The organism is Micromonospora sp. NPDC005215, assembly GCF_040607915.1.
GTDB lineage: Bacteria > Actinomycetota > Actinomycetes > Mycobacteriales > Micromonosporaceae > Micromonospora.
This window is the reverse complement of the sequence record NZ_JBEXHQ010000003.1, coordinates 175798-291140: the sequence shown is the minus strand read 5'-3', so window position 1 is coordinate 291140 and position 115343 is coordinate 175798. Positions and strand designations below refer to the sequence as shown.

General features: G+C 69.5%; 99 protein-coding genes, 1 tRNA gene and 1 other RNA gene (2 of these 101 only partly in view). 29 read left to right on the top strand and 72 right to left on the bottom strand.

Going from position 1 to position 115343, the window contains the following annotated elements; translation table 11 throughout:
* Positions 1–47, bottom strand: the start of a protein-coding gene (locus ABZU25_RS04855; protein ID WP_355027979.1) for an AAA family ATPase. Its footprint begins 3226 nt before the window's first position; the window shows 47 of its 3273 coding nt (coding positions 1–47); it begins with the start codon at positions 45–47; its stop codon lies off the left edge, out of view.
* Positions 48–216: 169 nt separating this feature from the next.
* Here ABZU25_RS04855 and ABZU25_RS04850 point away from each other — a divergent pair, with 169 nt between their 5' ends.
* Positions 217–669 (top strand): helix-turn-helix domain-containing protein, encoded by a 453-nt coding sequence (locus ABZU25_RS04850; protein ID WP_355027978.1) that lies wholly within the window; start codon positions 217–219, stop codon positions 667–669.
* Entirely contained in the window at positions 662–1030 is a 369-nt protein-coding gene (locus ABZU25_RS04845) for a DUF4180 domain-containing protein (protein WP_355027977.1), read from the top strand. Before ABZU25_RS04850 ends, ABZU25_RS04845 begins: the two co-directional genes overlap by 8 nt.
* 5 nt (positions 1031–1035) lie before the next feature.
* Here ABZU25_RS04845 and ABZU25_RS04840 read toward each other — a convergent pair whose 3' ends face one another.
* A complete protein-coding gene (locus tag ABZU25_RS04840) occupies positions 1036–1671 on the bottom strand; it encodes a hypothetical protein (RefSeq protein ID WP_355027976.1) in 636 nt (211 codons plus the stop codon).
* Between the two features lie 50 nt (positions 1672–1721).
* Between ABZU25_RS04840 and ABZU25_RS04835 the strand changes: the two genes are divergently transcribed.
* Positions 1722–2699 (top strand): hypothetical protein, encoded by a 978-nt coding sequence (locus ABZU25_RS04835; protein ID WP_355027975.1) that lies wholly within the window; start codon positions 1722–1724, stop codon positions 2697–2699.
* 56 nt (positions 2700–2755) lie between these two features.
* Here ABZU25_RS04835 and ABZU25_RS04830 read toward each other — a convergent pair whose 3' ends face one another.
* On the bottom strand, positions 2756–3661 hold the full coding sequence (locus ABZU25_RS04830) for a hypothetical protein (protein WP_355027974.1): 906 nt from the start codon (positions 3659–3661) through the stop codon (positions 2756–2758).
* 530 nt (positions 3662–4191) lie between these two features.
* On the opposite strand from ABZU25_RS04830, the gene ABZU25_RS04825 reads away from it, so the two are divergent.
* Positions 4192–6660 carry a hypothetical protein gene (locus ABZU25_RS04825; protein WP_355027973.1) on the top strand — a complete coding sequence of 823 codons (2469 nt, stop codon included), beginning with the start codon at positions 4192–4194 and terminating at the stop codon, positions 6658–6660.
* Between the two features lie 2 nt (positions 6661–6662).
* On the opposite strand, the gene ABZU25_RS04820 is transcribed toward ABZU25_RS04825, so the two are convergent.
* Positions 6663–7160: a peptidase inhibitor family I36 protein gene (locus ABZU25_RS04820; protein ID WP_355027972.1), complete on the bottom strand. Its 498-nt coding sequence runs from the start codon at positions 7158–7160 to the stop codon at positions 6663–6665.
* Between the two features lie 188 nt (positions 7161–7348).
* Here ABZU25_RS04820 and ABZU25_RS04815 point away from each other — a divergent pair, with 188 nt between their 5' ends.
* Positions 7349–8230, top strand: coding sequence for a fibronectin type III domain-containing protein (locus tag ABZU25_RS04815; RefSeq protein ID WP_355027971.1), 882 nt, complete (start codon positions 7349–7351; stop codon positions 8228–8230).
* Positions 8231–8240: 10 nt separating this feature from the next.
* Here ABZU25_RS04815 and ABZU25_RS04810 read toward each other — a convergent pair whose 3' ends face one another.
* Together ABZU25_RS04810 and ABZU25_RS04805 are read right to left on the bottom strand one after the other, a co-directional pair.
* Positions 8241–8792: a hypothetical protein gene (locus ABZU25_RS04810; protein WP_355027970.1), complete on the bottom strand. Its 552-nt coding sequence runs from the start codon at positions 8790–8792 to the stop codon at positions 8241–8243.
* A gap of 113 nt (positions 8793–8905) precedes the next feature.
* Complete coding sequence (locus ABZU25_RS04805) at positions 8906–10012, bottom strand: FAD-binding oxidoreductase (RefSeq protein WP_355027969.1); 1107 nt, start codon at positions 10010–10012, stop codon at positions 8906–8908.
* A 222-nt stretch (positions 10013–10234) separates the two neighbouring features.
* On the opposite strand from ABZU25_RS04805, the gene ABZU25_RS04800 reads away from it, so the two are divergent.
* From ABZU25_RS04800 to ABZU25_RS04785, 4 genes are all read left to right on the top strand, one after another.
* Positions 10235–10750, top strand: a complete 516-nt coding sequence (locus tag ABZU25_RS04800) for a flavoprotein (protein ID WP_355027968.1) — start codon at positions 10235–10237, stop codon at positions 10748–10750.
* 112 nt (positions 10751–10862) lie between these two features.
* On the top strand, positions 10863–12380 hold the full coding sequence (locus ABZU25_RS04795; RefSeq protein ID WP_355027967.1) for a hypothetical protein: 1518 nt from the start codon (positions 10863–10865) through the stop codon (positions 12378–12380).
* Positions 12377–12940, top strand: coding sequence for a GNAT family N-acetyltransferase (locus tag ABZU25_RS04790; RefSeq protein WP_355027966.1), 564 nt, complete (start codon positions 12377–12379; stop codon positions 12938–12940). Before ABZU25_RS04795 ends, ABZU25_RS04790 begins: the two co-directional genes overlap by 4 nt.
* A gap of 442 nt (positions 12941–13382) precedes the next feature.
* Positions 13383–15188 carry an Eco57I restriction-modification methylase domain-containing protein gene (locus tag ABZU25_RS04785; protein ID WP_355027965.1) on the top strand — a complete coding sequence of 602 codons (1806 nt, stop codon included), beginning with the start codon at positions 13383–13385 and terminating at the stop codon, positions 15186–15188.
* Between the two features lie 537 nt (positions 15189–15725).
* Here the strand turns inward: ABZU25_RS04785 and ABZU25_RS04780 are convergent.
* Genes ABZU25_RS04780 through ABZU25_RS04770 form a run of 3 tightly spaced genes read right to left on the bottom strand, consistent with a single transcriptional unit; the run spans position 15726 to position 19992 of the window.
* Positions 15726–16358 (bottom strand): hypothetical protein, encoded by a 633-nt coding sequence (locus ABZU25_RS04780; RefSeq protein ID WP_355027964.1) that lies wholly within the window; start codon positions 16356–16358, stop codon positions 15726–15728.
* On the bottom strand, positions 16358–17614 hold the full coding sequence (locus ABZU25_RS04775) for a hypothetical protein (protein WP_355027963.1): 1257 nt from the start codon (positions 17612–17614) through the stop codon (positions 16358–16360). Before ABZU25_RS04775 ends, ABZU25_RS04780 begins: the two co-directional genes overlap by 1 nt.
* Positions 17611–19992 carry an ATP-binding protein gene (locus ABZU25_RS04770; RefSeq protein ID WP_355027962.1) on the bottom strand — a complete coding sequence of 794 codons (2382 nt, stop codon included), beginning with the start codon at positions 19990–19992 and terminating at the stop codon, positions 17611–17613. Before ABZU25_RS04770 ends, ABZU25_RS04775 begins: the two co-directional genes overlap by 4 nt.
* A 346-nt stretch (positions 19993–20338) precedes the next feature.
* On the opposite strand from ABZU25_RS04770, the gene ABZU25_RS04765 reads away from it, so the two are divergent.
* Positions 20339–23425 carry a DUF3427 domain-containing protein gene (locus ABZU25_RS04765; RefSeq protein WP_355027961.1) on the top strand — a complete coding sequence of 1029 codons (3087 nt, stop codon included), beginning with the start codon at positions 20339–20341 and terminating at the stop codon, positions 23423–23425.
* Between the two features lie 68 nt (positions 23426–23493).
* On the opposite strand, the gene ABZU25_RS04760 is transcribed toward ABZU25_RS04765, so the two are convergent.
* The 3 genes from ABZU25_RS04760 to ABZU25_RS04750 form a co-directional block, all read right to left on the bottom strand.
* Positions 23494–25575: an MMPL family transporter gene (locus ABZU25_RS04760; RefSeq protein ID WP_355027960.1), complete on the bottom strand. Its 2082-nt coding sequence runs from the start codon at positions 25573–25575 to the stop codon at positions 23494–23496.
* Between the two features lie 419 nt (positions 25576–25994).
* Positions 25995–27350, bottom strand: coding sequence for a hypothetical protein (locus ABZU25_RS04755; protein ID WP_355027959.1), 1356 nt, complete (start codon positions 27348–27350; stop codon positions 25995–25997).
* A gap of 176 nt (positions 27351–27526) precedes the next feature.
* A complete protein-coding gene (locus ABZU25_RS04750; RefSeq protein WP_355028002.1) occupies positions 27527–27844 on the bottom strand; it encodes a hypothetical protein in 318 nt (105 codons plus the stop codon).
* A 117-nt stretch (positions 27845–27961) separates the two neighbouring features.
* Here ABZU25_RS04750 and ABZU25_RS04745 point away from each other — a divergent pair, with 117 nt between their 5' ends.
* A complete protein-coding gene (locus ABZU25_RS04745) occupies positions 27962–28282 on the top strand; it encodes a hypothetical protein (protein WP_355028001.1) in 321 nt (106 codons plus the stop codon).
* Positions 28283–28376: 94 nt separating this feature from the next.
* Here ABZU25_RS04745 and ABZU25_RS04740 read toward each other — a convergent pair whose 3' ends face one another.
* The 3 genes from ABZU25_RS04740 to ABZU25_RS04730 form a co-directional block, all read right to left on the bottom strand.
* Positions 28377–29132, bottom strand: coding sequence for an LPXTG cell wall anchor domain-containing protein (locus ABZU25_RS04740; RefSeq protein ID WP_355027958.1), 756 nt, complete (start codon positions 29130–29132; stop codon positions 28377–28379).
* A 267-nt stretch (positions 29133–29399) separates the two neighbouring features.
* A complete protein-coding gene (locus tag ABZU25_RS04735) occupies positions 29400–29687 on the bottom strand; it encodes a helix-turn-helix transcriptional regulator (protein ID WP_355027957.1) in 288 nt (95 codons plus the stop codon).
* Between the two features lie 257 nt (positions 29688–29944).
* Complete coding sequence (locus ABZU25_RS04730; protein ID WP_355027956.1) at positions 29945–31057, bottom strand: ricin-type beta-trefoil lectin domain protein; 1113 nt, start codon at positions 31055–31057, stop codon at positions 29945–29947.
* Positions 31058–31293: 236 nt separating this feature from the next.
* Between ABZU25_RS04730 and ABZU25_RS04725 the strand changes: the two genes are divergently transcribed.
* On the top strand, positions 31294–31731 hold the full coding sequence (locus ABZU25_RS04725; RefSeq protein WP_355027955.1) for a VOC family protein: 438 nt from the start codon (positions 31294–31296) through the stop codon (positions 31729–31731).
* A gap of 65 nt (positions 31732–31796) precedes the next feature.
* Here ABZU25_RS04725 and ABZU25_RS04720 read toward each other — a convergent pair whose 3' ends face one another.
* The 7 genes from ABZU25_RS04720 to ABZU25_RS04690 all read right to left on the bottom strand — a co-directional run bounded on the left by ABZU25_RS04720 (position 31797) and on the right by ABZU25_RS04690 (position 38784).
* Positions 31797–33005: a hypothetical protein gene (locus ABZU25_RS04720; protein WP_355027954.1), complete on the bottom strand. Its 1209-nt coding sequence runs from the start codon at positions 33003–33005 to the stop codon at positions 31797–31799.
* A gap of 148 nt (positions 33006–33153) precedes the next feature.
* On the bottom strand, positions 33154–34290 hold the full coding sequence (locus tag ABZU25_RS04715) for an epoxide hydrolase family protein (protein WP_355027953.1): 1137 nt from the start codon (positions 34288–34290) through the stop codon (positions 33154–33156).
* Positions 34291–34517: 227 nt separating this feature from the next.
* Complete coding sequence (locus ABZU25_RS04710; protein ID WP_355027952.1) at positions 34518–34898, bottom strand: YciI family protein; 381 nt, start codon at positions 34896–34898, stop codon at positions 34518–34520.
* 33 nt (positions 34899–34931) lie between these two features.
* A complete protein-coding gene (locus tag ABZU25_RS04705) occupies positions 34932–35606 on the bottom strand; it encodes a DUF998 domain-containing protein (protein WP_355027951.1) in 675 nt (224 codons plus the stop codon).
* A gap of 116 nt (positions 35607–35722) precedes the next feature.
* On the bottom strand, positions 35723–36997 hold the full coding sequence (locus tag ABZU25_RS04700; protein ID WP_355027950.1) for an RNA polymerase sigma factor: 1275 nt from the start codon (positions 36995–36997) through the stop codon (positions 35723–35725).
* Positions 36998–37053: 56 nt separating this feature from the next.
* The gene (locus ABZU25_RS04695) at positions 37054–37599 is read right to left on the bottom strand and encodes a hypothetical protein (RefSeq protein WP_355027949.1); all 546 of its coding nucleotides are present in this window, start codon (positions 37597–37599) and stop codon (positions 37054–37056) included.
* Positions 37600–37644: 45 nt separating this feature from the next.
* Positions 37645–38784: a hypothetical protein gene (locus ABZU25_RS04690; protein WP_355027948.1), complete on the bottom strand. Its 1140-nt coding sequence runs from the start codon at positions 38782–38784 to the stop codon at positions 37645–37647.
* Between the two features lie 246 nt (positions 38785–39030).
* Here ABZU25_RS04690 and ABZU25_RS04685 point away from each other — a divergent pair, with 246 nt between their 5' ends.
* A complete protein-coding gene (locus ABZU25_RS04685; protein ID WP_355027947.1) occupies positions 39031–40584 on the top strand; it encodes a gluconokinase in 1554 nt (517 codons plus the stop codon).
* A 51-nt stretch (positions 40585–40635) separates the two neighbouring features.
* Entirely contained in the window at positions 40636–42162 is a 1527-nt protein-coding gene (locus ABZU25_RS04680) for a gluconate transporter (RefSeq protein ID WP_355027946.1), read from the top strand.
* 8 nt (positions 42163–42170) lie between these two features.
* Here the strand turns inward: ABZU25_RS04680 and ABZU25_RS04675 are convergent, their stop codons facing one another.
* Positions 42171–42455, bottom strand: a complete 285-nt coding sequence (locus ABZU25_RS04675) for an antibiotic biosynthesis monooxygenase (protein ID WP_355027945.1) — start codon at positions 42453–42455, stop codon at positions 42171–42173.
* Between the two features lie 199 nt (positions 42456–42654).
* Here ABZU25_RS04675 and ABZU25_RS04670 point away from each other — a divergent pair, with 199 nt between their 5' ends.
* On the top strand, positions 42655–43974 hold the full coding sequence (locus tag ABZU25_RS04670) for a serine hydrolase (RefSeq protein ID WP_355027944.1): 1320 nt from the start codon (positions 42655–42657) through the stop codon (positions 43972–43974).
* 8 nt (positions 43975–43982) lie between these two features.
* On the opposite strand, the gene ABZU25_RS04665 is transcribed toward ABZU25_RS04670, so the two are convergent.
* The 9 genes from ABZU25_RS04665 to ABZU25_RS04625 form a co-directional block, all read right to left on the bottom strand.
* On the bottom strand, positions 43983–44762 hold the full coding sequence (locus tag ABZU25_RS04665) for a hypothetical protein (RefSeq protein ID WP_355027943.1): 780 nt from the start codon (positions 44760–44762) through the stop codon (positions 43983–43985).
* A gap of 77 nt (positions 44763–44839) precedes the next feature.
* Positions 44840–45598: a MerR family transcriptional regulator gene (locus tag ABZU25_RS04660; protein WP_355027942.1), complete on the bottom strand. Its 759-nt coding sequence runs from the start codon at positions 45596–45598 to the stop codon at positions 44840–44842.
* Positions 45599–45637: 39 nt separating this feature from the next.
* Positions 45638–47887 carry an EAL domain-containing protein gene (locus ABZU25_RS04655; protein WP_355027941.1) on the bottom strand — a complete coding sequence of 750 codons (2250 nt, stop codon included), beginning with the start codon at positions 47885–47887 and terminating at the stop codon, positions 45638–45640.
* Between the two features lie 217 nt (positions 47888–48104).
* On the bottom strand, positions 48105–48281 hold the full coding sequence (locus ABZU25_RS04650; RefSeq protein WP_355027940.1) for a hypothetical protein: 177 nt from the start codon (positions 48279–48281) through the stop codon (positions 48105–48107).
* A 7-nt stretch (positions 48282–48288) separates the two neighbouring features.
* Positions 48289–48522, bottom strand: coding sequence for a zinc-ribbon domain-containing protein (locus ABZU25_RS04645; RefSeq protein WP_355027939.1), 234 nt, complete (start codon positions 48520–48522; stop codon positions 48289–48291).
* Positions 48523–48686: 164 nt separating this feature from the next.
* On the bottom strand, positions 48687–49556 hold the full coding sequence (locus ABZU25_RS04640; RefSeq protein WP_355027938.1) for an SRPBCC family protein: 870 nt from the start codon (positions 49554–49556) through the stop codon (positions 48687–48689).
* Positions 49549–50106 carry a helix-turn-helix domain-containing protein gene (locus ABZU25_RS04635; protein WP_355027937.1) on the bottom strand — a complete coding sequence of 186 codons (558 nt, stop codon included), beginning with the start codon at positions 50104–50106 and terminating at the stop codon, positions 49549–49551. The genes ABZU25_RS04640 and ABZU25_RS04635 overlap by 8 nt, the downstream gene beginning before the upstream one ends.
* 101 nt (positions 50107–50207) lie before the next feature.
* Entirely contained in the window at positions 50208–51551 is a 1344-nt protein-coding gene (locus ABZU25_RS04630) for a class I SAM-dependent methyltransferase (RefSeq protein ID WP_355027936.1), read from the bottom strand.
* The gene (locus ABZU25_RS04625; protein WP_355027935.1) at positions 51548–52945 is read right to left on the bottom strand and encodes an FAD-binding oxidoreductase; all 1398 of its coding nucleotides are present in this window, start codon (positions 52943–52945) and stop codon (positions 51548–51550) included. The genes ABZU25_RS04630 and ABZU25_RS04625 overlap by 4 nt, the downstream gene beginning before the upstream one ends.
* Before the next feature lie 93 nt (positions 52946–53038).
* Between ABZU25_RS04625 and ABZU25_RS04620 the strand changes: the two genes are divergently transcribed.
* Positions 53039–53509: a YbaK/EbsC family protein gene (locus ABZU25_RS04620; protein ID WP_355027934.1), complete on the top strand. Its 471-nt coding sequence runs from the start codon at positions 53039–53041 to the stop codon at positions 53507–53509.
* A 73-nt stretch (positions 53510–53582) separates the two neighbouring features.
* A complete protein-coding gene (locus ABZU25_RS04615; RefSeq protein ID WP_355027933.1) occupies positions 53583–54263 on the top strand; it encodes an RICIN domain-containing protein in 681 nt (226 codons plus the stop codon).
* Between the two features lie 18 nt (positions 54264–54281).
* On the opposite strand, the gene ABZU25_RS04610 is transcribed toward ABZU25_RS04615, so the two are convergent.
* Positions 54282–55586 (bottom strand): MFS transporter, encoded by a 1305-nt coding sequence (locus tag ABZU25_RS04610; RefSeq protein WP_355027932.1) that lies wholly within the window; start codon positions 55584–55586, stop codon positions 54282–54284.
* Between the two features lie 52 nt (positions 55587–55638).
* Between ABZU25_RS04610 and ABZU25_RS04605 the strand changes: the two genes are divergently transcribed.
* On the top strand, positions 55639–56649 hold the full coding sequence (locus ABZU25_RS04605; protein ID WP_355027931.1) for a DJ-1/PfpI family protein: 1011 nt from the start codon (positions 55639–55641) through the stop codon (positions 56647–56649).
* A 210-nt stretch (positions 56650–56859) separates the two neighbouring features.
* Here ABZU25_RS04605 and ABZU25_RS04600 read toward each other — a convergent pair whose 3' ends face one another.
* From ABZU25_RS04600 to ABZU25_RS04570, 7 genes are all read right to left on the bottom strand, one after another.
* Positions 56860–57324: a hypothetical protein gene (locus ABZU25_RS04600; protein ID WP_355027930.1), complete on the bottom strand. Its 465-nt coding sequence runs from the start codon at positions 57322–57324 to the stop codon at positions 56860–56862.
* A 28-nt stretch (positions 57325–57352) separates the two neighbouring features.
* Positions 57353–59305 carry a VWA domain-containing protein gene (locus ABZU25_RS04595; RefSeq protein WP_355027929.1) on the bottom strand — a complete coding sequence of 651 codons (1953 nt, stop codon included), beginning with the start codon at positions 59303–59305 and terminating at the stop codon, positions 57353–57355.
* A gap of 2 nt (positions 59306–59307) precedes the next feature.
* Positions 59308–60768 carry a sigma 54-interacting transcriptional regulator gene (locus ABZU25_RS04590; RefSeq protein WP_355027928.1) on the bottom strand — a complete coding sequence of 487 codons (1461 nt, stop codon included), beginning with the start codon at positions 60766–60768 and terminating at the stop codon, positions 59308–59310.
* A gap of 56 nt (positions 60769–60824) precedes the next feature.
* Positions 60825–61901: a hypothetical protein gene (locus ABZU25_RS04585; RefSeq protein ID WP_355027927.1), complete on the bottom strand. Its 1077-nt coding sequence runs from the start codon at positions 61899–61901 to the stop codon at positions 60825–60827.
* Between the two features lie 76 nt (positions 61902–61977).
* Positions 61978–62628, bottom strand: coding sequence for a response regulator transcription factor (locus ABZU25_RS04580; protein ID WP_355027926.1), 651 nt, complete (start codon positions 62626–62628; stop codon positions 61978–61980).
* Positions 62625–63869, bottom strand: coding sequence for a histidine kinase (locus tag ABZU25_RS04575; protein ID WP_355027925.1), 1245 nt, complete (start codon positions 63867–63869; stop codon positions 62625–62627). Before ABZU25_RS04575 ends, ABZU25_RS04580 begins: the two co-directional genes overlap by 4 nt.
* 55 nt (positions 63870–63924) lie before the next feature.
* Positions 63925–64422, bottom strand: a complete 498-nt coding sequence (locus ABZU25_RS04570; protein WP_355027924.1) for a hemerythrin domain-containing protein — start codon at positions 64420–64422, stop codon at positions 63925–63927.
* A gap of 104 nt (positions 64423–64526) precedes the next feature.
* Here ABZU25_RS04570 and mgrA point away from each other — a divergent pair, with 104 nt between their 5' ends.
* Positions 64527–65522 carry an L-glyceraldehyde 3-phosphate reductase gene (gene mgrA / locus ABZU25_RS04565; RefSeq protein ID WP_355027923.1) on the top strand — a complete coding sequence of 332 codons (996 nt, stop codon included), beginning with the start codon at positions 64527–64529 and terminating at the stop codon, positions 65520–65522.
* Positions 65523–65541: 19 nt separating this feature from the next.
* On the opposite strand, the gene ABZU25_RS04560 is transcribed toward mgrA, so the two are convergent.
* Positions 65542–66462 (bottom strand): lytic polysaccharide monooxygenase, encoded by a 921-nt coding sequence (locus tag ABZU25_RS04560; RefSeq protein ID WP_355027922.1) that lies wholly within the window; start codon positions 66460–66462, stop codon positions 65542–65544.
* Between the two features lie 132 nt (positions 66463–66594).
* On the opposite strand from ABZU25_RS04560, the gene ABZU25_RS04555 reads away from it, so the two are divergent.
* Entirely contained in the window at positions 66595–66717 is a 123-nt protein-coding gene (locus tag ABZU25_RS04555) for a 50S ribosomal protein L36 (RefSeq protein ID WP_030490864.1), read from the top strand.
* Between the two features lie 120 nt (positions 66718–66837).
* Entirely contained in the window at positions 66838–67098 is a 261-nt protein-coding gene (locus ABZU25_RS04550) for a YciI family protein (RefSeq protein WP_355027921.1), read from the top strand.
* A 279-nt stretch (positions 67099–67377) separates the two neighbouring features.
* On the opposite strand, the gene ABZU25_RS04545 is transcribed toward ABZU25_RS04550, so the two are convergent.
* Positions 67378–72771 carry a fibronectin type III domain-containing protein gene (locus ABZU25_RS04545; RefSeq protein WP_355027920.1) on the bottom strand — a complete coding sequence of 1798 codons (5394 nt, stop codon included), beginning with the start codon at positions 72769–72771 and terminating at the stop codon, positions 67378–67380.
* A gap of 381 nt (positions 72772–73152) precedes the next feature.
* Between ABZU25_RS04545 and ABZU25_RS04540 the strand changes: the two genes are divergently transcribed.
* On the top strand, positions 73153–76524 hold the full coding sequence (locus tag ABZU25_RS04540; protein ID WP_355027919.1) for a GH92 family glycosyl hydrolase: 3372 nt from the start codon (positions 73153–73155) through the stop codon (positions 76522–76524).
* Positions 76525–76741: 217 nt separating this feature from the next.
* Here the strand turns inward: ABZU25_RS04540 and ABZU25_RS04535 are convergent.
* Together ABZU25_RS04535 and ABZU25_RS04530 are read right to left on the bottom strand one after the other, a co-directional pair.
* A tRNA-Ala gene (locus ABZU25_RS04535) sits at positions 76742–76814 on the bottom strand.
* 87 nt (positions 76815–76901) lie between these two features.
* Positions 76902–77492, bottom strand: a complete 591-nt coding sequence (locus ABZU25_RS04530) for a YqgE/AlgH family protein (RefSeq protein ID WP_355027918.1) — start codon at positions 77490–77492, stop codon at positions 76902–76904.
* A 322-nt stretch (positions 77493–77814) separates the two neighbouring features.
* Between ABZU25_RS04530 and mdlC the strand changes: the two genes are divergently transcribed.
* Complete coding sequence (gene mdlC / locus ABZU25_RS04525; protein WP_355027917.1) at positions 77815–79410, top strand: benzoylformate decarboxylase; 1596 nt, start codon at positions 77815–77817, stop codon at positions 79408–79410.
* 30 nt (positions 79411–79440) lie between these two features.
* On the opposite strand, the gene ABZU25_RS04520 is transcribed toward mdlC, so the two are convergent.
* The 10 genes from ABZU25_RS04520 to pruA all read right to left on the bottom strand — a co-directional run bounded on the left by ABZU25_RS04520 (position 79441) and on the right by pruA (position 88274).
* Entirely contained in the window at positions 79441–80394 is a 954-nt protein-coding gene (locus tag ABZU25_RS04520; protein ID WP_355027916.1) for a hypothetical protein, read from the bottom strand.
* Positions 80395–80439: 45 nt separating this feature from the next.
* Positions 80440–80928 carry a hypothetical protein gene (locus ABZU25_RS04515; RefSeq protein WP_355027915.1) on the bottom strand — a complete coding sequence of 163 codons (489 nt, stop codon included), beginning with the start codon at positions 80926–80928 and terminating at the stop codon, positions 80440–80442.
* A 140-nt stretch (positions 80929–81068) separates the two neighbouring features.
* Positions 81069–81746 (bottom strand): hypothetical protein, encoded by a 678-nt coding sequence (locus tag ABZU25_RS04510; protein WP_355027914.1) that lies wholly within the window; start codon positions 81744–81746, stop codon positions 81069–81071.
* Between the two features lie 78 nt (positions 81747–81824).
* Positions 81825–82200: a transfer-messenger RNA gene (ssrA, locus tag ABZU25_RS04505) on the bottom strand.
* Positions 82201–82304: 104 nt separating this feature from the next.
* Complete coding sequence (gene smpB, locus ABZU25_RS04500; RefSeq protein ID WP_355028000.1) at positions 82305–82784, bottom strand: SsrA-binding protein SmpB; 480 nt, start codon at positions 82782–82784, stop codon at positions 82305–82307.
* Positions 82785–82967: 183 nt separating this feature from the next.
* Positions 82968–83843 (bottom strand): permease-like cell division protein FtsX, encoded by an 876-nt coding sequence (ftsX, locus tag ABZU25_RS04495; RefSeq protein WP_355027913.1) that lies wholly within the window; start codon positions 83841–83843, stop codon positions 82968–82970.
* A 67-nt stretch (positions 83844–83910) separates the two neighbouring features.
* Positions 83911–84591 (bottom strand): cell division ATP-binding protein FtsE, encoded by a 681-nt coding sequence (ftsE, locus tag ABZU25_RS04490; protein ID WP_272615658.1) that lies wholly within the window; start codon positions 84589–84591, stop codon positions 83911–83913.
* A gap of 118 nt (positions 84592–84709) precedes the next feature.
* Positions 84710–85831 carry a peptide chain release factor 2 gene (prfB, locus tag ABZU25_RS04485; protein ID WP_355027912.1) on the bottom strand — a complete coding sequence of 374 codons (1122 nt, stop codon included), beginning with the start codon at positions 85829–85831 and terminating at the stop codon, positions 84710–84712.
* A gap of 121 nt (positions 85832–85952) precedes the next feature.
* Positions 85953–86468, bottom strand: coding sequence for a PadR family transcriptional regulator (locus tag ABZU25_RS04480; RefSeq protein ID WP_354941392.1), 516 nt, complete (start codon positions 86466–86468; stop codon positions 85953–85955).
* 177 nt (positions 86469–86645) lie between these two features.
* The gene (gene pruA / locus ABZU25_RS04475; protein ID WP_355027911.1) at positions 86646–88274 is read right to left on the bottom strand and encodes an L-glutamate gamma-semialdehyde dehydrogenase; all 1629 of its coding nucleotides are present in this window, start codon (positions 88272–88274) and stop codon (positions 86646–86648) included.
* 306 nt (positions 88275–88580) lie between these two features.
* Between pruA and ABZU25_RS04470 the strand changes: the two genes are divergently transcribed.
* Positions 88581–89663, top strand: a complete 1083-nt coding sequence (locus ABZU25_RS04470; RefSeq protein ID WP_355027910.1) for a hypothetical protein — start codon at positions 88581–88583, stop codon at positions 89661–89663.
* Positions 89664–89704: 41 nt separating this feature from the next.
* Here ABZU25_RS04470 and ABZU25_RS04465 read toward each other — a convergent pair whose 3' ends face one another.
* On the bottom strand, positions 89705–90214 hold the full coding sequence (locus ABZU25_RS04465; RefSeq protein WP_355027909.1) for a hypothetical protein: 510 nt from the start codon (positions 90212–90214) through the stop codon (positions 89705–89707).
* 216 nt (positions 90215–90430) lie between these two features.
* Here ABZU25_RS04465 and ABZU25_RS04460 point away from each other — a divergent pair, with 216 nt between their 5' ends.
* Complete coding sequence (locus ABZU25_RS04460; RefSeq protein ID WP_354817911.1) at positions 90431–90658, top strand: helix-turn-helix domain-containing protein; 228 nt, start codon at positions 90431–90433, stop codon at positions 90656–90658.
* Between the two features lie 122 nt (positions 90659–90780).
* Positions 90781–91401 (top strand): Rv3235 family protein, encoded by a 621-nt coding sequence (locus tag ABZU25_RS04455; protein WP_355027908.1) that lies wholly within the window; start codon positions 90781–90783, stop codon positions 91399–91401.
* A gap of 76 nt (positions 91402–91477) precedes the next feature.
* Here ABZU25_RS04455 and secA read toward each other — a convergent pair whose 3' ends face one another.
* A complete protein-coding gene (gene secA / locus ABZU25_RS04450) occupies positions 91478–94405 on the bottom strand; it encodes a preprotein translocase subunit SecA (protein ID WP_355027907.1) in 2928 nt (975 codons plus the stop codon).
* A gap of 168 nt (positions 94406–94573) precedes the next feature.
* Between secA and ABZU25_RS04445 the strand changes: the two genes are divergently transcribed.
* A complete protein-coding gene (locus ABZU25_RS04445; protein WP_355027906.1) occupies positions 94574–95725 on the top strand; it encodes a GNAT family N-acetyltransferase in 1152 nt (383 codons plus the stop codon).
* The gene (locus tag ABZU25_RS04440) at positions 95722–96834 is read left to right on the top strand and encodes a GNAT family N-acetyltransferase (protein ID WP_355027905.1); all 1113 of its coding nucleotides are present in this window, start codon (positions 95722–95724) and stop codon (positions 96832–96834) included. Before ABZU25_RS04445 ends, ABZU25_RS04440 begins: the two co-directional genes overlap by 4 nt.
* A gap of 80 nt (positions 96835–96914) precedes the next feature.
* On the opposite strand, the gene raiA is transcribed toward ABZU25_RS04440, so the two are convergent.
* The 8 genes from raiA to efeU all read right to left on the bottom strand — a co-directional run bounded on the left by raiA (position 96915) and on the right by efeU (position 106366).
* Entirely contained in the window at positions 96915–97550 is a 636-nt protein-coding gene (raiA, locus tag ABZU25_RS04435; RefSeq protein WP_355027904.1) for a ribosome-associated translation inhibitor RaiA, read from the bottom strand.
* Between the two features lie 245 nt (positions 97551–97795).
* On the bottom strand, positions 97796–98500 hold the full coding sequence (locus ABZU25_RS04430; protein WP_355027903.1) for a ComF family protein: 705 nt from the start codon (positions 98498–98500) through the stop codon (positions 97796–97798).
* Between the two features lie 12 nt (positions 98501–98512).
* Positions 98513–100327 (bottom strand): LpqB family beta-propeller domain-containing protein, encoded by a 1815-nt coding sequence (locus ABZU25_RS04425; RefSeq protein WP_355027902.1) that lies wholly within the window; start codon positions 100325–100327, stop codon positions 98513–98515.
* Complete coding sequence (mtrB, locus tag ABZU25_RS04420; protein ID WP_355027901.1) at positions 100324–102081, bottom strand: MtrAB system histidine kinase MtrB; 1758 nt, start codon at positions 102079–102081, stop codon at positions 100324–100326. The genes ABZU25_RS04425 and mtrB overlap by 4 nt, the downstream gene beginning before the upstream one ends.
* 12 nt (positions 102082–102093) lie before the next feature.
* Positions 102094–102783 carry an MtrAB system response regulator MtrA gene (mtrA, locus tag ABZU25_RS04415; RefSeq protein WP_110564421.1) on the bottom strand — a complete coding sequence of 230 codons (690 nt, stop codon included), beginning with the start codon at positions 102781–102783 and terminating at the stop codon, positions 102094–102096.
* 226 nt (positions 102784–103009) lie between these two features.
* A complete protein-coding gene (efeB, locus tag ABZU25_RS04410; RefSeq protein WP_355027900.1) occupies positions 103010–104287 on the bottom strand; it encodes an iron uptake transporter deferrochelatase/peroxidase subunit in 1278 nt (425 codons plus the stop codon).
* A 19-nt stretch (positions 104288–104306) separates the two neighbouring features.
* Entirely contained in the window at positions 104307–105440 is a 1134-nt protein-coding gene (gene efeO, locus ABZU25_RS04405; RefSeq protein WP_355027899.1) for an iron uptake system protein EfeO, read from the bottom strand.
* A gap of 23 nt (positions 105441–105463) precedes the next feature.
* The gene (efeU, locus tag ABZU25_RS04400; RefSeq protein ID WP_355027898.1) at positions 105464–106366 is read right to left on the bottom strand and encodes an iron uptake transporter permease EfeU; all 903 of its coding nucleotides are present in this window, start codon (positions 106364–106366) and stop codon (positions 105464–105466) included.
* A gap of 170 nt (positions 106367–106536) precedes the next feature.
* Between efeU and ABZU25_RS04395 the strand changes: the two genes are divergently transcribed.
* Positions 106537–106695 carry a hypothetical protein gene (locus tag ABZU25_RS04395; RefSeq protein WP_355027897.1) on the top strand — a complete coding sequence of 53 codons (159 nt, stop codon included), beginning with the start codon at positions 106537–106539 and terminating at the stop codon, positions 106693–106695.
* 74 nt (positions 106696–106769) lie between these two features.
* Here the strand turns inward: ABZU25_RS04395 and ahcY are convergent, their stop codons facing one another.
* The 8 genes from ahcY to ABZU25_RS04355 all read right to left on the bottom strand — a co-directional run.
* The gene (gene ahcY / locus ABZU25_RS04390; RefSeq protein ID WP_355027896.1) at positions 106770–108269 is read right to left on the bottom strand and encodes an adenosylhomocysteinase; all 1500 of its coding nucleotides are present in this window, start codon (positions 108267–108269) and stop codon (positions 106770–106772) included.
* A gap of 279 nt (positions 108270–108548) precedes the next feature.
* Positions 108549–109712 (bottom strand): mannose-6-phosphate isomerase, class I, encoded by a 1164-nt coding sequence (manA, locus tag ABZU25_RS04385; protein WP_355027895.1) that lies wholly within the window; start codon positions 109710–109712, stop codon positions 108549–108551.
* A 3-nt stretch (positions 109713–109715) separates the two neighbouring features.
* The gene (locus ABZU25_RS04380) at positions 109716–110717 is read right to left on the bottom strand and encodes a cation diffusion facilitator family transporter (protein ID WP_355027894.1); all 1002 of its coding nucleotides are present in this window, start codon (positions 110715–110717) and stop codon (positions 109716–109718) included.
* A gap of 121 nt (positions 110718–110838) precedes the next feature.
* Positions 110839–112035, bottom strand: coding sequence for an SIS domain-containing protein (locus ABZU25_RS04375; protein ID WP_355027893.1), 1197 nt, complete (start codon positions 112033–112035; stop codon positions 110839–110841).
* Positions 112032–112217: a Trm112 family protein gene (locus ABZU25_RS04370; RefSeq protein WP_091394023.1), complete on the bottom strand. Its 186-nt coding sequence runs from the start codon at positions 112215–112217 to the stop codon at positions 112032–112034. The genes ABZU25_RS04375 and ABZU25_RS04370 overlap by 4 nt, the downstream gene beginning before the upstream one ends.
* A gap of 61 nt (positions 112218–112278) precedes the next feature.
* Complete coding sequence (locus tag ABZU25_RS04365; RefSeq protein ID WP_355027892.1) at positions 112279–113664, bottom strand: phosphomannomutase/phosphoglucomutase; 1386 nt, start codon at positions 113662–113664, stop codon at positions 112279–112281.
* 70 nt (positions 113665–113734) lie between these two features.
* Positions 113735–114790 carry a hypothetical protein gene (locus ABZU25_RS04360; protein WP_355027891.1) on the bottom strand — a complete coding sequence of 352 codons (1056 nt, stop codon included), beginning with the start codon at positions 114788–114790 and terminating at the stop codon, positions 113735–113737.
* A gap of 152 nt (positions 114791–114942) precedes the next feature.
* On the bottom strand, positions 114943–115343 hold the 3' portion of the coding sequence (locus tag ABZU25_RS04355; RefSeq protein ID WP_355027890.1) for an endonuclease V. Its footprint extends 304 nt past the window's final position; the window shows 401 of its 705 coding nt (coding positions 305–705); the start codon falls outside the window, past its right edge; its stop codon occupies positions 114943–114945.

Genomic DNA, 115343 nt, shown 5'->3' with positions numbered 1-115343 from the left:
GCCGGGTGATCCCGCCCGATGATCGCGTCGCCGCGCCGCGCGTCCATGGTTTCCAGACGGTACTGGAACCGTCCGACAGCGCGAGCGAGTTAGCCGGCCGAACTTCCCTCTCGACCTCGGGGAGCAATGTGTTCACTGCGAGCTTTGGAGCTGATATCGCCAACGCAACACCCCCACCTATCCCTAACCTTCCCTATCTGCATATCATGGGGAACGATGACGGAAGACATGTACTCAGTTGAGCAGGTCGCCGACCGGCTTGGGCTGCACGTGCGGACGGTGCGCAGCTATATCCGCTCGGGCCGGCTGCGCGCGGTGCGGATCGGCAAGCAGTACCGGATCGCCGCCAGTGATCTCGACGCGCTCACCGGACAGGCCCCGACCGCGCCCAGCGTCGCCAGGCAGGCGGAGGTGTCGAGCATCGTCCAGATCGACGGTGTCGGCAGAGCCGCCGCCGACCGGCTCGGCACGCTCGTGCTCACCAGCGCCAACACCGGCCACGACCAGGCCAACCCGCTGCGGGTGCAGACCGTGTACGACGAGCAACGCCACCGCATGAAGATCATTATCCTGGGCGACCCGGCGGCCACCGCCGAGTTGCTGCACCTGCTCGACGCCGTACTCAACGCCGACAACGGCCTGCTCGACCGGGAGGTCCACGATGCCTGACGAGATCCAGGAACGCGCCGGAGTGCCCGTGCTGGTCTGTGACCCCGACGGCCCGCCACTGGCCACCGAGCAGGACGCGCTGGACCTGATCGGGGCGGCGTTCCTCGGCGCCCAGGTGGTTGCCGTGCCGGCCAACCGACTCGACGAACGCTTCTTCTCGCTGGGCACCCGCTTCGCCGGCGACGTGATGCAGAAGTTCGTCAACTACCGGCTGCGGCTGGCCGTCGTCGGCGACATCTCGGCGCAGCTCGCGGAGAGTTCCGCGTTGCGCGCGCTGGTGCACGAGTCGAACCAGGGCGGGCACATCTGGTTTCTCCCCGACCTCGACGCGCTCGACGCCCGCCTCCGCGCGGCGCGATAGCCACCTCACCCGCCGCCGACAACCGTCATCTCCACCTCGTCCGCCTCGACCGCCCGCACCTGGGCCTGCTCGGCCGCCCACCGCAGGTAGGCCAGCCACTCCTCGGACGACCAGCCGTTGCGCCGGCCGACACCCGCCTCGGCGGGAAGCAGACCGGCCACGACACGGTCGAGGATCAGGGGCTGCACGCCGCCCACCCCTCGCCGGTAGCCGACGAAGTAGAGGACCTTCGTGAACAGGCCCGGCCCCAACCAGGGCAGGCGAGCGTGATCGGGGTCGCGGAAGCGGCGGTACGCCGCACACAGCGCCTCCTCGTCGGGCGCTGGCGTGGACACCTCTTCCAGCGCGTACGCCAGGCGTTTTCCGTCCGGATCAGCGCCGAGCGACCTGGCGGCACGCCACGGGCCGTACCCGATGGGTCCGTAACCCCAGACCAGCACGGCGGTCAGCAGTTGACGAGGGCTCGCGGCACCGGCGCGGCACGCCTCGGCCACCGCGAAGACGTCGCGCCGCCAGATCTCGCCGCTCGCCGGAAGGGTGTCCGGCCACGCGTCCGGCGGCAGCCCCGCCCGCCACCGGTCCACCCGAACAGCGACCGGGGCTCGCTCGCCCGGTAACAACAGACCTTCGGCCGTCTGCATGGTCGCCTCCCTCAGATTGCGCGCTCGCGGAAGTCCGTGGTTCGGACGCTATGGTCGGGCGCTTCCCCATACCGCCCGCCGACGGCAAATCGCGGTATCAATTGCCTGGGCCCGACAGCGACACCGCATCTGGCGGGGTCGAAAACGTCGCACTGTTGACCTACCGTGCTCCCGTGCTTCCCCGAAACGTGAAGATCCTCGATCAGGTGCGCGCCGAGGCGCTGCGCCGCGACATCCCCGCCGCCGATGTGGAGCGCTGGCTGGAGCTCGCCCGCCCGTCCGCGCTCCTGACACAGCAGGGTGATGGGCCGGTCGTGGGCGCCATCCGTGGGCCCGTGCTGCTTCCGGCGGACGCCAAGGACCCCCAGTTTCCCTTGATCGCCACCATCGACTGCGCTGCGCTTCCGGCAGACGTGACCGACCTTCCACTACCGTCCGACGGCCAACTGCTGCTGTTCGGCTGGCCCGAAGAAAGCGGCTACGGCGAGGTCAGGTATGTGCCGGCGGGCGTGGCCGTTGAGGAGCGAGAACAACATCCGCCCGGGTTCTCTCCCGACGACGAGGAGTGTGCCGAGGTCTACGCGGAGATCCCACCGGGCGATCTGCACCTTACGGTCGACATATCTCTGCCCTACGTCAAGACGATCCCCGGGCCTCCGTGGTCTCCGCCGCTGCCGGGAGAACCCCCGTTCGAAGAGATGACCAAGGTGTGGCAGGACGTCCTGGGCGACGTACCGGACGGCATGTTTTCCTATGGAGGCCATACGACGCCGCTGCTGTTGGGCGGCTACGGCACTGACTGCAACGGCTTCAACCCCGCCTGGTTGGGTGCCAACCCCTCGGGCCACTCCGGCCACGACGGGCCGCTGCGTGGTGGTGGGCCACCCGACCATGGTGACTGGGTTCTGCTTGCCGAGTTCCACGGCGGCAGACAGGGCGGCGCGACCATCCACTGGGTGATCCAGCGTGCCGACCTGAAGGATCGACGCTTCGACCAGGCCACCGTCCTCGTCTACTGGAATCCGTGAGGCCGGACGTGGCCACCCCTGGCCCTGCGGGGTGGCCACGTCGGACGACCTATCGACTACGCGGTGGCGCAGATGGCGTACGCCGTGTCGGACCAGTTCCCGGCGAAGGCGTCCTCCTCGTACGCGCCGGAGGCGGCGGACGTCGGGGCGGTCGCGGGGCCGCCGTTGGGGCGGAAGTCGTCAACGATGCCCTCGCCGGTCACCCCGTTGAGCTCGTAGCCGGCACCGGTCAGCACCTTCCCGACCGGGCACGTCGCCGTGACACTGCGGAAGTCGAGGGAGTTGCTAGCCCCCACTGCGGAGGCGCGCACCAGGCCCGCGAGCGGGTTGGCGCAGATGGCGTACGCGGTCACGGACCAGTTCAGGGTCGTGGCGTCCGACTCGTACGCGCCGACGGTGACGGCGGTCGGTGCCACGGCGACGCCGCCGTTGGGGCGGAAGTCGTCGACGACGCCCTCACCCGTGACGCCGTTCAGCTCGTAGCCGGTGCCGGTGAGCACCTTGCCGGCTGGGCAGGTCGCCGTGGTGGAGTGGTAGTCGACCGAGTTGTTGACACCGACAGTGGAGACGCGCACCAGGCCGGGCACCGGGTTCGCGCAGATCGCGTACGCCGTCACCGACCAGTTGCCGGCGAACGCCTCCGTCTCGTAGGCGCCCACGGTGACGGACGTCGGCGCTGTGGCGACACCGCCGTTGGGGCGCAGGTCGTCGACGATGCCCTCGCCGGTGACGCCGTTCAGCTCGTAGCCGGTGCCGGTGAGCACCTTGCCGACCGGGCAGGTCGCCGTGACGCTGTGGAAGTCGGCCGAGTCGCTGACGCTGGTCGCGGCGACGCGCACCAGGCCGGGGACCGCTGCGGACGCCGGGCTCGCCGGGGCGACCACCGCCGCGGCCGCGACGAGACCGAGCACGAACCCGGACGCTCGGGCGGCCAACCGGCGGGTTTCATCGTGAGTACGCATCTGTTTCTCCCGTCTGAGGCCCGACGGGCGGCAGGTGAGACGCCGACGTCAAGGCCGTTCGTGATGACGAGTTCACGCTAGGTAGCCACCTGGCCAGGCATTATCTCCAAACCGACTACGTCGCGTAACGGACGGTCGCACCGCGGACATCGGCACCAACGCGCTGGTGGCCGGGCACTCCGCCATCACGGTGCTGACGGGCCGTTGGGTCGGCGCGGGCGGAAGCGTGAAACCGTCGGAAGAAGTAGTCCGGGAGCAGGGATTCCGTGCGCTCTGTCACCTCACACTTCCGTTCCGTGACGGTCGCACGTCCATTCATCGACATGTCACGGATTGCATTTTCACGAGAGCGTAAAGTGACCCTTTATTACTTTTGGGTAGGTGCGGGATTGGCTGCGAATTAATACCGCGTTCGCCCCGAAATTGAGGTAGCTTGACGGTCGCGTTTACCCGCGCATCCCTCACTCGGACGTGCCACCCCTGCCCGTCCGCGTCCACTTTCACCACTCGTGGAAGGTCCAACGGCGGACATGGGCGACGGTCTTGTCGACGAGCTCGAACGGTACGTGGAGGATGCGACAGTCGCGGCCTCGCTGTGGGACTGGGCGGCCGGGCGCGACGCCGTCGTTCGCCCCCCGTGCCATCCCACCCGACGACGTGGGCACAGCGATGCCGAGCTGATCCCGGTCATCGCCGAGCGGCGTGACGGCCGCAACGCCGAGCAGCTGTACGTCAAGGTGCTGCCCGCCGAGCAGGCGAGCGAAGAGGCCGCCCGGCACGCGCGGGCCGCCGCTCTCGATCGCGGCTTCGCCGAGCGTCACCTGGTCGGTCAGCCGTACCCGCCATACCCGGTCGGCGACGGCCGGTACCTGATGTTCCAGGACATCGCGCACGGCGCCGAGCAGGTCGTTCCGCTCGCCGACGTCAGCGACGACCAGCGCAAGGACGCCTACAAGGCACTGCTCGACGGGGTGTGGAACCACTGGTGCCCCGAGGGACGGCGGACCAGCCGGACCAGCGTCGGCCGATTCGTGCGACGGGAACTGACCGACGCCGGGGCCCAGGATGAGCTGCCCGGGGCCATGAATGCGCTCGGCCTCGGCACCGTCCAGGGCGACTGGCTGCACGACGTTGCGACCGGCGCGGTGCTGCCGCACCCACTCCGCTTCGCCGAGACCGGTTCGCTCGTCGACGGCGACCAGCTCGACCAGCTCTGCGGTGCGTCGCACGGCGACCTGCACGCGCGAAACGTCCTCTATGCCTGCTCCCGGGCCGGCCAGGTGCACGTCAAGAAGTTCTGCCTGGTGGACACGGACCGGTTCGCCGTCGACGCGCCGCTCACCCGCGACCTGGCCACAGTGCTCCTGGACGCGGTCCGCCCGGACGTGGTGAACAGCCCTCGCAGCGTCGACACGGATGCCCTTCGTAGCCTGCTGATCGACCCGGAGGAACGCCCTTCGGACCGGCTCTCCGCGCGGCAGGTCAAGGCGATCAAGGCCAGCTACTCGGTCGGACTGGCGGTGGCCAGGACGGGCAACTGGGGGGTGAGCTGGCGGGCGCAGTACCTGCTCTCCCTGCTGAGTCAGGCACTGATCTCCTGCACCTACGAGGACGCCGGCCGCGCCGGACGGGCCTGGTACTTCCGGCTGGCCGCCTACGCGGCGCACGCCTATCAGCGCGAGTTCCGCCGCGATCTAATTCCGCCGGCGGCGGCCGGCCTGCCGACCCTGCCGCACGCCGACCCGCTCCCGCAGCTCGCTCTTCCGAGCAACGACCAGTCGGCCCGGTTCAACGCGGTGGGACCGCAACCGAGCCAGCAGAACCGGGCCGCCCCGCTGGACCGGATGCCCTTCGACCAGCCATCTCGCCCCCTGGACGCGGAGGCACCGGCGCGGCAGCGGGGCGCGGTGCCGGTCCCCCAGCGGCAGACCTCGGCCGGCTGGTACGCGCTGCCCCACCGACCGCTGACCTCGCCCATCGCCCGCAGCAGCACGGCGGGGTGGCCCGCGGCGCGGGAGGGAGGTCGACGCGTGAACCGGCAGGCCCAACGACACGCCGGCACCGCCCGGACCACCAGAATTCCGCGACCGCGTCGACCGGCGGTTGAGGAAGTCGTCCTGGCCCCGACCGCCGTCAGCCGGATCAGCAGGCTGCCACCGAAGGTGCGCGCCGTCCTGGCGATCCTGCTCGGTGGAGTGTCCCTGACGCCGCTGGTGGCGATCGGCGCCACCGCGATCCGGGGGCGAGACGAGGCCCGGGTCGTACCGACGACCGAGGCGACACCCAGCACCCAGCCGTTGACGGGCAGCACCCCGACTGTCGCCAGCACGTCGGGCCGTCTCAGCGATCTCGCGTTGGCCGTCGCGGGCATCGCGCCGACGGCCAGCGCCGGGGCGTACACCGTCTCCTGTCTTCGGGTCTGGGCACCGGCGGACCTCGCGCCCGGGATCGATCGGGACAGCTACCGGGACGAGACGCTGTGGTGGACCGGGGAGCTGTCCGGCCGCCGGGTCGTCACCCCGGTCACCGACGGACACCGATCGGCCGCACCGGAGACGGTCCCGTATCGCCGCGGAGACCTGGCCGAGATTCCGCCGGCGCCCTCGGTGGACCCGCAGGAGCTGCGGCAACAGTTGGCTGCGCAGCTGGGCGAGCAACCGCCGGAGCTGCGCACGGCGGCCGGGACGCTGAACGTGGTCAGCCGGATCTTCCGCTACCACCTGCTGAGCCCGGGTCAGATCTCGGCGCTGCTGTTCGAGTTGGCGGCGACGCCGGGCATCCAGGACCGGGGCGCGTACCCGGACTGGAACGACCGGCCCGGGCTGGCCTTCAGCGCCGACGACACGCTCGGTCGTCGGGAGACGTTGCAGTTCAACCCGCTCACCGGCGAGCTGCTCAGCCATGAGACGACCACAGTGGCCGGTGAGCAGATCCTCGGCTACGTGCTGTTCCTGGAGAAGGGGCGGACGGACCGGATCATCGCGCCCGACTGCGCCTGACGTCACCCGCAGCGACGCTGCACGTAGTTCGGCCAGTTGCGGTAGGGGTACGCGTCGCTGCGGACCCGGGTGCCCGCCCCGATGTCGAAGAGCCTGGTGTCGTAGTAGTAGAACGACACAGTGCCACTGCCGAGGTTGTAGTGCGCCGACTCGACCCGGAACTGCCACTGCCAGGTGGCGAGGCTCTGCCGGCCGCAGTCGGAGAGCCGGCCCCGGGGGTAGCCGTAGTTGGGCCACTCGTAGAAGCAGTACCAGCCCGAGGGGCAGTCGGCGGTGGCGAGCGTCCCGAACGGTCGGCGCAGGGTCACGACGAACGCCCCACCGTCGTAACTGATCTCGTTGTCGCTGAGCGCCTTTCCGCCCGGGTGGGTAGCCAGATAATCTGCTATTTCCTGACTTCCGGCTGCGCCGGCACCGGCCGGCCGGGGCGCCGGAAAGACGATCAGAAACCAACAGAGTACGGCGGCGAGCACGGCAAGAACGGGACGTGGAATGACCATTCGACACCTCGCGATGTGGGCGCGCAGGGACGGACGTGCCACAGCGCCGGCCAGGTCAGCCGGGCTGCGATCGCGGAGTACCGATGGATACGCCGCCCAGCCAGCGTATTGAGTCAAGTCGATTGATCGCCAGCTGGGATCGGTGAGACGACACATTGATTGCGATAGGTGGCGGGTACCATTCGGCTATGCCTGCGCGCCGCGTCACCGCCACTATCGCCCTCGCCGCGCTGGCGAGCCTGCTCGCCGTCAACGCCGCCCGGGCCGACGGCCCGGCGATCAGCACCCCCGGCACCCCCACGGTGGTGGCCAACGCACCACATCAGCTGACGCTCAGCTGGGCACCCTCCGCCTGGGTCGAGCCGGGCTCGGAGCAGCCGATCAACTACGAGGTGCAGGTGCCGCTGGGGCCGAACACGTACCGCTTCCTCGGCTCCACGACCGACACGACCATCACGCTCACCGACCTGGCGCCCGGGACGACGTACCGGATCGCGATTGCCGCCCGCGCGCTCGGCGGCTACTCCGACACCTCGCCCGCCAGCACTGTGCGCACCGCCAACGGCCGCGCGACGGTCAGCTACCTCAACCTCGACTGGTCCCCGACGAACAACCAGATCCAGCACATTCTGAAGGTCACCAACACCGGCACCGGGCCGCTCGACCTGAAGGTGGTGCGGGTGCGCTACCACCTGCGCTTCGAGGGCGCCAACACCTCGCTGGTGCCGAACTGCGACTGGGCCGCCGTGGGCTGCGACCGGATCCGGCAAACCGTGCAGTTCTTCATCCCGCCGGGCGGGCCGCCCGGGTTCACGACGCCAGCGCCGCCGGGCTATCCGATCCCGGGAACGCCGGTCCCCGGCTGGGTCGAGCTGACCTTCACCGGCGGCTCGCTTGAGCCGGGCGCGTCGACCGGGCCGATCCAACTACGGCACCACCGGCACAGTTGGAGCGACATCGACGAACGCGATGACCCGAGCTGGCTCGCCGCCACCGGCCAGTGGACCGAGAACTCGCGGATCACGCTGGACGTCGACGAGGTCCGCGAGTTCGGCGACACGAACGCCTGATGCCGGTGAGTCATCGAGTTGAAGCGGCTTCATCGGGCGGCGAGTCGAAAAGAGTCATGACGAGCGCAACTATGCTGAGGAATCCGGTTCCAAGCGCCAGCACCAGCGAAGGGACGAATGCGTCTGGTGGCGGGTACCAACCGCCGAGGACCCAGGGTATTGCGATGATGAAGACAACGGCCACCCACGACACGACCTCATTGATGACGAGAGCGATCGAGATGCGGGCGTCGCGGTGCCGCAGAATCCGAAACGCAGAATCGACCGACGCAACGACCAGCATGGCACTGAGTACAACGAACGTCAGGACGCCCCAGATCGGAGTGAGATTAGCGAGTGTGAGTGGCACGATGAGTGGGAGGGCGTTGAGCAGGAACACGCCCCGCACTCCCGATCGCACGTACCGGTCGGAGCCAGCCCGGGTCTGGCGGGCGCGGCGCTGCCCTGAGTCCAGGTAGAAGAAGACGCCCACGAGGAACGTTCCGACAAGCGTGGCTGCGATTCCTGCGAGGCCGACCAGGAAATCGTCGCTTACTTCTCGCATCTCGATCAGACTCCTCACGGGCCACCAACCTGAAGCGGTGTTCCCCCAGCCAACCTAGTAGGACACCGAGGAATCGGGGCGAGGTTCGCATCGCGCATGGTGGCCATCTCGTCCGGCAGAGCCGCAGTCCATTAGCGGTTGAAGGTTTCGGGCAGGTGGATGCGGGCGGCGGGAATACCGAGGGCAAGCAGTCGTGGCCGCGCGTCGGCCAGCATCGCGGGTGGGCCACAGAGGTAGACCTCCTGGCCGGGCCGGTAATGGTCGCGGGCGATGGTCAGGGCGTCACCCTGTTCCGCCGGCTCGGCGCAGGGGTCGGCGGAGAACGCCGGCACGACGGTCAGCCAGTCGTTGGCGCATTGCAGCTTGTCGAGAGCGATCGCGTCGTACAGGTCGGTGAAACTGCGCGCGCCGACGACAAGCGTCACCCGCCGGCCGTCCGGGGCGGCGGCGACCTGCTCGACCAGGGCGCGCAGCGGCGCCAGCCCGGTGCCACCGGCGACGAGCAACAGATCGCCGGTGCAGGACGGGCCGAGGGTCAGCCCGGTGTCGCCGGGTGGGCCGAGCCAGAGCTGCTCGCCGGGGCGTACCTCATGGACCAGGCGGTGGGAGACGGTGCCGGCGGGTACGGCGCGGACGTGTAGCTCGACGGTGCCGTCGGCGCGTGGGGCGTTGGCCGGCGAGAACCAGCGCCAGTGACCGGGCAGGTCGGGTGTGCAGACCGGGACCGCCTGACCTGGTTGGAAGGGCAGTCGCCGCCAGGGACGTACCGTCAGGATGGCGATGTCGGGCGACGGCCGCTCGTGGCCGATCACCTGGACGTGCCACCAGGCTCGGCCGTCGCCGACCTGCGCGGCGGCCCGGCGGATGGCGTGCGTGGCGCGGCACAGGGCGCGCTCCGCGGCGCGGGTGAGCCGCGGCCTCCACTGTGGGTGCGCGTGGCGGGCCACGGTGGCGAGCAGCGCGTCGCCGATGGTGGTGGAGTGCGGGAGCAGGTCAAAGTGACGGTACGCGCGGCCGAGCACCAGGAGCAGCGCCGCCCGAATGGCCGGGTCGTCACCGCCGACCACGAGTTGGCCCAACGCGGTGAAGAACAGCGGCGCGTCGCGGTGTGGGAGCAGCCCCGGTCGGCGATCCTCGAGTGTGCACCAGAAGTCGCCGGCGGCCCGCACGTCCACCGACGCCCAGGCGGCGGCCAGGCTCACGGGAGTCGGGTGGTCGTCGTCGATCAGGGTGGGCATGCCGGCTCCGAGTCGTTGACGGATCGAGTGGCACCGGGGCGGGCGGGACGGAGCTGCGCCGTTGAGGGCCGGCGCAGCTCCGGAGTCGGGACACCCGCCCCGGGCCATGGGTCGACTCTCGCGTCTGACCAGGCAATAGGGCATGTCACGTTGATCATCGGCAGCATGCGTGGTCCGTATGCGGTCGATTACGCGTCATCCTGGTCGGGCAGACTGGCGGGCATGACGGAGCGTCCGGTGCTGTATCTGGTCGTCTGCGCCGCGGGTCCGGCAGAACACATCGACGAGCTCGTCGACCTGCTGATCGCCGACGGGTGGCGGGTGTGCATGATCGTCAGTCCGACCGCCGCGCGGTGGCTCGACCGGGAGGCGTTGCAGGAAAAGACCGGCTATCTGGTACGCGTGGAGTGGCGGATGCCCGGCGACCCGGAGCCGCACCCACCTGCTGATGTGGTGGTGGCGGCGCCTGTCACGTTCAACACGGTGACGAAATGGGCGCTGGGCATCAACGACACGCTGGCGCTCGGCGTCCTGAACGAGTCGCTGGGCGCGGGGTTGCCGATCCTTGCCTTTCCGCACGTCAAGGCGGAGCTGGCCGCCCATCCGGCGTACGCGGGTCACCTGGCGGTGCTGCGCGCCGCCGGTGTGATCGTCGCGGAGGGCAAGGCGCTTGCTTCGCCGGACGGGCCGAATTGGGACGTGGTTGTCGAGGCGCTGCGGTTGCTTCGTCCAGCCTGAGCATCTGCTCTCTTCTTCAGCGGTCCTTGAGATATGCGTCGTGCGTATACCAACTCCCCACGCACCGTGTTCAATGGACAGGCTCGATGAGGCGAGACGGACGGAGCCGCCGGTGACCCACGAAACCTGCCCCCGATGCGGCGGACGGCTGGCCCGGGACAACGACAGCGGACGGTGTACGCCGTGCCAGGCCGCCGAGCGGGATCGATTGAGCGCGCCGCCAACTGTGCCGGCGAGCTTCTGGGAGCACGAGCCGGTGCGACTGGCACTGGCCGAGCGGCATCTGGGGCGGGTGATCCGGGCGTATCGCTGCCATCCGTACCACGGTCGGGTCGCGTTGCCGCAGACCGTGGTGGCGGGGTGGTTGGGGATCACGCAGGCGCAGTTGAGTCGGGTGGAGAACGGCCCGCCGCTGGTGCACCTGGACCGGCTGGCGCACTGGGCACAGCTCGTCGGGGTACCAGCCTCCTGCCTTTGGTTCGGTCTCCCGGACCAGCCTTATCGACCGGACGTCAGTGCCGCGAAGGGCAGAGCAGACGAACCTTATGGTGACAGCGAGGTAACTGAGCGGGACGATTTGCCATCCATGGCGGTTACCGTGGAGGGGGCATCAACCGAAGGGGGTGGCGCTACGGACCGGCGACGCTTCAACGCAATGGCCGCGCTGGCGGGACTCGCCGCTGCCGGCCACTCTCACCTGCTCACAGGCCCTGCCGAGGTTCCCAGGAACATTGGCATGGAACAGGTCCGACTGGCCAGTTCGCTGGTTCAAGACTTCCGCCGAGCCGATGCGGCAGCTGGTGCCGACCGACTCTGCGACGTCGCCGTCCAGGCGCATGCCAGGCTGTCAGCGTGGGCAGCCAAGGCCAACTACAGCCGAGAAGTCGGCGATGCCCTTCAAAGTGCCCTGGCTGACCTCGGCATCCAAGCCGCATGGCTCGCTACCGATGCTGAACGCAGGCCCGAAGCCAGGCCGTACCTGAACGAAGCCATAACCCGCGCCCGCATCGCCGACGACCCTCGTATGGAAGTACAGGCCCTGACCCAGCTGTCTATGCTGCTCCGCGACAGTCAGCCCGGCGAGTCGTTGCACTGCGCCGAAGCCGCGCTACGCGTCTCGGCCAGATGGGCGACACCTCGACTCACCACGCTCTTACATCTGCGCAGGGCGCACACCTACGCCGTACTCACGGACACGAGTGGGTTCAGTCGGGAGATGACCAAGGCTCGCCGCGAGTTGGAGCGCGGACCGCACGAGGATGATCTGGGGTTCGTGGACTTCGTGAACGAGCAAGAAGTGAACGGCATCCAGGGGCTTTCTTACCTCGCGCTGGACCGGCCCGACCGTGCCGCTCAGTCGTTCCGCGCAATCATCGCCAATCCGTCGCCGGGTCATCGCCGCAACCAGGTCTACTACACCGTGCACCTCTCCGAAGCGGCATATCAGCAGGGCGACGTCAACGAGGCAGCGCGCATCGCGCTGGACGTCCTGCCCGCGGTAAGCCAGATGAACTCGGGGCGGATTAGCCGGCACCTTGCGCAGATGCGCGCGAACCTGGCGGCGCTGCGGCAGGCAACCACGGCGACGCGACAGTTCGTCAACGCCTACGACCAGGCGGTGGTTGGATGATCGAGGGATTGCAGCTCCGCCATCACAGCGCCAAGGAGGCTGAAAGGCTTCTCGATCAGCTAGTGGACCTCTACCTGGAGGTCTACACGGGCGGCGGCGAGTTCTACGGCGAGGACCGCTACCGCCGCCAGCTCGATCTGCATATGCAGCGGACTGGATGGGAGCTAGTCACCGCAACGGCCGACGGGACCCTGGTCGCTTACATCTATGGGTTTCCTTTGCCGCATAACACTCGTTGGTGGGACGGCATCCAGGATCCTGTGCCGCCCGCGTTCACCGAGGAGAACGGGAAGCGAACCTTCGCGCTCAGCGAACTGCTGGTACATCCCGCATGGCGGCGTCAGGGCGTCGCGAGGGCATTACACGATGACTTCGTCGCTAGCAGAACTGAGACGCGAACGACGCTATTGGTTCGTCCCGATAATCTCCCGGCTCAGGCGGCGTACCACTCCTGGGGCTGGAACGGAGTCACCAAGCTCCGGCCGAACTGGGAGGGGGCACCAGTCTTCGATGTCTTGGTTCGCATCGCCGCAGAGATTCGTCCTCATCCAATGGAGTAGCTGCGGTGGCGAGTGACACGGGACGTAAGGGACGCAGACTTGTTTCAATGAAGGGATCGACGAGGTCAGCGGACGACGCCAACCTTGGCCGTGAGATGGCTGCTGACGCAGACGACTGTCCCCGGTACAGCGACTGGGCCGGGACACCGGCAGCGGACGGTGCGGGCCGCCAGGCCGACGAACAGGAGCGGCCGAGCGCACCGGCCCTGGTTACGTCGAACCTCTTGAAAACACCCGGTCACCTGAGGTGCCTCTTACCCGGCCGAGAACTCGATCCGCGCCGGCGGCAGGATGGGAGGGCTCCGGCATTACCCTCAGACGGAACGTGATTCACGGAGCGTTCTGCGATAAACGCAGCCAGATACGCTTCACAAGCAGGAAGAACACGGAACGGGCTCGTTGCGCGACTATGAGTTACTCTTTCATAGTCTACGCTGACGGCGTGCCGCGCCTTGCAAGCAGTCTCTCAAGCCTCACAGCAGAGCTTGTCCGCTGGATCGATATCAACAAGACCACACCGCTGCCAGCAGAGATGGTCCCAGGAGCATCTTCGGAGGAGCTTCAACGGCTAGCCACTTTAGGAGCAGTAGCAAAGGCCCTAGCTCCGGATGCCCTTAGCGGTTGGCCGGCGGCGTTGACTCTCTGGGCCAACACCCCGGACACCAAGTTAGCGTCCGGGATAGCTTCGGCGGCCAAAGAGGCGATATTTGCAAAAGAAGCAGACCTCTTAGCAAAGGTATACGAGCAGTTAGTCAGTGGGCCGAATCGGCGCCGTCTTGGCACATTTTTCACACCGCCGCCTATCGTCACCTATATGGTCGATCAAGCGAAGGACATCAGCCACAGACAGTTGGCGTCCGTCATTGATCCAGGAGCGGGAGTGGGGGCTTTCACGACGGCCGCGCACGACGCTTGGCCTAACGCTCGAGTGTTATCGGTCGATCTCAATGTTGTCACGCTCGGTCTACTTGCTACGCGGATAGCGGTCGAAGGTCGTTCTCAGGCAAACAAATCTCAAAATGCGGGAGTGGAGTTGATCCACGGGGATTACCTGTCATGGCTAGACACCCATTGGCCACAAACGACAGGGCCAAGGCTGATACTCGGAAATCCGCCCTATACTAGGCATCAGCAAATGACCGAAGTAGGCAAAGCGGCCGCGAGAACTGCAGCCGGAGCGCTAATCACTAGCGGCCTGGCGGGACTTTCCGCCTATTTCGTCGCGGCAAGCTTGAGCAAGCTCCAGACTAACGACAGCATGGTCCTTCTGCTTCCCGGGTCATGGCTAGAAACTCGATATGGACGGGAGATCCGTGAATGGCTATGGCATTCACAACGGAGACGAATCGAGCTTGACTCGTTCCCTAGCCAAGTGGAGGTTTTCCCCGGGACTCAGGTAACAGCAATGATGCTATCAGTTGGACCGGAACGTCGGTCGAAGCAGCCCTTCATAGTGAGATCTGTCGATCTTTGCAACGAAGGTGCCGCACCAACAGTTAGGCGGCGGGCCGAGGTGCGTCCGCTTAGAAATTCGTCCTGCCCAGCGACCTTCACACGGTTCCTCGGCAACAACAAGAAACCCCGACAGCGCAACGTCCTCAGCCTAGGCAGTGTCGCCACTATCCGTCGAGGAGTTGCAACAGGGCGAAACAGTTTCTTTTTTCTCAGTGACCAAACACGAGCAGAGAAACACCTAACGACAACGGCATTGCGTCCGGCCATCGTGAAAGCAGCTCACTGCCCTGGCCCCATTCTGACGATGGCCGCACACGAAGCGCTGCGGATCAACGGCCTACCTTGCTGGTTGCTAGACCTCAACAGCTGGAATAGCGCCCAAGCGGGGGCGCTGGAGTCCTACCTTGACGAAGGGATTAAGGCCGAGGTACACCTTACACATCTCGCCCTGAAGCGACGTGAATGGCATACTGTGGAGTATGTCAAGCCTCCCGATATTTTCTTGGCCCCCGTAGGCAAAAAAATGCACCGCATCATCGTTAACGAGGCGCAGGTAGTTGGCAGCAACAACCTCTACGGAATTTACCTGAACGACGTTGCGCCGTGGACGGCAAGGAATTTAGCGGCCTGGCTAATGGGGGAAACCGGCCAAGCATCCCTCAGGGCACTTGCGCGCGAGTACCAAGGCGGATCTTCGAAGATCGAGCCGAAGTCTCTCCGGACACTCGAGGTGCCAGAAGAATTGCCATCGTCAGACAACAATAGCTGGCAGTTCACGGCGTCGACAGATTAATGGGCCCCGCAACTTACAATGACGGGAGGTTGGATTTGAGCCGCAGTTCATTCATCGTGATACTAAACGAGAGGGAAGCGATTCGCTGGGTACTCACACATCACCAGATAGCTTTCACCGCTGCCGCCGCCCGCCGCGAGGCCCGAGCACTAAAGCCAGGTGATGAGCTTTTCCTCTATATTACTCGAGGCGCTTGGCACAATCCGACGCGGCATCGCGGGCAAATCGTCGGCTCAGCCACACTGACTACAAATGTATCAGCCTTCGACCGTCCGCTTGAGATAGCACGTCACCAATTCATAACCTACGCTGGAATTCGAATTACCCATCTGACGAAGCTTCAGCACGGGTTGGACCTCAGCGAAACCGCCCACGAGCTGGAAGCCATAAAACAACCGAAGGCGTGGTACATGTATCTCCGGCGATCATTACTGTCCATAAATGAAGTTGATGCCGCGACCATCGCACGCCTTATGCCGAGAAGCACAGACGAAGCATCGAGCGTGCTATCGTCCTATTTCGATACTCGGCCTGAGATCAGAACCGTCTCTGGCGTGGCACAAGGTCCAAGACCCCGCTGATCCGCTCCCCGGAGTCGATATCCGTCGCCTGAAGATCCAATAGTGACTGGCCTAGCTCGGCAACATTTGCACCCTGAGCTACCAACCACCTCGCCAGGTCAACTACCGTACCGGCGGGAACCCCGACCTCCCGGGCCACTTTTTTAGCGTCATTATCGTGGGCAAGAAGTGTGTGCCCTTGCTGGCAAGCAAATAAAATGCTCTCCGCCTCACCCAGATTCGCCTTAGAACCGGTCTTCACCCTTCGGCCTGTGATCGCGGATTTCTCGAGCTCCAACGCTTTGAGGCGGGCAAGTAGAGCATTGAGCTTCGGAATATCCGCATCGTCCACAGGGGGCGCGTCGACCAACCATCGAGCAGCCGTCCCCCCGAAGTATTGTGCTGCTCGCCCTTTTGCATCGTACTTCTTCGCATGGAGCGCCAACTCCTGGCGGACCGCATCTACCCAGTGAGTCTTCCGCCCCCATCGGCGCTTAACGTGGTCCCTCAATTGCTTCGAGTAACCTAAGCAGAGAAGAGGACCAGTATCAGCAACGTACTCCCCGTCCTTCGTCACTGCCAGCGCTGTTCGATAGCCAAGCTGGCTCATCACTGCCCACCTTCCGAAAGAACGCCGGACGCACGATCGTCGTCATTCAGAGAATCAGAGGGCGGAGAGTGCAGACGCCATCTATCCGTCGAAACGACCAGTGCCAGCAACTCAGGGTCATCACCGTTCAGCCGGCTACGGCTCGCCCACGCCTCGTCTGCATACGGAGGCCAGTCATCTGGCTGTAGTCTGACCGCATCCTTCGCGCTAATCGGCTGTCGCGCTGTAGAATAATCGGACCCGATCTCAAGAACAGGGTCCGGCACGGACAGCCGTTCGAGCTTGCTGCCGTGGATCGTGGCAGCCACGGCAGCAATTGTCTCCGGATCAGGGTCATCGTCCAAATCATGCTCGGCCAGTATTCGTTCTATAACAAAACTGACTCCCGCTCGCCACCAACGCTTGCCCATAAAAGAATTAAGTGGCCCGTTGTATCGAGCTTCCTCAAGTAGGTGACCGAGCTTAGTAGAAGAAGAGAGAACCTCTTCGGCAGCGCTGACCGTTATGCCAAACATGACAGCAACTTTTTGTACATCAACAAGGAAAGTCGGATACGGCAATACTCGCTGTAGAAACCACCGGAGCCACGCCCTACCTGCGGTCCGCTGCGCAACTACATGCTGCGGTGGCCTACATTGTTCCACCTGCCACCGAGCGTCGTCGGTCCACTCCGCGTCTGGCAGTCGGAGCCATTTAATACCTGGATCGCCAGTTCCTGCGCTCCAGTCGTCCGGCAAACTTGCAGTGGCGCGCGCCAACTCGGCAATCCTTTGTGCCGTTGACGGAGTGTCCGCTACCGGCACGCTACCCTTTTCAAAAACCCATTCTAAATTGTACTGCGCCGCCAGCAGGTGCTGTCTGGCGGCGGATGGCAGCCCGGCACCTATCGTTTCGACTTCGCCGGTCCTTAGGACGAACGACACGGCACTCTGAGGTGGTCCCTGCCGATCACCGCTACCTTCGACGCGCGACCTTAGGACAGATGCAAGACTCAGACCGTCCGGGACTCGTAGCGCTAACGGAACCGACTCCTTGTTGCGACCTGGCCAATGGTCAAGGTACTGGTCTACGACGACAGTCGCGGCCTGATGGAGGAGAGATTCTTCCAAGTCATCGGGAGCCAGATAAACAGCATCGACGCCCAAGTCTTGCAATACCTCCGAAAATGGTGTCTGGTCCTCGTCATCGATAATAAGTACCAACGGAGCCCGCGGCTCTGCTCCTTCGGAAAAACTTGACGTACTATTTTCGCTCATCGGCGCTCCTGGGGGTCAGGCAGATCTACGCGAATACTGGTGGCGTAACCAGCAGGCGGCTCTACAAAACTGATCTCGCCGCGGTAGTCCTCAACTAAGGCTTTGGTAATTGGAAGCCCCAGGCCGAGACCCTGTCCCAGGACTTCGTTGACCTCTGTTGTCGTTGTCTCGAAAGGCAGGAACCAGCGGTTGGCTTCGCCCAGATCCACCGCGACACCCGTGTTGTGAATTAGGAGTGTTACGCCCTTGCGTCCCAACGGCCTGCCGTCAACGAAGACTCTTCCCGGTGAACCAGCATTCTTAACGGCGTTCGTGAGGAGGTTAGTTAAGAGGACGCCCATTTCTGCCGGGAAGATGGGAGGGGTGAGCAGATCTTCCCCAAGCTTGTCCTCAAGGACTACATGCCGTTTAGCTAGTTGGTCGTGAAGCAATCGCTCTACAACTGCGAGGCGCTCTTTTAATTTTTGCCGAGAGCGGCGCCGGCGAGGGTCGGCAACGAGCACGTCCGTAAGATAGCTACTCTGCCGGGAGAGCGAATGGGTCAGTTCATCAAGTGCCTTAACAACTCGCCTCACTCGCTGTCCCCCGCTCCTCGATAATTCTGGGTCCAAAAGGAGAGGGTTTAAGAGTTGACGGACAGTGCTTGCTTGCCCCAACATGCCATTCACATCGTGCACAAAAGCGCCTAGCTGAAGGCCGACGCTCGCTAGAACCCGAAGGTCTGGCTGCAGGCTTTGCAAGCGGTCTAGCTCGGACTGCGCAACTCGGAAGCCGGAAAGCAGCGTGTTTAATTCATCGGCTTCGGCAAGGGGATATTCCAAGGAGCGTAGCCTGGCGGCAACTGCGCGCGCATTATCGATAATCACCTCCGCCCTTAGATTTATTACGAGCGGAGCTAGAACATCAGATTGACGGCCGGGCTTTGGCTGAGCGGCGTCTGGCTCCGGGCCCGAACCCGCCTGATCACCTTCGTTCTTATTCCCGCTAGAACGTTCACGTGAAACCGGTTGCGAGGGCGCTGACCGCAGTTCATTGTCGGTCGCCTCCGTCTCCGCTGCTGCGTTGGCCCGTTCACGTTCCGTGACAAGATTTGCGACCGCCCGACGGACTCTTACGCCAAGCTGAACCCCGGTGCGGACAAGGTCCACCAATGACGAAAACGCCTCATTAGGTACAAACCCTTCCCGATTAACAAGACTCTTGAGTCCTCGACTGTTTTCTTCCGTAAGGAATACAGCGCCGAAGTATCCTATATTACTTGTGGCACTCAAGGCTTCTTTCTTGTCCTCCTCGAGAGCGTCGCTTGCCTTCTGATCTATGTCGATTTTATAAAAGCGCGGTCCACTCCGATAATCACGATCAAGGCCAAGCCAGTCGTTTCCATGCTCCCCATAGGGGAGTACCCGAAAGCCTTCCAGGTAGACACGGACCCCACTATTGGACTGGACAAACCCCGCCAACGGCCCCCGCCTTGTGGATGAGTTTGGATTCGTGAAGATGCGAGCTTGGAATCGACACTTATCCGGTCCAACATTGGGTTTCTCGAAATAGTACGGTTTAGCTTCGGGTTCTTGCTTCGCATAAGATTGGAGGGGCGAAATCTTGTATTTGACGACATCACCGAGACTATCTATCTCGATCAGCCATTGGAAGTTCGATCCTGCTTGATCCCAAAAATCGTCGCCGACATCGAGATCGCCGCTATAGGTTACATTGAATCCGGGGTCGTTCGATTGTGTGGCGTCTCGCACGAGAGGTTGATCAATAATTCGCTCGCCGACGATAGCGCCTGGTAACCAATTTGCGTCCGTAAGCGCAGGAGGGGGCTGGGCCGTCCGTAGTTCTCCTACGAAGGCCGCTAGCTGAGGACTCGTCCACTTTACACGGAGGCGACCAAGCTCTATCGAAGTTCCCCTATTTTGAGGGGTCGATGGGATGCCCAACCGCTCAACGTGAATGCCCGCCTGAAGATCGTTTAGAGTGTCTTGCTCCTCAATCACGTCCCAGTCAAGAAAAGCCGATACCCCCGAGCGACCCGACTCTGCGTTGACTTCTGGCCAAGGGACACTCACGACCTTTAGGGTCGATGCGAGCTTGTGAGCAGCAAGCCGACCGATTCCCTTCTGCCCCGTGTAACGTCGGCCGTATCTGGGTGATCGCCGAGTTGCGCCCTCCTTGTCCCGACCGGCGATCCTCAAGAAGGCGCTGTTGAAGCGCTCGTAAGTCATACCGTTGCCATTGTCGACGATCTGAAGTAATCCGTTCGACGAATCAATATTCTGGGCATGGAGTATCACGTCCGACGCATCGGCGTCATACGCGTTCTTGATAAGCTCTAGAAGAGCCGTGCTGGCTCGCCCTACAAGCAGCTCACCCAACTCGCGTAAAAGGTGAGTATCGACGGTGAACCCGGGAACGGACCTCACCTCCTTGATAGGAACCCCTGCGTGCACCCGACGGGAGGCCTGCCGTGCGGTCTATGCCCCGCCGAGTTGTCTGGGCAACGTCTGGAGGCTACATCGCGGGAAGCGAACACGGGAGCCCGCTACTCGGGCTAACTCCGTCTTCAAGGAACACCCGAGCCCGTCTCTCCGGCGTTGTGATGACGCCGCTCAAGTGATATGCAGTGGCTTGGCAAGCTGCTAGGGGCGGTTCAGCCTCATCTGTCAGCTAGCCGACAGCGCATCAATTGCACGTCGCAGAGCCTGCCGTTAACGTAATCGGGTGGCAGCGCTTTGGCCGGGCATCTTCGAACACCTCATTACCAAAGAACTAGCCGATCGCCTGCACCAGTTGGATCGCTCGCTAGTCCAGCACGGTGCCCTCGATCCCGCCGACGCCCACCACACCCTCGCCCGGCACATCGCCGTCCTGGCCGTCCGAGCCCTCCAGTCCGTCCCCAACGGCGACGACAAGCTCCACCACCAGGTCGAGATGGCGAACCAGATCGCCGAAGCCATCGCCGCCCTCAGCCCAAAGGCGGCAACAGAGCAGGACCAGGTAACCGACGCCAAGCACCTGCTCCACGCCATCGCCGCCCCGCCAACCCCTCCCGCGCCACCAGCATTCCCGCAGCGCCCCACCACTCCCCTCTCCACCGGCGCGCTACTGGTAAACGGTCGCCACCAGCCCCGCATCGGCCACGAGGTCAACCACGAGATGGCCTCGGCCGACCACGTCGACCTGCTCTGCGCGTTCATCAAGTGGTACGGCCTGCGCATCGTCGAGCCGGCCATCCGCGAGCTGATCGCCCGAGGCGGCAGGGTCCGCGTCATCACCACGACCTACCTCGGCGCCACCGATCAACGAGCGCTGGACCGGCTCGCCGAACTGGGCGCAGAGATCAAGGTCTCGTACGAGACGAGGACCACCCGCCTGCACGCCAAGGCGTGGCTGTTCCGCCGGTCGAACGGCACCACTACCGCGTACGTCGGCTCGTCGAACCTGTCGAAGACCGCGCTGGTGGACGGCGTGGAGTGGAACGTCCGCATCTCGAACATGGAGCAGCCGCACGTCATCGACACGTTCACTGCGACCTTCGAGGACTACTGGAACGATCCGGCGTTCGAGGCGTACGACGCGACCCGAGATGCCGAGCGGCTACGGCACGCGTTGAGCGGGGAGCGCCGCGACCAGGCACCCATCGAGATTTCGAACCTGGACGTGCGCCCGTACCCCTATCAGGCCGAGATCCTGGCCGACCTGGACGCCGAGCGGCTGGTGCACGGGCGTTGGCGCAACCTGGTGGTGATGGCGACCGGCACCGGCAAGACAGTTGTCGCGGCCCTCGACTACCGCCGCCTGAACAAGGCGGGACGGGCAGACTCGCTGCTCTTCGTGGCTCATCAGGAGCAGATCCTGCGGCAGAGCCTGTCGACGTTCCGGCAGGTCATGGGGGATGGCAGCTTCGGTGAGACGCTCGTCGCGGGCGAGCGGCCGAACGGTTGGAAGCACGTCTTCGCCTCCATCCAGTCGCTGCATCGCCGGGAGGTGGACCCCGAGGCGTACGACATGGTGATCGTCGACGAGTTCCACCATGCGGAGGCACCGACGTACACGCGGGTGTTGGAGCGGCTGCGTCCCCGCGTACTCCTGGGACTGACGGCGACTCCCGACCGGGCTGACGGCGGCGACGTGCGCCGGTGGTTCGACGGCCGCGCGGCTGTCGAGCTGCACCTGTGGGACGCGTTGGAGCGGCAGTTGTTGGCGCCGTTCCAGTATTTCGGGCTGCACGACGACGTCGACCTGTCGCACCTCGCCTGGAAGCGCGGCCAAGGCTACGTCCCGGCGGACCTGGACGTCGTCTACACCGGCAACCACGCGCGGGCGCGGTCGGTGCTGCGCGCGGTAAGCGACAAGGTCGACATCGGGCGGATGCGGGCGCTCGGGTTCTGCGTGAGCATCGGGCACGCCGAGTTCATGGCCGAGTGGTTCAGGAAGCACGGTGTCGAGGCGGCGGCGGTGACCTCAGGAGTCGACCGCACGTCGCGAAAAGGGCTACTGCGGGACTTCAAGGCCGGCAAGCTGCGGGTGCTCTTCACAGTGGACCTGTTCAACGAGGGCGTCGACCTGCCGATGGTCGACACGATCCTGATGCTGCGGCCCACCGAGAGCGCCACGATCTTCCTGCAACAGCTCGGCCGTGGCCTGCGCCTCGACGACGACAAGCCCTGCCTCACGGTGCTCGACCTCATCGGCGGGCAGCACGCCAACTTCCGTTTCGACCTGCGGTGGCGTGCCCTGACCGGGGTGAGTCGACGGGAGATCACCGAGGCGGTCCGCGACGACTTTCCGAGGCTGCCGAGCGGCTGCCACGTCGAGCTGGACCGGGTGGCGAAGGAGATAGTGCTCGCCAACCTGAAGAGCGCCCTGCCCACCTCGAAGGCCGGACTGGTGTCCGAGCTGCGGCAACTCGGTGACGTCAGCCTGACGACGTTCCTGCGCGAGACCGGTCTGGAGATCGAGGACGTGTACCGCTCGGCCAGCGTCGGCGGCTGGACCGGCCTGCGCCGGCTCGCCGGCATCGAGACGTCCGCGCCCGGCCCGGATGACCGGGACCTGGGCCGGGCCATCGGCCGCATGCTGCACACCGACGACGTAGACCGGCTGGAGCTGCTGACCCGGGTCGCGGCCGGACCGCCCGCGCCAGGTCAGCAGGTGTACGCGGGCAACGGTCCACTGCTGGACATGCTGCACTTCAGCCTCTGGGGGCCGAACGCCCCGCTGGCAACGCGGGACGAACGGCTGGCACGGCTGTGGAAGGAGCCGGCGCGTTGCGTCGAGTTGCGGCAGGTCGCCGAGGTGCTGCGGGACCGCATCCACCGGGTCACACCCACGCTCGCCGCGGGGGCGGTGCCGCTGCGGGTGCACGCCCGGTACAGCCGCAACGAGGCATGTGCCGCCTTCGGGATGACGAACCCGGGCTCGCTACGCGAGGGGGTGAAGTGGCTCCCCGACGCGGGTGCCGACCTGTTCTTCGTCACCCTTGTCAAGTCGGAGGCCCACTACTCCCCCACCACCATGTACGCCGACCGGGCCATCACAAGCAGCCTGTTCCAGTGGGAGTCGCAGAGCACCACCTCGGCGGCGTCGGTGACCGGGCAGCGCTACACGTCCGGTCACTCGACAGTGCACCTCTTCGTCCGGGAAACCCGGATCGCCGACCGGGACCTGGGCGCGCCGGCGTACCTCTACGCCGGCGCGATGACATACGAATCGCACACCGGCGGCCGGCCGATGCGGATCCTCTGGCGGCTTGACCACGCCCTACCCGCAGACGTCTACGCCACCGCCCGCACGATCGCCGCCTAGTGCTGCTCCGGCGGCGGGTCGGGGGTGGTCGAGCGGTATTCGGTTCGTCTCCTGCCGGCGCAGTTCCGCTAGCTCGGCTGGTCGACGGCGCGGGCGTGTCGCCCGCCGGCCGGCCGCTCGTCGCCGTGGCCCGGCCACCACGCCTTGTGCCCGATCAGCGCGGTCAGCGCCGGGACGAAGAACATCGACATGACGAACGCCGACAGCACGATGCCGATCGCCACCGCGAAGCCCATCTGCTGGAGGAAGGAGATCGGCGCGAGCAGCAGCACCGCGAACGTGCCGGCCAGGATCAGTCCGGCTGCCGCGACGGTTGGGCCGGCGTGTTGCACACCGATGGCGGCGGCCTCGTGTGGTTCGTTGCCTTCCCGCGCTTCCTCGCGTAGTCGGGCGATCATCAGGATGTTGTAGTCGGTCCCGATCGCCACAACGAAGAGGTACAGGATGATCGGCAACTGGAAGGTGACACCGGGCTCGCCCTGTAGCCCTTGGAAGAGGTAGACGGTGGCGCCAAGTGTGGCGGCGAAGTTGAGCAGCACCGCGATCACCAGGTAGATCGGCGCCACAAGGCTGCGCAGCAGCAGCGCGAGGATGAGCGCGATCAGGCCGGCTGCGACCGGCAGGATCACCGATAGGTCGCGGTTGTTCGCCGAGTTGATGTCCGCGAAGATCGCGGTGGTCCCGCCGACCAGCGCCCGGGTGCCGGGCGGGGCCGACGCGTGTACGGCATCGCGCAGGTCCTCGCGGACAAGGTTGATCGCCTTGTTGGAGACCGGATTCTCGTTGAGCAGCAGATTGACCCGGGCCACACTCGGGTCGGTGCTGCGCTCCGGGGGTTGCGCCTGGCCCACACCCGGGGCTTTCGCTATGGCCGCGGCGAACTCGTTGACCTGCTGCTCGGTCAGTTGTGACCCGTTACTTGTGGTCAGGTAGACCTCGGTGGGGGCGAGCGCACCGGCGGCGAACCCGCGCTGGAGATCCTGCGCGGCCTTCGCCGACTCGGTGTCCTGCGGGAAGCCGGCGCTGAAGTCGTAGTCGGCCTTGTAGCTCAGCACGCCTGCGGCGAGCGCGACAAGGATGATGCCGGAGATCGCCGCGACGAGTGCCGGCCGACGCCCGACGATGGTGCCGAGCCGGTGCGAGATGGTGGCCTTGGGCGTACGCTGCCACGCCTTCGACGGCCAGAAGACGTACCGGCCGAGCAGCGAGACGACCGCCGGGACGAGGGTGAGCGAGGTGACAAGCATGACGCCGACGGCGATCGCGAGCGCCGGGCCGAGTGAGCCGAAGAAGCCCAGGGAGGCGAGGAGCAGCACGAGGAACGCGACGATTACCGCTCCGGCGGCCGAGGTGATGACCTCGCCGACCCGCTGGACGGTGACGATCATCGCGGTGCGCTTGTCGTCGCCGGCGCGCAGCCGTTCCCGGTAGCGGAAGAGCAGAAACAGGATGTAGTCGGTGCCGATGCCGAACAGCACGATCAGCAGGATCGTTTGCAGGTCCTGGCTGACACTGAGGTCGAATGCCTTGCCTGCTGCGGCGACGAGACCCGTCGTGATGCTCAGGACGACACCGACGACCACAACGGGCAGCAGCGCGGCGATGGGGCTGCGGAAGATGATCAGAATCAGTCCGATGATCAGGATGATCGTCGCGATGCCGACCACGGCGAAGGCGTTGTTGAAGGTGTCCTCGTTGTCGACGAAGCTCGCCACGTCACCGGCCACGCCCGCGGTCAGTCCACTGTTCGCCAACTCCGGGCCGATGTCCGCCCGCAGATCGCGGACGGCGTCGAGCAGCGTCGGGTCGTCGGGGGTGGGGGCGTCAAGCCCGACGTTGACGATCTGCACCGACTTGTCCGGCGCCACCGCTTGCGGACCGGTCTGGTAGCCGGACGTGTGCGGGATGTTCTTGGCCTTGAGCGCCTGGGCGAGCTTACCCACCGTCGCCTCGTCCGCGGGCGTGAGCTTCTGCCCGTCGGCGCGCTTGACCACGATGACAGCGGTCGCTGTGGCCTGCTGCGGAAACGCCTTCTGCCCGAGCTCGGTCGCCTGCACGGACTCGTACGAGCGGGGCAGGAAGCTTTCCTGATCCGCTGAGGTGATGTCGCTAAGCGATGGTGTGGTGAGGATGATGGCGGCTGCCGCCACCACCCACCCAGCAATAACCCACCACGCTCTGCCCACAACGAATCTGCCCAGCCGCTCGAACATGGTTCCCCCCGTGCGTTCGACACCACAGTCGTCTGGCCCTGGAGCGCCCAGGACGCGCACCCAATCACTCTTCCGGGTGGTCTTCGCTACCCGCTGTGCAGACTACAGTCGCCCGCCACCCCTTTTCGGATGCTTGGCCGTCAGGGGCTGCGGGAGTTTCAGGTGTCAGCCGTCCCGCGATCGCCGCGTTCGACCGTCGGCAGGAGCGCCCCGGTGGGGAAGGCACAGATCCGGGGTGGCCCATGCGGTGCCGGCACCGGCAGCATCGGACTCGGCGCAACCGGCAACACCGATTGCGAGCAGCAGCGGCAGTACGCCCTAGCGGAGGAGCGGACAGCGCGGCCGAACCGGCGCCCTCATCGTTGCAGCGTCGCGGTCGCGTAGCCGTCCGGGTAGAACTGGTGGTAGTCGCGGTACCGGACCGTGAAGGTGGTGGTGCCGCGAGGCAGCGAGTAGGTGAGGGTGTATCTGCCGCTGACGTCCAGTTTGCTGCGCCAGAACTCCCGCTCGGCCCCGCCGTTGGTCGACGCGGTGATCCACCAGTAGTTGTCGTCACCGATGGGCGAGCTCCAGGTCACGGTGAGCTGCGCGATTTGCTTGTCCTTGCCGGCTCCGACCTGGGCGGTGACAGCCAGGTCGGTGACCGGCGGCGTCGGCGGGTGCGCCGGCCCGAAGGAGTGCAGCAGCTGAGTCTCCTGGTAGGCGTCGGTCGAGGTGACCGCCCAGGCCCGGGTGCCGTCCCGGTTCACCAGCAACGTGCCCTCCCAGAGGCTGTCGTCGCTGCGGAAGTCGACGGCGTACGTCGGGACCGTGCTGCCCTTGGCGTAGAGGTAGACATCGGCGTCACCGGTGGCGGTCGAGGCACGGCCGATAGCGACGGTCGAGCCGTTCCCGGACCAGGCGGCGTCCTGCGGATAGACGCCGCTCGGATAGACGTTGGCGTCGGCGAGATCCGGCAGCCGGTACGAGTGGTGCTCGTACGGGCTGCCCACCGTCTCCACCACTTCGGTGCCGTCCGGGCTCACGGCGTAGTCGATGAGGTTGCTGCCGGTGTAGTCCCGCTGGGCGACGATCGTCGGGCTGTCACCGGAGACGTCGATGACGTAGGTGGTGACGGGCGAATACCCGGTGTCGCCGGCGACGAGGAGACCGGGCGCGCCGGGGCTGGCGTCGATGATCGGGTGGTAGTTGGGGCCCGCGGTGTAGACCACCGGCGGGGTTCCGGGCGCCGACCAGACCAGCAGACCGCCGGAGCCGATGCCGGCGTCGATGAACCCGCCGACGACCTTCTCGCCGGTCGGTTCGACCGTGTACAGGTGGGCGCCGAGGGGTGCGGGATAGCTGGCGATGATGGTGAGCGTGGCGGCGTCCAACGCGATGATCCGGTTGAAGCCCTGGGCCGCGTACAGGATGCGTCCGTCGTCGCTGAGGACAAGGTCGGAGATGTCAGCGACGGCAGTGACCCGGGACAGCAGGCGGCCGTCGAGGTCGGTCACCACCAGCGGCAGTGCGCCACCAACCCCCTGTGCGACGTACAGGCGGCCGCGCGCCTCGTCGAGCTCGATCGCCCGCAGGTCGTTCACCGGCAGTTGGACGCCGACGCTCTTCAGCAGGGCCACCTCGGCGGCGGCCGGCGCTGCTCTCAACAGCTCCCCGGCGCTGAGCCCGATCGCCGCGAACATCCCGGACGCCAGCAGTTGGCGACGCCGCATGACACCCCCCCGTGTCGGCCAGCCGCGTGCCGACGGCCAGGCGAGATCTTAGTACCGGGCACTCTGCCGGCGCTGTACCTCAGCGCCCGGCCCGCTCTATCGCAGCCGTCCACGGTGGGCGGTGGGGCGCACGAGCCTGTGCACGCGTCGGCCGCCTGCCAGCTCCGCCGGCTTCATCAGCGCGGCTTCGGCACCTGCCGATTGAACCGGGGCTTGAGAGCCAGGACCAGGGCTTCCTTCGTACCCTCCGGGTTGTCGGTCTCCTGCCAGCGGAGCTCGCAGCGACCCAGCCAGTCGGCGATGTCCTGCGCTGTTGCCACCGTGCCCTGCCTGTCGACGAGTTGGCCGACCTGCTCGTGCAGCACCGCCGACTCGCGGTTGCCGGTCAGGTGCTGCCGGAGGCGATTGCGCAGGTTCCCGGTCCCTCGGGTCCAACCACAGGCCGGTGTTGCCGGGTGGGCCGAGCCAGAGCAACTCGCCGGGGCGTACCTCATGGACCAGGCGGTGGGAGACGGCGCCGGCGGGTACGGCGCGGACGTGCAGCTCGACGGTGCCGTCGGCACGTGGGGCATTGGCCGGTGAGAGCCAGCGCCAGCCGCCGGGCAGGCGTGGTGTGCAGACGGGATGGCCTCGCCGGGCTGGTGGGGCAGCCGCCGCCAGGGACGTACCGTCAGGATGGCGATGCCCGGCGACGGCCGTTCGTGGCCGATCACCAGGGCGGGCCACCAGGTTGGGCCGTCGCCGACGCGGGCGGCGGCGCGACGGGCGGCGTGCGTGGCGCGGTCCGCGGCTGCCTTCCGCAGTGGATGCGGCGCGCGGCGGGAGACGGCGGCGAGCAGCGCATCGGCGATCGTGGTGGCGTGTGGGAGCAGGTCCTCCAGCACGCCCTGCCCGCTGATGTGTACGCCACCGCTCGGACGATCGCCGCTTGAGCCTTTCGCGGCACACCCGTGGAGAGCCGCTGAACCAGGAGCACCGAACGCGCCCGGCCCGTTGAAGCATCGAGCCGGGCGCGTCGAGTTGGCGCTATGCGACGAAGCGGGCCCGGCGTCGGCGTCCGATCAGGTAGACCGCGCCGCCGAGGAGCAGCAGCGCACCGCCAATGCCGACCACTGTCGCGGTTTCGGCACCGGTCACCGGCAGTCCGCCACCGTCGCCGCCGGCCGCGGTGGTGGAGGAGGCAGGGGTCGGTACGACGGTCGTCGTGGCGCTGGGCGAGGCGCTCGGCGTGGCGCTTGGCGTGGCGCTCGGCGTCGTGGTGGGCTGAGACGCGCAGTCCAGCGCGCGTGCGGCGTACAGGCCCTCGTTCAGGTAAGCCAGGTAGGGCTCGACGGCTTCCTCGTCGAGGGCCTTCTGCGCGGCTGCCTTCACGTTGGCACCAGCGCCCGTCATCGTCTGGCCCACCGTGATCCGCAGATCCGTCAGCCAGAGTTTCTGCAAATCCGGGGCGCCGTGTCCGTCCTGACCGACGAGCGTCTTGAGGTAATCGCGGAGCTCCTCAGGGGTGCCCCCTCTCACCCGCTGCTGAAGGACGGCCGGCAGAACGGGCAGCTTCTCTTCGAGTGCTACGTTCAGGAGATCGACGACCAACTTCCGCATCTGTGGATCCGTGGCGGTGTCCAGGTCGATGGTGACAAGCTCGCGAATATCCTTGTACACCTTGCGCTCGACCGTCTGGCAGGCCGCGTTCAGCCCGGGCGATTGGGCTTGCGCCACCGCCGGTGCCGCCGGGATCAAGAAGGCCAGTGCCACTAGGGCACCGGCCGGAATCTTCCATCGCATGTGTGTCGTCCTCCCCGTGTAGATCAAAACATGGGGATGCTACAGGTAGCAGGCGGAGGAGCAGGAACAGTGACTCCACAAGGCATAAGAAATCAGTATTTAGAGCATTTTGTTGGGTTCGGGTAGAAAGGCGCAGACCGCAGCAGCTAACTGCGCTTGGGCACCGTGATGCACAACGTTTCCTGCTGGCAGCTCGACAGGACGAGGATGGCCGGCACGACGGGCGATCATCCCGCGAGCGTGAGTGGCCGTCATTTCGTCATGCGGTCAAGCCGCGTCAGCGTTCGAAGCGAACCTGACGTCCAGCCTTCGATCCAGGGCCCGGGCCAGACGCTCCAGGACCGGCAGGGTCGGCACGGTGCCGCCGGCCTCGAAGCGAGCCACCGCGGACTGGGTCATGCCAGCGGCTCGCGCCAACTGGCTCTGACTCCAGCCGTGTCCCTCCCGCAGGTGGCGCACCTCCTGACCAAGTTCGAAGGCAATCCGAGTGGCCTCGTAGGTCTCGGCCGCCCCTGGCTCCGCCATCCGACGCTCGCGCAGGTCATTCCAGTCCACGCGATTCCTCCAGCCAGTCTCGGACCTCTGGTTCCAGCTCCACGCTACCCCAACCCATAGCATCGATGCTATAAGTTCCTCGGTTATCCGAGAGCTTCATCAGGACGCGTGTCGTTGATCGGGTACGCACCAGTCTCTTTCGCCAAGACACCAGACGCCGACGGCGCCCTGGAGGAGTACACGGGCGAGCCTTGCCGCGCACCTCGACGCTGGCCGAGGGCGCGGCAATCAATCCGGTGTTCGCGCGGTCCCGCGAGTTATCGGCGGCTCCACTGCTGGTTGGCCTGGCCGGTGCAGGTCCAGAGGGCGACCTTCGTGCCGTTGGCGGTGCCCTGGTTCACGGGGTCCAGGCAGAGGCCGGACTGCACTCCGGTGATGGTGCCGTTCGCGTTGACGTTCCACTGCTGGTTCGTCCCGCCGTGGCAGTCGTAGATGGTGACCTGGGTGCCCGGGGAGGTGCTGTTGCCGGCGGCGTCGAGGCACTTGTTGCCGTAGACGGTCAGGGTCTTGCTGGACGTGTACGTCCACTGCTGGTTCGTGCCGCCGTGGCAGTCCCACAGATTCACCTGGGTGCTGTTGGTGGTGGAGTAGCCGGGGACGTCGACGCACCTGCCGGACCGGGTGCCCACGATCGTGGTGGTCTGTCCGCCGCCGCTGCCCGGGTTGCCGATGCTTCCGGGCACCGACTGCAACGCGCTGTACCAGCGGGCGGCCATCTTGTCGTAGCCGCCGGCCGTGGGGTGGACGCCGTCGATCAGGTCGGCGGTGGTGAGCGCGCTGTGCATGTCGACCAGGTGCACCCGCTTGCCGGCGTTGACCTTGCTTTGGACGATGCCGGGGATCGCCGCGTTGAAGGTGCGAGCGGCCGCGTCCTGGCCGCTGTTGGAGATCGGAATGAGCTGCGCCACGAACACCTCGGCGGTGGGCGCGGTGTTGGTGATCTTGTCGATCAGCGTGGAGAGCCGGTTCGGGGCGGTGCTCACGTTGTAGTTCTGCAGGATGTCGTTGGTGCCGATGTGCAGCAGGACGGTCTGCGGCCGTTGGGTGTTCAGCCAGCCGACGATGTTCGCGTCGATCTGGTCGATGCGCCAGCCGGGATGCCCCTGGTGGTCGTGGTCGCCCAGGCTGGCCGGCCCGTTGAACTGCGATCCGACGAAGTCCACTGTGTACCGGCCGGTGGCGAGACGCTGCCAGAGCCCGATGCGGTACCCGCCCGGCACCTGGGTGCCCTCGGTGATGGAGTCGCCGAGCGGCATCACCCGTACCCCGCCGTTGGATTCCGCGTTGGCCGGACCGGTGGGTGTCACCACTCCGGCGACCACGACACCGAGCGCGGCGAGCGTCGCGAGCCATCGTGCCCTCGTTCGCATAGCTTTCTCCCCTGGGTTGGTCGAGCTGGCCCAGGGCATGGCCGGCCGGTAGAGCCACCATGGGCAGCCGGCGGGCGCCGATCGTCACATCGGCATGGCGTTTACTGCCTCAGCACTGGGACGAGTGTGAGCGCTAACAGAGAAGAGTGTAGATTCCTTGGATTGATCTGGTCTACCGGCAACTCTGTCGGAGTCGTCTGCCGCGCCCCCGATTGATCGCGCGCTAGGTTACGAGGATGGAGCAGCGGATAAGTCTGATCACCCTCGGCGTCTCGGACCTGGCGCGAAGCAAGGCCTTCTACGAGCACCTCGGCTGGCGCGGCCAAGAGGTCGAGGAGACGGTCTTCTTCCAGGCCGGCGGCCTGGCCCTGGTGTTGTGGAGCCGGGACAAACTGGCCGCCGACGCGGGCGTTCCCAACCCGGACACCGGCGGCTTCGGCGGAATGGCCCTGGCCCAGAACGTCCGCTCACGGGCGGAGGTCGACGAACTGATGGCCACCGCGGACAAGGCCGGCGCCGAGGTGACCCAGCCGGCGCGGGAGACGTCCTACGGCGGCTACGCCGGCTACTTCGCCGACCCGGACGGTCACGTCTGGGAGATCGCCTGGAACCCCGGCTTCACTCTCGGCCCGGACGGCTCCCTCACCCTCCCCGACTTCGGCACCACGACCTGACCCGACCGCAACAGCGAGGGCACCGAAGACTCCAGCCGCAGACCGGAGACGGCAACGGTTCGAGATCACGGCCCGGTCGGCGGGCAGAGCAGCCGGTCCACGAGCGGCAGCAGGAGATCCAGGCACGCCGTCAACAGCGCGGGATCGGGCGTCGCGGTCGCGGCCGGCGCGGTGGGCGTGGCCGACGATCCGGCCGGCCGGCCCGCAGCTGGCGTCGGCGTCGCAGTGGGCGTCGGCGTCGCGCTGGCCGACGGGGCGGGAGCGCTGGAGGGCGCCGGCTCGGTGGACGGCACCGGAGCGGTGGTGGGGACCGGAGCCGCCACAACGACGGACGGGAGCGGCGCGGCGGGCCGTAGCGGACCGGCCGCCGGAGGCCGTGCCGGCTCGGCCGGACGGGCGGGCGTGCTCGGGCTCGGCGGTGCCACCAGGACCGAAGGTGCCCGCAGCGAGGCGATCACAACGGTTTTCCGCACGGTCGGCTCGACCGTCGCGATCGTCGCCGCTTCCGCCCGTCGCATGGGGCCGACCTGCTGTGGTCCCACGGCGCCGGGACCCAGCGCCGCGAACACCACAGTCGCGACGGCGGCGACGGCGAGGGCCCGGCGGTCGGGGCGTACTGCCGACAGCGGCGCGTCGACCGGCGCGACCGGCGGCTGCGGCACCGGCGAGGTGGCCTGGTGCGCGGCCAGCAGGGCGTCGACCTGCCCGGCGACGGCGGCGCGATCCTCCGTGGCGGCCAGGGTGAGGTAGAACCGGAAGTTCACGGCGGCGCTGGCCGGGACCAGCAGCCCCGCGAGTCGACAGTTGTCGTGCAGCAGAGTGACCGGCACGTCGGGGTGGTGGGCGGCGCCGAGCGCGTCCGCGTACCGCCACTCGCGCCGGTGCTCGCGGCCGGCGAAGGCCACCCGGTGGCTGGTGACGACGGCCATGCCGGTGTCGAGCACCCGCAGGCCCGCCGGCAGCGCCTCGTCGACAGTGTCGGCGAAGTCGCACGGACCCGGGGTGGGCAGGCCGGGAACGTGCCGCGCCTCGGCCTCGACAAGCGTGGCGACGGGGAGGACGCGGAAGACGAGTTCGTCGGCGGCGAGGTCCACCGGCAGGCCGGCGCGGGGCTGCGTACACCCGAGGAAGCTGGCGGCTTCGATGCGGAGCCGGGCCAGGTGGTCGTCGCGGCGCAGCCAGGCGTCGGTGGCGTCGCGGTACGCACGCTGCCGGCGCTCGTTCTCGCGCTCGGCCCAGGCGATCCGCCAGGGGGCGCAGCCCACAGAGGTCACGGTCACACGCGGTACAACCGCTCACGTACGTGACAGGCAACGCTGGCGGGATCGATGCATCCCTTTGCACCCGAAAGGAGAGAATTGACAGGCCGCGCGGCGGCCGCTCCGGCAAGGACACCGGAGCAGCCGCCGTGCAGCACAGCGACTACTGGCGCAGCGAGGTGAAGAACTGCCTCATCTCGGCGGCCAACAGGTCCGGCTCCTCCAGTGGCATGAAGTGCCCACCCCGGCCGGGTTCACTCCAGTGCCGGATGTCGGTGCAGGCCCGCTCGGCGATCTCGCGAGGAAAGTTGGTCTGCGAGGGTTCGGTGCTCACAGTGAACGCCGCCGGCACGGTGATCATCGGCCGCGGGGTGTTGTGGTCGAAGTCGGCGTACTGCCGGAACGACGAGCCGATCGTGCCGGTCGCCCAGTAGAGCGTGATGACAGTGAGCAGGGTGTCCCGGTCGATGCTGTTCGCCAGGTCACCGTGGTTGTCACTCCAGTCGCGGTACTTGTCGACAAGCCAGGCGGCCAGCCCGGCGGGCGAGTCGGCGAGCGCCGCCGCGAGGGTGTCCGGGCGGGTGCCCATGATGGCGCTGTAGCCGCCGTCGGTCTCGTCGTACGTGGCCTCGGCGTCCAGGTACGCCTGCTCGGCCGCCGACAGTGGACGGGCGTCGAAGTTCGCCGGAAACGGTGGATGGATCATGTGGATGCCCGCCACCTGCTCCGGGTAGAGGGCACCGAGCCAGCCGGTGACCACACCCCCGACGTCGCCGCCGAAAGCGCCGTAATGCTCGTAGCCGAGCACGTCGGTCATCAGCTCGTGCAGCGTCCGGGCGAGGACCGCCCGGGTCACCGGCTCGTCCGGCACCTCCGAGAAACCGAAGCCGGGCAGCGAGGGCACCACCACGTCGAACGCGCCGCCGGGTTGGTCGGGGTCGGTCAGCCGGTCGACAAGCGGCAGCATCTCGACGAAGCTGCTGGGCCAGCCGTGGCTGAGGAGCAACGGTAACGGCGCGGGCCTGCCGGCCGGGCGCGCGGCCCGGACGTGCAGGAAGTGCAGCTTCCGGCCGCCGACAAGGGCCAGGTGCTGGGGGTACGCGTTCAGCTCGGCTTCACGCGCACGCCAGTCGAACCCGTCGTGCCAGTAGGACACCAGGTCCCGCAGATAGTCGGGGTCGACACCGCCCTGCCACGGCTGAGGGCCGCTGCGATCGGTGAAGCGGGTACGGGCCAGTCGGACCCGCAGGTCGTCGAGGACCGCATCGGATACGTCGATGCGGAACGAGGAGTTGGACATTGGTCCTCCGAGAACAGGAGGGCGCTCCCCGACGCGACAGGTCAGCTGAGGGGGACGGCCGAGAAGAGCGCCCAGGAATGACGATGGGTGGTCACCGGGCTCACCTCCTCTCGTGGCTGACGAAGATCACCCTACCCTTCTCGGGGCCGGCGTGAGCGTCAGGACCGCGAGACTCAGGATCGCGCCGCCGGCCGGAGCGATCCGGACGGCGGCGCGGCGAGGGCGGGTCAGGCTGGCTGACCGACCTCGGGGGCCTCGTAGACCCGGCGGATGTCGACCTCGACCTCACCGATGGTCTCCGCGAAGACGTCGACGAATCGCCGCCCCCACTCCAGGGCCTCCTCGCGGGAGCGCACGTCCACCAGCGCGAACCCGGCAATCAGTTCCTTCGTCTCGGTGAACGGCCCGTCGGTGACGGTGGTCCTGCCGCCGTGCACGGTGATCCGGGTAGCGTCCGTGACGGTCGGGCAGAGTCCTTCGGCGGCGACCAGGATCCCGGCCTGCGCGACCTCCTTCATGAAACCTTCCATCCGGGCCAGGAACTCCGGGCTCGGGTTGAACGCTCCGGGCAGGTTCTCGTCGAGCTTGTGCATCATCATGTAGCGCATCGGTGTGGTCCTCTCGTGATCGGTGAACGACGGTCAGCGGGTGAGCGGTCGAGTGCAGAGCGCGGTGAGCCAGCCGAAGGCGACGACGCAGGCGAGCGCCATCCGGACGCTGAGCGTGTCCTGGTCGGGCCAGGACAGGATCGCGACGACGGCCAGCGCGCTGCCCAGCGAGAAGGCGGCCCAACCGCGCTGCCCGGCCTGCCACCAGATGCGGGCGAAGACCAGACAGGCGATGGGTAGCGAGCCGAACGCCAGCCCCGCGCCGACGCCGTGACCGACGGCGTGCCAGCTCAGCGTCTCGGGTGCGCCCTCCGGCGCACCGGCCGGCCAGCCCATGCTGGGGTCGGAGACCAGCACCCCGCCGATGATCAGTCCGAGGCCGTGCACAGCGATCAACGCCGGCCCCCACGTCCCGCCGGGCTCGCCGCGGAGCGTCCGGCGCAGCCCGACCGCTCCGGACAGGGCGAGCAGCCCGGTCAACACGAAGTTGGTGATCTGGATCCAGCCCAGGTCGCCCAGGGCCAGCAGGCTGAGCGGCTGCCGGCTCAGGTCGAACCCGTCGCGGGTGAGCACCTGGGCGGCGGCCACCACCCCGAACAGCGGGCCGGCGGAGGCTCCGCCGGCCAGCAGCGCCCTGGTCGTCGTACGCCGGGAGTCGACGCCCGCCACCGCGGACCCTGCGCTCGTCGCGTTCCCCGTCGTCGTCATGTCGTTCTCCTCGTCTGTGCCGGCTGGTCGCCGGTCCCGCGTGCCGGTGCGAGCCGGCTTTCGCTGACGCGTCGAGCGGCCGACGCGGGATACGACAGGACTGTCGACGAATTTTTTCAGCGGGTTGGCGCTACGCCACGGGCGCAGTCGGCGGCACGAGCGCGCAGCAGCGCACGTTCGCGTTCGTTGCCGGTCAGTTCGGCGGCCCGTTCGAACTCGGCGCGCGCCTCGTCGTGGCGACCCAGCTTGGCCAGCAGGTCACCGAGCACGCTGGGCAGCAGGTGGTAGCCGGCCAGCGCCGGCTCGTCGGCCAACGCCCGAGCCAGTTCCAGGCCGGCGGCCGGGCCGTCGGCGAAGGACACCGCGACGGCCCGGTTCAGCTCCACGACCGGCGACGGTACGACCCGGGCCAGCTCCGCGTAGCCAGCGGCGATGCGCGCCCAGTCGGTGTCCGCCGGGGTGAGCGCACGCGCGTGGCAGGCCGCGATCTCCGCCTGGAGGGTGTACGGACCGGGCGGGCCGTCCGCTGCCCTCGCCCGGTGCAGCGCGGTGAGGCCGCGGCGGATCAGCAGCCGGTCCCAGCGCCCACGGTCCTGCTCCAGCAGCAGAATCGGCTCGCCGTCGGCGTCGACCCGGGCCGCGGTACGCGACGCCTGGATCTCCAGCAGCGCGGCCAACCCGTGCACCTCCGGTTCCTCGGGCATCAACTCCTGCACGAGGCGGGCCAGCCGCAGCGCGTCCGCGCAGAGCGCCGGGCGCATCCAGTCGTCACCAGCCGTCGCGGAGTAACCCTCGTTGAAGATCAGGTAGATGACCTCCAGTACGGAGGCCAGCCGTTCCCCGCGCTCGGCCACGCCGGGCACCTCGAACGGCACCTTCGCCTCGGCGAGCGTCTTCTTGGCCCGGGTGATCCGCTGCGCGACGGCCGTCTCCGACACCAGGAACGCGCGGGCGATCTCCTCGGTCTTCAGCCCGCCCAGCACGCGCAGGGTCAGTGCCGCGCGCGCCTGCGGTGCGAGCAGCGGGTGACAGGCGGTGAAGACCAGCCGCAGCAGGTCGTCGTCGATGCGATCCTCGAAGGCCGCGTCGAAGTCGGGGGTGAACTGCTCGTCGTCGAGGTCACGCCCGAGGTCGGCCACCCGGCGTTCCAGCAGGCTGCGCCGGCGCAGCGCGTCGATCGCCCGCCGCTTGCCGACGGTGGTCAGCCACGCGCCCGGGTTGGCCGGCAGGCCGTCGCGTGGCCACTGCTCCAGCGCGGCGACCAGGGCGTCCTGGGCCAACTCCTCGGCCCAGCCGACGTCGCGTACCAGCCCGGCCAGGGCGGCGACGACCCGCCCGGATTCGATGCGCCACACCGCTTCCACAGTGCGGTGGACCTGCTCAGCCCCCATGACCGCACATCAGAACAGGCCGGCACCGGCTCCACAAGGACCGCGCGGTGCACCGTTCAGCCCGCGCGGCGCGGGTGGTTCACCGACCTGGGCGGCGGGTTCTCGGCGGGAAACCTCGACCGGGTACGCGGCGGGTACGCCACACAGTGCTCGGCCCACTGCTCGGCGGCGGTGGCGAGGGCGTCCGCCGAGACGGTGAGGATCAGCGGGTAGATCACGCCGGACGGTCGGCGCATCCACGGCGGCAACGACTCGGCGGAGAACTCCACGATCAGCTCCAGCCGGCGGCGGCGGAGCACCCGGGAGCGGAGGACCAGGTTGGGTTCGGTGAAACTGACAATCGCCGGCGGCGCGTTCGATTCGAGCGCCGAGGTGGCCTGCCCGTGCAGCCAACCACCAAACGCTCGGGCTTCCTCGACCATCAGGCTCGGGTAGTGGTGCGACCAGGTCTGGCCGTCGGCGGTGCGGGCGTCCACCTCGATGAGCAGCCAGTCGTGCCAGCCGGGCGCGGCCCGGTCGGGGTCGTCGGGCGGGTCGATGCCAGGCTGGTAGCCGACGGGGCGTATCCGCACCCGCGCGCCATCGTCAGACCGGATCTCCACTCGGCAATTGTGGCCGACCGAAGCAGACTTTCACTCCCAAATCGGTCACTTTGTGATCGTTCGCCGTACGCCACGGTGCTCGGCGCAGGCGTTGGCGCTGCCGCCGGCCAGGCTGACCGAACCGTCGCGGCACTGCACGAGGTAACCCCGTCCGGCCCAGAACTGCGGCACGCAGTCGAACCAGTCGCACACCTCGGCGGCGGGCCGACGGATCCGGGTGCCGCCGCAGAAGCCGTACCCCAGCGGGTTCTCCGGCGCCCCGCAGCGCGGGTCGCCGGTCGTGCTAAGTGCCGGGCGTGGCGACTTCGTCGGCTTCGCCGGTGGGGTGGCGCGGGTGAGCGCCGGGGCCGCCGGGCGGACCAGCACGGGCTCCCCGCTGGGGGTGGCGGCGGCGGCGACCTCCGGGCCGCCGGTCGGATCGGACGGATCCGACTCGACAAGCGCCGCCGGCACCAACAACGCCAGGGCGGCAGCCACCGCGATGGTCCGGCGACCACCGGGTACGAACGACGTCAGCCGGGCCTGCCCCGGGGTGGCCACGGCCGGCCGGAACGGCTTGAGCTCGGCGTGCTCGGCGATCAGCTCGTCGAGCTGGGCGAGCACCGCGGCGCGCTGTTCGATCGCGTCGGCGAAGGCCAGGGTCAGCTTGAACCGGAAGTCCGGCGCCGCGTCGGTGGGCAGCAGCAACCCGGCGGTCGGCCGCCGGTCCAGCACCTGGATCAGCGTGACCGGCGACGCGGGGTCGTGGGCCAGACCGGTCATCCGGCCGTACGCCCAGTCGCGCCGGCCGCGTCCGCCGAGCAGCACCAGGCGGCGGCTGGTGATGACGGCCATGCCGGCGTCGGTGACGCGTACGCCGTCCGGGCGGCGCGGGCGCAGCGGTCCGGGCGGCGGGGCGACAGTGAGATCAGGGGCGGGCAGGACCGGGGTGTGTCGTACCTCGACCAGTTGCGCGGCGGGCAGCACCCAGAGCACCACCTCGTCGGCGGCCAACTCCAGGGGCAGGCCGTCGCCGGCCGCGGCGGAGCCCTGGAAGTCGGCGGCGAGAGCGCGCAGTCGCCGCAACTCGTCGTCGCGTCGCCGCCAGGCCGTCTCGGCGCCCCGGTACGTGCTGACCCGCCGCACGTTCTGCCGCTGCGCCCACCGGTACCGCCAGGTGGAACCCGTCGAATCAGTCTTTGCCACGCCGACTCCTTCGCCGCGTAGGCCACCAATCTGGGTGTCTCTTCGTTCAACAGGCGCGGCGTGGCGCCCGGACACGCCGGATCGGGCAAATTGCCCGATCGGTGGATGAAACCGCACGATAAGCCGATACTGCCGCGTCGACGGTTCTCCTGTGCGCGTGTCGTGCGGGGCGGTCGCTGTCTCGGTAACGTCAGCCGCAGCCGGGTGGCGTTGCCGCCGCACCGCCGTCCGAAGGGGGTGAGCGTCATGCCGCAGGACACCCGGCCCGGCGTGGTCATCGGCGTCGACATCGGCACCACCAGCACCAAGGCCGTCGCGTACGACACCGACGGGCGGCAGCTCGGCAGCCACTCGGTCGGCTACCCCCTGAACGACCCGCAACCCGGCTACGCCGAGCAGGACCCGCACCTCATCCTCGACGCGGTGCTCAAGTCGGTAAGCGTGGTCGTGGCCGAGCTGGTCCAGCCGGTGTCCGGCCTGTCGTTCAGCTCCGCCATGCACAGCCTGATCGGGCTCGACCCGGACGGCAACCCGCTCACCCCGTCGGTGACCTGGGCCGACTCACGCTCCACCCAGCAGGCCGAACGGCTGCGGGCGGTCCCGTCCGGGCTGGCCCTGCACCGGCGCACCGGCACGCCCATGCATCCGATGTCGCCGCTGCCCAAGCTGCTCTGGTTCGCCGAGCAGGAGCCGAAACTCTTCGAGCGCGTCGCGCACTGGGTGGGCATCAAGGACTGGGTGCTGCTGCGACTCTGCGACGCGCTGGTCACCGACCACTCGATCGCCTCGGCCAGCGGCCTGCTGGACATCCACCGACTGGAATGGGACAGCGAGGCGCTGGCCATCGCCGGCATCACCGAGGAGCAACTGCCCCAACTGGTGGCCACCACCGCCGTGCTGCCCGGCCTGACCCCGCAGGCCGCGGCCGCCACCGGCCTGTCGGAGCGCATCCCGGTGGTGGTCGGTGCCGGCGACGGGCCGCTCGCCAACCTGGGCCTGGGGGCGGTGCACCCCGGCATGGTGGCCTGCTCGATCGGCACCAGCGGCGCGATGCGCGTGATGGTGGAGCGGCCCGGCGTGGACCCGCTCGGCGGCGTGTTCTGCTACGCGCTGACCGAGCACCGCTGGGTGGTCGGCGGTGCGATCAACAACGGTGGCATCGTCCTCAAGTGGGCCGGTGAGGCGCTCGCCCCGGATCTGGGTGAGCACTCCGAAGAGGACCTGGTCGCCCTGGCGGCGCGCGCGCCGGCCGGCTCGGGCGGGCTCATCATGCTGCCGTACCTGCACAGCGAACGGGCACCACACTGGAGCGCGCTGCCGCGCGGCGCGTACGTGGGGTTGACCCACAGCCACCGCCGCGAGCATCTGGTCCGTGCCGCGCTGGAGGGAGTCTGCCAGCAGCTCGCGCTGGTGCTCAGCTCGGTACGGGCGGCGGGTAACGAGGTGCGTGAGATCCGTGCCGGTGGCGGCTTCGCCCGCAGCGGCCTGTGGCGGCAGATGCTCGCCGACGTGCTCGGCCTGCCGGTGAGTTTCCCGGCCGCGCACGAGGGGTCCAGCTTCGGCGCGGCGCTGCTCGGCATGCAGGCGCTCGGGCTGATCCCCAGCATCGACGTCGCCGCCGACCTGGTCCGGATCGAGGAGACGATCCGCCCCGACCCGGCCGCTGCCGCCACGTACGCGACGCTGCTGCCGCTCTTCGCCGAGCTGTACGACGCGCTGACGCCCACCTTCGCCTCGATCCGCCGGCTGGCACCCGGCCTGCCCGCGGAAATCGAGCCCGCAACAGGACCCCCGATGTGACCCTTCGGCCGGCCCGCCTCGGGCCGACCCCTCTCCGAAGGTCGTGATCCCGTGCCACCACCTCTCGCCCTGGCCGACCCACTGACCGCCCTCGCCGCACCGGCCGAGCCGGTGACCACCGCCGGTGACACCCAGCTCGTCATCGCCGCCCTGCTCGGCATCGCCGCCGTGGTGCTGCTGATCGCCTGGGCGAAGGTGCACCCGTTCCTGTCGCTGATCCTCGGCGCGGCGGTGCTCGGCGTGGCCGCCAGCGTCGCACCCGACAAGATGATCACCTCGTTCACCGCCGGGGTGGGCTCCACCGCCGGCGGTGTCGGGCTGTTGATCGCGCTCGGCGCGATGATCGGCGGTCTGCTCGCCGAGTCCGGCGGCGCGGACGGCATCGTCAACCGAACCGTCGGCCGGGTCTCCGGCCGGACGTTGCCGTGGGCGATGGCCGCGGTGGCGGCGCTTATCGGGTTGCCGCTCTTCTTCGAGGTCGGCGTGGTGCTGCTGGTGCCGATCGTGCTGCTCGTCTCGATGCGGACCGACGTGCCGCTGATGAAGATCGGCATTCCGGCGCTGGCCGGCCTGTCGGTGCTGCACGGCCTCGTCCCGCCGCACCCCGGGCCGCTGGTGGCGATCTCCTCGCTCAACGCCGACCTGGGGCTGACGCTCGGGCTGGGCCTGCTGGTGGCGATCCCCACGGTGATCATCGCCGGGCCGGTGTTCGGCACCTTCATCGCCCGGTACGTGCCGGCGACCGCGCCCGCCGCGCTGCTGCCGACCCGCCGGGACCCGGGCCGGACCACCGAGGCGGCGGCACAGCGCGACGTGGACGGCGATCTGCTCACCGACGACGATCTGGTCAACCCGGGCGGCGGACGACCGGGTGAGCCGGTGGACGACAGCGGCACCGAGACCTCCCGACGGACCCCGGCGTTCTGGCCGGCGGTGATCACCGTGCTGCTGCCGGTGGTGCTGATGCTGCTACGCGCGATCGGCGAGCTGACAGTGGACGAGGGCACCGCCGGCCGCAGGACGCTCGACATCGTCGGCACGCCGATCGTGGCGCTGCTCGCCGGGGTGATCCTGGCGATGTTCACGCTCGGCTACCAGGCCGGGTTCAGCCGATCCCAGGTCTCCTCGGTGATCGGCGGTTCGCTGCCGCCGATCGCCGGCATCCTGCTGATCGTGGCGGCCGGCGGCGGGTTCAAGCAGGTGCTTGTGGACGCCGGGGTGGGCAACCTGGTCGCCGACGCGGCCAAGGACGCCAACCTCTCGCCGCTGTTGCTGGGCTGGCTCGTCGCGGTCGGCATCCGCGTCGCGACCGGCTCGGCGACCGTCGCGACAATCACCGCGGCGGGCATCGTGGCACCCCTCGCGGCGAGCCTGGACAAACCGGAGGTGGCCCTGCTGGCGCTGGCGATCGGCTGCGGGTCGCTGTTCCTGTCGCACGTCAACGACGCCGGGTTCTGGCTCGTGAAGGAGTACTTCGGACTGACCGTCGGGCAGACCCTCAAGAGCTGGTCGTTGATGGAGACGATCATCTCCGTGGTTGGTTTCCTCGGCGTGCTCCTGCTCGACCTGCTGCTGTAGCGACCGGGTCAGGGCGCCTCGACGCCGGCGATCACGTAGCGATGCACGTCGGCGTCGAGGATGGCCGCCTCCTGCCCGTCACTCGGCCCGGAGCCGCGGAACGCCGCCAACTGCTCCGCGGACTCCCAGCGTTCGTAGACGTGGATCCGGCCGGGCTCCAGCGGGTCGGCCGCGAGCAGGAAGTCGAGGCAGCCGGCGGCGGCGCGGGCCTGCGCGATGACCTGTGCAGAGTCGGCGAGATAGCCGTCGCGCGTACCAGGTTCGACGCGCAGACTTCCGGCGATGATCAACATTGCTGCTCCCTCGGGCTCGGGTTCTGCTGATGCGTCTGATGCCGCAGGGTCACAGTTATACCTCTGAGGTGTGTCACTCCCGGGGGCATCACCGCCCGGACGGGTGACACCAGTCCCGGTGACCCCACCCGCCTCCGGCGCTTCATATCGTGCAAACGTGAGAAAAAGCGACAAGAGGCCCTCATCTTCCCCACTGGCGATGTCTGTCCGCGTACCCAGGAAAGGGCTGGCGGCGGCGGTCGCGCTCGCCGTGCTGGCCACGACCGGGCCGGCCACCGCCGACGGCCCCGGACCCGGCGCGGACCCGGCGCAACAGGCCGAGCCGGGGTACGGGGTCGAGCCGGGCGACGGGCAGGGCCATGAGCCAGGTGTCGAGCCGACGCCGGAGCGGGCGCCGACCAGCGAGGTGTCCTGGTTGTCGTTTCCCGGTGGAGTGTTCGCGGTGGACTCGCTCGGGCACACAGTGCGCTACCGGGCCTGCGACGGTGACACCGGTCGGGTCGCCGACCCGGGCATGCTGGTCGCCGCCGGAGTGGCAAGCGGCGCCGTCGTCGTCGGTGGCACGGCCTACCGCTACCGGGTGCCGTTGACCGGCCGCAGCGCGGGCACGCTGGAGGTGATCCAACGGCACCGCCCGCCGGTCGCGCTGACCGGAGTGGTGGTCACCAGTCCGCAGCCGCCCACCGACCCGGTCGCTGGAGCCCGGCTGTTCCCGCTCAGCGGGGAGCTCGCCCGGGTGGTCGCCGACGCGAGCCTGAACCCGGCCGGAGTCACCGTCCGCGACCTGTCCGGCCGGTACGGCGACCAGCAGATCGCGGTCAACGGCGCACTGCGCCCCAAGGCCGCCAGCGTGATCAAACTGTGGATCCTCGTCGAGCTGCTCCGCAGAGTCGACTGTGGACAGGTGTCGCTCGACGATGGCGTGCTGGTCACCCCGGAGGACGTGGTCGGCGGCACCGGTCAGCTCCAGTTCGAGACGTTCCCGCAGGTGGTCACAGTGCATCGGCTCGCCCAGTACCTGATCAAATACAGCGACAACGTCGCCGCGAACGTGCTGATCACCTACCTCGGCGGGTTCGCCCCGGTCAACGCGCTTATCGACTCGATGAACCAGCGGTCCACCATCCTGGCCCGCCGGATGCTCGACAGCGTGGCGGCGCAACGCGGTGAGGAGAACTACACAAGCCCGGACGACGTGGTGTCCCTGCTCGGCGCGGTCTGGGACGGCGAGATCCTCACCCCCGCATCCCGCGACCTGATGATCGGCTTCATGCGGGAGCAGACCCTCAACACCAAGATCCCGGCGGCGCTGCCACCCGGGGTGCCGGTGGCCCACAAGACCGGCGACCTGCCGGACGCCTCCCACGACGTCGGCTACTACCTGATCCCCGGCACCGAGACCGCCGTCGCGTTCCTCACCGCCGGGCCGATGGCCAGCGGCGACGAGACGGTCCGCCGGATGGCCCGGACCGTCTACGACTTCCTGGTCAGCCCCACCGCCGGGGCGGTCGAGGAGTGACCCGCCGATCAGGCGCCGGGAATGTTCGCCGGCGGGTCCTCGCCGACCAGGTCGGCCGCCGGCGGCTCGGCCGACACCGACAACCCGAAGTCCGAGTACGTCAGGTCGAGCTGGGCGGTCTCCGACTGCTCGCTTGCCAACTCGATGCGGTAGTGGACCAACCGGCCCTGCTCGTCGACCGCCGCGGTGAACGGCACCGCCCCGGCCCGGTCACCGAGCACACCGCTGACCCCGTCGCCCAGCACCGCGGCGCTCTCGCGCAGGTCCAGCGTGCCGGCGTACGCCCGTACCCCGGTCTGCCGGACGGCCGTCGCCGCGCTGAGCGTGCCGGCCAGCTTGGTGTTGTCCAGGCCCTGCTTGGCCGGTGGCGAACCCGGCGCGCCGACGTGCCACCAGGTCTTGCCGTCCCAGACCGGGACGCGGCGGTCCGGGGCGCTGATCCGCACGTAGACGTCCGGCCCGGTGGTGAGCCGTTCGATCTTCACCGCACCGGTGGGCACCTTGAGCGAGGTGGTCTCCAGACCACGCTTCGCCGTCGGGTCCCAGAGCACCACAGTGCCGTCCCCACCCGCTGACCCGCCGGTGCCCAACGTCAGCTTGTAGGTCTGCTTGTCGACCTTCGCGGCGGCGGCCGTCAGCACACCGGCCGGTTCGGTAGGGACCGGCGACGCCTCGGCCGTCGCGCGACCCGCGTCGGGTTCGTCGCCGGTGACCACCAGTGCCCACACCCCGGCGGCGACCGCCACCGCGAGGATGGCACCGGCGACGATCAGTTTCGGCTTCTGCACTGTCATCTCCCCGGGGGCGGTGCGGTCCGGCCAGACTAGCCGGACCGCCCCCGCGCTGTTCCCGGTCGGTCTCCCGATCAGGCACGGCTGATCGCGTTGGCGTGGATGGCCTCGTTCAGGTACGCGGCCAACCCCGGGGCGATGGTCTCGTAGTGCGCGCTGAACCGCTCGTCGGCCAGGTACATGTCGGCCAACCCGGTCTGCATCTCGTACGAGCACTCGTAGAACCAGCGGCTGATGATCTGCCGGTGATCCTCGGCCAACTCCATCGCCTCCGGGCCGTCCGCCGGCGCGCCCGAGGCCATCAGCGCGACGATCCGCCGACCCCAGTCCTCGTTCTCCGCCTTGATCCGCAGCCAGTCCTCCTTGCCGTAGCGGGAGACCCGGCGGTTCGACTCCCGGTACGCGTCGGTGTCGCCCCAGCGCTGCTCCGCCTCGGCCTCGTGCTCCTCCGGGCTGAAGTCACCGAAGACCTCGAACCGCTCCTGCGGGGTGAGTTGGATGTTCAACTTGCTCGCCTCCATCGCGAACTCGATCGCCGTGACCATCTCCTGCAACCGCTTCATCCGTACCGTCAGCAGTTCGTGCTGTCGGCGCAGGTGGGCGGCCGGATCGGCCGCCGGGTCGTCGAGGATCGCGGTGATCTCCTCAAGCGGGAAACCCAGCTCCCGGTAGTACAGGACGAGTTGCAGCCGTTGCAGGTCCGCTTCGTCGTAGCGGCGGTAACCCGCCGGGGTTCGCCCGCTGGGCGAGAGCAACCCGATCTCGTCGTAGTGGTGCAACGTCCGCACCGTCACGCGAGCGACCCTCGCCACCTGACCCACCGTGTACGCCATGGTTCCCCTCCCTTCCGGGAACCAGGCTCCCGCCTGCCGTTACGTCAGGGTCAAGCCCCGATTCTGGCCCACCATGGCGGGGACATCCGGCCGCCCGTACAGATAGCCCTGACCGCGCGGGCAGCCGATCGCGGCGACCGCCTCGTGCTGACGCTCGGTCTCCACCCCCTCGGCGACGACCGTCAGGTCGAACGCGCCGGCCAGCCGGGTGACCATCTCCACTGTCGCGTACGCGCGGTCGTCCGACCCCAGCCGGGTCACGAACGACCTGTCGATCTTCAGCTCGGTCGCCGGGATGCGGTGCAGGTAGCTCAACGACGAGTACCCCGTACCGAAGTCGTCGATGGCGATCTTGATGCCCAACTCGCGCAGCTGGTGCAGCCGTTCCAGCACCGCTTCGGTGCCCTCGATCAGCGCCGACTCGGTCAGCTCCAGGGTCAACGCCCGCGGCGCCAGCCCGGCGGCACTGGTGGCAGCGGTGACAGTGGCGATCAGGTCGGGGCGGCGCAGGTGCGCCGCGGCGATGTTCACCGCCACTGTCGCGTCCGGCGCCCGGTCCCGCCAGGTCGCCGCGGCCCGGCACGCCTCGTGGATCACCCACCGGTCGATCGGCAGGATCAACCCGGTCTCCTCGGCCAGTGGCAGGAACCTCGCCGGCGGCAGCATCCCCAGCCGGGGGTGCCGCCAGCGCACCAGCGCCTCGGCACTGCGCACCGCGCCGGTGGCCAGGTCGACGATGGGTTGGAACTCAAGGCACAGTTGATCCTCGTCGGCCGCGCGGCGCAGGTCGGCGATCAGCTCGGCACGCGAGACGGCCGACTCGCGCAGTGCCGGGGTGCACGTCCGGTACGCGGACTTCCCCGCCGCCTTGGCCGCGTACATGGCGATGTCGGCGTCGCGCAGCAGATCGGTGTGGGTGGCGTGCTGCGGGCCGAACTCGGCGATGCCGATGCTCGCCGACGGGTGCACCCCGACGTCATCCTCACCGTCGGAGGGTCGCAGCGCGTCCAGCAGCCGCTCGGCGAGCCGCTCGGGTGAGACCGGTCGGTCGCCGTCGACAAGCACCGCGAACTCGTCCCCGCCGAGCCGGGCGATGATGCCGTCGTCGGCGACGACAGCCCGCATCCGGGCCGCCAGTCCGGTCAGCAGGGTGTCGCCGGTGGCATGCCCGAAACGGTCGTTTACCTGCTTGAACCCGTCCAGGTCGAGCAGCAGCACGGCCGCCGGTCGGCCGTCGCGCAGGGCCAGCCGCAGCCGCCGGTTGAACAACAGCCGGTTGGGCAGCCCGGTGAGCTGGTCTCCGTACGCGAGACGGCGCAGCCGGACCACCAGCCGCAGGTTCTCGTTGGCGGCCAACCCCTGCCGCACGGCGAGAGCCCCGAGCAGGGCCATCATGGTCACGAAGATCAGTTGCGGGGTCTGCCCGGTGGGTTGGCGGGCCAGCACCACAGCGACGATCGCTCCACCCACCGGCAGGTACGGCAACGCCACCCGCCACCAGGGCGGCGGCGACTCGGCGGTGTCGTCGGTGCCGTCGCAGTCCGGCGGCGGCGGCTTGCGGGTGGCCAGGCCGATCAGCAGGTAACTCACCGGCCAGCACAGGTCGATCGGGTGACCGGCGACGTAGTCGGCCCGCGCGACGAGCGAGACGTAGACGACGTCGGCGACGACGCGCAGGGTGAGGCTCGCCGCGAGCAGGCTCATCGGCCGCCACATCGGCCGGGCCGGCCCGGCCACCGCGACCAGGATGGTGAGCTGCATCAGGTCGAACATCGGGTAGAGCAGCCCCAGCGTGCGCGCCGGATCGGCCAACTCGGCGGCGGCGACCCCGCGAAACACGAGGACCCAGGCGATCGGCACCAGGGCCAGGGCGACGATCACCCCGTCCAGCAACGTGCGGGCCCGCCCCACCGCGGTCCGTGGCGCGGACGGCGAACTGAGCAGCGCGGCCGTGCCGGTGAGGATGCCGGCGGTGAAGACCACCCCGACCACCGGTGTGTGCGGCAGGTCGCCGCCGACGAGACGCTGCACCGTCCAGATGGCCCGGCCCAGCGCGGCGAGCGCCATGGTGACGGCGAGCAGCACCCAGAACCTGCGCAGCGGGGCCGGATGTCGACGGGCCACGCCGGCACACGCGACGGTCGCCCAACCGGCCACCAGCAGCGCGCCGACGTCACTGACCAGCGCGGCTCCGGGCAGGGCGGCGACGAGCCAGCACGCCTCCACGAGGATGACCCCGGCCGCGAGGATCGCACCGGCGGGGTTGATCTTCCCCACAGCCTGCTTCACGTCCTGACGGGACACGGTCGCTCCGGCTCTTCGTCGTGCGTGCACCCTCGGGAGGACCGGTCCACGGCAAACCCCGAAAGCCTAACCAGCGCCCAGGTACGCCGCCAGGGTCCGAACGTCCGCCCCAACCCGGTCTGGCCTTGACCATGGCCGGTGCGGGGCTCGCCAGAGGATCACCGGCAACGGGCGGGGCGCTCAGCCGGGGCGGTGGGACAGGTCAGCGGCCGGCGGAGCGGTTCCAGGGTGACCGGGGCAGGGTGGTGCCGGCGAGTGGGCGACGGGCGCGGCGGCGTCGACGCTGGCCGGGGGTGCAGGGCGGGCGGGCAGCGGTGTGCACCGCCACGTCGACCGACGGTGGTGGCCGGCGGATCAGCCAGCAGAGGAAGCGTTCCATCGGCGGTTCAGCCGACCGGGAGGCGCTCGACGTCGGACTTGGAGATCTCGTACTCAGCCCCGCAGAACGTGCACTGCTGCGCGTACCGGGTGCGGATCGGAATGAGGGGGATGAAGAAAAGGGTGAACCTGGTCGACCGTCGGGTGATCACCTGCGCGGCGTGGTTGCCGCAGTTGCGGCAGACCTGCTGCACGACACCGGACCTGTCGACCTTGGTACGCAGACCAAAGATGAAGAACATCGTCCGCCAGTACCCACTTCACCGCGAGAAGTCACCAGATCCAGGAAACAAACCGCTACAAAGCCACCGCTGCCCGTCAGGCGAAACGCCAAGATCCGCTCACTTACAGGGAAACTGCTGCCTCAAGCCGTGCGGAGGCAGCAGTTTCCCTGATGTTGCGCGGCTCAGCTCGCGGGTGAGGGCTCCAGGCCGGGGATCTCGGCGGGGAGCCAGATCGGCTGCCAGTCCGGCACCTCGTGGAAGCGGCGCAGCTCGAACAGCCCGGAAACCGACCCACTCCAGGCCCCGTACGGGGGGTTGGCCTCGTCGAAGCCGCTCTGCACGAAGGTCAGCGTGGTCCGGCCACCGGACTCGGCCAGCTCCCAGCTCGTCACGCCGGTCGGTCCCCAGTCGACGGACATCCGTCGGCCGGGCTCCAGGTCGACGATCTTGGCCGCGTAGCCGTTCTCGAAGCCGCCCATGGCGTACCGGCCACCGACCCAGGGCTCGATGCCGATCGGGTAGCCGAACCAGGCGCTGGCCTGCTCGGAGTCGGTAAGCGACTCCCACACCTTGTCGGCGGGGGCGGCGATGACCAGCTCACCCCGCAGGTCGGCGGAGGTGAAGTCGGTGCGGGGCAGCAGTGGCTTGCCCTCCAGGCGGGCGGCCAGGTTGGCGATGGACAGCGCCCAGTACGTCTGGAGCACGCCCCGGATGCTGGAGCCGCTCATCGCCTCGGCGAAGTCGAAGTGACTCTGGGTCAGCGTGAGCAGTGTGCTGTCCGCGCCCTCGGCGGTGAGCTGGAACTCGGTGGTGGTCTCCACCCCGTCGAGCAGCCAGCTGAAGCGCAGCGTGTCGTCGTCGGCGTGCAGCAGCCGCTGGTGCGGGGCGTCGCCCTCGGGCGTGTAGCGGCCCCAGAACTCGTACCGCTGAGGCAGCTCGACCTCGGCGTGCTCGGCCAGCCAGAGACGCAGCTCGGCCGGGTCGGTCAGGGCCTGGCGGACGCGCCCGACGGGCGCGGAGAGACGGGCCTGCACCTTCATCGGTTCACTCATTGTCGTTCCCTTTCGGATAGCAGGCGACGGCCAGCTTGAAGGCATCGCCTTCGCTGCCGCCGTAGCGGGTGAACAGGTCCTGAAGTGCGGTTTGCAGGTCGTGCAGGAACTGCTGGCGCTGCTCGGCCGGCACCCGGATCTCGCCGGAGACCCCGATCGAGGGCAGCTCGGGCGCCGCCCGGTCCAGACCGGCGATGTCGGCCTGGACCTCCTCCATCAGGTCGAGCAGGTAGCCCAGGCTCAGCTCGTCGCGGGTCCGGCGCAGGCCGATCCGGCCGACGAGCCGGGGGGACAGCCAGTACGACCGGGCGGCGGCCTGGTAGATCCCCTCGGTGATCCCGCGAACCTTGCGCTCGTTGACCAGCTCGACGAGGCCGGCCGCGACGAGCTGCTTGACGTGGTAGTAGACGCGCTGTGGCGTCTGGTCGAGTCGAGCCGCGACCTCGGTGCAGGTGCGCGGTTCGGCGAGTTGCCGCAGCACCTCGACGCGCTGCGGCTTGAGCAGGACTTCGGCCTGCTCGATCTGCTCCAGGTACAGGACATCTCTCATGGCAAAAATCAGTTTGTACGTACAAAACTTGTTTGTCAATCGGTTCGCAAGAAGCCGCGCCGACTTTCTCGACGCGGCTTCAGGCAACGGTCAGCAGGTGATCAGGGCAACCAGTCCGGTCGCAGCGGGTAGCCGTTCACCCCGTCCGGGCCGTTGTGCGTGGCCAGCACCTGGTGCAGCTGGATGCCGTTGCGCTCGAACGCCATCCGCGACCCGGCCATGTACAGCCCCCACACCCGGGCGGTGCCCGCACCCACCTCCGAGACGCAGAAGTCCCAGTGCTCCACCAGGTTGCGGCACCAGGCGGCAAGCGTCAGCGCGTAGTGCTGGCGCAGATTCTCCTCGTGGTGCACCTCCAACCCGGCGTCGTGCACCTCGCTGATCAGCCGACCCGGGCCGGCCAACTCCCCGTCCGGGAAGACGTACCTGTCGATGAACGCGCCGGAGCGGTGCGGCGCCCGATTGTCCGCGCGCGTGATGGTGTGGTTGAGGAGCCGACCCCCCTCCCGCAGCCGGGACCGCAGCGCCCCGAAATAGGTCGGGTAGTTGCGCACCCCGATGTGCTCGGTCAACCCGATCGAGGAGATGGCGTCGAACTGCTCCGCCGGCGCGTCCCGGTAGTCCAGGTGCCGCACCTCGGCCAGCCCGGTCAGCCCCTCCCGCTCGATCGCCGCCTGCGCCCACTGCGCCTGCGCCTTCGACAGGGTCACCCCGAGCGCCTTCACGCCGTACTCGCGGGCGGCGTGCCGGACCATGCCACCCCAGCCGCAGCCCACATCCAGCAGCCGCATCCCCTTCTTGAGCGCCAGCTTGCCGGCGACCAGGTCGTACTTCGCCGACTGGGCCTGCTCCAGCGTGTCGTCCGGAGACCGGAAGACCGCACAGGTGTACGTCATCGACGGGCCGAGCACCTTCTCGTAGAAGGCGTTGGAGACGTCGTAGTGGTGCGAGATCGCCGTGCTGTCGCGCACCCGCGAGTGCCGCAGCCCGTTCACCACCCGCTTCCACCGTGGCTGCGCCTCCTGCGGCGGAGCCGGCGGCGGCATCAGCCGCTCCCAGCCCAGCCCCCGGACCAGCGCCAGCCCCTCGGCCAGCGACGGTGGGCGCAGCCGCAGCTTGTCCTTGAGCACCCGCAACGCCTCGTACGGGTCGCCCGGGTGCACCCCCTGCAACGCCAGGTCACCACTGACGTAGGCCCGGGCCATGCCCAGGTCGCCGGGAGCGGTGAGCAGGTAGGACAAACCCCGCTCGGATTGGATCGCCAGGGTGATACCGGCGTCGGACGGGCCGACGGAACTGCCGTCGTACCCGCTGATCCGCACCGGTAACGGCCCCGTGGTGACCGCGCGGATGACATCCGCCACGGTCGGACCCGTGTGCCGGCCCCCCGCCGGCGGGGTGGCGGGGACGCTCGCCGCCCCCTGATCTCTGTCGGTCAGGCTCATGCTCGTGCTACCGCCTTTTCGTACAATCCCGTCAGCCGGTGGTCCGGGTCGTAGCGATCTTTCACCGCCCGCCACGTGTCGCCGCCGTACAGGCGATCGAAGGCGTCCCGGTCGTAGTACGCGTCGGAGTAGAGCGACTTGTGCCCGCCCGACTCCGACACCCTGCGTTCGATCGTGCGGTTGACGTCGCCGTCGGCGGCGCCTGGCGCGATCGGAACGCTCCCCCAGAACCCAATGTTGACGTAGTCCTGCCCTGGCCGGAGTGGATACAGCGGCCACGACCGCGCCGAACCGGCACCCGCCGGCTCGCGCAACCGCAGCGGACACAGCCACACCGGGTTCATCCCCACCGCGCTGGCGAACCAGCGCAGGAAGTCGGCGGTACGGTCCAGCGGGACCTCCACGTCCTGCACGACCCGCTCCCGGGACGGCTGCCCGCGCAGCCGGTCGATCCGGGCCGCCACCTGGTGTCGGTGCTCAAGACGGACCAGCCGGTGGTAGAAGTCGCTGCGCCGGTAGCGCGCCGGCCAGAGCCGCCGCACGACCGGGTGCTGGGCGCCGAACGCCGCCGAGCACCAGAACCAGTCGGTGTCCCAGCGCCAGAGATAGTCGTACGCGGTGAGCACGTCCCGGGTGCGCCGACGCAGCGACCGGTAGTAGATCGACTGACCGGTGTAGTCACTGGGCGGGTCGGCGGCGTCGGTGAACGTGGCGAACACCAGGTACGCCTCGCCGGGGCTGAACATCACCCCGTCCATCGCGTCGACCGGCTGCCCGGCCCACGACCGGGTCGCTGTCACCTCCGCGATCGCGTCGGTGAGCGCCTCCAACTGGGTGAACCGGACGTTGCGCAACGCCACGTACCGGCCGACCGGTTGCAGCTCGATGCGCAGCCGGGTCGCGTAACCGAGGCTGCCCAGCGAGTTGGGGAACGCGGCGAACAGGTCGGCGTGCTCCCCGTCGGGACGGGCGGTGACGATCTCGCCGGAGCCGGTGAGCACGTCCAACTCGAGCACCGACTCGTGCGGCAGGCCGTTGCGGAACGAGGTGGACTCGATCCCGAGGCCGGTCACCGCGCCACCCAACGTGATGGTGCGCAACTGCGGCACCACCAGCGGCATCAGCCCGTGCGGCAGCGTCGCGTCGACCAGGTCCTCGTAGGTGCACATGCCCTGCACGTCGGCGGTGCGCCCGGCCGGATCGACCGACAACACGCCGTTCAGGCCGCTCACGTCGAGCCCCGGAGTCCGAGGTGCGGACCGGGGGCGGAACAGGTTGGAGGTGCGTTTGGCCAGCCGGACAGGCTCGCCCGTGGGCACCGCGGCGTACGACCGTCGCAGCGTGTCCACCGCTTGATCATGGTCAATGGGGTGATCCACACGCTCAGCGCGCATGTGATCACCTTACGCGCGTACTTGGGAAACCGTGGGATGTGGGCCGTGGCAGTTTCCCGTCCGGTGGCAGGCCAGGCGGTTACCGTGGCGGGCATGCCATCGCCCGCGATCACCGCCCTGGACGCCGCCGGACTGACGTATCGGCTGGTCAGCCATGGCGCGGTCGGCAGCCTCGCGGAGGCCGCCGCGGCCCGGGGCGTGGCGGTCCCCGACGTCGTCAAGACGATCGTGGTCCGCCGGAGTGTGGACGATCACCTTTTCGTGCTCACCCCCGGCGACCGGGTCATCTCCTGGCCCAAGCTGCGCGCCCTGCTCGGCGTGCACCGGCTCTCCATGCCGGACGCCGCCGGCGCCCTGGCCGCTACCGGCTACGAGCGCGGCACCATCACCCCGTTCGGCGCGAGCACGCCGTGGCCGGTGATCGCCGACGAGCGACTGCGCGGCCGGGAGATCACGTTGGGCGCCGGGGAACGTGGCCTCGCCATCGCTGTCGACGCCGACGCCGCGATCACGGCCCTCGACGCCACAGTGGCCGACGTCACCGACCCGCAACCCACCCGCTGAGCGCCGCCGATCCGCGTCACCACCTGACCCACCGACTGGCCGTCGCCGACGGCGGTGGGTGAGGATGGCGCCTATGTCCGCGCCCGAGGAACGCCCCGATCCCACCGGCACCGTCTACGGCGGAGGCCGACGGGCAGCACGATCCGGTCCGCTGGCCGATCCGCTGCTGCGGGTGGCGCTGGCGGTCGCCCTGGTCGGCGTACTCCTCGGGGTGGTCTTCACCACCGGGCTGCTCGACGGTGACGACGCGCCGAGCGTGCCGGCCAGCGTTGGCACGTCGTCCACCGACGCGCAGCCCACCGGCGCGCCGGCCGAGCCGAGCCCGAGCACGGCCGCCGAGCCGGTGACCGGGCCCCGGGTGTTCAAGGCCGACTCAGGCCTGTGCCTGGGGCTCTACGGCGACGGCACGCAGGCGAAGGCGCACTTGGCGGTCTGCACCGGCGGCCCGGAGCAGGATTGGGTGATCACCCCGGTCGGTCCGGAGGCGGCGACGGTGGCCAACGCCGCGTTTGGGCAGTGTCTCGACGTCGAGGGTGGCAGCCAGGACGACGGCGCGCGGCTGATGCAGTTTCCCTGCCACGGTGGGGCCAACCAGCAGTGGCGGCTGAACCCCATCGGCAATGGCCCGGTGCTGTTGGTCGCCGTGCACAGCGGCAAGTGCGCCCAGGCCGACGACGACGGCGTCGAGGCCGGCGACGACATCCGGCAGCAGCCCTGCGACGAACGGCCGGCCCAGCAGTGGACCATGGGCTGACCCCTCAACCGGGCCGGCTCAGCCCTGGAACCGCCACGCCTTCGGCGCTGTCGCGGCGGCCAGCACGGCCTCCGGCACCGGTCGGCCGGGCCGGCGGCGCAGCAGCATCGACAGGCCGGCCGCGCCGATCGACAGCGCACCGGCCACGTACCAGGCCATCGCGTAGTCGCCGAGTCGGTCCCGCACCAGCCCCGCACCGGTCGCGGCGACCGCCGCACCGAGCTGGTGGGCGGCGAACACCCAGCCGAACACCACAGCCCCGGCGCCACCGAAGTACTCCCGGCACAGCGCCACCGTCGGCGGCACTGTCGCCACCCAGTCCAGGCCGTAGAAGACGATGAACACCAGCATGCTCGGCTTGGCGCTGCCGCTGAACAGGCTCGGCAGGACCAGCAGGGACGCCCCACGCAGCGCGTAGTACATGCCGAGCAGCAACCGGCTGTCCACCCGGTCGGTGAGCCAGCCGGAGGCGATGGTCCCGACGATGTCGAAGAGCCCGACCAGGGCGAGCAGCCCGGCCGCGGTGGTCTGGGCCATGCCGTGGTCGTGCGCGGCCGGCACGAAGTGCGTACCGACGAGGCCGTTGGTGGTCGCGCCGCAGATCGCGAACCCGCTGGCCAGCAGCCAGAACGGCCGGGTCCGGGCCGCCGTCGCCAGCGCGCCCAGCGCCCGGGCCGCCGCACCGCCGGTCGCCGGTGGCGCCGCGACGACCTCGGTCGCCCCGTAGGCGGGCAGCCCGAGATCCGCCGGGTGCTCGCGCAGCAACCACACCACCAGGGGTACGACCGCCAGCGCGGCTCCGGCCACGACGAGCGCGGCGGTACGCCAGCCGTGGTCGCGGACCAGGATGGCGATCAGTGGCAGGAACACCAGTTGTCCGGCCGCCCCACCGGCGGTCAGCACTCCGGTGACGAGACCCCTTCGGCGGACGAACCAACGCCCGGTGATGGTGGCCACGAACGCCAGCGCCATCGAGCCGGTGCCCACTCCGACCAGCACACCCCAGCAGAGCAGCAGCTGCCAGCTGGCGCTCATGAAGACCGTCAACCCACTGCCCGCGGCGACCAGCAGCAGCGCCACCGAGACCACCCGGCGGATGCCGAACCGGTCCATCAGGGCGGCGGCGAACGGCGCGGTGAGCCCGTAGAGCAGCAGGTTGACCGAGACGGCGGCGGAGATGGTGGCCAGCGGCCAACCGAACTCCTCGTGCAGCGGGTGCAGCAGCACCGACGGGGTGGCGCGGAAGCCGGCCGCGCCGACCAGCGCCACGAAGGCGACGGCGGCGACCAGCCAGGCGGGATGCAGGAGGCGGTTCTTGGTCACGCGACCAGTCTGGGCGGGGCCGCACACCGCGGCGAGTGGCCGGAAAGCCATCATGCGCAATAATCGGGCCATGACCGTTCGCCCGCACCGGATCGCCGTACTCGCCCTGGACCAGGTGGTCGGCCTGGACCTCGGCACCCCTTCGCAGGTCTTCAGCACCGCCCGCACCGCCGAGGACACGCACCTGTACGACGTACGGGTCTGCACCCCGGGTGGGCGGCCGGTGCGGAGCACTGCCAATTTCCAGGTGCTCCCCGACCATGGTCTGGAGTTGCTCGACACCGCCGACACGGTGATCGTCCCCGGCATCCAGGCCGGCACCGCGTTGACCTCGGGCACCGTCGAGCCGGAGGTGACCGAGGCGTTACGGGCGGCGTACGAGCGGGGCGCCCGCATCATGTCGATCTGCACCGGGGCGTTCGTGCTGGCCGCCGCCGGGCTGCTCGACGGGCGTCGGGCGACCACCCACTGGGCGTACACGGAGCAGTTTCGTCGCCTGCACGGCGAGGCGGTGGACCTCGACCCGGGCGTGCTCTTCATCGTCGACGACCGGGTGCTCACCTCGGCCGGAGTCGCCGCCGGCATCGACCTCTGCCTGCACGTCATCCGCCTCGACCACGGCAGCGAGGTGGCCAACCGGGCGGCCCGCCGCTGCGTGATGCCGCCGTGGCGCGACGGCGGTCAGGCGCAGTACATCGAGCGGCCGGTGCCGAAGGCCACCGACTGCAGCACCGCCGGCGTCCGGGAGTGGGCGCGGCAGCGGCTGCACGAGCCGATCGCCCTGCGCGACCTGGCCGAGCAGGCGCGGATGAGCGTGCGCACCTTCACCCGGCGCTTCCGGTCGGAGACCGGCCTGAGCCCGGCGCAGTGGCTGCTGCAACAACGCACCGACCACGCGCGACTGCTGCTGGAGACGACCGACCTCACCGTCGACCAGATCGCCCACCGCGCGGGTTTCGGCACCACCGCCGCCCTGCGCCAGCAACTCCACCAACGCATCGGCGTGGCGCCCTCGACCTACCGCCGCACCTTCCACCCCCGTCCCGAGCTGATCGAAACCTGATCCACCACCCGCCGAGGCCCCGCCCGGCCCCGCCCGGCCCCGCCACCGAATGGTGCTGGCATCGCCGCCGGCCTCGGCGCGACAGCCGACGGGCATTGCAGCGATGAGCGGTATACCTGTGAGTCATAAATATGACTCACAGGTATACCGCTCATCAGACCAAGACGCCGGACGACGAGCCCGACCGAGGCGGCCCAGGACCGCGTCGGCTCAGGCGCGGAGCATCTGGAGCTGCGCCTGGTGCTTGGGCAGGTGGACCCGCATGTGCAGGTCCAGGGTGCGGGACCAGGGCAGCGGCTCGTCCACGATGAGGTCGAAGCCCTCGCGCAGGTGGGTCTCGACCGGGGTCTCCGCCGCCAGGCCGAGCTGGGCGACGAGCCCGCACAGCCGGTCACTGGTGTCGTGCAACAGAGCGGTCAGCCCCCGCAGACCGCCCTGCTCGGCGGCCAGCGCGTCGAGCTGTGGACGGTGGATGTTCTCCTCCAGCTCGTAGTAGGCGAACGGCGATCCGGCCAGCAGCGCCTCGGTGGCCTGGATCATCAGCTCGTCGTTGGCGACCAGGTGCGCGACGATCTGCTCGGCGCTGAGCTGCCCCTCCGGAGCCGTCCCGAACTCCCCCTCGTCAAGCTCGACGAACACCCCGTCATAGGCCCGCCGCAGCCCTGCACTCTCCATGCCCCCAGTCAACCTGCCCGGCGGGACGTTAGCGGCGGGATTGGCGGGAGCGGAGGTAGTCGCTGACCACGTACTCGCCCAGGTCGTCGGTGTCCGGCGTGAACATGCGGCCACGGCTGCGGCGGGCCACCGCGTCGACGAAGCGCCGCAGACCCGGATCGTCGCCGAGCATGAACAGGTTGAGCGTGGCGCCGTAGCGACTCAGCCGGTCCACCTCACGGACCGTCGCCTCGATCGTCTCCGGCAGCGGCGGCCAGTGGAACAGCGCCTCCCCGTCGTCCGGGTCCAGGTGGGCCGTGGGCTCCCCGTCGGTGACCACCAGGACCACCGGTTCGGCGTCCGGGTGCCGGCGCAGGTGCCGACCGGCCAACCGCAGCGCGTGCTGGAGGTTGGTGCCCTGCTCACCGTCCGGCTCGACGGCGGCCAGCTCCTGCTGGGTCAGCGCCATCGCCTCCCGGCCGAAGCCCACGATCTGCAGGGCGTCCTGCGGGAAGCGGGTCTCCATGAGGTGCGCCAGCGCCAGCGCCGTCTGCTTCATCGGCCCCCAACGACCCTGCGAGATCATCGAGTACGACAGGTCGACGCAGAGCACCACCGCCGCCGAGGCCCGCTTCTCGGTCTCCACCACCTCGAAGTCGTCCACCGCGAGCTGCACCGGAACCGTCGGCCCGGCCCGGCGGACCGCCCGGGTCAGCGTCCGGACCACGTCCAACGGTTGCTCGTCGCCGTACTCCCAGGGTCTGGACCCACCGCTGACCTCGCCGGCGGCCCCCGCCGAGCGCAGGTCGTGCTGCCCGCGCGGCCCGGCCGTCAGGTCGGCGAAGACCCGTCGCAGCGCGGTCCCGCCGAGCCGGCGCAGCGCCTTCGGGCTCAGCGTGAGCCCCTCCGCGTCCCGGCTCACCCAGCCCTGCCGGCGGAGCTCCCGCTCCAGATCCCGCAGCCGGCGCACGTCGTCGGCCGCCTCCCGGCCCAGCGTGCGGGCGACCGCGTCGACGTCCACGTCGTCCAGCGTGGCCCCCGGATGTTCCTGGTCGAGCTGGTCCAGCAGGTCGTCCAGCTCGCCGATCTCACCCAGCGCGCCCGCCGCGTCGGCGTAGTCGAGCGGCTGGTCGCCCCGGACCCGCTCGCCGCGCCCCCAGCGCAGATCCGGGCGCAGCGCCCGCAGGTTGGCGTCGAGCGCGGACAACTCCCCCGCGAGACGGTCGCCGAGCGACTGCTGCATCAGACCCGCCAGCTCGGCGCGCTGCCGGTCGGAGAGCGAGTTCATCAGCCGCTCGCCGGCAGCCGAACGACGGGCCAGCACGTCGATCAGCTCGTCGACGGTCTCCGGCTGCTCCGGGAAGAAGTCGCCGTGTCGACGCATGAACTCGGCGAACGCGTCGGTGGTGTCCTCCGCGCGGCCGTGCCGGGCCAGCAGGTCGTTCAGGTCGCCCATCATCTCGGCCAGCCGCTGCTGGGCGGCCGGGTCGGCGGACGCCCGCACCGCGTCGCGCAACCCGGCGAAGCGCTGACCGAGCACGTCGTCACGGAGCTGGTCGAGGATCTGCTGGTACGACCGGCGGGCGTCCTCGCTGGCCCACTGGTAGCCGGACAGCTCCTCCACCGCCCGCGCTGTCGAGCGGGGCAGATTGTCCAGCACCGACTCGGCGAACCGCGCGCCGTCGTCGTCGCGGCCACGCAGCTCGTCCCGCTCGGCGGCGAGAGCCTGGTCGAGCAGTGCCCTTGCCCTGGTCACCGCACCGTCCAGGTCGCCTCGGCGGAGCGCATCCCGGCGCAGCCGCCGAGCGCGGGCGGCCAGGTCGTCCAGCCCGCCCCGCCCCTGCGGACCACGACGCAGCAGGTCCCGCAGGGCCTCGCGCAGGCTGCCGCCGGCCAGCACCTCGGCGCCGACCTCGTCGACCGCTTCGCGTACGTCGTACGGGGGTGCCAGCGGGTCGGGCCCGCCGGTCCACTGCCCGTACCGGAACCGGTTGCCGGCCATGGTCAGCTCCGGCCGCCGTAGACGGTGCGCCCCGAGTCGGTGACGTCCTTGCCCAGCCGGCGGGTCAGATGCAGCCCTTCCAGCACGAACTCGACGGCGGCGGCGGCTTCCTCCGGAGTGGGCCCGTCGCCCAGGCCGAGCCGGTCGAGGACCTTCGCCAGTCCGGGTACGGTGCCAACCTGGCGCAGCAGCTCCGTTGCGCTGACCAGTTCGCCGGTCTCGATCGCCGCGCCGTCCTCGACAAGTGCGGTGAACCCGGACAGGTCCAGCCCGGCCAGGTGCGCCCGGAACGTCTCGGCGGTCGCGGTCCGCAGCAGGTGGGCGAGGATCTCGATCTCCCGCCCCTCCTCGCCGGACTCGAACTCCACCTTGCCGCGCAGCGTGCTGGTCACCGACACCGCGTCGCCGACCCGGGCCACCGCCGCCTCGGGGCGGTCCTGCGGGCTGCCGGTCGCGGCGAGCAGGCCGGCGCGGCGCAGCGCGGCACCGGCGACCGTCTCGGCGGCGGCGATGGCGAACCGGGCGGAGACACCCGAACGCGGGTCCACCGAAGGCGACTCCCGGACCGCGCGGGCGAAACGGGCCAGCACCTCCAGGACGTGCTCCGGCACGGCGGCGACCAGGTCGGCCTCCTGCCGGATCAACGCCAGCTCCAACTCCAGGTCGACCGGGTAGTGGGTGCGGATCTCCGCGCCGAACCGGTCCTTGAGCGGAGTGATGATCCGGCCCCGGTTGGTGTAGTCGTCCGGGTTGGCGCTGGCCACCAGGAGCAGGTCCAGCGGCAGCCGCAGCTGGTAGCCACGGACCTGGATGTCCCGCTCCTCCAGGACGTTGAGCAGGGCCACCTGGATGCGCTCGGCCAGGTCGGGCAGCTCGTTGACGGCGAAGATGCCCCGGTTGGTGCGCGGCACCAGCCCGAAGTGGATGGTCTCCGGGTCGCCGAGGGTGCGGCCCTGGGCGATCCGGATCGGGTCGACGTCACCGATCAGGTCGCCGACGCTGGTGTCCGGGGTGGCGAGCTTCTCGCCGTAGCGCATGGAGCGGTGCAACCAGCCGATCGGCAGGTCGTCGCCGGCCTCGGCGACCTGGGCACGGGACGCGGGGGTGAGCGGGTGCAGGGGGTGCTCGTTGAGCACCGAGCCCACGATGACCGGGGTCCACTCGTCGAGCAGCGCGCCGAGCGAGCGGATCAGTCGGGTCTTGCCCTGGCCGCGCTCACCGAGCAGCACCATGTCGTGCCCGGCGAGCAGGGCCCGCTCGACCTCGGGCAGCACGCTGTCGTCGTAGCCGACGATGCCGGGGAAACGGGCCTCGCCGGAGCGCATCCGGGCGAGGAGGTTGTCGCGGAGTTCCTGCTTGACGGTGCGGTACTGGTGACCGGCTGCCCGAAGCGCGCCGAGCGTGCCGGGCAGGTCGGCCGGTGGAACCGGGATTACCGGGTTAGGCGCAGTCACCCGACCCACGCTAGCTCACATTCGCCGGGGTGCCCCGGGCATCAGGGGCACCCCCACTCCCACCCTCAACCCCGGCCACAGCGCCGGCAGGCTCCGCGGCGGCGCAGGTGGTACGCGTAGGTGGCCGCGCCGAGCGCCACGCCCCACAGCGGCCAGAGCAGCATCGGCGCCCCGGTCAGGCTGAGCCCGCCGGTGAGCTCCCAGAACCTGGGGTTGCTCAGCAGTCCCAGGCTGGCCGCTGTCACCGCGATGGCGACCAGGGTGGCCGGCACCACGGCCAGCTTCACCGGCACCCGCCGACCGGCCAGGCCGATCATCCAGCGCGGGAACCGCTCACCCCAGCGCTGGACCAGCCCGAGGGTGAGGATCGCGCCGACGGTGGCGAACGCGCCCAACCCGAACCCGGCCCACACCAGCCCGGTGTCCTGCATCTCGGTGAGGAACTCCCGGGAGATGCCCAGCGGGATGCCGGCCGCCCAGGCGAACCGGGTCAGCGCGTACGTGAACGGGATGATCGCGGCGATGCCGGCGGCCCACCGACCCCAGCGCGCGGCGGCAGCCGGGGTGGTCCACCCTCGGTCGGTGTCGCCGCGACCGCAGCCGACGCAGGCCCTGGCGGTACGGCGTTGCCAGGCGAGCACCGCCCCGGCCAGCAGCAGCCCGCCGGCCAGCGCGGCGAACCGGGCGAACAGCGCCCAGTTGAAGAGGTCGGAGTAGTCGACCGGCGGCCAGCCGAACGGCGCGCCGACGATCAGTATCGGCAGGTAGCCGAGCATGAGCAGCACCCGGACATCCGGCACGACCACGGCCAGGACGAACGCCACCGCCCAGCCATAGCCGGCGAGCAGCGCCCGCAGCGGGCCGGCTGGGCGTACCGCCGGGCGGCTCATGGCCAGTGCGGCCACCGCGGCGGTCAGCAGCACGCCGGCGAAGAGCGGGGTGGCCAGGTCCACCGGCACCAGACGCAGCAGGCTGACCTCACCGCCGTTCCTGTCGTTCGCGCCGAACGGATAGCCGGCGCCGGTGAGCGAGCCGACCAGGGCGAGGACGCCCCACAGGCCGAGCCAACCGGCAGCCAGTGGGGCGAGCCGATCCGGCCAGCGGGAGTCGGTACGGGGTCGGGAGTCAGTGATCGTTGTCATGGTCTCAGCCTCGACGGATAACCGCCGGGTTCCCTCCCGGCCGGCGGTGAAGCCGCTCCCCCGGTCGAGGGACCGATCAGCCCGACGGGGTGACGAACCCGGACTCGTAGGCGGCGATGACCGCCTGGGTGCGGTCGCGGGCACCCAGCTTGGCCAGCACGTTGCCGACGTGCGTCTTGACGGTCTCCACCCCGACCACCAGGTGCGCGGCGATCTCCGGGTTGGACCGGCCGGTGGTCATCAACCGCAGCACCTCGGCCTCCCGCTCGGTGAGTCGGGCGGCGCGCAGCCGATCGCCGCCCACCGGCCCGTACGCCCCGACGAGCTGACGGATCGCGGCCGGGAAGAGCAGCGACTCTCCCGCCGCGACCACCCGGACCGCCTCCACCACCTCGGCGGGTCGGGCCCGTTTGAGCAGGAAACCCGAGGCTCCCGCGCGCAACGCCTCGTAGACGTACTCGTCGTTGGCGAACGTGGTGACCACCAGCACCCGGGGCGGGTTGGCGGAGGTGGCCAGGAGGTGCCGGGTGGCCTGGATGCCGTCGATGCTGGGCATCCGCACGTCCATCAGCACCACGTCCGGCCGGTGCCGGGCGACAAGCGGCGGCACCTCGGCGCCGTCGGCGGCTTCGGCGAGCACCCGCAGGTCGGGTTGGGCGTCGATGATGGCGCGCAGCCCCACCCGGATCAACTCGTCGTCGTCGACGATCAGCACCCCGGTGGTCATGTCGCCTCCTCGTACGGCAGACGGGCCCGGATCAGCCAGCGGTCGCCGTCGGGACCAACGGTGATCCGGCCGCCGAGCAGCAGCACCCGCTCCCGCATCCCGTCCAGTCCTCGGCCACACCGACCCGGGTCCGCCCGCTCGGGGCGGTCCAACGCGTTGACCAGCTCAAGTTCCAGCGCTCCCGGGTGCAGGCCGAGCCGCAGCGTCACCGGCCCGTGGCCGTACCGGGCGGCGTTGGTCAGGCCTTCCTGGACGATCCGGTAGCCCTCCCGGGACACCGCCGCGGGCACCCGCGCCGGGTCGCCGACGCGGTGTGCGTGCACCGCCAGCCCGGCCGCGCGGGCGTCGGCGACCAACCGGTCCAGGTCGGCGAGGGTACGCTGCGGCGCCACCACCCGGCGGTCGTTGCCGGTCTCCCGGAGCAGCCCGAGCACGTGGTCCAGCTCGTCCATCGCGGTCCGTCCGGTCTCCTCGATGGCGCTGAGCGCCCGCCGGACGAACTCCCGGTCGGTGTCGAGAACCTCGCGGGCCGCACCGGCCTGGAGGGTGGCCACGGTCAGCGCGTGACCGATCGAGTCGTGCAGCTCCCGGGCCAGCCGGTTGCGTTCGGCGAGCCGGGTGGCCTGCGCCTCCAGGGCGGCGATCCGCTCCGCCTGCGCGGGGCCGAGCAGCACCGGCGCCATCGAACCGGCCAGCGCGCCGAGCCCCGCGACGGCGTAGCCGAGACCGACGAACATCGCCACCCCGGTCAGAGTCAGCCAGCCGCTGTCCCTCCCGTCCAGTGGCCCGAACCGTTCCTGGCTGGTCAGCTCGGTGCCGACGCCGAACTGTTGGGCGATGAAGGCCAGCGCCATCGGCAGGGCGCTGAACAGGGCGATCATCACCCCCGCGCCGACGATGAGGTGGGTGGCGATCCAGAGCGCGCTGCGCAGTCGGGTTTCCCGGTCGCCGCGATGCCCCAGCGCCGGCTCGGGCAGATCGACACCGAGCAACCCCCGCACGGCGGCGATCTCCAGCGCCCGGCTGCCGTCCAGCAGCAGCGGCACCACGGCGATCAGCGCCGCGATCACCAGCAGCGCGTACGTCAGTGAGCGGGGGATCTCCGAGTCGCCGAGCAGTTGGGCGAAGGTCACCGCGAGCAGCCCGTACGGCAGCGCCAACACTCCGCCGAGCAGCAGGAACACGCCGCGTCGCCAGGTGCTGCCGGCAACCAGCGGGGCCAGCGCCGCTCGGAGGATCACCTCGTCATTCTGCGGCCGGAATCGGTTGCGGCGACTCCCCCGCGCTGGGGAGATCTCAGCGGTGGTCGGCCACGTACCGCTGTGGGTCCTTGTCGCGGAACGGAAGGTTGCGGCCGTTCTTGTGCTCGCCGTAGAAGGTGAGCCAGCGTTGGCCCAGCTCGGCGCGGAGTTCGGTGCTGGCGTGCCGACGGAAGTCGGGCAGCGCCTCGTCCTCTTCCTCGGCGAGGTGTTCGCTGTTCTCCCGGCGGGCCGTGCCGACCGCCGTCCACCACTGCTCGGAGCCGACCGGGTGCAGCTTCGCCTCGGCGACGGCGTCGCGGATCTTGTTGTGGTCGCCGATCGCGTCGGCGGTCTCGTCCTCGCCGTCGTCGCCGTGCTTGACCAGGTGCGGGTAGAGGATCGCCTCCTCCGCCTCGGCGTGGATGTCCAGGTGCAGGGCGAGGGCGTCCCAGATCGCGAGCAGCTCCTGCTCGTCGCGGGCGTCGTCGAGGCGGGCGAAGCCGCGCCGGAAGGCGGCGTGGTCGTCCAGGATCAGTGCGGTGATGTCGTCCACTGTGTTCACTTCCCGTTGGGCCGGGGCAGGTCGTCGCGTCGAAACTACCGCGATGTCCTGGTTTCCACACCCGATCCCCCGTAGCACCGGCCGGAGCTAGGCTCATGATCGTGACCTACCTCGCCGCGGATGACCGCTACGACACCATGACCTACCGGCGCAGCGGACGCAGTGGCCTGCGACTGCCCGCCGTCTCCCTCGGGCTGTGGCACAACTTCGGCCCGGACCGCCCGTTCGACAGGCAGCGCGACATCGTCCGGCGCGCCTTCGACCTGGGGGTCACCCACTTCGACCTGGCGAACAACTACGGGCCGCCGCCCGGTTCGGCGGAGGAGAACTTCGGCCGGCTGCTCGCCACCGACCTGCGGGCGTACCGGGACGAGCTGGTCATCTCCAGCAAGGCCGGCTACCTGATGTGGCCCGGCCCGTACGGCGAGTGGGGCTCGCGGAAGAACCTGATCTCGTCGCTGGACCAGTCGCTGGGCCGGATGGGGCTCGACTACGTCGACATCTTCTACTCGCACCGGTTCGACCCGGACACCCCGCTGGAGGAGACGATGGGCGCGCTGGACGCCATCGTCCGCTCCGGCAAGGCGCTCTACGTGGGCATCTCGAACTACAACTCCGAGCAGACCGCGCGGGCCGCCGCGATCCTGCGCGATCTGGGCACGCCGCTGCTGATCAACCAGCCGTCGTACTCGATGCTCAACCGGTGGACCGAGTCCGACGGCCTGCTCGACACGCTGGAGCAGGTCGGGGCGGGTTGCATCGCGTACAGCCCGCTGGCCCAGGGCCTGCTGACCGACCGTTACCTGGGCGGCATCCCGGCCGACTCGCGGGTGCGCACGAGTGTCTTCCTCAACGAGAGCGACCTCAGCGAGGAGAAGATGGCCACCATCCGCGGGCTCGGCGCGGTGGCCGAGCGGCGCGGCCAGTCCCTCGCCCAGCTCGCGCTCGCGTGGGCGCTGCGTGACCCACGGATGACCAGCCTGATCATCGGGGCGAGCAGCGTCGGGCAGTTGGAGACGAACATCGCCGCGCTGGACAACCTCGACTTCACCGCCGAGGAGCTGGCCGAGATCGACGGCCTGCTGCGCTGACCGGCACGGGCGGGCCGGGTCACCAGATCCGGCGCCGCCCGACGCGGTGGTTGCGTACCTCGCACTGACGGCCGACCGGGGCCACTGCGGTGCGGCGTCGCCGGCCCGCGCCGACCAGCAGCACCAGGACCAGCACGACGGCGGCACCAGCAAGCACCGGCCAACGCCCGTCGAGGTCGGTCCCCGACGCCACCGGCACGCCCGGGTCGGCCGCCGCCGCCACCGCCGTGTCGGTGGCGGCCGGCCGGCTCGCCGCGGTACGCGGCGCAGCCGCACCCCCCTTCGGCGCGGCGGCGTTCGGCGGGGTGGCCTTGGCCTTGGCGTCGCCGAACAGCACGTCCGAGCAGGAGTAGTAGGTGTCCGGGGTGTTGGAGTTCTGCCAGATCGTGTAGATCAGGTGTCGGCCCGCACGACTGGCCGGCAGTCGACCCGGCAACTGGTACGCCCCGGCCCGCACCGGCGGGTCGGTCAGTGTCAGGAACGGGCGTGTTTCGAGGTCCGACCAGGTCAACGGCGCTTTCGGGTCGTACCCGGGCTTGGTGACGTACAGCCGGAAGGTGCCCCGGTGCTCGATGGTGGTCCGGTACCGGAAGGTGAACTTCGCGCCCGCCGTCAGGTCGGTGGCCGGCCAGTCGGTCCGGGGCAGGTCCAGCCCCCGGTACGCGGACAACCCGCCGCTGCACAGCTCACCGTCCGGGATCCGCTCCCGGTCCCGCCCGTTGATCGCGGCGACCCGCACGTTGTCCCATTCCCGGACGGCCGCGCCCGCTTCGACAGCGGCCTGACAGGCGGCGGTGGCCGCGTACCGGCCCTCGGGTCCGCAGGCCGCCGCCCGGCTGATCGGGTCGGTCGGGGCGCCGTGCGCGGCGGCGGGTGTGGCGGCCAACGGCACTGTCGCGACAGCGACCAGCACCGTGGCGAGGAGCCGGCGTACGGTCATGAGGTTGACCTCCCGCCCACTGGTACGGCCGGCGGGCCGCAAAGGTTCGACGACGGCCGCCTGGTCGGCGGGAATCCCCGGGGTGGGTGCGGCGTTTCGATACTCGGAACCGCTGGAACCGAGGAGGCAGACATGAAGGTACGTAGCTCGTTGCGTGCGCTGAAGCAGAAGCCGGGTTCGGTGGTGGTCCGCCGTCGTGGCCGGGTGGTCGTGGTGAACCGCGCGAACCCGCAGTGGAAGAGCCGCCAGGGCTGATAACCCCCTTATCGGACATAACGCAGTGCACGCCCCGACCGGGTCACCCTCGGTCGGGGCGTTTTTGCGTTCACTGTCGCGCTAGGTTGCTCCGGAAACCGCCCCGACGAGGAGGAATCCGTGTTCATCTTGGAGCTGTCCTTCGGCGACGAACCCGACCGGCTTGCCGCTCGGCCCGCGCACCGGGAACGTCTCCAGGCCCTGCGTCAGGAGGGCCGCCTGGCCATGGCCGGGCCGTTCTCGGACGACTCCGGCGCACTCCTGATCTTCGACGTCCCGGACGCCGAGGCGTTCGCCGCGATCGTCGCCGAGGACCCCTATTACCGCACCCCCGGGGTGACGATCGTCAGCCAGCGGGAGTGGTCACCGATCGTCCGCTAGACGCTTGTGGTGCGTGCGTAGTCGGCAGGACGAACAGGCGTGGACGAAAAGAAGCGGCCCGGTTGATGATCATCAACCGGGCCGCTGCCCTACGTTCGCAAGGTGGAGCCGAGGGGGCTCGAACCCCTGACCCCCACACTGCCGGGCACCGACGTCATCCTCGGTGCGGCCCTGCTGGCAGGGAACGCCCTCGTCGTGTGCCGCGTGCGCAACGCGGCCTCGCCCTTGGTGGCTTGGAACCTTCCTGTTTCGGATTCAGCCCTCGATCAGGGGACGAGGCTAGGGCCCGTCACAGGAATCCGAGTCGCTGTCCCGGCCCCAGTCTTCGCCGTTCGGCCCGTAGACATTGACGTAGAGGCTGTAATCTCCACCCCCGTATGACTCGTGCTCGTCCACCCGGGTGCTCCAGAAACCGATACTACTGGTGGTCAACCAGAAGTCGGTGCGCGTCCACAGTTCGTTGTTCTCCCACACCCTGAGCTGGACCTTGATGCGCACGCCGTCCCCACCGGCGATCCCGAAGGCGCTGGACTCCACCGCCGTCCACCCGACCGGAATGTCTCTGATAGGGGTGTAGTAATCGGTGCAGTTCACGTCTGCGTAGACGTCATGTATCCGGAAGCTGGCGGTGTTCGTCGGAGAGCTCTCTCCGGCCATGTTCTCTGCCACAACCTTGAACTCGTAGCGGTCACCGCCGATCAGGTACGGCACATACACCGAGGTGTTGGTCAGGAATCCGGCCGCAGTGCTCCAGCCGCCACCCCGGGTCACGTTACGCATGTATACCCGGTAGTAGATCCGCGGCGTCGGACTGGCAAACCAGGTCAGGGTGATGGCGTTCTGGCCAACAGTGCCTCGGAGGGTGTAGGGCGCCTGCGGTATCGGAGGCCAAGGCCGGGCGGAGGCAACGTTCGTGGGTGCCGAGTCACCGCTGAGGTTCGTCGCCCGGATCCGGAACTCGTACGTCGTCCCATTGAAAAGCAGATTCATCGTGTCCGAACAGCAGCCAATCGACACCGGCAACCTGGACCAACTGCCGCCCTTGGCCCGCGACTCGATCCAGTAGGACACGTTCGGCGTCGAGCTGGCCGACCACCTCAGGGTCACCTTGCCGTCGCCCGCCGAAGCGCTCAAGTTCGTCGGTGCCTGCGGGAATGGTGGCATCGGCCGCGCCGAGGCCACGTTCGTGGGCGCCGAGTCACCGCTGAGGTTCGTCGCCCGGATCCGGAACTCGTACGTCGTCCCATTGAAAAGCAGATTCATCGTGTCCGAACAGCAGCCAATCGACACCGGCAACCTGGACCAACTGCCGCCCTTGGCCCGCGACTCGATCCAGTAGGACACGTTCGGCGTCGAGCTGGCCGACCACCTCAGGGTCACCTTGCCGTCGCCCGCCGAAGCGCTCAAGTTCGTCGGTGCCTGCGGGAATGGTGGCATCGGCCGCGCCGACGCCACGTTCGAGGCCGCCGAGTCACCGGCGAAGTTCGAGGCGGTGACCTTGAACTCATAGGTGTGCCCGTTGCTCAGGTAGCTCGTGGTCATGCTGGTCCCAGAGATGGGTAGCGAGAGTTTCTGCCACGACTGATTGGCGGTCTTGTCCCGCTGGTAGATGTTGTAGATGGCCCCTGTGGTCGGGCTAGCCGTCCATCTCAGAGTTACCTGGCCGTCGCCCGCGGTGGCGGAAAGTCCGGTCGGAGCCCCGGGCAGTCCACCACGTGCCGTAACCGTCACCGCGTTCGAGGCCGGTCCCTGACCCCCCTGGTTCTCGGCTGTCACCTTGAACTCGTAGACGTGGTTGTGGACCAGCAGGCCGACAGAAGCTTTGGTCTCCTCTGTCGGGTAGGGGAGCTTGCTGAATGCCTCACCGGCCGTCACATCCCGACGGTAGATCCAGTAGAGGTAGCCCTCCGGTCCTGGCGCGTCCCAGTCGAGATCGATGGTGCCGTCGCCGGCGGTAGCGCCGCGCAGGTTCGCCGGTGCGCGTGGCGGGCTGTAGCGCGAGGTGGCGGAGGCGACAGCGGATTGCGCGCCGGCACCTGACGCATTCGTCGCCGCTATCTTGAACTCATAGACGTGGTCGTGAGTGAGTAGGCTGGCCGTCCACGTGCAGCAGCTGGTGATCGGCACCGGCAGCTTGGAGAAACCCTGCCCGAGGCTCACGTCTCGCTGGTAGATGTCAAACCAGAGGCTGTCGCCGGGCGGCGACGTCCAGTTGAGTTTGATGTCTCCATTGGATAGAGCCGTGGCTGCGAGTCCGGTGACCTTGCCGGGCAGCGCCGGCATCGGCTTGGCGCTCACCCGATTCGACGGTACGGACTCCCCGCCTTGGCTGGTTGTCGTCACCATGAACTCGTACGTGTGCCCGTTGGCCAGGTAACCAGCCGTGAAGGTGCAACAGGTGGTGACCGGCAATTCCAGTGTGGTGAACTCGGTTTCGCCGAGGGTCACGTCCCGCTGATGGATCAGATACCAGACGTTGGAGGTGGCACTCGCTGTCCAGTTCAACACCACTCGTCCGTCCTCCGCTGCGGCGAGGAGATTGGTCGGTGGTGCTGGTTTTGGATAGGTCGAGGTTGCTCGGGCCGGTGTAGATGCCTGACCCTCGCCGCCCTGGTGGCTACCACTGACCTTGAACTCGTACTCGTGTCCGTGGAGCAGTAGGCCAGCGTTGAACGTGCAGCAGGTGCTGATCGGAATTTCCAGCCGGGTGAACTCGGTCTCGCCCGTCGTCACGTCGCGCTGGTAGATCCAGTACCAGACGTCGGCGCCAAGGGAGTTCCAGGCCAAGGTGATCGATCCATCGGATTTCGAGGTTGCCGTCAGGCCCGTCGGCGCCGGCGGCCCGACACGATCAGTCGTCGCACGGGCGATGTTGGACTCCGGGCCGGTGCCGGCGCTGTTGGCCGCGGCTACCCGGAACTCGTACACGTGGCCTTCCAGCAGGTTCCGCGCGATTGCGGTGGTCCCGTCGAAGACCGGAGAAGGCCAGCGCACGAAGTTGGCCTCACCCGTGGTCACATCCCTTGACGAAACCAGGTAGTGCGCATTTTCCGCAGCGACCGGATCCCACTTCAACGCGATTGTGCCATCGTCCACAGCAGTTGCCGTCAAGTTGGCAGGTGCGGTGGCCGGCGGCCGTTCCACGAACAGCAGAAGATTTGGCGATCCGGTGCCGGTGCCGACCAACTTGTCTTTACTCGCCGCCCCGACAAGCGCCTTCTTGACGTCGCTGGGGCTGTGACCGGGGTGGGCCGAGAGCAGCATCGCGGCGGCACCCGAAACCTGCGGCACGGCAAGAGAGGTACCAGTTTTCGGCACAACTTCGCTGTCGCTGAGGGATCCGGCGGTCGTAATGTCGACGCCCGGTGCGAACATTGTTACACAGGAGCCTCTTCCGCTCTGTATCCACAGCCTGTCGGTGCTATTGGTCGCCCCGACGGTGATGACCGCGCTGTCCTTTGACGCTCGCGCTGGCGAGACATCGCACGCGTCCCCACCATGGTTGCCAGCGGCGGCGACAACCGTGAGTCCGCTGTCGGTGGCAGCCCGGGCCGCATAGTCGAGTTTCTCGCTGGCTGCCGCCCCCAGACTCAGGTTCAGCACCGCGGGCTTCTTCTCCCGCGCATCATCGATAACCCATTCGATCCCCTCGACGATATCCCGGATGGCAGCCCGCCCGACCTTTCCTTCACCGGTACAGGAGAACACCTTGACTGGAATGATCTTTACGGCTTTCGCTACACCGAAGGTCGCACCACCGAGTGCTCCCGCGACCGAGGTACCGTGACTCCTATTGCAGTCTGGGGTGTTGGTGCTGCCGTCGAGGACGTTGAATCCGGTGGTCACGCGGCCACCGAACTCGTTGTGCGTGGCCCGGATGCCGGAGTCGATGACGTACGACTGCACCGGACCGTCGTTCGGGTACTGATACTTCTGATCGAGCGGAAGGTCTCGCTGGTCGTCACGATCAAGGTGCCATGGCGGGTCGGCCTGCTCGCCGAAGACGTCGGCCATGGCGTCCTGTTCGATATCGAGCACGTCCGGATGCGCAGCAAGGTTCACTGCCTGAGCCTCGGTGAGAGTCGCGGCGAAGCCTCGCATCGCCGTGGGCAGCACCGGGCCGAGAGTGCCGCCGGCCTGGGCGACGAGCTGTGTCGCGTAGCTGGTCAGGCGCTCCGGCAGGGCCGCCTCTTCCTTGAGCCGGACGAGGTAGCTGCCGGGGATCGCGTCCGCGATGTTGGCATTCCCGATCACGTCGGCCGCCAGCTTGGTGCTCCGTGGTGTGATCGAGACGGTCGTGCTGTACGCCCCTTCACCGGAGCTGTTGACCGCAGTGACCTTGAACTCGTACTGGTGGCCGGGGATCAGCAGGCCCGCCCGCCTGCTCGTCGTGGTCGAGGCGACCGGTAGCCGGGCGAAATGCGTCTGGCCTCCGGTGACGTCCCGCTGGTATAAGCGGTAGGAGGAGACGCCACTCACCGCCGACCACGTCAGGTCAGCGAAGTCGTCCTGCCCGGTCACGCTCAGCCCCGTGGGCGCGGCCGGAAGCCCGGTGCCCGGCGCCGGCGGTGGCCAGGCGATATCCACGAAACGTGGACGGTAGAGGCGTGCATCAGCGATCGTGTCAGCGAACTTCAGACTGTTGACGTTGTAGGACATCAGCAGATTGCCGGAGGTCGTCAGCTCCGGATGAAGTCGGGCGTCGTAAACCACTTTGGATGAACCGGGGGTGATTTCCGGGGCAGTGTAGAGCTGGATGGGGCCGGTGAAGGGCCCGGTCGGCGAGGTGGATCTGTACGCCACGATCTGCGGATCGAAGACCAGGTTGTTCTCGTGCGTGACTAGGAGATACTCCGAGCCAACTTTCTGCACGGAGTAACTGGTGCCCACTCCACTGAGAAGCCGTGCCGCTGCCGTGTGATCCGACGACCACGTTGATCCGTTCCAGAACTGCCACGGACCATCGAGATTTTCGGTGGCGACACGGGCGACATGGGCGAACTTCATCCGTCCCGGGGCGGTCGATGTCCCATAGATATAGGTATAGCTGCCGTCCGGCGTGATTGCGGCGCCCCAGTTCACGGTTTTGCCGACCGGCAACTCCTGCACCGAGCTCAAGGTCAGCGACGGCAGCGCGAACCTGGCCAGCGACACCCCGGTCAGGGCGAAGTCAAGGGGTGCCTGGCCGCTGCGCCGGTAGCGGTTGTAGATCACCCGCAGCTCTCCCGACTCGACCACTGCGTCGCCCACCCAGAAGAACTCGCCGGGTTGGCTCGGCACGACCAGCGCGTCCGGTAAGAGCGCGGTGCCGCTGTGCAGAGTCGCGCCGAGCGCGGTACCGGTCTGCACGACAGCAGAATTGTTGATCATCGGCGAGTCGGCCGACCGGCTGCCGTCGGCGTTGACAGTTCCCAGGAAGGTGTCCGAGAAGAGCCAGACGACCCGACCGTCCGGCAAGGCGACCGAGGTTGTGCCGTCACCGCCGGTCCAGTGGTTCCCGGCGTCCCCATAGGCCTTGAACATCGTGTTCAACTGTGCTGCCGTCATCGTCGAGACCGCCGCCCGTGCCGGCTCCGCCCAATATGCAAAGCCGAGCATCATGAGAATTGCAATCGCTGCCGCTTGCCAGCTTCTAGCATGCGTCGTCGTTTTCGAACGGTCAATGGTCCGCATCTGAGCTCCCCGTATTGACGTCGGCTTCAGCCGACAGCACAGCGCACGTGAGCGGAACCTTGAGCTACGTGATGACGGTTGTCAAGATTTCGACGCAGGGAGCTTCCACATTGGCGGCATGGCGCAGGCTCAGATGACGGCGGATCGCACAAAAACGGATTAGACCGGGTGCAAACCTCCAGTTCACTCAATCGCTCACCTTTTCCACCCCAACGCACAGACCATGACCTCGACAGAGGCATTCGGACAGTCAGTAGCTCGCTCCGTCCAGGTCGGACGGGATACGTGATCCGGCCGAGGGGGACAGCACAAGAACTATCGTGCGGCTAGAGTCTCGTCGATCACGGCTCGGTCTGTTGGCGATGGACGAGGAGGTGCGCCATGAAACGGTTGCTCCGGGGTTTGCTTGCGGCTGCCCTTGTTGCGGCGACGCTTGTCCTGCCGGCGCCCATTCGGCCGGCGCACGCGGCCGTTTCGCTCGTGTCGGATCCGGCGGCGCTGGTCAATCCGATGATCGGCACCCGGGCCGCGACGGGAAAGGATTCCGGCAATACGTCGCCGGGGCCGAGCATGCCTTTTGGGATGCTGCAGTGGGCACCGGACACAGCGCCCCGGGTGCCGGGTGGAGGCTACGACTACGCCGCCACCGCGGTCTCCGGCTTCGGCGTCAACCGGATGAGCGGGGCCGGGTGTTTCGCCTACGGCAACCTGCCGTTCCTGCCTGTGACCGGCGCGCTGCCGACGGACAAGGACAACGCGACCGTCGGCTTCTCGCACACGGGCGAGTCGGCGTCGGCGGGCTACTACTCGGTGAACCTGGCCAACAGCGTTCGCGTCGAGCTGACGACGTCCGTCCGTTCGGCGCTCGGTCGGATCGCCTTTCCGGCCGGTCCGGCGGCCTCGCTTCTGGTGAAGGCGAGCGCGGGCGCCGGGACGTCGAACGCGACAGTGTCGGTGGCAAGCTCGACTGAGATCACCGGGACCGTGACCGACGGACGGTTCTGTACCAAGGACAACGACTACACGATGCACTACGCGGTCAGCTTCGACCGCGCCTTCACCAGCAGTCAGAAGTGGACGCCGAGGCCGTTCGTCACCGGCGACGGCGGTGTCGCCCTGACGTTCCCCAGCGGATCCGTCGTGCAGGCGAAGGTCGGCGTGTCCTTCGTCAGTGTCGCGAACGCACGGGCGAACCGGGACACTCTGAGCAGTTGGGATGTCACAACGGTCCGGACGGCGGCGCGGGCCGCCTGGACTCAACTGTTGGGCCGGATGCGGATCGGTGGCGGCACCGCCGACGAGCAGAAGATCTTCTACACGGCGTTGTACCACTCGTTGCTGCACCCCAACGTGTACAGCGACGCCAATCGTCAGTACCGGGGGTTCGACGGCCAGGTCCGCACGCTGCCCACCGGGCAGGACGACCAGTACGCCAACTTCTCCGGCTGGGACGTCTACCGGTCCCAGGTCCAGCTCATGGCGCTGCTGGCACCCGATCGTGCCAGTGACCTGGTGCGCTCACTGCTCAACGACTACGAGCACAGCGGTCGGCTGCCGAAGTGGTCGGTCGCCAACGACGAGTCGTACATGATGGTCGGTGATCCGGCGATTCCGACGATCGCGTCGATCCATGCCTTCGGGGCACGTGACTTCGACACCGGCAAAGCCCTCGCGGCGATGGTCGCGCAGTCGACCCGGCCCGGCAACGCTCGTCCGGGCACCGTCTACCTGGACAGCCTCGGCTACCTGCCGGAGGACGGCGGGTATGGCTGTTGCAACCACAACGCGACGACCTCCACCTCGTTGGAGTACCACGCGGCCGACTTCGCTCTCGCCGCCTTCGCACGTCAACTCGGTGACACCAGGAACCACGCCCGGTTCGCGTCCCGGGCGCAGGGCTGGCAGTACCTGCTCAACCCGGCCAGCGGGTTCGTGCAACCGCGTCGGCAGTCCGGCGAGTGGCGGCCCGGATTCAACCCCACGGACATCTCCTACGACGACTGGGCCGAGGGCAACTCCTGGCGGTACACGCTCGCGGTGCCGTTCAACGTGCAGGGCCTTGCCGCTGCCAAGGGCGGGAGCGCGGCCCTCAACCAGTACCTGGACACCCACTTCGCGACCCTGAACGACGTCCTCGGCTCCGGGGCGTGGATGGGCAACGAGCCGAGCTTCGGCGCTCCGTGGCTCTACGCGTACACCGGCCGGCCCGACAAGACCCAACAGGTCGTACGTCGGGTGCAGACCGAACTGTTCCGTAACGCCCCCGACGGCCTTCCCGGCAACGACGACCTCGGCTCCATGTCTTCCTGGTACGTCTGGGCAGCGCTCGGCATGTACCCGGCGGTACCGGGCACCGCTGACCTCGTCCTCGGCAGCCCGCTGTTCCCGCAGGCCGTCGTGACGCTGCCCAGTGGGGCGACGTGGACGATCAACGCACCCGCCGCCCAGGCCTCGGCGCCGTACATCCAGTCGATGCAGTTCAACGGCGCCAGCTGGAACAAGGCTTACCTGCCGCCGGCGGCGCTGACCGCCGGGGGAAGCTTCGACCTGGTCCTGGCCGCCACCCCGAACACGACGTGGGCGGCCGGGGCGGACGCCGCCCCGCCCTCCAACGGCACCAACGCGGTCGCGGTGGCGAACAACACCGGCAGCAGTGCGGACGGCTCGCCCGGATCCAGCAACTACGACCAGTGGACATCGAGCTACTCGGCCGAGGCGCTCGCCGCCGTCGGCATCGTCCCGGGAAGCCGGCTGACCACCGAAGGCACCACCTACACCTGGCCCAACGTCCGCCCCGGTCAACCCGACAACGTCATCGCCCAGGGCCAACGGCTCACGGTGCACAGCCCACCCGGGGCCACCACGATCGGGGTCCTCGGCAGCGCCGAGGGCCACGTCGACGGCGCAGCCGGTCTGGCCACGATCCACTTCGCCGACGGGACGAGCCGACAGGTCACCCTCGCCTTCAGCGACTGGACGCTGGCCGCCGGCCAGGCAACCACCCGCCCCGGCACCACCATCGCGGCAGCCATGCCCTACCGCAACCAGGCTCTCGCGGGTGGTAAGGAGAACATTCCCACCTACCTCTACTCGGCTACCTTCGCCCTCGATCCGCGCCAGACCGTGGTCGGGGTGACCCTGCCTGCGACTGTGTCTGCGGGCCGGCTGCACGTCTTCGACATCGGCTTCGGCGGCCACCGGGACAGCGCCGGCATCAGCGACGACGCCTACCCGGGAGGCGCTGACCTCGACGGCGCCACCTACAGCTACTCCCGCCAAGCCCTTGCCGCAGCCGGCCTGAGCGCCGGCTCCACCTTCACACACAACGCCGTCACCTACACCTGGCCCAACCTCGCCGCCGGAGACCGCGACAACTACCACTCCGAAGGCCAACAGATCCCCGTGACGCCCGTCTCCGGCGCGACGAAGATCGGCTTCCTCGGCGCGGCCACCGGCTGGGTCGACGGGACCTCCGGTCTGGCCACCATCACCTACACCGACGGCACCACCCAGCAGATCACCCTTGGCTTCAGCGACTGGACCCTCGCCGGAGGAGGTCGCACTGTCAGCCACGGCAACACCGTCGCCGCCGCACTCCCATACCGCAACAGTGCTCGTTTCGGCAGGCAAGAACTCAGGACGTACGTTTTCGCCAGCACCTTCCCTCTTCTCGCGGGCAAGACGGTGAAGTCGTTGACGTTGCCCAAGAAGACCCTTGGACAGCAGCACATCTTCGCCGTCGGGACAGGTTGACATGGGGCGGGCGACCACGAGATGTTGGCCGGGCTGGGGCCGGTCACCGGGTGCCATCCCGTCCGCCCCACGATCATCCAAGGCCAGCGGAGTGACGGCCGTCACATAATTCGTTCTGCCGGGTCATGGGACCCCGTCCGGGGTCGAATGGGGGTCAAATGATCAAGGGCTTGCTCGCCACGATCAGCGAGCAAGCCCTTGACCTGCTACTTCAAGGTGGAGCCGAGGGGACTCGAACCCCTGACCCCCACACTGCCAGTGTGGTGCGCTACCAGCTGCGCCACGGCCCCTTGTTGTCGTCCCGGTCGCCCGGGCACTGGGAAACTATACACAGAACGGCTGGCATGGTCATCTCGCGGGGTCCCCGCCGGGGCCGGTCAGTTGAGCGCGACGTCCGGCGGGAAGTGGGCGACCGCGGCCATCATCCCGCCCTGTCGGCGCAACACCATCGGCCACAGATCGTCGGGCCGGTCGACGAAGGCGTCACCGGGCAGCCCGTCCAGCAGGAACCAGGAGCCGTCGGCGATCTCCTGCTCCAACTGGCCACTGCCCCAGCCGGAGTAGCCGGCGAAGACGCGGATGCCGCCGATACTCTCCCGCAGCCGCTCCGGGTCGACCGAGAGGTCGATAGTGCCGACCGCTCCGGAGACTTGGTGGAAGCCCTTGAGCCGGCGCATCGGGTGCCGCATGCGGGCCAGGCAGATGGCCGAGTCAGGCTGCACCGGCCCGCCCTCGAAGAGCACCGCCGGGTAGCGGGCCAGATCACTCCAGTCGCCGAGCACCTCGGCCACCGGCACCTCGGTGGCCCGGTTCAGCACCACGCCGAGCGCACCGCCCGGCTCGTGGGCGACAAGCAGCACCACCGTACGGTCGAAGTTCGGGTCCTTGAGCGCCGGAGTCGCGACCAGTAGTCGCCCGGTCATCGACTCCATCGCTCGTCCGCCGATCGCCTGACCCTCTCCCTGCATCCCACACACCCGTCAACCGTGAGCCCGCGCCGGGGATCGGTCATCTGCCGGATCCGCCCGGTGCATCGAGATCAACCGTGCTGTCAACGCCATGCCTGGCACCATAGCCTGCGTCCCGGGTGCTGGCTAAGGTCTGACCGGCAGGTGATCAGACAGTTAAGACAGCGGGTTGTTGACCCCGACTCCGAACCTCCTGGTGATCGACCGATCCGGACCACCGACGACGGGGAAACACCCGAAAGGTCCGTCCCATCCCGATAGATTCGGCTGATCGGGAGGGACGACTGCTGTCGTCCCTCCCGCGACACGAAGGCGGGTGGCGATGGCAACGGTCCGGGACGCGACGTACGACGTGCTCCGCATCCTCGGCATGACCACCGTCTTCGGTAACCCCGGCTCGACGGAGGAGCCGTTCCTGCGGGACTTCCCCGCCGACTTCCACTACGTCCACGCGCTCCAGGAAGCGACGGCGGTCGCGATGGCCGACGGCTACGCCCAGGCCAGCGGGACAGCCGCCCACGTCAACCTGCACACCGCCCCGGGCACCGGCAACGGCATGGGCAACCTGGTGACCGCCTGGCACAACAAGACCCCGCTGATCGTCACGGCCGGGCAGCAGACCCGGGAGATGCTGCTGCTCGAACCTCGGCTGGCCAACCGGCGGCCCACCGAGCTTCCGCAGCCGTACGTCAAGTGGGCCTACGAGCCGGCTCGGGCGCAGGACATCCCCGCGGCGTTGCTGCGGGCGTACGCGACGGCGGTGCAGCCACCAGCCGGGCCGGTCTTCCTCTCCCTGCCGATGGACGACTGGGCCCAGCCGGCCGACCCGCTGCCCGCACCGCGCACGGTGGCCACCCGGTTCGCGCCGGACCCCCAACGGCTTGACGAGTTCGCCCGGATCCTGGCCGGCAGCGACAACCCGGTGCTGGTGTACGGGCCGGGGGTGGACCGCTCCGGCAGCTGGCCGACCGCTGTCGCGCTCGCCGAGCGGCTGGCCGCACCGGTCTGGTCGGCCCCCGCACCCGAACGCGCCGTGTTCCCCGAGGACCACCCGCACTTCCGCGGGGTGCTGCCGTACGCGATCGGTCCGCTCGCCGAGGCGCTGAGCGGACACGACACGGTGCTTGTCGTCGGCGCTCCGGTGTTCCGCTACTACCCGTACGTGCCGGGCGGGCACCTACCCGACGGCGCCCGGCTGCTACACGTCACGGACGACCCCGACGAGGCCGCCCGCGCCCCGGTCGGGGACAGCCTGCTCGGCGACCCGGGGCTGACCCTGACCGCGCTGCTGGACCGGGTGCCGCCGGCCGACCGGCCACCGCCCGCACCCCGGGACGCACTGACCCCGCCGGAGATCACCGCCCCGCTGAGCGCCGACGCCCTGTTCGCCGGGCTGGCCGCGCACTGGCCGGCGGACGGCGTGCTGGTGCAGGAGTCACCGTCCAATCTGTCCGCACTGCGTCGGCGACTGCGGATCAGCCGCCCGGCGTCGTACTTCACGATGGCCAGCGGCGGCCTCGGCTACGGCCTGCCGGCCGCGATCGGGGTGGCACTCGCCGAGCGGGACACCGGGCGCGGCCGTCCGGTGGTGGCGGTCATCGGCGACGGCTCGTTCCACTACTCGGTGCAGGCGTTGTGGACCGCCGCGCGTCTCGCACTGCCGCTGGTGGTCATCGTTCCGGTCAATCAGCAGTACGCGATCCTCAAGGCGTTCGCCGAGCTGAAGGACACTCCCGGGGTGCCCGGCCTGGACCTGCCGGGGTTGGACATCGTGGCGATCGCGGCCGGCTACGGCTGCGCCACCGAGGTGGTCCAGACGCCCGACCAGCTCGGCACGGCGCTCGCCACCGGGCTGCGTGCCGACCGGCCGACCGTGCTGCCGGTGCCGATCAGCACCGACGTGCCAAGCATCCTCTGATACCGGCCCGTCAGCTCCGGTGCCGCCCCGTCAGCGGGGGGCGATCGACAGGGGGGCGCCGGTGAACACGTCCAGCACCGGCCGGGCGCCCAGCGGCGCCCCGAGGGTGACGGTGACCGCTGCCAGCTTGAGCACGGCGATGCACTCGCCGGTGGCCCGGGTGATGCTGCCACCGACGACCACGGCGTCCGGCCGTTCCCACACCAACGGCGTGATGCCGGTGTCACAGGCGCCGACGCCGAGCTGCACGGTCAGCCGGGCACCGTCGATCGCCGTCAGGTTTTGGGCGCCCACCAGACCGTCCGACAGCGGACGGGCCGGCACGGTCGGCGCGGGGAAGGGCGTCACCGCGGTCGGTGCGACGGCGAGCCGAGCGACCGGCGTGGCCAACTCCTTGATGGTGAACAGCCAGGCCGGGACCTGAGCCTCGCCCCGGCTCGTGCGGACCGGCACGGCACCGAACGTGACAGCGGTGACGGTGAGTGACAGACAGGCCGTCTGCGCCCCGCTGCTGGTCCACCCGTCCGGCCCCGGTTCGACGGTGGGGCCGCCGGGGGTCGGCCGGCCGGGCCGCTTCGGTCGCCCCGGGCAGGGCAGCGGATCACCCTGGTCCAGTTGCCGGTACGCCTCGGCGGCGCTGACCAGCGGCAGCGTCAGCCGGCCGTCCGGGAAGCGGATCTCGCCGCCGACCCGGGTGGGCGGTATCGCGACCTCTGCGCGGTACCACCCGGCCCGGAAGGCCGCCTCGGTGTCGGGGGTGAAGCGCGGGTCACCGGTGAGCACGGTGGGCCCCTCCAGCGGGACGTACCCGGCCCGCCAGTCGGGGCTGGGCCGCCACGCCTCGGCGACCTCGGCGGCCCGCTTGTCGAACGCCTCCGCGCGGTGCGCGGGACTGCGGGGTCCGCCGGCCGGATCTGCGCCGGTCGTGGCGCAACTTGCCACGAGCAGCAACGGGAGTACGAGCAGCAGGGCTGGTCGACGCATGTCCGGTTCGACGCCGCCGTCGACCCCCCGGTTCCCGTCGACTGCTCAGGTTTCGCCACCCAGATCCGTCTGGTACGCCTCCCACAGCAGGTCGGCGCCGCGCCGCCGATGCCGGGCCAACCTCCGCAGCAGGTGCCCGGCCCGGTGCCGCAGCTCGTCGGGGTCGACCTCGGGCTGCTCGGCGATCCGCTGCACGGCAAGGATCGCCGCGATGATCCCCGCGTGCTCCCGGGTCAGCAACCGCACCCCGTGGTGCAGCCGTGGCGACTGGGTGAGCAACTCCCGGTAGAGCCCGGCCGGGCCCTCGGTGGCGTGGACGTGCTCGGCGAACCCCTGCCCCACCGGGCGCAGCCGGAGCAGGACCTGTTCACGCCAGCACGGCTCGGTGGGGGGCGCGGTGACGGCCCGGCCGAACGCGTGGACGTCTCCGGCCAGCCCGGCCGGGCGTGGCTCACCGGGCAACCCGATGGGATGGTGCGGTGTGGCGGACGGTCGGGCGACGAGCGACGACTGCTGGACCGGACCGGTGACCATGGCACCTCCCGCGCTGTGCTGCTACCCCATACCGCGATGGTGAGCCCGCCCGACCCGGCCTGTAAAGGCCCCGGAGACTGCTCATCTGTCCCACTGCTCCCAGAAGCCACGCAGGTCCCAGCGGAAACGGACACCGCCGCTCAGCCGAGCTTAGGGTGCTCCGCCAGGCGGCGCAGTTGGCGGGCGACGGCGTGTGCGTCGCCGTCCCGACCGTCGACGGGCCGGCCCGTCGTGATCGCGTCGGCCAGCGCGCGCAACTCGGACGGGGGCAGGCCGGCCAGCCCCATGCCATGCAACGGGACGGTGACCCGCCGTCCATCCGCGTGGTCGGTCGCGATGATGGCGGGTGCCCGCTGCCCACCCGCCGGGACGTCGTCCGCCGCGTCGCGATCCGACAGGGCCGCGGCGTCGATCCGGGCGGTGGCGAGGTCGACGCCGCGCGTCCGAAACGCGCCCCGGACCCGTACGTGGCTGCCCTCCAGCCATGCCGCCGTGCGGAGCACCCGCAGCACCAGGTAGATGCTGAGCAGGACGAACGGCAGGCCGCAGAGCCCGATGAACGGGCTCAGCCCGGCCCGTTCCGCGCCACTGTCGGTGTCCCGCAGCGCGGGTGGCAGCATCCCCGGCGGCACGTCGCGAGCCTCCTCATAGGAGGAGAACGGGTCACCCGGGCCGGACAGCCGGCCCAGCACCCCGCCGGCGATCAGCGGCAGCGCCACGAATGCCGTACCGACGGCTGCGACGAAGACGCCCACCACCACCGCCCACGTGCGCTGGGAGGGTGAGGCACCCACCGACAGTCGCAGCTCCTGGTTCATCACAGGGGCAGCGTAGGGGCAGCCGGCCCGCACACGACGAAGCGCCCCGGCTGGTGGGCCGGGGCGCTTCGCTCGAGGTGGTGGAGGTGCCGGGAATCGAACCCGGGTCCTTCGCCGGTTTGACAGGGCTTCTCCGAGCGCAGCTCGCTGTGCCTCTACTCGGCCCCACCGCTCACGCGAGCAAGTTGGTGTGACGGGCCCAGTCGCTGATTAATCTCGCCGCACGGACCCCGCGACCGGGTCCGGTTGGCCAGCCTCCTAGCTGATGCCGGCTACTGGGACGAAGGCGTTCCCAGACCGACAGACTTAGCTACTCGCCTCAGGCGGCGAGAGCGAAGTCAGCGCGTTGGTTATTGGCGCTTATAAAGTTCCGACGACCGATTCTCGAGACGACGTCGGCTTCCTCGGCTCGCTTCCCCTGTCGCTGCGTACGAAGTCGAAACCAGTCACCCCCTCGACAGGCCACCGATGTGGTGGCACTGACAAGACTAACGCCTGCCGCAACGGCTTTCATCCCGAGGCCCGGGGCCGGTGCCCGAACCGGGCAAACGGGACTATCTACTCGTCCATCCCCTTGCCGCGCCGACCGGACACCCGGGCGATCTCCCGGTCCGCGTCCCGCTTGGCGAGGTCCTGACGCTTGTCGTACGACTTCTTGCCCTTGGCCAGGGCGATCTCGACCTTGGCCCAGCCGTCGGAGAAGTAGACTTGCAACGGAACGATCGTCAGACCGCCCTCGCGGGTCTTGCCGACGAGCTTGTCGATCTCGCCGCGGTTGAGCAGCAGCTTGCGGGTACGCCGGGGCTCGTGGTTGGTCCACGTGCCCTGGGTGTACTCCGGGATGTGCATGGCGTGCAGAAAAAGCTCGCCGTCACGTTCCTGGGCGAACGCGTCGACAAGCGACGCTCGCCCCGCCCGCAGCGACTTGACCTCGGTACCGGTCAGCGCCATGCCGGCCTCGTACGTGTCGAGGATGGCGTAGTCGTGGCGTGCCTTCTTGTTGGAGGCGACCACCTTGCGCCCCTTCTCCCGTGGCATCGGTGCCACCCCCTCTCCTCCGCTGTCCGGGCCCCGAACTCACCTCGGCCGAACAACCGATCATGCTACAGGTCGTGCCATCGTCAGGGCCGCCCGAACAAGCCTCATTGACAAGGACCCTCCCGCGCCGTTTATTTCCGGCGGCGGGAGGGTCCTCGGGAGACGGGACGACCCGTACGGTGCCTAGACCCGCAGGTAGAAGCGCAGGGTGATCCAGGCGGTGCCCGCGCTGATCAGGCCACCGACGCCAGCCATCAGCGGGAAGATGACAAGGATGTCGCCCCAGGAGATCGGCGAGAGCAGACCCTGCAACGCGCTCAACGAGCGGTCGAAGAGCAGATACTTCGCCGCGACCAGGGCCACCAGACCGAGCAGCGAGCCGACCAGACCGGCCACCACGGCCTCCAGCACGAACGGCGCCTGGATGAACCAGTTGGATGCGCCGACCAGCTTCATGACCGCCACCTCACGCCGCTTGCTGTACGCGGCCACCTGGATGGTGTTCGCGACAAGCAGCAGGGCGGCGATCGCCATCACGGTGGCGGCAGCCAGGGCGATGTTCTGGATCGAGGTGAGGATGTTGAAGATCTTGTCGAGCAGTCGGCTCTGGTCGATGATCTCGTCGACACCGGCGGTGTTCTTGTACTGCTCGTAGATGTCCTTGTACTGCTCCGGGTTGTTCAGCTTGAGCCGGAACGACTCGGGCAGCTGGTCTGGCTTGACCACGTTCACCAGGTCGGGCGCGTCCTGGTACATGACCTTGAACTTCTTGTACGCCTCGTCCTTGTTGACGTAGAAGACCTCCTTGACCAGGGGGTCGCTGTCGAGCTTGGCGTTGAGGTCGGTGCGCTCCTGCTCGCTCACCTCCTGCTTCAAGAAGATCGAGACTTCGATGTTCTTGTAGTAGGTGACCTTCATGTCGTCGACCTGGCGGTACATGAGACCGCTGGCGCCGAGCATGGTCAGCGAGACCGCCATCGTGATGATCATCGCGATGGACATGGTCACGTTGCGCCACAGTCCGACCAGTACCTCGGACAGGACGTATTTCACGCGCATCGGGATTTCCTCCGGGTCTCCGGCATGAAGTGTTCGTCGTCAGGCTGCGCAGGGGTGGAGAGCCGGCTCACCCGTAGACGCCGCGGGCCTGGTCACGCACGACACGACCGCTCTCGATCTCGACGACGCGGCGGCGCATCTGGTTGACGATGTTGGAGTCGTGGGTGACCATCACGACGGTCGTGCCGGTGCGGTTGATCCGGTCCAGCAGGCGCATGATCTCGATCGAGGTGTCCGGGTCCAGGTTTCCGGTGGGCTCGTCCGCCAGCAGGATCAGCGGACGGTTCACGAACGCCCGGGCGACGGCGACCCGCTGCTGCTCACCACCGGAGAGCTCGTGCGGGTAGCGGTGCTCCTTGCCACCGAGCCCGACCAGCTCCAGCACCTCCGGCACGACCCGGCGGGCAACCGCCTTGGTCTTGCCGATCACCTCAAGGGCGAACGCCACGTTCTCGTACGCGGTGCGGTTCGGCAGCAGCCGGAAGTCCTGGAAGACACAGCCGATCGAGCGCCGGAAGTGGGGTCGCTTCCAGGAACGCATCGACGTGACGTCCTTGCCGTTGACGACGACGCGGCCCTTGTTGGGGGCGACCTCGTGCAGCAGCATCTTGATGATTGTGGACTTGCCGGAGCCGGATGGACCGATGAAGAAGACGAACTCGCCCTTCTCGATCGAGACGGACACGTTGTCGAGCGAAGGCCGGGACGCCTTCGGGTACGTCTTCGTCACTTGCTCAAGCTGAATCACGGGTGGTGAGTCTACGCGGTGTAACAACTGAGCCAAGCCCCACGCCCCGCCGATCCGGCACGAGTCGTCGAATCAGGCCTCTACCTGGAGATCGATGACGCGTTCCGCCCGCGTGTCGTTACGCTCCGTCGCCGGCGAGTTGCCGCTGCTTGCGCCAACGGATCCCCGCCTCGATGAAACCGTCCAGATCGCCGTCGAACACCGCGCTCGGATTGCCGGTCTCCTGCTCGGTTCGGAGATCCTTCACCATCTGATACGGGTGCAGGACGTAGGAGCGCATCTGGTCGCCCCACGAACCGGCGGCGTTCTCCTTGAGCCCCTCCAACTTGGCCTGCTCCTCCTGGCGCTTGCGCTCCAGCAGCCGGGCCTGGAGCACCCGCAGCGCGGAGGCCTTGTTCTGCAGTTGGGACTTCTCGTTCTGACAGGTGACCACGATGCCGGTCGGGATGTGGGTCAACCGGACCGCCGAGTCGGTGGTGTTGACGCTCTGCCCACCGGGGCCGGAGGAGCGGTAGACGTCGACGCGTACCTCGTTCTCCGGGATGTCGATGCTGTCGGTCTGTTCGGTGACCGGCAGGACCTCGACGCCCGCGAAGCTGGTCTGCCGGCGGCCCTGGTTGTCGAACGGGCTGATCCGGACCAACCGGTGGGTGCCCGACTCGACGCTGAGCGTGCCGTACGCGTAGGGCACCTTGACCGCGAAGGTGGCCGACTTCAGACCCGCCTCCTCGGCGTAGGAGGTCTCGTAGACCTCGGTCGGGTAGCCGTGCCGCTCCGCCCAGCGCAGGTACATCCGCAGCAGCATCTCGGCGAAGTCCGCCGCGTCCACGCCACCGGCGCCCGCGCGGATGGCGACCAGCGCCTCGCGGGAGTCGTACTCGCCGGAGAGCAGGGTGCGAACCTCCATCTCCTGGATGGCCTTCGTCAACCCGGTGATCTCCGATTCGACCTCGGTCAGCACGCCCGGGTCGGCCTCGGCCTCGGCCAGCTCCAACAACACCTGGGCGTCGTCAAGGCCGGACCGGAGGCTGCCCAGCTTGCTGATCTCGCCGTTGACGTACGACAGCTGCGAGGTCACCTGCTGAGCCTTGGCCTGGTCGTCCCACAGGTCGGGGGCGGAAGCCTCCTGCTCAAGGCGGGCCTTGTCCTCGTGGAGTCGGTCGAGGTTGAGGACGGCCTCGATGTTTCGCAGGGTCGCGTCGAGTTCCTTGAGCTGTTCGGCGTAATCGGCAGCGGTCACGACAGGTAAGCGTACTGCGCGGGCGACGATTGAGCTTGCGAGCCCCGCGGGCCCGCGCAAAAGCGGCACTCCGCGGCCCTGCGCCGAGCAGCTCGTTCCCGCCGGGCGAACCCGCCGGAGATCACCCGACCGGAGCGGACTTCAACCAGGACAGGGCAGCCCGGTGATAGGCGACGGCGAACTCCAGCGCGCTGGCGTCGTACGTCTCCCCATCCCGTTTGGCGTTCTTCACCTGCTCCCGGACCTGGGCGAGGGCCTCGGTGTGGTATTCGTTCGCCGAGGCGTACAGGCCCTTCAACTGGCTGGCGGAGTGCAGGTTGCCGAAGGCCATCCGCAGCGCGATCGGGTTGCGGATGGTGTCCCGCCCCGGGTTCTCGGCCAGCCAGCGGGAGAATGTCCGTTTCCCGGTGGCGGTGAGCGCGTACGGCTGGCTCATCCGCGGCCCCGGCTTCCCGAGCCGCACGAATCCCCGCTCGGCCAGCACCGGCAACTCGCGGTAGACCTGACTGCGCGTCATCGACCAGTACGGCGCCAGACGGCGCTCAGCAGCGGCCATCAACTGACCACCTGTCATCGGGCCCTCATGGAGGAGGCCGAGCAGGGCCGCCGCCGTAGGGTTGACTCCGGAATCCGCCATGCCGCCTACGCTGCCACTTTGCGCACCCGGCGTCCAGGATTTGCCGGTTTGCCACCCAACAGGACTTCCTAAGTGCACTGTCGGTGACAGACTGTCCGTTCAGGACCATCGATGGATCACGACCCTGGGCCGACCCGCCGGCGGCACCGCGCGCCGCCGGCGGGTCGTCGCCGCAGGTCAGCCCATGTGGGGGTACGTGTGGTCGGTCGGCGGCACGAAGGTCTCCTTGATCGTCCGCGGCGACACCCAGCGGACCAGGTTGAGCCAGGAGCCCGCCTTGTCGTTGGTGCCGCTGGCCCGAGCGCCACCGAACGGCTGCTGCCCGACCACCGCGCCGGTCGGCTTGTCGTTGATGTAGAAGTTGCCCGCCGCGTACCGCATGCGCTCGGCGACCGCGTCGACCACCCGGCGGTCGGTGGCGAACACCGAGCCGGTCAGCGCGTACGGCGCGATCGACTCGGCCTGCGCGACAGCGTCGTCGAAGCGGGCGTCGTCGAACACGTGCACGCCCAGGATCGGCCCGAAGTATTCAGTGGTGAAGGTCTCGTGGGCGGCATCGCCGCACTCGAAGAGCGTCGGCCGGACGAAGTAGCCGACCGAGTCGTCGGCGGTGCCACCGGCCAGCACCCGGCAGGAGTCGTCACCGCCGATCAGCTCCAGCGCGGCGGTGTGCCGGGCGAACGCCCTGTCGTCGATCACCGCGCCGCCGAAGTTGCCGAAGTCGGCCACGTCCCCGTAGGTCAGCGAGTCCGTGGTGGCGGCCAGCCGGTCCCGCAGCCCACCCTCCCAGATCGAGCGCGGCACGTACGCCCGCGAGGCCGCCGAGCACTTCTGCCCCTGGTACTCGTACGCGCCGCGGATCAGCGCGGTGTGCAGGGCATCCACGTCGGCGCTGGTGTGCGCGACCACGAAGTCCTTGCCGCCGGTCTCGCCGACGAGGCGCGGGTAGCCCCGGTAACGGGCGATGTTGTCGCCGACGGTCCGCCACAACTGCTGGAAGACCTTTGTCGAGCCGGTGAAGTGGATGCCGGCCAGGTCCGGGTCGGCGAGCACCACGTCCGAGACCTCCTCGCCCCGACCGGTGACCATGTTGATCACACCGGGCGGCAGGCCGGCGGCCTCGAACAGCCGCATGGTGAAGTGCGCGGCGAACTGCTGGGTCGGACCCGGCTTCCAGATCACCGTGTTGCCCAGCAGGGCCGGCGCCGACGGCAGGTTGCCGGCGATGGCGGTGAAGTTGAACGGGGTGACCGCGTAGACGAAACCCTCAAGCGGGCGGTGGTCGAAGCGGTTCCAGACGCCGGGAGAGGACGCCGGCTGCTCCTCCAGCAGACGCCGCGCGAAGTGCACGTTGAACCGGAGGAAGTCGATGAACTCGCACGCCGAGTCGATCTCCGCCTGGATCGCGGTCTTCGACTGGCCGAGCATTGTGGCGGCGTTGAGGGTGTCGCGCCACGGGCCGGCGAGCAGCTCGGCGGCGCGCAGGAAGATCGCAGCCCGCTCCTCGAAGGGCAGCGCCCGCCACATCGGAGCGGCATCCTTGGCCGCCTTGATCGCGGCGCGCGCGTCCTCGTGGGTGGCGTGCGCGGTCACGCCCAGCACGTGCGCGTGCCGGTGCGGCTGCACCACGTCGATCGACTCACCGGCGGCCATCCGCTGCTCACCGCCGATGGTCATCGGCAGGTCGATGCGCTCGGCGGCGAGCTCGGTCAGCCGCCGCTGGAGCCGGTCCCGGTCGGGGCTGCCCGGCTCGTAGTTGCGAACCGGCTCGTTGCGCGGCTCGGGAACGGAGAACACGGCATCCATCAAGGCTCCTGGCGATCTCGACAGCAGTGGCGAAACCGGACCCGCGGGCGCCGACCGGGCGGTCGGACACCGGTCGCCGCACGGGCGGGCCGAGCAGCGGCGGGACCTCCCGTAATTCTCCCACGAAGGGCTGCACACCCTGCCTCCGCCATCGCCTTCCACCAAGGACCGGCCCACCCCTCCTCTCCTTACCGACCGGGTTCGATCCGACGACCCGCCCGCGTCCCGGTCGTCTGCGGCGGCGGAGGTCCCAGCGGGCCCGCGTACCCTGAATGGTCGGTGACCTGCCGCCTCGAAGGGGAGACGATGACCAAGCAGCCCGGCCGCGTCCCGGCCGCGGAGTCGCACGAGCCGGCGGCCGACGAGGCGAGCCCCAGCAGCCGGCCGCTGCCCGCGCCCGGCGCGGCGGTGCTCGCCCTGCTGGCCCTCGGCTGGCTGGCCGCCATGCTCTGGTCCACCCGGGAGGCCATCACCTCGGCGGCGGCCGGGGTGACAGCGATCAGCCTCTCCGCGTTCGCTCTGCCCGGCGTGATCTCGGCCGCGCTGGTCTGCGGGGCGGCCGTCGCGCTGGCCGGCGGCAACCTGCTGGCCCGCCGGTACGGCGACTGGGCCACCCTGCGCTTCGCCGGGGCGATCGGCGGCGGAATGCTGGTCGGGCTGGCGGCCGCGCTGGCCATCAACCTCACCTACTTCGACACCTCGACCACCAACGTGATCGCCGGCACCACCGCGGCAGCGGCGATCATCGGTGGCGCGGTGGCCGCCGCGCGGACCGCCCCGGCAGTCGGTGCGGTGGTGACCGCCGCACTGGGCACGCTGGCCTTCGTTGTCGCGTTCAGCCAGGCCCGGGACCCGCTGTTCGACCTCTTCGGCGCCGGCGACAGCCAACAGTCGGTGGTCGACGCGGCCAAGTGGGTGTCGCGCACCGAGTCGCTCGTCGCGGGGTTGCTCGCCGGGCTGCTCGCCTTCGGCTATCTGACCTGGGCGCACCGCCGGATGGCTCGCCGCGATCCTGCCGCTCCGGCGCTGCGCTGGCCGGCGTACCTGCTCGCCGGTGCTGGGCCGGGACTGCTCCTGCTGCTCGCCGAGGTGATCATCCGGGTCGGTGGCCGGTCGCTGCTCGATCTGGCCAGCGCACTCAGCGAGGCGGACGCGGTGGCACAGACCTCGCTGGGCACCTCGCGGGTGGACAACGGGATCTGGGTGCTCTTCGTGGGGGCGCTGACCACGCTTGTCGCGTTCGGCCGCACGCTCGGCCCGGCCCACACCGACGACGAACCGGCCGACAACCCGGACGCCGTCGCGGACCAGGTCGACCCGGAGGACGACGAGCCGGACCCGGCCGAGGCGTTCGAACCGGACGCGGCCAGGGCGGATCCGGCCCGCTGACGGCCGTCGTTGGCACGACGGCCGGTGTTCCGGCGGTCGACTCAGCTGGCCGCGTGTAGCAGCAGGTCCAGCTCCGTCACGTCGTACCACTCCAGTTCGTGGTCCTCCGCGCCATCAACTGTGAACTGGGCATCGGGATCGCCGGCAGCAGCCTCGGCCACCACCTCGGCCGCCGCGGCAACCTCCTCGACCGCGTCCGCGCTGTCCACGTGCAGGGACGCGACGGCACCCACCGGCACGGCCTCGGCCAACGTCACAGTGCTGGAACCCAACTCACCGTCGCCCCGCCCGAGCGCGCTGGCCGGCAGGTCGACCGAGACGACGACGCGGCGGCGGGGAGCGGTCGGGTCGGCCCGGAGCAGGTGCAGCGCCTCCTGGGCGGCCCTGGTGAACGCGACGTACTCCAACTCCTCCTCGTCACCTTCGGCGTACCACTCGCGCAGCGCCGGGGTCACCGCGTGCGCCTGGTCGGCGGCCAGCCCTTCCGCGCGCAGTCGGGCCAACATCGGTACGGTCGCCGGCACGTACACCCGGACAAGCTCATCGGTCACCGGTCGTCTCCCCCGCTTCGTCCTCCACCGGCGTCCGCCGGCACGGGCGCAGATCATGCCGCACGCCGTGACCGTCATACACCCCGACTCCGGCCGGTGGAAGTTCCCGCCCGGCGTGTCCCGTGCGGTCGGACCTGCCGGCGGAGCGGCCAGTGCTGGGCGGCCTGGGCCGTCGATGGCAAACTGAGCCAAACGACATCAACCCCGGGAGTTTCTGTGGAGCCAAGGTTCCTGCTGCTCTCCGACGTCGCCACTGAGCTGAACGTGTCGGACTCGCAGGTCTACCACATGGTGCGCAGCGGTGAACTGCCGGCGATCAAGATCGGTGGACGCGGCCAGTGGCGGGTCGAGCGCGCGCGCCTGGAAGAGTACATAACCCGTAAATACCATGAAACCGCTGACTGGGTGCAGAGCAACCCACTTGTCGACCGCGACCCGGAGTAGCCACCGCCTCACCACGCGCAGTGATGAGTTGAGCCCCCGAGCCATTGACCGACGCCGGTCTATCGTCCAAACTCGATGACACCGGAGGCAAACGAAGGCAAACGCAAGATCAAGGGGGCACGATGAGCGAGGCGCGACCCGGACCTTCCCGGCCATCGGTGCGACTGCGCCCCGTCCCGCCCGTCGACCCGCCATACGCCGACGAGATCGACGGGTCGTACTGGCCGGTGCCGACCCACGGTCAGCTCGCCCTCGACCTGTTCGCCTCGACCCGCCCAGACCCCGTCCGGCCACCACAACGCCGGGCCGCCCTCCGCGCCGTGCCCAGCCGGTCAACCACCCACCCGGTCACACCGGCGCCGCCAACGACCGCCCCGGAAGCCACCCGAGCCGCCCATCGGTTCGTCGGCAGTTGCCTTGAAGTGATCAACGGCTACCGTTCGCCGGCGCAGGTGCGGGCACTGCTCGACCCTGCCCGAGCAGGTGACCTGCTGACCGAGTTGGTCCGCGCGGGTGAGTTGCTGACCGGGTTGGTCCGCGCGTCCGGGCGGGCGGGGCCACCTCGCCGCCGAGCCGGCCGGCCACTGGTCCGGTTGCTCCGCATGCGTGTCTGCGAGCCCCGGGAGGCAGCGGTGGAGGCAGCAGCTGTCCTCGCCGGTGCGGGCGGTAGGAGTTGGGCGATGGCACTCCGGCTGGAGCATCGCCGGGGTCGCTGGCTCTGCACCGCCCTGCACGTCCTCTGACCGCGGACGGCTGGAGACGCCGAACGGGTCCCGGCCTGGTCGGCCGGGACCCGTTGGTCAGGTGCTGTCGTGTCGGTCAGTTGCCGCCGTTGGGGGCGCCGTGGCAGCGCTTGTACTTACGGCCCGAGCCACACGGGCACGGCGCGTTGCGGGACGGGCCGTTGCTCGCCTCGGCCTGGTTCGCTGCCGGCCGACGGGAGGCGGCCGACGGAACCGCGGGGCCGCGTAGCCCGGCGGACGGGCGTTGCGGGGCGGACGGAGCGGTCCGGCCCGGTGCCGCCGGAGCGCCCGGGGCCGGGCGGCCCACACCAAGCGCCGGAGCCTGCTGCTCGGCCTGCTCGATGACGGGAGCGCCAGGGCTGGCCTCGCCGTCGATTGTGGGAGCCGAGTATTGCAGGCCCTGCCGCCGCGGTGCCTGGTTGAGGCCCTTGGCCCGGATCTCCACCGGCTTGTCGAGCAGCGTGACCTCTTCCGAGCCCGCGTCCGCCTCCGGTTCGGTCACCTGGACGTCCATGTTGTAGAGGAAGCCGACCGTCTCCTCCTTGATGCCCTCCATCATGGTGGCGAACATGTCGAAGCCCTCGCGCTGGTATTCCACCACCGGGTCGCGCTGGGCGTACGCCCGAAGGTTGATGCCCTCCTGGAGGTAGTCCATCTCGTAGAGGTGCTCGCGCCACTTGCGGTCGATGACCTGGAGCAGCACCATCCGCTCGAGCTGACGCACGCCCTCGGTGCCGAGCTCCTCCTCACGCCGGTCGTACGCGGCGTTGGCGTCGTCCTTGAGGCGGGCGACCAGGAAGTCGCCGTCCATGCCGGCCCGCGAGCCGCCGGCCTCCTCCTCCAACTCCTCGATCGTCACGCCGACCGGGTAGAGCTGCTTCAGGCTGGACCAGAGCTGCTCAAGGTCCCAGTCCTCGCCGTAGCCGTCGGAGGTGGCCCCCCGCACGTACGCCTCGACGGTGTCGTCGATCATGTTGCGGACCTGCTCGGAGAGGTCCTCACCGTTGAGCACCCGGAGCCGCTCGGCGTAGACGACCTGGCGCTGCTTGTTGAGCACCTCGTCGTACTTCAGCACGTTTTTCCGGATCTCGGCGTTCTGGCCCTCGATCTGGGCCTGGGCGCTCTTGATCTGCTTGCTGACCATCTTCGACTCGATGGGCACGTCCTCCGGGATGTTGAAGCGCTCCATCACCGCCTCGACCGCCCCGGCCCGGAACCGCCGCATCAGCTCGTCCTGGAGGGACAGGTAGAAACGGGACTCGCCCGGGTCACCCTGCCGGCCGGCGCGACCGCGCAGCTGGTTGTCGATCCGCCGGGACTCGTGCCGCTCGGTGCCCAGCACGTAGAGGCCACCGGCGGCGGCGACCTCGTCCGCCTCGGCGTCGCAGGCCTGCTTCCACGTGGGCAGGACCTCCTCCATCGCCTTGGCGTACTCCTCCTCGTTCTCCAGCGGGTCGAGCCCGCGCTGGCGCAGCTCGTTCGCGGCGAGGAACTCGGGGTTGCCGCCGAGCAGGATGTCGGTGCCGCGGCCGGCCATGTTGGTGGCCACGGTGACCCCGCCCTTACGCCCGGCCTGGGCGATGATCTCGGCCTCCCGGGCGTGGAACTTGGCGTTCAGCACGTTGTGCGGGATGCCCCGTCGGCGCAGCAGCTGGGAGAGGATCTCGGAGTTTTCCACCGAGACGGTGCCGACCAGCACCGGCTGGCCCAGCTGGTGCCGCTCGGCGATGTCCTCGATGACGGCGTTGAACTTGGCCTTCTCGGTCTTGTAGATGACGTCCGGCCGGTCCTCGCGGACCATCGGGCGGTGGGTCGGGATCGTCACGACGCCGACCTTGTAGACCTTGTTGAACTCGCTCGCCTCGGTCTGCGCCGTACCGGTCATCCCGGACAGCTTCTCGTAGAGGCGGAAGTAGTTCTGCAGGGTGATGGTGGCAAGAGTCTGGTTCTCCTGCTTGATCTCCACCCCCTCCTTGGCCTCGATCGCCTGGTGCATGCCCTCGTTGTAGCGGCGGCCGTGCAGGATGCGACCGGTGAACTCGTCGACGATCAGGACCTCACCGTCGCTGACGATGTAGTCCTTGTCGCGCTTGTAGAGCTCCTTGGCCTTGATGGCGTTGTTGAGGTAGCCGACCAGCGGAGTGTTTACCGACTCGTACAGGTTGTCGATGCCGAGCCGGTCCTCGACCTTGGCGACACCCCGCTCCGTCACCGCGATGGTGCGCTTGGAGTAGTCGACCTCGTAGTCGCCCTCGCCGTCGGTGCCGGGCTGGAGCCGGGCCACCACCCCGGCGAACTCGCCGTACCAGCGGGCCGAGTGCTCGGCCGGGCCGGAGATGATCAGCGGGGTGCGGGCCTCGTCGATCAGGATGGAGTCGACCTCGTCGACCACTGCGAAGTTGTGGCCGCGCTGCACCAGCTCGTCCTTCGACCAGGCCATGTTGTCGCGCAGGTAGTCGAAGCCGAACTCGTTGTTGGTGCCGTAGGTGATGTCGCACTCGTAGGCGGCCTTGTGCTCGGTGGCCGGCCGGTTGGGCAGCACCACGCCGACGGTCAGCCCGAGGAACTCGTGCACCCGACCCATCCACGCCGCGTCACGCTGGGCGAGGTAGTCGTTGACCGTGATCACGTGCACGCCCTTGCCGGACAGCGCGTTGAGGTAGACGGCCATGACCGAGGTCAGCGTCTTGCCCTCACCGGTCTTCATCTCGGCGATGTTGCCGAAGTGCAGCGCCGCGCCGCCCATCACCTGGACGTCGTACGGGCGCTGGCCGAGCACCCGGGCAGCCGCCTCGCGGGCCACCCCGAACGCCTCCGGCAGCAGGTCGTCGAGGGTCTCCCCATCGGCGAGCCGCTCCCGGAACTGTTCGGTCATGCCGGCCAGTTCCTCGTCGGTGAGGTTGACGTAGTCGTCCTCGATCGAGGTGACGGCGGCGGCGATGGCCTTGAGCCGGCGCACCATGCGGCCCTCGCCCGCGTTAAGGACCTTTTCCAGAATCGACACGGATCAACGCTCCCCTAGACAGTCTCGAACCATCGTAGGCGCTCCATCGGCGCAATGGTCACTGGTGGCGGTGGTCGACCCCGCCGAACCCGACATAATTCGCGTCCTGCGCACCCCTCGAACGTTATCCGGTTACGCCGTCGGCGAACGTTACGGCACGATGCACGGGTGGAGCCCGTGGAGATCATCGAGGACGGCGTGCTGCTGCGGCCCTGGCGCGCCACCGACGCCGACGCCGTACACCAGGCCTGCCAGGACCCGGACATCCAGCGCTGGACCACCGTGCCACGCCCTTATCTTCCCGAACACGCCCTCGGCTTCGTCACCGAGATGAGCGGATCGGCCTGGGCGGCGGGCACCGGGGCGCCGTTCGCGGTCTGCGATTCGGCGACCGGTGAACTGCTCGGCTCGTGCGGGTTGATCTCCATCGACCGGGACGGCACCGGTGAGGTCGGTTACTGGACCGCCCCCTGGGCGCGCGGCCGGGGCGTGATGGTCCGGGCCACCCGGGCGGTGGCCCGCTGGTCCTTCGACACCCTCGGGCTGCGCCGGCTGATCTGGCAGGCCGAGGTGGGCAACCACGCCTCCCGACTGGTCGCCCTCCGGGCCGGTTTCCGGATCGACGGCCGGCTGCGGCTGGCCAACCCGGCGACGCGGTCCGCCGCGGACGGCTGGATCGGCTCGTTGCTCCCCGGCGAGGTGCCCGCGCCCGGGGAGACCGGGCCGGCCGGTCCCGGCACCCTCGCCGCCCGGCGCGCCGCGGTCTTCGGCCGCCCGCAGCCCGTCCTGTTCGCGACCGCCGGCGCCGGCGAGCTGCGCCTGCGACCCATGGAGGAGCAGGACCTGGATGCCGTGGCGCAGACCTGCCGGGACCCGGAGACCATCCGCTGGACGACCGTGCCGGACCCGTACGAGCAGGCCGACGCGCAGGAGTACCAGGTCTACAGCCAGGACGCCTGGGCGCGGGGGCAGTCCGCCTGCTTCGTTGTCGCCGACCCGGACGACCGGTACGTGGGCACGCTCGACCTGCGGCTCTCCCCCACCGACGCGCTGCTGGGCGACGTGGGCTTCATGACCGCCCCGGCGGCCCGGGGCCGGGGATACCTGCCGGCCGCGCTTGTCGCGCTCTGCACCTGGGGCTGCGCCACGTTGGGCCTGGCCCGGATCGAGTGGAAGGCGAACGTGGGCAACACCGCCTCCCGCCGGGTGGCGGAGAAGGCGGGCTTCACGTTCGAGGGGACCGCCCGCGGCGGCGTGCAGCACCGGGGCGAGCGGGTCGACGCGTGGGTGGCCGCGCTGCTCGCCAAGGACCTGACGTGAGCCTGGGGCAGGTCATCGAGGCGCACGGGGTGCGCCTACGGCCGTTCCGCACCGAGGACACCGCTGACGTTGTCGACGGCTTGGCCGACCCGGTCAGCCAACGGTTCATGACGGGCCTGCCAGCGCCGTACACCGAGGCCGACGCCCGCTGGTGGATCGACGCGGGCGCCCCGGCGGCCTGGACCGGCGGCGGCGCGGCGTACGCCGTCGCGGACCCGGCAACGGACCGGCTGCTCGGCACTGTGGGGTTGTCCAATCCGGTGCCCGCACGGGGGCAGGCCGAGATCGGTTACTGGGTGCGGCCGGCGGCCCGCGGACGAGGCGTGGCCACCGCGGCGACCCGCGCGCTCGGTGAGCACGCGTTCGCCTCCGGGACGGCTCGACTGGAGCTGCTCACCGACGCGGAGAACGGCCCGAGCCAGCGGGTCGCGCTGGCCGCCGGCTTCCGCTACGAGGGTTCGCGCCGGTTGGCCGGTTCGGGCCGCGACGGGGGTCGGTACGACCTGCTGGCCTGGGTACGCCTCGCCGACGACCCGCCCGGCCCGGCCGCCCGACTGCTTCCCGACCTGCCCGACGGGGTGCTCACCGACCAGGTGGTGAGTCTGCGCCGGCTCGCGCCGGACGACGCCGACCTGATGTACCGGCTGCACAGCCGACCCGAGGTGGTGGCGAACCAGGCGCCGCCCGTGCCGCCGACGCGGGAGGCGATCGGGCGACGGTGCCGTCTCGCGGAGAGCGGCTGGCTGACCGGTGCGATCGCCCGACTGCTGATCACGGATGTGGCCAGCGGGGAGCCGGTGGGCAGCTGCGGGCTGTCGTACACCGACGTGGCGGCCGCCGAGGCGTCGGTCGGCTACGCGTTGCTGCCCGACTGGCGCGGCCGGGGGTACGCGACCCGGGCGGTCCGACTGCTTGCGGACTGGGCGTTCGGGCCGGCGGGAATCGCCCGGCTGACCGCCGGCACGGTGCCGGACAACACCGCGTCGCACCGCGTGTTGGAGCGGGTCGGGTTCCGGCGCGAGGCTGTGCAGCGCGGCCGGCTGCCCGGGTTGGCCGGCGCCCGCCTGGACGACCTGACCTTCGCGTTACTTGCTGGCGAACAGCGCTGACGTCGCCAACTCCAGCCGTGGATCACGGGGTTGTGCTGGGCTCACCCGCCACAACCCCGCGATCGCGGGTCGGCTCGTGGTCAGGTGGCGAGGGAGATGATGCCGTAGTCGTACGCGTGGCGGCGGTAGACGACGCTCGGGCGGCCGGACTCCTTGTCCTGGAACAGGTAGAAGTCGTGGCCGACCAGTTCCATCTCGAACAGCGCGTCGTCGATCGTCATCGGCTCCGCCGGGTGCACCTTCTCCCGGGCGATGTGCCACGGCTGGTCGTCGTACTCCTCCTCGACCCGCTCCGCGACGGCGGTGCCGGCGCGGGCGCCGTCAGCCGGCGCGCTCAGGGCGGGGGCCACCAGGTCCGCGACCGGCAGGCCCGCGGTGGCTTCGGCGACGGAGATCGGTGTCTGCCGACCCCGGTGTACGCGGCGGCGGTCGGCAGCGCGGCGTAGCCGGGTGTCGAGCTTCGCGATGGCCGCGTCGAGCGCGCTGTAGAAGTCGTTCGTGCAGGCCTCGGCCCGCATCACCGGGCCCCGGGAAACGCAGGTGATCTCCACCCGCTGGCAGTGCTCGGCCTGGCGCGGATTGCGCTCGTGAAACAGCTCGACATCGACACGAATCAGTTTGTGGTCGTAGCGTTCGATCTTTGCGAGTTTCTCGGCTACGTGTACCCGGTAATGGTCCGGCACTTCGACGTTTCGGCCCTTGACCACGATGTCCACGTGACCTCCCTTGTTCGGACGGTCTTCGATCCGGCAACCCGGTCGCGCGCCGTGGGGGGACCCGCTGGCGTCGACCGGTTGGTACGGCTACGCCTCCTCTCACCGCCGAGGGTGGGTGGAACGACCTCCTACCCCCGACAGCGAAACGCTAACTCCTGTTTGCCCGGCAGTCACCCCAAGTTGCCGAGACAGCCCAGGATTTTTCGCAGCTCATACACCAATGGGTGAAACGGAAACACAGTCGGTTACGAGAGGTGTCTTTTCTGGGTCGCCGCGAGCACCGCGGCGACACTCGGCACCCATCCGGTCGCACTCAGCACCCTGGTCGCGGCGGCCAGGGTCACGCCGGTGGTGACGATGTCGTCAAGCAGCACCACGACCGGCGCCGCGCCGGCGGCACGACCCCGACCCGCCGTGGCGCGCGGTCGGAAGGCGGCCTCGGCCGCCGCCGCGCGCCCGGCGCTGTCCAGGCTGACCGAGTCGGGCCGGGGCAGCGCCCGCAGCGGACGGTGCACCCGCGCCGTCCAGCCGCCCTGGTTGAGCCGGGCCGCGCAGTGCCGGGCCAACCGGTCCAGGTGGTCCCCGTACCGGGACCGGGCCGCCGCCGCCGTGTCCGGGACCGGGACCAGCGCCACGGGACGAGCCGCACCGACCGCCGCCGCGACAACCTCGGCGAGCAGCGCGCCGAGCGGGCGGGCCAGACCGTGCCGGCCGTGTTCCTTGTACGCCAGCAGGGCCTCGCGCAGCGGGCCGGCGTAGGGGCCGAGGGCGACGCAGGGCGGCAGGCCCGGTGGCGCGGGCGTCGGAGTGACCGACAGTGGGCGTAGCGCGCCCAGCGCCGCCACGCAGGCCGGGCAGACCCCGTGCCGCAGGCCGGGGCGGCGCTCCCGACAACCCGCGCAGTTGGCGGGCAACACCAGGTCGGCGAGGTCCGCCCAGAGGCCGGTCACCACGTCACCCGGTCAGTAGAGAAAGAACGGCGCCGACGGGTTGCTCGGGCGGACACCGGTCGGGACCGGGGGGATGTCCCGTACGCGGCCCGGCTCGATCCGTTCGAAGGGGCTGCTGCGGTAGGCGACCCCGTTCGCCTCGTACATGTAGGCCCCGCTGGGCACCCGTACGGTGCGATTGGTCGGGTACGCGGTCAGATGGTTGACCTTGGCACCGAGGTCGGTTCGCAGCGGCGTCTCCAGCGCGCCGTCGACGCTGATCTCGTAGATCGCCGGCTGACCGACGGACCCCGCCACCACGAGTTGGTCCTCGCTGCCCCAGTCGACAGCGGTGAGGGCGGTCAGTGAGGTGGCCACCTGTCGGGGTGGGCCGATGGAGACGCCGCCGCCGTCCGGGTTCACCGCTGCGACGTAGAGCCGGCCGCCGGCGATCAGCGCGACCCGCTGGCCGTCCAGCGCGGCAGCCACCGCTGTGACGTTGGCGGGCAGGTTGAGGGGCACCTGATACATCCGCGCGGACTCGTCGAAGCGGTACAGCTGCCCGTCGGCGACGACCAGGCCACGGCCGGGGCGTGCGTCGACAGTACGCAACCAGACCGGACGGCTCATCGAGGAGTATTCGGACGTGCTGCGGTTGAGGGCGGAGACCGGTGCGGCGCCCGTGCCCACCGCGAGGCGGTGCCGGTCGTCGCTGCTGCCGGTGACGACCATCGCGGCGAGGACCCGCTGCTCCTTGGCCACCGCCAGGTCGGCGGAGACGATGGTGCGGTTGACCTCGGGTGCCAGCGGCACGGTGCCGCTGAGTTCGCTGCCGAAGTCGAGCGGATGGATGGCGCCCTCGTACAGGCCGAACCGCTGCGGGCTCTCGGCGTTCGGGTAGAGCTGGTGGGAGTTCCGTCGCTCGCTCAGGTCCTGCACGGGCAGCGAGTTGTTGCGGATCCGCAACTCCAGCTCACCGGGCAGGTCCCCCAGCGACCAGGCGATCTGTGTGATCAACTGGTCGATCCCGGTCTGGTCGTCGCCGGACATGTCCAGGTTGACCTCCCACCGGCCGTTGCCACCGGTGGCGTTGTTGATCAGCTCGGTGCGGTCGGGCAGCCCGACGACACCCGGGCGCAACCAGTCGGAGGGGCCGCCGACCAGCCACTTCACCACCTCGTTGACCCGGCGCTCATCCGGCACCGCGAGCGGCCGGTAGCGCTGGTCGGGCACGAGGCGGGTGCGGTCCGAACTCCAGAAGTAGATCGACTCGTCCTGGTAGTAGCGACGAAGGGCGACGTCGCTGAGCAGCAGCACGTTCGGCGGATCGACAATGTACAACCCGGCACGCTCGTCGTTGAGGCCGCTGTTGAACGCCGCGCTGCGGATCCCGAACTCGTACTCTGTCTCGGTCGCCACCGGCGGCGCCAGGGTGCCGTTGGCCCGTAGCACGCCGATCTGCTGCACGGTGATCTTCACCGTGGTGGTCGAGTCGCTGTTGAGGGTGTAGACCGCCTCCCGCAGCCGGACCACGTTCAGCGCGACCTCGCTGCCCTTCTTGTCCTGTAGGCGGGACTTGTTCTCCGGGGCGATGAACGCCTTGACCCGCTCGTACGCCCGATCCGGCTCGCCGGCGGCGGCGGACAGGAAGTTGCGGACGAACGCCTCGTTGACGCTGCCGCTGGCCGGACGCGTCGGCGGCTCATTAGCGGGACCGTTGACCACGCCGGCCTCCGTCGCGGCCCCGCCCTTGCCGTCCACCCGCACGTCGGACGCCGCCGGGATGCCGCAGCCACCGCCCAGCAGCACCACCACGCCGAGCGCCGCGACCAGAGTCGGCCGTCTCATGAGCGCACCTCCGCCCGCTGTCCGTCCCCGGTCGGCGCCGGGTCGATCGCCAGTGCCCCGCCGGTGCCGGGCCCGATGGCCAGCGGACCACCGTCGCGGGGGCCGCCGAACGGCAGCGCGGCGTCGGCCGGCACCAGTCGCAGCGGCGAGGTGGTCAGCCGGTCACCGGCACGGGCCGGCAGCGTGAGCCGGAACTGCGCGCCCTGGCCGGGAGCACCCCACGCCTCAAGCCAGCCGCCGTGCAGCCGGGCGTCCTCCAGGCTGATCGACAGGCCGAGCCCGGTGCCCCCGGTCTGCCGAGCCCGGGACGGGTCCGCCCGCCAGAACCGGTTGAACACCAACTTCTCCTCGCCCACCTTGAGCCCCACACCACGGTCGCGGACGGTGATCGCCACGGCTGTCTCGTCCACCCCGAGGGTGATCAGCACCGGCCGGGCCTCGCCGTGTTCGACGGCGTTGCCGACCAGGTTGCGCAACACCCGTTCGACCCGGCGCGGGTCGACCTCGGCGATCACCGGCGTGCCCGGCAGGTCGAGTTCGATGGGTACGCCCACCCGCTCGGCCAGGCCGGCCAGCCGGTCGACCACCCGGTGCACCACCGGCACCAGGTCGGTCGGCTCGGAGTCCAGCATGGCGAAGCCCGCGTCGAAGCGGCTGATCTCCAGCAGGTCGGTGAGCAACTCCTCGAAGCGGTCCAGTTCGGCCTGGAGCAGCTCGGCGCTGCGGGCCACCGCCGGGTCGAACTCGTCGCGCTCGGCGAAGATCAGGTCAGCGGCCATCCGCACCGTGGTCAGCGGGGTACGCAGCTCGTGCGAGACGTCGGAGGTGAACCGGCGCTGCAGTCGGGACATCTCCTCCAGGCGCAGGATCTGCCGTTGCAGGTTGGTGGCCATCTGGTTGAAGGAGGCGGCGAGCAGGGCGAGGTCGTCCTCGCCGTTGACCACCATCCGCTGGTCGAGCAGGCCGGCGGAGAGTCGCTGGGCGGTCCGTGCGGCGACCCGGACCGGGTTGACGACCAACCGGGTGACAAGCGCCGCGAGCAGCCCGAGCAGGATCACCAGGGCGACCCCGGTGGCCACGACGGTGGCTCGGGCGTCGGCGGCGGTGACGTCCTGCCGGGTCAACGGCACCAGGTAGTAGAGCTCGATCTGGCCGAAGCGGGTGGGCACCGGCGAGCCGTAGACCAGGTATTTCGTGGACTCGCCGGTGAGCCGCCCGGTGCGGATCTGGCTGGCCACCTTGCCGTCGGCGATCGTGGCCCGCAGCTCCGGGCTGATCAGCGACTGGACGTTCGCCGATGGCGCGGTCCGGGTCTGGATGTCGTTCTGGTAGCCGTCGGCCGTGATCGCCACCACCACCCCGCTGGTCTGCTGGGGGTCACCGCCGGCCAGGTAGTTGACAGTGCCGTCGATGGTCTCCTGGAGCTGCGCCTCCTGCGGCTGACCGTAGAGGGAGACCTGCTTGGCCGCGTAGCTGGCGCCGCTGATCACCCGCTGTCGGACGTCGCTGCGGGCGTTGTCGAGCAGGATGGTGGTGATCTTGTCGGCGATCAGGAACGCGAACCCGCCGACCAACAGGCTGGACGCGACAAGCGTGATGGTCACGACCCGGACCTGTAGTGAGCGGCGCCAGGTCTGGTGCACCCGGGCCACCACACGGGCGACCCAGCCGCTCACCGCGCGCCAGATCTCCCCACCGGCGCCGGGCCGGCGGGCAGACGTGCTCGGGGAGTGCGGGGGCGGCGAGGTCGACACAGTGCGACCAGGCTATCCGGTCCCCGCCTTGTATCCCACGCCCCGCACGGTGAGGATGATTTCCGGTCGCTCCGGGTCCGGCTCGATCTTGGCGCGCAACCGCTGGACGTGCACGTTGACCAGGCGGGTGTCGGCCGCGTGCCGGTAGCCCCAGACCTGCTCCAGCAGCACCTCGCGGGTGAAGACCTGACGCGGCTTGCGGGCGAGCGCGACAAGCAGGTCGAACTCCAGCGGAGTCAGCTTCACCTCCTCGTCGTTGCGGCTGACGGTGTGCGCGGGCACGTCGATGGTGATCTGGTTGTCGGGTGGCCCGATGGTCAGCATCTCGGGGGCCACGTCCTCGCCCCGGCGCAGGCGGGCCCGCATCCGGGCGACCAGCTCCTTGGGCTTGAACGGCTTGACCACGTAGTCGTCGGCGCCCGACTCGAGGCCGAGCACGACGTCCACGGTGTCGCTCTTGGCGGTCAGCATGACGATCGGCACGCCGGACTCCGCCCGGATCGACCGGGCGACGTCGATACCGCTCATACCAGGCAGCATCAGGTCGAGCAGCACGATATCGGGACGGCTGTCACGAAAGGCGGCCAACGCCCGCTCGCCGTCCGCCACAAACGAGGGCTGGAAGCCCTCGCTGCGCAGCACGATGCCGAGCATCTCGGCGAGCGCGGGGTCGTCGTCGACCACCAGTACGCGGGCTCTCATGGGATTAATATTGCATCCTCATTCAGTTCGGTGGGACCGGCGTCCGCCGGTAACGCAGGGTGCCGCCGAAGAAGCGCTCATCGCAACCCGCGGCGGCGGCGCCACGTGCTGCGGTGTCTGGCGCACGGAGGAGCCTCCGGCCCAGGCTGTCACCATGATCCCCCTTCGACGCCGCCACGCGCCACCGCAGCCTGGGCCGGTCCCGCTGTCGCCAACCGGACCCGGATCAGCCGAAGAGCGCGCGCCCCCAGTGGTCCCCGCCGTCGCGTACCCCGGGAGGGCAGGCGAACACGCCGCTGGAGACGTGCCGCAGGTATTCGTTCATCACGTCGTGCCGCGCCAACTGGGTCTGGATCGGCACGAACTGGCGGCGCGGATCGCGCTGGTAGGCGATGAAGAAGAGGCCCGCGTCGAGCCGGCCGAGGCCGTCCGAGCCGTCGACGAAGTTGTAGCCCCGGCGCAGCAGTTGGGCGCCGTTGTTCCGGCTCGGGTGGGCCAGCGTCACGTGCGCGTGCTCGGCGATCACCGGCTTGCCGTCCGCGCCGCGCGCGGCGAAGTCCGGCTCGTCGAACTCCTCGGTCCGACCGAGGGGGGCGCCGCTGCCCTTGGTCCGGCCGACGATCTCCTCCTGCTCGGCCAGGGAGGTCCGGTCCCAGGTCTCCACCAGCATCCGGATCTTGCGGGTGACCAGGTACGAGCCGCCCGTCATCCAGTCCGGCCCGTCACCCGGCTGCACCCACAACTGGTCGCGCAGCAACTCGGTGTCCTCGGCCTTGAGGTTGGCCGTGCCGTCCTTGAACCCGAACAGGTTGCGGGCGGTGGCCTGGTCACGGGAGGTCGACGAGGTACGCCCGAAGCCGAGCTGCGACCAGCGGACGCTCACCACGCCCATGCCGAGCCGGGCCAGGTTGCGGATCGCGTGCACCGCGACCTGCGGATCGTTGGCGCACGCCTGCACGCAGAGGTCACCACCGGAGAGCTGCGGTTGCAGGGCGTCGCCGGGAAACTTCGGCAGCTCGGCCAGGGCGGCGGGCCGCCGGTCGGCGATGCCGAAGCGGTCCCGGCCGTCGGCGTCGCGGAACAACGTCGGCCCGAAGCCGATCGTCAGGGTGAGCTGCGACGGGGGCAGGCCGAGCGCCTCGCCGGTGTCGTCCGGTGGGGCCTCCGGCATTCCGCCCACCGCGCCGAGGATCCCGGCGTCCCGTCCCGCGGTCATCCGGGCGGCGGCAGCTGACCACTCCTCGAGCAGCTCGACCAGCCGGGCCCGGTCCTTGGTGATCACGTCGAAGGCGACGAAGTGCAGCCGGTCCTGCGCCGGGGTGACGATGCCGGCCTGGTGCTCACCGTGGAACGGCACCGCCCCGGCCGGGTGGTCGCTCGCCGCGGCCGGGCCACGGGAGCCGTTGACCAACGCCGTGGCACCGACCGACATGCCGGCGACCCCGGCCACCCCGGCGCCGGCGAGCGTGATCGCCCGCCGCCGGGTCAACCTGCTCCCGCTCATCACTCCCCCTGACGTCCGGTCACTTCGCGACGGCTGCGGCGACCTTGCTGATCGGCTCGGCGAGCGCGTTGATCCCGTCGGAGAGATCCTTGAGCTCGGCCTTGCTCAGCGCGGTGTGCAGCTTCCACCCGTCGCCGTCGCGGTGCTTGCCGAGCAACGCCTCGACGTTGGCGAACTCCGTGTCCAACTGCGTGACCAGCTCCGGCGAGCGCTGTTGCAGCGCGGGGCGCAGAGCGGACACGGCGGCCTTGGAACCTTCGAGGTTGGCGGCGAAGTCCCACAGGTCGGTGTGCGAGTAGCGGTCCTCCTCGCCGGTGATCTTGCCGCTGGCCACCTCGTCGAGCAGTTCCTTGGCACCGTTGGCGAGCTGGAGCGGGGAGAGCTTCTCGGCGTTGGCCTTGGCCACGATCTCCTTGACGTCCACCAGCAGGCGGTCGGCGATCGGGCCGTCCTTGCTGATGTCGCCCGACTGCCAGAGGTCCTTCTCGATCCGGTGGAAGCCGGTGAACTCCATCCCCTCCTCGATGACCTCCTCGCGGCCATCGATCTTGGGGTCGAGGTCGCCGAAGATCTCGGCCACCGGCTCGATGCGCTCCCAGTAGGTGCGGGCGACCGGGTAGAGCGTCTTGGACTTCGCCACGTCGCCGGCCTTGACCGCGGTGACGAACTCCTCGGTCTTGTCCAGCAGCGCGTCGGTCTGGCTCTTGACGTAGCGCTGGTAGTTCTCGGCCGCGCCGGCCAGTGCGGCGTCGGCGGTGAGCGGCTGCGCCGACCCGCTGACCTTGAGCGCGCCCCGGATGCCCTTGCCGCTCATCCCGGGCTTGCAGGCCGTCTGGTAGGTGCCGGCCGGCAACTCCACGTGCAGCTCACGGCTCAGTCCCGGGGCGATGTTCTCCACCTCGCCCATGACGCGGTCGCCGTCGGCGTACACGTAGAACTCGGTCACCTTCGCACCGGAATTGGTGATCTTGAAGGTGGCGGTGCCGGCACCCAGGTCCGTGGTGCCGACCTCGCAGGCGGTGTCCGTCGCCTTGACCGCGATCGGGCCGCCGGCCGCGGCCGGGTCGTCCTTGTCGGCACCGGAGCAGGCGGTCACACCGGCCGTCGCCAGCACGCCGGCGGCGGCCAGCGCGAAAAATCGGGTGGTACGCATCTGAGCTGTCTCTCCTCGTGGGGTCAGGCACGCTGCGGCGTGGCTGCCGCCTCGGCCTCGGCCTCGGTGCCGGTGTCGGCTCCGCGCTCGGTGACTGTGGTTTTCGCGGCGGGTGCCGGCTTGCGGCGGGCCGGCCGCAGGAAGAGCAGAAGGACCGGCACCGCGTACCCGATCCAGGCGATCGTTTCCAGCACGGAGGGCGCTGGCGTCACGTTGAACATGCCGGCGAGCACTGCCGCGTACCAGGTGGTCGGGTCGAGCGCGCCGGTGATGTCGAAGGCCAGGTCGTTCAGGCCGGGCAGGACACCGGCCTCCTGGAAGTCGTGGACGCCGTACTTGAGGATGCCGGCGGCGACCAGGATCAGCAGCGCGCCGGTCCAGGTGAAGAACTTGCTGAGGTTGATCCGCAGGGCGCTGGCGTAGAGCAGCGCACCGAGCGCCACGGCGGTGACGATGCCACCGATCAACGCGAGCAGTGGCCCGCTGTCGCCCGCCGCACCCTGGGCGGCCGAGTAGAAGATCAGCGCGGTTTCCAGGCCCTCCCGGATCACCGCGAGAAAGGCCATACCGGCGACCGCGAACGAGCCGACGGCAAGCGCCTCGGTCAACTTCCCCCGAAGCTCGCCGGCGATGGTCCGGGCCGCCCGACGCATCCAGAAGATCATCCAGGTGACGAAGACCACGGCGGCGACCGAGGTGATCGCCTCGAACAACTCCCGGTCCTCGTAGCGGGAGAACAGCGAGGTCGACGTGTACTCGATCAGCCAGCCGAAGAGCACCGACAGCACCACGGCCAGGCCGACGCCCGCCCAGACCTGCGGCAGCCGGTCCTGGCGCTGCGACTTCACCAGGAAGGCGACCAGGATGCTGACCACCAGGGTGGCTTCCAAGCCCTCCCGCAGGCCGATCAGGTAGGTGGCGAACATCCGGACTCCGAGTTCATTAGGTACGCCTCAACTAACTTAGGGCAGGCATACCTTGCTCCCTGCTCAGGAGCCTCGTCAAGTTGTTCACGACAAGCTCACTCGACCCCGCACCCAAGGCTCGGCCGACCGGCGACGGGACGCCACCGTTCGACTCTGGAAGGATGCCCGCCGTGAAGGGATTCCTGCCGTGGCTGGCGGTGCTGGCCCTGGTCCTGCTGCTCAGCGCGCTACGCCTGCGGGCGCTGGCCACCGTCGTGTCGCTCGGCTGGCTGGTCTGGTGCGTCTGGACGTGGTTCCGCCCCACCCGCCGCGACTCCCGTTCGGGCTGATCCCGCCGGCTCCGGGCGGGAACGACGAACCGGGCCGGCTGCGAACAGCCGACCCGGTCGGTGAAGAGCGTCGATCAGTAGCGGTAGTGATCCGGCTTGAACGGACCCTCGGTGGAGACACCCAGGTACGCGGCCTGCTCCTTGGTCAGCGTGCTCAGCTTGGCGCCGAGCGCGCCCAGGTGCAGCCGGGCCACCTTCTCGTCCAGGTGCTTGGGCAGCACGTAGACGCCGATCGGGTATTCCTCGGTCTTGGTGAACAGCTCGATCTGGGCGATCGTCTGGTTGGCGAACGAGTTCGACATCACGAAGCTCGGGTGCCCGGTCGCGTTGCCCAGGTTCAGCAGGCGACCCTCGGACAGCACGATGATGGCGTGCCCGTCGGCGAAGCGCCACAGGTCGACCTGCGGCTTGATGTTGACCCGCTCGACGTCGGAACGCTTGGCCAGACCGGCCATGTCGATCTCGTTGTCGAAGTGGCCGATGTTGCCGACGATGGCCTGGTGCTTCATCCGGGCCATGTGCTCGTTGGTGATGACGTCGAAGCAACCGGTGGCGGTGATGAAGATGTCCGCCTGCTCGACAACGTCGTCCAGGGTGGCGACCTGGTAGCCGTCCATCGCCGCCTGCAACGCGCAGATCGGGTCCACCTCGGTCACCACGACCCGGGCGCCCTGGCCGCGCAGCGACTCGGCGCACCCCTTGCCCACGTCGCCGTAGCCCATCACCACTGCCATCTTGCCGCCGATCAGCACGTCGGTGGCGCGGTTGATGCCGTCGATCAGCGAGTGCCGGCAACCGTACTTGTTGTCGAACTTGCTCTTGGTCACCGAGTCGTTGACGTTGATGGCCGGGAAGAGCAGGGTGCCCGCACGGTGCATCTCGTAGAGCCGGTGCACGCCGGTGGTGGTCTCCTCGGTCACGCCCTTGATGCCGGCGGAGATCCGGGTCCAACGCTGGCCGTCCTCGGCGAGCGAGCGGTGTAGCACCTCGAGGATGACCGCGTACTCCTCGGAGTCGGCGGACTCGACCGGCGGCACCGCCCCGACCTTCTCGAACTCGGCACCCCTGTGTACGAGCAGGGTGGCGTCGCCACCGTCGTCGAGGATCATGTTGGGGCCCTGCCCGTCCGGCCAGGCGAGCACCTGCTCGGTGCACCACCAGTATTCCGGGAGGGTCTCGCCCTTCCACGCGTACACCGGGACGCCGGCGGGGGCCTCGGCGGTGCCGTTCGGGCCGACGACGGTCGCCGCGGCGGCGTGGTCCTGGGTGGAGAAGATGTTGCAGGACGCCCAGCGCACCTGTGCGCCGAGGGCGACCAGCGTCTCGATCAGGACGGCGGTCTGGATGGTCATGTGCAGCGAGCCGGTGATCCGCGCACCGGCCAGCGGCTGCGCCTCGGCGAACTCGCGGCGAATCGCCATCAGGCCGGGCATCTCGTGCTCGGCGAGCTGGATCTCCTTACGCCCGAACTCGGCGAGCGACAGATCCGCCACCTTGAAGTCGCCTTCGGCGAGGGTGCTTGGCCGGGCCTCGGACGGCGTACCGCTGGGGGACGCCGGGAGGGTGCTGGTCATGAAAGCTCCTGTCGAACGATGTCTGCGCCGACCTTCCACCTTACGCGCGCCGTCGACTGGTGTCGGGGACGGTCCGCAGACAGCGCACGGGGCGGTCGGTGATGAACGGACTTTCCCGCCCACGTACCGCCCGCCCCGTGCATCCCCCCGGTTTGGTTCCCCGCACGTTCTCGGACCGTCGTCGCGATAACGCTGCGTACTCATAGAGTCACACTCGGACAACTTGCCGTCAAGCTATTCCGGAAAAGTCGGACTTGTGTCGTCGCTGGCGCTGACGGGTCACCGCAATCCGGAGGTCGCCACGTACGCCTCGCCGTCGCCGCTGATCCGCAGCGGCTCGCCGGCAGCGGTGCCGATCGCCGCCTCGCCGGACGCCAGCGTCACCGCACCGGCGCCGTCGTCCACGGTGACCGCGCCACCGGCGCAGAGCACCACCCGGGGACCGGGCAACCGCAGCACGACCGAGGGCACCGCCGCGCCCACCCGCACCCGGTGCAGCGCGAAGTCGTCCACCGGCACGGGCCACCAGTCCACGCCCGGCCCGACCGGCAGCGCGGCCCGCACCGGCTCGTCGAGCACCTCGAAGCGAAGCACCCGCAGCAACTCGTCGACGTCCACCCGTTTCGGGGTCAGCCCACCCCGCAGCACGTTGTCGCTGGCCGCCATGATCTCCACACCGCAGCCGCTCAGGTAGGCGTGCAGGTTGCCGGCGGGCATCCAGATCCCCTCCCCCGGCACCAGCCGCACGTGGTGCAGCAGCAACGCCACAAGCACGCCCGGATCCGCCGGGTACGCCTCGGCCAGCCGGCGGGCCAACTCCGCGTCCGGGCCGTCGACCGAGGCCGCCAGAACGGAACCCAGCAACCCGTCGCGCTCGGCGACCGGCCAGCCGAGCAGCGTCCGCACCGCCGTACGCAGCCCTGCCGGCCCGGCCCGCAACGCGGCGACCACCGGCGTCAACTCCGGTACGCCGAACGCGGCGACCGCCTCGGCCGACTCCGCCGGATCCCGGAAACCGCACAGTGCCTCGAACGGGGTGAGCGCGACAAGCAACTCCGGTTTGTGGTTCGGGTCGGAATAGTTGCGCCGCCCCTCGGGAAGCCCCGCCTCCGCCGCGTAGCCCGCCCGCGCCTGTTCCGCGTCCGGGTGTGCCTGCAGGCTCAGCGGAGCGTCGGCCGCGAGCACCTTGAGCAGGAACGGCAGCCGGCTGCCGAACCGCTCGGACACCCGCTGGCCGAGCCACTGCCCCGGCTCGTCCCGCACCAGGTCGCAGAGGCTCACCCGCTGGCCGGCACGGTCGACGCTGGCCGGAGCGCCCGGGTGGGCACCCAACCACAGCTCCGCCTCCGGGCCCGCGCTGGGCGCCACCCGGCCCTGTAGGAGGGCGAGGGCTGAGCGGGAGCCCCAGGCGTAGTCGCGGATCGGTCCGTAGAGTGGCTCCACAGGTCAGCCCCCGGGCCGCCCGGCAGCCTCGCCCGACGCGTCCTGCGGCACGGCGGTGTCGGCCGCCGCGCCGGTGCCAGCCTCGGCGGCGGCGACGCTGTAGACGTCCGGCTCCAGGTAGATCACCCGGGCGACCGGCACCGCGGCGCGGATCCGCGCCTCCACGGCGTTGATGCCGCGCGCCAGGTCGTGAGCGCTCTCCCACGCCGGCACGGCGATCTTCGCGGCCACCATCAGCTCTTCCGGCCCCAGGTAGAGCGTCTTCATGTGGATGATCCGCTCCACCTCGGGGCCGCCGGTGACGGCCCGCTCGATGACGGCCAGGTCGGACGCCTCGGCGCCCTCACCGAGCAGCAGGCTCTTCGTCTCGATGGCCAGCACGATCGCGATGACCACCAGCAACACACCGATCATGGCGGTGCCGGCGGCGTCCCACTCGCCGTCGCCGGTCATCAGCGTCATGGTGACGCCGAACAGCGCGAACACCAGACCGACAAGCGCGCCGAAGTCCTCCAGCAGCACCACCGGCAGCTCGGGCGCCTTGGCCCGGCGGATGAAGCGCACCCAGGACTGGTTGCCGCGGATGTGGTTGGACTCCTTGATGGCGGTCCGGAAGGAGAACGACTCCATGACGATCGCCGCCAGCAACACGACGATCGGCACCCACTGCCACTCGGTGATCCCATGGGGGTCGGACCACTTGTGGTACGCCTCGTACAGGGCGAACAGGCCACCGATACTGAACAGCACGATCGACACGATGAACGCGTAGATGTAGCGCTCCCGGCCGTACCCGAACGGGTGTTCCGGGGTGGCCGCCCGCTTCGCCCGCTTGCCGCCGAGCAGCAGCAGACCCTGGTTGCCGGAGTCGGCGACCGAGTGGATCGCCTCCGCCAGCATCGACGACGACCCGGTCAGCAGGAAGGCGACGAACTTCGTGATGGCGATGCCGACGTTGGCCAGCAGGGCGGCGACAATCGCCTTCGTCCCACCGTTCGCGCTCACGCCACCACTCCGCTGCGCGTCGTCGCGGCGTGGGACGCCACGCTGCGGAGCCAACCGGTTCGCTCGTTGCGCCGAACGAAGCTGCTCGGTCCGCGCATGCCGCGCCACCCCCTACGGTCGTTCACTGGTTCGACAGCTCCTTCATCTCGGTGATGGCCGGAACGGCCATCGGGTCCAGCCCATGGGCCAGGGCAAGGTAGATCGAGGCGAAATCCGGGACCGCGATCAGCGAGGCCAACCGCTCCAGCGCGGAGCCACCCTCGGCGGTCACCACGTCACACCGCACGCCACGACGCTCGGCGAGGGTCTGCACCGCGTCCGCGCGGCGCTCCTCGACAGCGAGGGGCTCATCGGTGTCGTCCTCGGCGTTGAGCCCGCCGTCGCGCAGCAGCACGAGCCGCAGCCGGGTGCCTTCGCCGTCGTCCTCCGCCGGATCGGCGAAGAGGTCCCGCTCGCCCTCGGCCAGGCCACCGAAGACGCCGTCGAGCAGCCCGACCCGGCCCCGGCCGGCCTCACCGAGCGCTCCGGTGACCACCGGGTAGCGGGAGTTGGCCGACAGGGTGTCGCCGAACCGGCGGGCGGCCACGGTGGCCAGCGGAGACGAGCCCCAGACGATCGGGATCGAGCCGGCCAGGCCCAGGGCCAGTGACTTCGCCGGGTTGACGAAGGACTCCGCCGCGGAGCGGCAGCGGTCCGCGTCGGCGTCGAGCCGGGCCGCGGTCTCCGCCAGATCCGCCTCGTTGACCTTCACGAGCCCGAGCGAACGGGCCGCGAGCAGGACCGGCACGGTGAGCGCCCAGAGGCTGGCTCGGGCCGGGGCACGCCGGGGCACCGGAATGAACGGCGCCCGGGCCTGCTCGGCGATCGACTGCAACTGCGAGTCGGGGGCACCAACGGCGACCAGCCGGGCGCCGCGCCGGTGGGCCGCCTCGGCGGCACCGAGTGCCTCCGGGCTACGACCGGACGCGCTCACCGCGATCACCACGTCCGCCGCGCCCACCCAACCGGGTACGCCCGTGCTGCGGTGCCCGATGATCGGGACCGGGCAGCGCGGCCCGGCGACCGTGGCCAGCACATCCCCGGTACGCCCCGCGGTGCCGATGCCGGCGATCACGACCGCTCGGGGACGCCCGTCGTCGGCGAGGACCGCCAGGTTCGCCTCGGCGGCCAGGGCCGCGCTCTCGCGAACCTGCGCACCGGCCGACGCCGTGTGCCGGAGCATGCCGCCCGGGTCGTGCTCGGCCAGCGCCTCCGGGTTGTCGAGCAGGGCCTCGTCGGCGTCGCGACGACCGCTGACCCCGGCCGTACCGTCGATCATGAGGACTGCCCCGGGCCACCGCGCGCCTCGTCGAGCAGCAGCACCGGCACATCGTCGCGGACCTCGAAGATCCGGCCACACTCCGTGCAGGTCAACGTCTGCGCCTCGGCATCGTAGGTGAGCGGGGCGTGGTGCGTGTCCGGACAGGCGAGAATCTCGAGCAACTGCGGATCCAGGGCCATGGCACGGCTCCTTCCACGTGTGCGGCTTCACCGGCGGCGGTGCCGACCGGCGCAGGCGATCTTATCGGCGAACGCGGTCGAGCACGTCGTCCCGGAGCGAGACCATCCGCTCGCGGGTAGGCGCCTCGACGTTGAGCCGCAGCAGCGGCTCGGTGTTGGAGGCGCGCAGGTTGAACCAGGCGCCGTCGGGGAACCGCAGGGTGAGCCCGTCCATCTCGTCGGCCACCGCGTCGGGGTACGCGGCCCGCACCTCGGCCACCGCCGCCGCCTGGTCGGCCACCGTCGAGTTGATCTCACCGGAGGCGATGTAGCGCTCGTACTCGCCGGCCAGCACGGACAGCGGTAGCGACTGCTCGCCCAGCGCGGCCAGGGTGTGCATCGCCGCGAGCATCCCGGTGTCGGCGAACCAGAAGTCCCGGAAGTAGTAGTGCGCGGAGTGCTCGCCGCCGAAGACGGCATTGGTCCGGGCCATCTCCGCCTTGATGAAGGAGTGCCCGACCCGGGCGACGACCGGCTTCCCACCGTGCTCACGGATGATCTCCGCGACCGCGCTGGAGGTGATCAGGCCGTGGATCACCGTGGAACCGGGGTGCTTGGCCAGCTCTCGCGCGGCGACGAGGGCGGTGATCGCCGACGGCGAGACCGGCTCGCCACGCTCGTCCACCACGAAGCACCGGTCGGCGTCGCCGTCGAAGGCCAGCCCGATGTCGGCCCCGTGCTCCACCACCGCGCGCTGGAGGTCGACCAGGTTCGCCGGATCCAGTGGGTTGGCCTCGTGATTGGGGAAGCTGCCGTCCAACTCGAAGTAGAGCGGCACGATCTCCAACGGCAGCGGCGACAGGGCGGCGTCGCCCAGCACGGTGGGGACGGTGAAGCCACCCATCCCGTTGCCGGCGTCGACGACGACCTTCAACGGCCGGATGCCCGCGAGGTCGACGAGCTTGCGCAGGTAGCCGGCGTAGTCGGGAAGCAGGTCGCGCCGCTCGGCCGGCCGGGTCGGCGTACCGGCTGGGCGTGCGTCGCCCGAGTCCAGCAGCGCCTGGGCCCGCTCCCGGATCTCCGCCAGACCGCTCTCCTGGCCGATCGGGCGAGCGCCGGAGCGGCACATCTTGATGCCGTTGTACTGGGCAGGGTTGTGGCTGGCGGTGAACATCGCACCGGGCAGGTCGAGCGAGCCGGAGGCGAAGTAGAGCAGGTCGGTGGAGGCGAGCCCGATCTCGATCACCGAGCGGCCCTCGGCCCGTACGCCGGCGGCGAACGCGGCGGCCAGTCCGGGCGAGGTGGCTCGCATGTCGTACCCGACGACCACCGCGTCGCCCGGCTCGTCGGTGGAGTTGAGCAGCTGGGTGAACGCGGCTCCCAGCGCCTCGGCGACCCGTTCGTCCCACTGGTCCGGCACCGTCCCTCGGACGTCGTACGCCTTCACAATCTGGGACAGATCAGACACGTGTTCCACTCCTTGGCCGCAGGTTAGACACCGAGCCTGAGCGTAACGGAGGGTCCGGGTCGAGCCCCGCTCAGCCGGGGAGCCGGGGCATGATCACGGTGCGACCGCCGTCGTCGGGGGGCGGATCCCCGGGCAGCGGTCGGGTTTCGGGCGCTCCCGGCATCGGCTGCGTCGCCTCCGGGGGCGAACCGGCGGCGGGTCGGGCGCCGTAGACGCCGCCGGCGGCCGGGCGTGGGGACGGCACGGCACCCGGACCGGCGACCGGCGGCTGCTGGCCGTACACCTGGCCAGGGCGACCGGGCGCGGCCGGCGACCCACCGCCAGCCCGGTAGGTGGTGCCGCCGGGGTTGCCCGGCAGCGTGCCGGCCGGCTCGTCGGACGGCCGGCGATCCTGGCGCGAGCGACGGAACAGCAGCACGATGAGCAGCAACCCGATCGCCACCATGACGATGCCGAAGATCATCACCGGCGATGTGCCGCCGGACGAGTCCGCGGCGACCGCCGAGGTGTCCGGCGCACCGGACACGCCGCCCAGCGCCGCCGGAGTCACCGCGTCGTCGACACTCGCGACGTCGGTCGGGCTCGGGGTGGGCGTCGCCGTCTTCGACGGCGTCGGCGACGGGGTGACCCGCGCGCCGGTCACCCTCGACGTGTCGCTGCCCCGGCCGACCTCCTGACCGGCCGCGGTGACACCCGTGCCGGTCACGGCGAGCCGGCCACCCGGGGCACCAGCACCGAAGGTCACCCGGTACCGCACCGTGATGCTCTTGCCCTTGCAGAGGGTTGGCTTCGACGGCGACGTCTGCGCGGTCCCCACGGCGCCGCCACCGCCGGTGACGGCCACCGGGAACCAGCGCCCGCCCGCGTTGACCTCGACCTTCAACTGGTGCGGCTGGAGCTCCTCGAGGTTGAGAAACAGCGCGGTACGCAGCAGGACGCAGCCGTCGGTGCGCTTGCGCACCGCCACGTTCACCCCCTGCGCGGAACCGCCAGCGGCGAAGCTGCTGGCCGCACCCACCCGGACCGAGTCGTCGTCGGCCAGCGCTGGCGACGCGCCGAGCATCACCAGGCCGCCCACCAGACCGCAGACCGCCGCGAGCCGTGCCGCGCGTCGACGCACCGTCATGATCACCTCGCCGTTCTCCCCGGGTGGGGTCCGCGGGTCAGGCTACTACCGCCCCATCCACCCCGCCGGTCATAGAGCGGCCCGGATGTGTGCCTCGTTACGGTTTACGACCCCGGCCTGTCGACCTGCGGTTAGTCAGACTAGCCAGCCAATCAGTCGGCCGGATCGGTCGACCGGTCGGCCTGCTGCGCGTCGGCGAGGGCGTCGCGGCAGAGTCGGTCGGCGGTGCGGGTGCTCTCCGGCAGTCGGAACCGCGGGGCCAGCGCGAGCACCTGCGCTGTCGCGTTCTCCAGGCTCATCCGATGCCCGACGCTGACGAAGACCGGCTTCACGCCGTCCTGGGTACGGAGCACCCGACCGACGACGTCACCGCCGTCGCGCAGCGGCGACCAGGCACCCCGCTCGGCGACTGGCGGATCCCACGTCCCGACCAGCGGTGTCTTGCCCACCCCGATCGCGGGCAACCCGGTGACCACCCCGAGGTGGCAGGCGAGCCCGAACCGGCGCGGATGCGCCAGCCCGTGCCCGTCGCACACCAGCAGATCCGGGACCG

Bases quoted from the DNA above. Each gene is read 5' to 3' on its own strand.
- ABZU25_RS04850 (WP_355027978.1), top strand. From the start codon at position 217: ATGACGGAAGACATGTACTCAGTTGAGCAGGTCGCCGACCGGCTTGGG.
- ABZU25_RS04845 (WP_355027977.1), top strand. From the start codon at position 662: ATGCCTGACGAGATCCAGGAACGCGCCGGAGTGCCCGTGCTGGTCTGT.
- ABZU25_RS04840 (WP_355027976.1), bottom strand. From the start codon at position 1,671: ATGCAGACGGCCGAAGGTCTGTTGTTACCGGGCGAGCGAGCCCCGGTC.
- ABZU25_RS04835 (WP_355027975.1), top strand. From the start codon at position 1,722: ATGGTCGGGCGCTTCCCCATACCGCCCGCCGACGGCAAATCGCGGTAT.
- ABZU25_RS04830 (WP_355027974.1), bottom strand. From the start codon at position 3,661: ATGCGTACTCACGATGAAACCCGCCGGTTGGCCGCCCGAGCGTCCGGG.
- ABZU25_RS04825 (WP_355027973.1), top strand. From the start codon at position 4,192: ATGGGCGACGGTCTTGTCGACGAGCTCGAACGGTACGTGGAGGATGCG.
- ABZU25_RS04820 (WP_355027972.1), bottom strand. From the start codon at position 7,160: ATGGTCATTCCACGTCCCGTTCTTGCCGTGCTCGCCGCCGTACTCTGT.
- ABZU25_RS04815 (WP_355027971.1), top strand. From the start codon at position 7,349: ATGCCTGCGCGCCGCGTCACCGCCACTATCGCCCTCGCCGCGCTGGCG.
- ABZU25_RS04805 (WP_355027969.1), bottom strand. From the start codon at position 10,012: ATGCCCACCCTGATCGACGACGACCACCCGACTCCCGTGAGCCTGGCC.
- ABZU25_RS04800 (WP_355027968.1), top strand. From the start codon at position 10,235: ATGACGGAGCGTCCGGTGCTGTATCTGGTCGTCTGCGCCGCGGGTCCG.
- ABZU25_RS04790 (WP_355027966.1), top strand. From the start codon at position 12,377: ATGATCGAGGGATTGCAGCTCCGCCATCACAGCGCCAAGGAGGCTGAA.
- ABZU25_RS04780 (WP_355027964.1), bottom strand. From the start codon at position 16,358: ATGAGCCAGCTTGGCTATCGAACAGCGCTGGCAGTGACGAAGGACGGG.
- ABZU25_RS04775 (WP_355027963.1), bottom strand. From the start codon at position 17,614: ATGAGCGAAAATAGTACGTCAAGTTTTTCCGAAGGAGCAGAGCCGCGG.
- ABZU25_RS04755 (WP_355027959.1), bottom strand. From the start codon at position 27,350: ATGCGGCGTCGCCAACTGCTGGCGTCCGGGATGTTCGCGGCGATCGGG.
- ABZU25_RS04750 (WP_355028002.1), bottom strand. From the start codon at position 27,844: ATGAGGTACGCCCCGGCGAGTTGCTCTGGCTCGGCCCACCCGGCAACA.
- ABZU25_RS04740 (WP_355027958.1), bottom strand. From the start codon at position 29,132: ATGCGATGGAAGATTCCGGCCGGTGCCCTAGTGGCACTGGCCTTCTTG.
- ABZU25_RS04730 (WP_355027956.1), bottom strand. From the start codon at position 31,057: ATGCGAACGAGGGCACGATGGCTCGCGACGCTCGCCGCGCTCGGTGTC.
- ABZU25_RS04725 (WP_355027955.1), top strand. From the start codon at position 31,294: ATGGAGCAGCGGATAAGTCTGATCACCCTCGGCGTCTCGGACCTGGCG.
- ABZU25_RS04715 (WP_355027953.1), bottom strand. From the start codon at position 34,290: ATGTCCAACTCCTCGTTCCGCATCGACGTATCCGATGCGGTCCTCGAC.
- ABZU25_RS04710 (WP_355027952.1), bottom strand. From the start codon at position 34,898: ATGCGCTACATGATGATGCACAAGCTCGACGAGAACCTGCCCGGAGCG.
- ABZU25_RS04705 (WP_355027951.1), bottom strand. From the start codon at position 35,606: ATGACGACGACGGGGAACGCGACGAGCGCAGGGTCCGCGGTGGCGGGC.
- ABZU25_RS04700 (WP_355027950.1), bottom strand. From the start codon at position 36,997: ATGGGGGCTGAGCAGGTCCACCGCACTGTGGAAGCGGTGTGGCGCATC.
- ABZU25_RS04685 (WP_355027947.1), top strand. From the start codon at position 39,031: ATGCCGCAGGACACCCGGCCCGGCGTGGTCATCGGCGTCGACATCGGC.
- ABZU25_RS04675 (WP_355027945.1), bottom strand. From the start codon at position 42,455: ATGTTGATCATCGCCGGAAGTCTGCGCGTCGAACCTGGTACGCGCGAC.
- ABZU25_RS04670 (WP_355027944.1), top strand. From the start codon at position 42,655: ATGTCTGTCCGCGTACCCAGGAAAGGGCTGGCGGCGGCGGTCGCGCTC.
- ABZU25_RS04660 (WP_355027942.1), bottom strand. From the start codon at position 45,598: ATGGCGTACACGGTGGGTCAGGTGGCGAGGGTCGCTCGCGTGACGGTG.
- ABZU25_RS04650 (WP_355027940.1), bottom strand. From the start codon at position 48,281: ATGGAACGCTTCCTCTGCTGGCTGATCCGCCGGCCACCACCGTCGGTC.
- ABZU25_RS04645 (WP_355027939.1), bottom strand. From the start codon at position 48,522: ATGTTCTTCATCTTTGGTCTGCGTACCAAGGTCGACAGGTCCGGTGTC.
- ABZU25_RS04640 (WP_355027938.1), bottom strand. From the start codon at position 49,556: ATGAGTGAACCGATGAAGGTGCAGGCCCGTCTCTCCGCGCCCGTCGGG.
- ABZU25_RS04635 (WP_355027937.1), bottom strand. From the start codon at position 50,106: ATGAGAGATGTCCTGTACCTGGAGCAGATCGAGCAGGCCGAAGTCCTG.
- ABZU25_RS04630 (WP_355027936.1), bottom strand. From the start codon at position 51,551: ATGAGCCTGACCGACAGAGATCAGGGGGCGGCGAGCGTCCCCGCCACC.
- ABZU25_RS04625 (WP_355027935.1), bottom strand. From the start codon at position 52,945: ATGCGCGCTGAGCGTGTGGATCACCCCATTGACCATGATCAAGCGGTG.
- ABZU25_RS04620 (WP_355027934.1), top strand. From the start codon at position 53,039: ATGCCATCGCCCGCGATCACCGCCCTGGACGCCGCCGGACTGACGTAT.
- ABZU25_RS04615 (WP_355027933.1), top strand. From the start codon at position 53,583: ATGTCCGCGCCCGAGGAACGCCCCGATCCCACCGGCACCGTCTACGGC.
- ABZU25_RS04605 (WP_355027931.1), top strand. From the start codon at position 55,639: ATGCGCAATAATCGGGCCATGACCGTTCGCCCGCACCGGATCGCCGTA.
- ABZU25_RS04600 (WP_355027930.1), bottom strand. From the start codon at position 57,324: ATGGAGAGTGCAGGGCTGCGGCGGGCCTATGACGGGGTGTTCGTCGAG.
- ABZU25_RS04595 (WP_355027929.1), bottom strand. From the start codon at position 59,305: ATGGCCGGCAACCGGTTCCGGTACGGGCAGTGGACCGGCGGGCCCGAC.
- ABZU25_RS04585 (WP_355027927.1), bottom strand. From the start codon at position 61,901: ATGACAACGATCACTGACTCCCGACCCCGTACCGACTCCCGCTGGCCG.
- ABZU25_RS04580 (WP_355027926.1), bottom strand. From the start codon at position 62,628: ATGACCACCGGGGTGCTGATCGTCGACGACGACGAGTTGATCCGGGTG.
- mgrA (WP_355027923.1), top strand. From the start codon at position 64,527: ATGATCGTGACCTACCTCGCCGCGGATGACCGCTACGACACCATGACC.
- ABZU25_RS04560 (WP_355027922.1), bottom strand. From the start codon at position 66,462: ATGACCGTACGCCGGCTCCTCGCCACGGTGCTGGTCGCTGTCGCGACA.
- ABZU25_RS04555 (WP_030490864.1), top strand. From the start codon at position 66,595: ATGAAGGTACGTAGCTCGTTGCGTGCGCTGAAGCAGAAGCCGGGTTCG.
- ABZU25_RS04545 (WP_355027920.1), bottom strand. From the start codon at position 72,771: ATGCGGACCATTGACCGTTCGAAAACGACGACGCATGCTAGAAGCTGG.
- ABZU25_RS04540 (WP_355027919.1), top strand. From the start codon at position 73,153: ATGAAACGGTTGCTCCGGGGTTTGCTTGCGGCTGCCCTTGTTGCGGCG.
- ABZU25_RS04530 (WP_355027918.1), bottom strand. From the start codon at position 77,492: ATGCAGGGAGAGGGTCAGGCGATCGGCGGACGAGCGATGGAGTCGATG.
- mdlC (WP_355027917.1), top strand. From the start codon at position 77,815: ATGGCAACGGTCCGGGACGCGACGTACGACGTGCTCCGCATCCTCGGC.
- ABZU25_RS04520 (WP_355027916.1), bottom strand. From the start codon at position 80,394: ATGCGTCGACCAGCCCTGCTGCTCGTACTCCCGTTGCTGCTCGTGGCA.
- ABZU25_RS04515 (WP_355027915.1), bottom strand. From the start codon at position 80,928: ATGGTCACCGGTCCGGTCCAGCAGTCGTCGCTCGTCGCCCGACCGTCC.
- ABZU25_RS04510 (WP_355027914.1), bottom strand. From the start codon at position 81,746: ATGAACCAGGAGCTGCGACTGTCGGTGGGTGCCTCACCCTCCCAGCGC.
- smpB (WP_355028000.1), bottom strand. From the start codon at position 82,784: ATGCCACGGGAGAAGGGGCGCAAGGTGGTCGCCTCCAACAAGAAGGCA.
- ftsX (WP_355027913.1), bottom strand. From the start codon at position 83,843: ATGCGCGTGAAATACGTCCTGTCCGAGGTACTGGTCGGACTGTGGCGC.
- ABZU25_RS04480 (WP_354941392.1), bottom strand. From the start codon at position 86,468: ATGGCGGATTCCGGAGTCAACCCTACGGCGGCGGCCCTGCTCGGCCTC.
- pruA (WP_355027911.1), bottom strand. From the start codon at position 88,274: ATGGATGCCGTGTTCTCCGTTCCCGAGCCGCGCAACGAGCCGGTTCGC.
- ABZU25_RS04470 (WP_355027910.1), top strand. From the start codon at position 88,581: ATGACCAAGCAGCCCGGCCGCGTCCCGGCCGCGGAGTCGCACGAGCCG.
- ABZU25_RS04455 (WP_355027908.1), top strand. From the start codon at position 90,781: ATGAGCGAGGCGCGACCCGGACCTTCCCGGCCATCGGTGCGACTGCGC.
- ABZU25_RS04425 (WP_355027902.1), bottom strand. From the start codon at position 100,327: ATGAGACGGCCGACTCTGGTCGCGGCGCTCGGCGTGGTGGTGCTGCTG.
- mtrA (WP_110564421.1), bottom strand. From the start codon at position 102,783: ATGAGAGCCCGCGTACTGGTGGTCGACGACGACCCCGCGCTCGCCGAG.
- efeB (WP_355027900.1), bottom strand. From the start codon at position 104,287: ATGAGCGGGAGCAGGTTGACCCGGCGGCGGGCGATCACGCTCGCCGGC.
- efeO (WP_355027899.1), bottom strand. From the start codon at position 105,440: ATGCGTACCACCCGATTTTTCGCGCTGGCCGCCGCCGGCGTGCTGGCG.
- efeU (WP_355027898.1), bottom strand. From the start codon at position 106,366: ATGTTCGCCACCTACCTGATCGGCCTGCGGGAGGGCTTGGAAGCCACC.
- ahcY (WP_355027896.1), bottom strand. From the start codon at position 108,269: ATGACCAGCACCCTCCCGGCGTCCCCCAGCGGTACGCCGTCCGAGGCC.
- ABZU25_RS04375 (WP_355027893.1), bottom strand. From the start codon at position 112,035: ATGATCGACGGTACGGCCGGGGTCAGCGGTCGTCGCGACGCCGACGAG.
- ABZU25_RS04370 (WP_091394023.1), bottom strand. From the start codon at position 112,217: ATGGCCCTGGATCCGCAGTTGCTCGAGATTCTCGCCTGTCCGGACACG.
- ABZU25_RS04360 (WP_355027891.1), bottom strand. From the start codon at position 114,790: ATGACGGTGCGTCGACGCGCGGCACGGCTCGCGGCGGTCTGCGGTCTG.